Source organism: Flavobacterium sp. MDT1-60 (assembly GCF_014844035.1).
Classification (GTDB): Bacteria; Bacteroidota; Bacteroidia; order Flavobacteriales; family Flavobacteriaceae; genus Flavobacterium.
Genome location: NZ_CP062159.1, coordinates 3,229,241 through 3,344,583, shown reverse-complemented (window position 1 = coordinate 3,344,583; position 115,343 = coordinate 3,229,241). Strand labels below are relative to the sequence as shown.

101 protein-coding genes, 2 tRNA genes, 3 rRNA genes and 1 pseudogene (2 of these 107 running past the window's edge) are annotated in these 115,343 nt (G+C 33.4%); 59 read left to right on the top strand and 48 right to left on the bottom strand.

Annotation, left to right across the window (positions count from 1 at the left end):
• Window positions 1-1,045: the 5' portion of an aminotransferase class V-fold PLP-dependent enzyme gene (locus tag IHE43_RS13890; RefSeq protein WP_192184438.1), read on the bottom strand. It extends 443 nt beyond the left edge of the window; only the first 1,045 of its 1,488 coding nucleotides appear in the window; its start codon is at window positions 1,043-1,045; the stop codon falls past the left edge of the window.
• Between the two features lie 182 nt (window positions 1,046-1,227).
• Between IHE43_RS13890 and msrA the strand changes: the two genes are divergently transcribed.
• Both msrA and IHE43_RS13880 read left to right on the top strand, forming a co-directional pair.
• The gene (msrA, locus tag IHE43_RS13885) at window positions 1,228-1,761 is read left to right on the top strand and encodes a peptide-methionine (S)-S-oxide reductase MsrA (RefSeq protein ID WP_192184437.1); all 534 of its coding nucleotides are present in this window, start codon (window positions 1,228-1,230) and stop codon (window positions 1,759-1,761) included.
• Between the two features lie 178 nt (window positions 1,762-1,939).
• Entirely contained in the window at window positions 1,940-3,508 is a 1,569-nt protein-coding gene (locus IHE43_RS13880; RefSeq protein WP_192184436.1) for a YdiU family protein, read from the top strand.
• Window positions 3,509-3,616: 108 nt separating this feature from the next.
• Here IHE43_RS13880 and IHE43_RS13875 read toward each other — a convergent pair whose 3' ends face one another.
• Both IHE43_RS13875 and IHE43_RS13870 read right to left on the bottom strand, forming a co-directional pair.
• Entirely contained in the window at window positions 3,617-4,582 is a 966-nt protein-coding gene (locus tag IHE43_RS13875) for a YpdA family putative bacillithiol disulfide reductase (RefSeq protein ID WP_192184435.1), read from the bottom strand.
• A 3-nt stretch (window positions 4,583-4,585) separates the two neighbouring features.
• Window positions 4,586-5,062, bottom strand: coding sequence for a CYTH domain-containing protein (locus IHE43_RS13870; protein WP_192184434.1), 477 nt, complete (start codon window positions 5,060-5,062; stop codon window positions 4,586-4,588).
• Between the two features lie 234 nt (window positions 5,063-5,296).
• Here IHE43_RS13870 and IHE43_RS13865 point away from each other — a divergent pair, with 234 nt between their 5' ends.
• Window positions 5,297-5,851 carry a hypothetical protein gene (locus IHE43_RS13865; protein ID WP_192184433.1) on the top strand — a complete coding sequence of 185 codons (555 nt, stop codon included), beginning with the start codon at window positions 5,297-5,299 and terminating at the stop codon, window positions 5,849-5,851.
• A gap of 75 nt (window positions 5,852-5,926) precedes the next feature.
• On the opposite strand, the gene IHE43_RS13860 is transcribed toward IHE43_RS13865, so the two are convergent.
• From IHE43_RS13860 to IHE43_RS13835, 6 genes are all read right to left on the bottom strand, one after another.
• Window positions 5,927-6,973: an o-succinylbenzoate synthase gene (locus IHE43_RS13860; RefSeq protein WP_192184432.1), complete on the bottom strand. Its 1,047-nt coding sequence runs from the start codon at window positions 6,971-6,973 to the stop codon at window positions 5,927-5,929.
• A 222-nt stretch (window positions 6,974-7,195) separates the two neighbouring features.
• The gene (locus IHE43_RS13855) at window positions 7,196-8,398 is read right to left on the bottom strand and encodes a M48 family metallopeptidase (protein ID WP_192184431.1); all 1,203 of its coding nucleotides are present in this window, start codon (window positions 8,396-8,398) and stop codon (window positions 7,196-7,198) included.
• A 266-nt stretch (window positions 8,399-8,664) separates the two neighbouring features.
• Window positions 8,665-9,342, bottom strand: coding sequence for a metal-dependent hydrolase (locus tag IHE43_RS13850; RefSeq protein WP_192184430.1), 678 nt, complete (start codon window positions 9,340-9,342; stop codon window positions 8,665-8,667).
• 27 nt (window positions 9,343-9,369) lie between these two features.
• On the bottom strand, window positions 9,370-10,332 hold the full coding sequence (menA, locus tag IHE43_RS13845; protein ID WP_192184429.1) for a 1,4-dihydroxy-2-naphthoate octaprenyltransferase: 963 nt from the start codon (window positions 10,330-10,332) through the stop codon (window positions 9,370-9,372).
• A 109-nt stretch (window positions 10,333-10,441) separates the two neighbouring features.
• Complete coding sequence (locus IHE43_RS13840) at window positions 10,442-11,275, bottom strand: 1,4-dihydroxy-2-naphthoyl-CoA synthase (RefSeq protein WP_017498510.1); 834 nt, start codon at window positions 11,273-11,275, stop codon at window positions 10,442-10,444.
• A 777-nt stretch (window positions 11,276-12,052) separates the two neighbouring features.
• Window positions 12,053-12,910 carry a S1 RNA-binding domain-containing protein gene (locus IHE43_RS13835; RefSeq protein ID WP_192184428.1) on the bottom strand — a complete coding sequence of 286 codons (858 nt, stop codon included), beginning with the start codon at window positions 12,908-12,910 and terminating at the stop codon, window positions 12,053-12,055.
• 165 nt (window positions 12,911-13,075) lie between these two features.
• Between IHE43_RS13835 and IHE43_RS13830 the strand changes: the two genes are divergently transcribed.
• Complete coding sequence (locus IHE43_RS13830; RefSeq protein ID WP_192184427.1) at window positions 13,076-14,425, top strand: M28 family metallopeptidase; 1,350 nt, start codon at window positions 13,076-13,078, stop codon at window positions 14,423-14,425.
• Between the two features lie 49 nt (window positions 14,426-14,474).
• Here IHE43_RS13830 and menD read toward each other — a convergent pair whose 3' ends face one another.
• On the bottom strand, window positions 14,475-16,136 hold the full coding sequence (gene menD / locus IHE43_RS13825; protein ID WP_192184426.1) for a 2-succinyl-5-enolpyruvyl-6-hydroxy-3-cyclohexene-1-carboxylic-acid synthase: 1,662 nt from the start codon (window positions 16,134-16,136) through the stop codon (window positions 14,475-14,477).
• A gap of 208 nt (window positions 16,137-16,344) precedes the next feature.
• Between menD and IHE43_RS13820 the strand changes: the two genes are divergently transcribed.
• Entirely contained in the window at window positions 16,345-17,484 is a 1,140-nt protein-coding gene (locus IHE43_RS13820; protein WP_225585114.1) for a thioredoxin fold domain-containing protein, read from the top strand.
• A gap of 85 nt (window positions 17,485-17,569) precedes the next feature.
• The gene (locus IHE43_RS13815; protein ID WP_192184424.1) at window positions 17,570-18,067 is read left to right on the top strand and encodes a GNAT family N-acetyltransferase; all 498 of its coding nucleotides are present in this window, start codon (window positions 17,570-17,572) and stop codon (window positions 18,065-18,067) included.
• 323 nt (window positions 18,068-18,390) lie between these two features.
• Here the strand turns inward: IHE43_RS13815 and IHE43_RS13810 are convergent, their stop codons facing one another.
• Window positions 18,391-18,975, bottom strand: a complete 585-nt coding sequence (locus IHE43_RS13810) for a glutathione peroxidase (RefSeq protein WP_192184423.1) — start codon at window positions 18,973-18,975, stop codon at window positions 18,391-18,393.
• Between the two features lie 922 nt (window positions 18,976-19,897).
• Between IHE43_RS13810 and IHE43_RS13805 the strand changes: the two genes are divergently transcribed.
• The 8 genes from IHE43_RS13805 (at window position 19,898) to arsB (ending at window position 25,071) form a co-directional block, all read left to right on the top strand.
• Window positions 19,898-20,428 carry an RNA polymerase sigma factor gene (locus IHE43_RS13805; RefSeq protein WP_192184422.1) on the top strand — a complete coding sequence of 177 codons (531 nt, stop codon included), beginning with the start codon at window positions 19,898-19,900 and terminating at the stop codon, window positions 20,426-20,428.
• Complete coding sequence (locus tag IHE43_RS13800; RefSeq protein WP_192184421.1) at window positions 20,428-21,216, top strand: anti-sigma factor domain-containing protein; 789 nt, start codon at window positions 20,428-20,430, stop codon at window positions 21,214-21,216. Before IHE43_RS13805 ends, IHE43_RS13800 begins: the two co-directional genes overlap by 1 nt.
• Window positions 21,217-21,307: 91 nt before the next feature.
• Complete coding sequence (locus tag IHE43_RS13795; protein ID WP_192184420.1) at window positions 21,308-21,694, top strand: DoxX family protein; 387 nt, start codon at window positions 21,308-21,310, stop codon at window positions 21,692-21,694.
• Window positions 21,695-21,807: 113 nt separating this feature from the next.
• Window positions 21,808-22,002: a DUF3667 domain-containing protein gene (locus tag IHE43_RS24065; RefSeq protein WP_370526746.1), complete on the top strand. Its 195-nt coding sequence runs from the start codon at window positions 21,808-21,810 to the stop codon at window positions 22,000-22,002.
• 536 nt (window positions 22,003-22,538) lie between these two features.
• Window positions 22,539-22,871: a helix-turn-helix transcriptional regulator gene (locus IHE43_RS13785; RefSeq protein WP_192184418.1), complete on the top strand. Its 333-nt coding sequence runs from the start codon at window positions 22,539-22,541 to the stop codon at window positions 22,869-22,871.
• Between the two features lie 18 nt (window positions 22,872-22,889).
• On the top strand, window positions 22,890-23,363 hold the full coding sequence (locus IHE43_RS13780) for a DUF6428 family protein (protein ID WP_192184417.1): 474 nt from the start codon (window positions 22,890-22,892) through the stop codon (window positions 23,361-23,363).
• A 15-nt stretch (window positions 23,364-23,378) separates the two neighbouring features.
• Entirely contained in the window at window positions 23,379-24,008 is a 630-nt protein-coding gene (locus IHE43_RS13775; protein ID WP_192184416.1) for a protein-tyrosine-phosphatase, read from the top strand.
• A gap of 1 nt (window position 24,009) precedes the next feature.
• Window positions 24,010-25,071: an ACR3 family arsenite efflux transporter gene (gene arsB, locus IHE43_RS13770; RefSeq protein ID WP_192184415.1), complete on the top strand. Its 1,062-nt coding sequence runs from the start codon at window positions 24,010-24,012 to the stop codon at window positions 25,069-25,071.
• A 120-nt stretch (window positions 25,072-25,191) separates the two neighbouring features.
• Here the strand turns inward: arsB and ccsA are convergent, their stop codons facing one another.
• On the bottom strand, window positions 25,192-28,404 hold the full coding sequence (gene ccsA / locus IHE43_RS13765) for a cytochrome c biogenesis protein CcsA (protein ID WP_192184414.1): 3,213 nt from the start codon (window positions 28,402-28,404) through the stop codon (window positions 25,192-25,194).
• 301 nt (window positions 28,405-28,705) lie between these two features.
• Here ccsA and IHE43_RS13760 point away from each other — a divergent pair, with 301 nt between their 5' ends.
• From IHE43_RS13760 to IHE43_RS13690, 15 genes are all read left to right on the top strand, one after another.
• Complete coding sequence (locus IHE43_RS13760) at window positions 28,706-30,394, top strand: glycoside hydrolase family 28 protein (protein ID WP_192184413.1); 1,689 nt, start codon at window positions 28,706-28,708, stop codon at window positions 30,392-30,394.
• A 153-nt stretch (window positions 30,395-30,547) separates the two neighbouring features.
• Complete coding sequence (locus IHE43_RS13755; RefSeq protein WP_192184412.1) at window positions 30,548-31,309, top strand: Rossmann-like and DUF2520 domain-containing protein; 762 nt, start codon at window positions 30,548-30,550, stop codon at window positions 31,307-31,309.
• A complete protein-coding gene (locus IHE43_RS13750; RefSeq protein ID WP_192184411.1) occupies window positions 31,293-31,820 on the top strand; it encodes an HAD family hydrolase in 528 nt (175 codons plus the stop codon). The genes IHE43_RS13755 and IHE43_RS13750 overlap by 17 nt, the downstream gene beginning before the upstream one ends.
• A gap of 82 nt (window positions 31,821-31,902) precedes the next feature.
• Complete coding sequence (locus IHE43_RS13745) at window positions 31,903-32,829, top strand: geranylgeranylglycerol-phosphate geranylgeranyltransferase (RefSeq protein WP_192184410.1); 927 nt, start codon at window positions 31,903-31,905, stop codon at window positions 32,827-32,829.
• The gene (locus tag IHE43_RS13740) at window positions 32,822-33,406 is read left to right on the top strand and encodes a Maf-like protein (protein WP_192184409.1); all 585 of its coding nucleotides are present in this window, start codon (window positions 32,822-32,824) and stop codon (window positions 33,404-33,406) included. Before IHE43_RS13745 ends, IHE43_RS13740 begins: the two co-directional genes overlap by 8 nt.
• Window positions 33,407-33,417: 11 nt before the next feature.
• Window positions 33,418-33,948: a mechanosensitive ion channel domain-containing protein gene (locus tag IHE43_RS13735; protein WP_192184408.1), complete on the top strand. Its 531-nt coding sequence runs from the start codon at window positions 33,418-33,420 to the stop codon at window positions 33,946-33,948.
• Between the two features lie 119 nt (window positions 33,949-34,067).
• Window positions 34,068-35,183: an AI-2E family transporter gene (locus tag IHE43_RS13730; protein ID WP_192184407.1), complete on the top strand. Its 1,116-nt coding sequence runs from the start codon at window positions 34,068-34,070 to the stop codon at window positions 35,181-35,183.
• Between the two features lie 69 nt (window positions 35,184-35,252).
• Entirely contained in the window at window positions 35,253-37,079 is a 1,827-nt protein-coding gene (locus IHE43_RS13725; protein WP_192184406.1) for a hypothetical protein, read from the top strand.
• Window positions 37,080-37,273: 194 nt separating this feature from the next.
• Window positions 37,274-37,801 (top strand): hypothetical protein, encoded by a 528-nt coding sequence (locus IHE43_RS13720; RefSeq protein ID WP_192184405.1) that lies wholly within the window; start codon window positions 37,274-37,276, stop codon window positions 37,799-37,801.
• A 383-nt stretch (window positions 37,802-38,184) separates the two neighbouring features.
• Window positions 38,185-40,716: a PIG-L family deacetylase gene (locus tag IHE43_RS13715; protein WP_192184404.1), complete on the top strand. Its 2,532-nt coding sequence runs from the start codon at window positions 38,185-38,187 to the stop codon at window positions 40,714-40,716.
• Between the two features lie 124 nt (window positions 40,717-40,840).
• The gene (locus tag IHE43_RS13710) at window positions 40,841-42,565 is read left to right on the top strand and encodes a sodium:solute symporter (RefSeq protein ID WP_192184403.1); all 1,725 of its coding nucleotides are present in this window, start codon (window positions 40,841-40,843) and stop codon (window positions 42,563-42,565) included.
• Window positions 42,566-42,577: 12 nt separating this feature from the next.
• Entirely contained in the window at window positions 42,578-42,871 is a 294-nt protein-coding gene (locus IHE43_RS13705) for a hypothetical protein (RefSeq protein ID WP_192184402.1), read from the top strand.
• Between the two features lie 11 nt (window positions 42,872-42,882).
• Window positions 42,883-43,623, top strand: a complete 741-nt coding sequence (locus tag IHE43_RS13700; protein WP_192184401.1) for an alpha/beta hydrolase — start codon at window positions 42,883-42,885, stop codon at window positions 43,621-43,623.
• A gap of 82 nt (window positions 43,624-43,705) precedes the next feature.
• On the top strand, window positions 43,706-44,161 hold the full coding sequence (locus tag IHE43_RS13695; RefSeq protein ID WP_192184400.1) for a hypothetical protein: 456 nt from the start codon (window positions 43,706-43,708) through the stop codon (window positions 44,159-44,161).
• Window positions 44,162-44,231: 70 nt separating this feature from the next.
• On the top strand, window positions 44,232-44,861 hold the full coding sequence (locus IHE43_RS13690; protein ID WP_192184399.1) for an MCP four helix bundle domain-containing protein: 630 nt from the start codon (window positions 44,232-44,234) through the stop codon (window positions 44,859-44,861).
• A gap of 1 nt (window position 44,862) precedes the next feature.
• On the opposite strand, the gene IHE43_RS13685 is transcribed toward IHE43_RS13690, so the two are convergent.
• The gene (locus IHE43_RS13685; protein ID WP_192184398.1) at window positions 44,863-45,276 is read right to left on the bottom strand and encodes a nuclear transport factor 2 family protein; all 414 of its coding nucleotides are present in this window, start codon (window positions 45,274-45,276) and stop codon (window positions 44,863-44,865) included.
• 2 nt (window positions 45,277-45,278) lie between these two features.
• Window positions 45,279-45,803 carry a TetR/AcrR family transcriptional regulator gene (locus IHE43_RS13680; protein ID WP_192184397.1) on the bottom strand — a complete coding sequence of 175 codons (525 nt, stop codon included), beginning with the start codon at window positions 45,801-45,803 and terminating at the stop codon, window positions 45,279-45,281.
• Window positions 45,804-45,821: 18 nt separating this feature from the next.
• Between IHE43_RS13680 and IHE43_RS13675 the strand changes: the two genes are divergently transcribed.
• On the top strand, window positions 45,822-45,965 hold the full coding sequence (locus tag IHE43_RS13675) for a hypothetical protein (RefSeq protein ID WP_192184396.1): 144 nt from the start codon (window positions 45,822-45,824) through the stop codon (window positions 45,963-45,965).
• 4 nt (window positions 45,966-45,969) lie between these two features.
• Here the strand turns inward: IHE43_RS13675 and IHE43_RS13670 are convergent, their stop codons facing one another.
• From IHE43_RS13670 to IHE43_RS13650, 5 genes are all read right to left on the bottom strand, one after another.
• Window positions 45,970-46,812, bottom strand: coding sequence for a DUF2911 domain-containing protein (locus tag IHE43_RS13670; RefSeq protein ID WP_192184395.1), 843 nt, complete (start codon window positions 46,810-46,812; stop codon window positions 45,970-45,972).
• Between the two features lie 70 nt (window positions 46,813-46,882).
• The gene (locus tag IHE43_RS13665; protein WP_192184394.1) at window positions 46,883-47,545 is read right to left on the bottom strand and encodes an HAD family phosphatase; all 663 of its coding nucleotides are present in this window, start codon (window positions 47,543-47,545) and stop codon (window positions 46,883-46,885) included.
• Window positions 47,546-47,709: 164 nt separating this feature from the next.
• Window positions 47,710-48,426, bottom strand: coding sequence for a ThiF family adenylyltransferase (locus tag IHE43_RS13660; protein WP_192184393.1), 717 nt, complete (start codon window positions 48,424-48,426; stop codon window positions 47,710-47,712).
• A gap of 518 nt (window positions 48,427-48,944) precedes the next feature.
• The gene (locus IHE43_RS13655) at window positions 48,945-49,592 is read right to left on the bottom strand and encodes a TatD family hydrolase (RefSeq protein ID WP_192184392.1); all 648 of its coding nucleotides are present in this window, start codon (window positions 49,590-49,592) and stop codon (window positions 48,945-48,947) included.
• Complete coding sequence (locus IHE43_RS13650) at window positions 49,592-50,191, bottom strand: DUF1684 domain-containing protein (protein WP_192184391.1); 600 nt, start codon at window positions 50,189-50,191, stop codon at window positions 49,592-49,594. The genes IHE43_RS13655 and IHE43_RS13650 overlap by 1 nt, the downstream gene beginning before the upstream one ends.
• A gap of 99 nt (window positions 50,192-50,290) precedes the next feature.
• On the opposite strand from IHE43_RS13650, the gene IHE43_RS13645 reads away from it, so the two are divergent.
• The 7 genes from IHE43_RS13645 (at window position 50,291) to IHE43_RS13615 (ending at window position 56,993) form a co-directional block, all read left to right on the top strand.
• On the top strand, window positions 50,291-51,508 hold the full coding sequence (locus IHE43_RS13645; protein ID WP_192184390.1) for an MFS transporter: 1,218 nt from the start codon (window positions 50,291-50,293) through the stop codon (window positions 51,506-51,508).
• A gap of 164 nt (window positions 51,509-51,672) precedes the next feature.
• Window positions 51,673-52,044, top strand: a complete 372-nt coding sequence (locus tag IHE43_RS13640) for a BlaI/MecI/CopY family transcriptional regulator (RefSeq protein WP_192184389.1) — start codon at window positions 51,673-51,675, stop codon at window positions 52,042-52,044.
• 11 nt (window positions 52,045-52,055) lie between these two features.
• On the top strand, window positions 52,056-53,663 hold the full coding sequence (locus tag IHE43_RS13635) for a M56 family metallopeptidase (protein WP_192184388.1): 1,608 nt from the start codon (window positions 52,056-52,058) through the stop codon (window positions 53,661-53,663).
• A 35-nt stretch (window positions 53,664-53,698) separates the two neighbouring features.
• The gene (locus tag IHE43_RS13630; RefSeq protein WP_192184387.1) at window positions 53,699-54,067 is read left to right on the top strand and encodes a BlaI/MecI/CopY family transcriptional regulator; all 369 of its coding nucleotides are present in this window, start codon (window positions 53,699-53,701) and stop codon (window positions 54,065-54,067) included.
• Window positions 54,068-54,072: 5 nt separating this feature from the next.
• Window positions 54,073-54,999: a M56 family metallopeptidase gene (locus tag IHE43_RS24060; RefSeq protein ID WP_370526662.1), complete on the top strand. Its 927-nt coding sequence runs from the start codon at window positions 54,073-54,075 to the stop codon at window positions 54,997-54,999.
• Between the two features lie 914 nt (window positions 55,000-55,913).
• Window positions 55,914-56,054, top strand: coding sequence for a hypothetical protein (locus tag IHE43_RS13620; RefSeq protein WP_056191105.1), 141 nt, complete (start codon window positions 55,914-55,916; stop codon window positions 56,052-56,054).
• 93 nt (window positions 56,055-56,147) lie between these two features.
• The gene (locus IHE43_RS13615) at window positions 56,148-56,993 is read left to right on the top strand and encodes a DMT family transporter (protein ID WP_192184386.1); all 846 of its coding nucleotides are present in this window, start codon (window positions 56,148-56,150) and stop codon (window positions 56,991-56,993) included.
• 131 nt (window positions 56,994-57,124) lie between these two features.
• Here IHE43_RS13615 and IHE43_RS13610 read toward each other — a convergent pair whose 3' ends face one another.
• Window positions 57,125-57,679 (bottom strand): fasciclin domain-containing protein, encoded by a 555-nt coding sequence (locus IHE43_RS13610; protein WP_192184385.1) that lies wholly within the window; start codon window positions 57,677-57,679, stop codon window positions 57,125-57,127.
• 212 nt (window positions 57,680-57,891) lie between these two features.
• Here IHE43_RS13610 and IHE43_RS13605 point away from each other — a divergent pair, with 212 nt between their 5' ends.
• The 3 genes and pseudogenes from IHE43_RS13605 to IHE43_RS13595 all read left to right on the top strand — a co-directional run bounded on the left by IHE43_RS13605 (window position 57,892) and on the right by IHE43_RS13595 (window position 59,304).
• Complete coding sequence (locus IHE43_RS13605) at window positions 57,892-58,416, top strand: biopolymer transporter ExbD (protein WP_192184384.1); 525 nt, start codon at window positions 57,892-57,894, stop codon at window positions 58,414-58,416.
• A 13-nt stretch (window positions 58,417-58,429) separates the two neighbouring features.
• Window positions 58,430-58,962 (top strand): annotated as a pseudogene (locus tag IHE43_RS13600) (ExbD/TolR family protein).
• Between the two features lie 18 nt (window positions 58,963-58,980).
• On the top strand, window positions 58,981-59,304 hold the full coding sequence (locus IHE43_RS13595; protein WP_192184383.1) for a hypothetical protein: 324 nt from the start codon (window positions 58,981-58,983) through the stop codon (window positions 59,302-59,304).
• 108 nt (window positions 59,305-59,412) lie between these two features.
• Here IHE43_RS13595 and rpsA read toward each other — a convergent pair whose 3' ends face one another.
• The 8 genes from rpsA to lon all read right to left on the bottom strand — a co-directional run bounded on the left by rpsA (window position 59,413) and on the right by lon (window position 70,194).
• A complete protein-coding gene (rpsA, locus tag IHE43_RS13590; RefSeq protein WP_026984997.1) occupies window positions 59,413-61,194 on the bottom strand; it encodes a 30S ribosomal protein S1 in 1,782 nt (593 codons plus the stop codon).
• A gap of 523 nt (window positions 61,195-61,717) precedes the next feature.
• The gene (locus tag IHE43_RS13585) at window positions 61,718-62,959 is read right to left on the bottom strand and encodes a hypothetical protein (protein ID WP_192184382.1); all 1,242 of its coding nucleotides are present in this window, start codon (window positions 62,957-62,959) and stop codon (window positions 61,718-61,720) included.
• 136 nt (window positions 62,960-63,095) lie between these two features.
• Window positions 63,096-64,472 carry a nucleoside permease gene (locus IHE43_RS13580; protein ID WP_192184381.1) on the bottom strand — a complete coding sequence of 459 codons (1,377 nt, stop codon included), beginning with the start codon at window positions 64,470-64,472 and terminating at the stop codon, window positions 63,096-63,098.
• A 68-nt stretch (window positions 64,473-64,540) separates the two neighbouring features.
• Complete coding sequence (cmk, locus tag IHE43_RS13575; RefSeq protein ID WP_192184380.1) at window positions 64,541-65,233, bottom strand: (d)CMP kinase; 693 nt, start codon at window positions 65,231-65,233, stop codon at window positions 64,541-64,543.
• Window positions 65,234-65,275: 42 nt separating this feature from the next.
• Window positions 65,276-65,878, bottom strand: coding sequence for a murein L,D-transpeptidase catalytic domain-containing protein (locus tag IHE43_RS13570; protein ID WP_192184379.1), 603 nt, complete (start codon window positions 65,876-65,878; stop codon window positions 65,276-65,278).
• Window positions 65,879-65,929: 51 nt separating this feature from the next.
• Window positions 65,930-66,529: a murein L,D-transpeptidase catalytic domain-containing protein gene (locus IHE43_RS13565; RefSeq protein ID WP_192184378.1), complete on the bottom strand. Its 600-nt coding sequence runs from the start codon at window positions 66,527-66,529 to the stop codon at window positions 65,930-65,932.
• Between the two features lie 10 nt (window positions 66,530-66,539).
• Window positions 66,540-67,559, bottom strand: coding sequence for a type IX secretion system protein PorQ (gene porQ / locus IHE43_RS13560; protein WP_192184377.1), 1,020 nt, complete (start codon window positions 67,557-67,559; stop codon window positions 66,540-66,542).
• A 181-nt stretch (window positions 67,560-67,740) separates the two neighbouring features.
• Window positions 67,741-70,194, bottom strand: a complete 2,454-nt coding sequence (gene lon / locus IHE43_RS13555) for an endopeptidase La (protein WP_192184376.1) — start codon at window positions 70,192-70,194, stop codon at window positions 67,741-67,743.
• Between the two features lie 273 nt (window positions 70,195-70,467).
• Here lon and IHE43_RS13550 point away from each other — a divergent pair, with 273 nt between their 5' ends.
• From IHE43_RS13550 to IHE43_RS13535, 4 genes are read left to right on the top strand one after another with little or no spacing between them, the layout of a single operon-like run.
• Complete coding sequence (locus tag IHE43_RS13550) at window positions 70,468-71,022, top strand: RNA polymerase sigma factor (RefSeq protein WP_192184375.1); 555 nt, start codon at window positions 70,468-70,470, stop codon at window positions 71,020-71,022.
• Complete coding sequence (locus IHE43_RS13545; RefSeq protein ID WP_192184374.1) at window positions 71,019-71,555, top strand: anti-sigma factor; 537 nt, start codon at window positions 71,019-71,021, stop codon at window positions 71,553-71,555. Before IHE43_RS13550 ends, IHE43_RS13545 begins: the two co-directional genes overlap by 4 nt.
• The gene (locus IHE43_RS13540) at window positions 71,539-72,600 is read left to right on the top strand and encodes a hypothetical protein (RefSeq protein WP_192184373.1); all 1,062 of its coding nucleotides are present in this window, start codon (window positions 71,539-71,541) and stop codon (window positions 72,598-72,600) included. Before IHE43_RS13545 ends, IHE43_RS13540 begins: the two co-directional genes overlap by 17 nt.
• Window positions 72,601-72,618: 18 nt before the next feature.
• Entirely contained in the window at window positions 72,619-73,341 is a 723-nt protein-coding gene (locus tag IHE43_RS13535) for a head GIN domain-containing protein (RefSeq protein WP_192184372.1), read from the top strand.
• An 82-nt stretch (window positions 73,342-73,423) separates the two neighbouring features.
• Here the strand turns inward: IHE43_RS13535 and IHE43_RS13530 are convergent, their stop codons facing one another.
• The 6 genes from IHE43_RS13530 to IHE43_RS13505 form a co-directional block, all read right to left on the bottom strand.
• Window positions 73,424-74,749, bottom strand: coding sequence for an MFS transporter (locus IHE43_RS13530; RefSeq protein WP_192184371.1), 1,326 nt, complete (start codon window positions 74,747-74,749; stop codon window positions 73,424-73,426).
• Between the two features lie 159 nt (window positions 74,750-74,908).
• Window positions 74,909-75,718, bottom strand: a complete 810-nt coding sequence (locus IHE43_RS13525; RefSeq protein ID WP_192184370.1) for a M48 family metallopeptidase — start codon at window positions 75,716-75,718, stop codon at window positions 74,909-74,911.
• 85 nt (window positions 75,719-75,803) lie between these two features.
• Complete coding sequence (locus IHE43_RS13520) at window positions 75,804-78,203, bottom strand: glycoside hydrolase family 31 protein (protein ID WP_192184369.1); 2,400 nt, start codon at window positions 78,201-78,203, stop codon at window positions 75,804-75,806.
• Window positions 78,204-78,404: 201 nt separating this feature from the next.
• Complete coding sequence (gene glgB, locus IHE43_RS13515; protein ID WP_192184368.1) at window positions 78,405-80,309, bottom strand: 1,4-alpha-glucan branching protein GlgB; 1,905 nt, start codon at window positions 80,307-80,309, stop codon at window positions 78,405-78,407.
• A 37-nt stretch (window positions 80,310-80,346) separates the two neighbouring features.
• Window positions 80,347-81,627, bottom strand: coding sequence for a glucose-1-phosphate adenylyltransferase (locus tag IHE43_RS13510; RefSeq protein ID WP_192184367.1), 1,281 nt, complete (start codon window positions 81,625-81,627; stop codon window positions 80,347-80,349).
• Window positions 81,617-83,044 (bottom strand): glycogen synthase, encoded by a 1,428-nt coding sequence (locus IHE43_RS13505; protein ID WP_192184366.1) that lies wholly within the window; start codon window positions 83,042-83,044, stop codon window positions 81,617-81,619. Before IHE43_RS13505 ends, IHE43_RS13510 begins: the two co-directional genes overlap by 11 nt.
• Window positions 83,045-83,143: 99 nt before the next feature.
• On the opposite strand from IHE43_RS13505, the gene IHE43_RS13500 reads away from it, so the two are divergent.
• Both IHE43_RS13500 and nth read left to right on the top strand, forming a co-directional pair.
• Window positions 83,144-84,010 carry an alpha/beta fold hydrolase gene (locus tag IHE43_RS13500; protein ID WP_192184365.1) on the top strand — a complete coding sequence of 289 codons (867 nt, stop codon included), beginning with the start codon at window positions 83,144-83,146 and terminating at the stop codon, window positions 84,008-84,010.
• A gap of 44 nt (window positions 84,011-84,054) precedes the next feature.
• On the top strand, window positions 84,055-84,732 hold the full coding sequence (gene nth, locus IHE43_RS13495; protein ID WP_192184364.1) for an endonuclease III: 678 nt from the start codon (window positions 84,055-84,057) through the stop codon (window positions 84,730-84,732).
• Here the strand turns inward: nth and IHE43_RS13490 are convergent.
• From IHE43_RS13490 to IHE43_RS13455, 8 genes are all read right to left on the bottom strand, one after another.
• Window positions 84,701-84,988 (bottom strand): hypothetical protein, encoded by a 288-nt coding sequence (locus IHE43_RS13490; RefSeq protein ID WP_225585112.1) that lies wholly within the window; start codon window positions 84,986-84,988, stop codon window positions 84,701-84,703. The genes nth and IHE43_RS13490 overlap by 32 nt on opposite strands.
• Window positions 84,989-85,159: 171 nt before the next feature.
• Window positions 85,160-85,612: a DUF1569 domain-containing protein gene (locus IHE43_RS13485; protein WP_192184363.1), complete on the bottom strand. Its 453-nt coding sequence runs from the start codon at window positions 85,610-85,612 to the stop codon at window positions 85,160-85,162.
• Between the two features lie 393 nt (window positions 85,613-86,005).
• Window positions 86,006-86,115: ribosomal RNA gene (gene rrf, locus IHE43_RS13480) — 5S ribosomal RNA — on the bottom strand.
• 181 nt (window positions 86,116-86,296) lie between these two features.
• Window positions 86,297-89,180, bottom strand: a 23S ribosomal RNA gene (locus IHE43_RS13475).
• Window positions 89,181-89,371: 191 nt separating this feature from the next.
• Window positions 89,372-89,445 (bottom strand) — tRNA-Ala (locus IHE43_RS13470).
• A gap of 90 nt (window positions 89,446-89,535) precedes the next feature.
• Window positions 89,536-89,609, bottom strand: a tRNA-Ile gene (locus IHE43_RS13465).
• A gap of 123 nt (window positions 89,610-89,732) precedes the next feature.
• Window positions 89,733-91,246: ribosomal RNA gene (locus IHE43_RS13460) — 16S ribosomal RNA — on the bottom strand.
• Together the 16S, 23S and 5S rRNA genes with 2 tRNA genes alongside form the textbook arrangement of a ribosomal RNA operon.
• A 998-nt stretch (window positions 91,247-92,244) precedes the next feature.
• Window positions 92,245-92,940: a DUF4294 domain-containing protein gene (locus IHE43_RS13455; RefSeq protein WP_192184362.1), complete on the bottom strand. Its 696-nt coding sequence runs from the start codon at window positions 92,938-92,940 to the stop codon at window positions 92,245-92,247.
• A gap of 80 nt (window positions 92,941-93,020) precedes the next feature.
• On the opposite strand from IHE43_RS13455, the gene IHE43_RS13450 reads away from it, so the two are divergent.
• From IHE43_RS13450 to IHE43_RS13420, 7 genes are all read left to right on the top strand, one after another.
• Entirely contained in the window at window positions 93,021-94,109 is a 1,089-nt protein-coding gene (locus IHE43_RS13450; RefSeq protein ID WP_192184361.1) for a M42 family metallopeptidase, read from the top strand.
• Window positions 94,110-94,167: 58 nt separating this feature from the next.
• The gene (locus tag IHE43_RS13445; protein WP_192184360.1) at window positions 94,168-94,848 is read left to right on the top strand and encodes a response regulator transcription factor; all 681 of its coding nucleotides are present in this window, start codon (window positions 94,168-94,170) and stop codon (window positions 94,846-94,848) included.
• The gene (locus tag IHE43_RS13440; RefSeq protein WP_192184359.1) at window positions 94,845-96,203 is read left to right on the top strand and encodes a HAMP domain-containing sensor histidine kinase; all 1,359 of its coding nucleotides are present in this window, start codon (window positions 94,845-94,847) and stop codon (window positions 96,201-96,203) included. The genes IHE43_RS13445 and IHE43_RS13440 overlap by 4 nt, the downstream gene beginning before the upstream one ends.
• A gap of 107 nt (window positions 96,204-96,310) precedes the next feature.
• Window positions 96,311-97,558, top strand: coding sequence for a TolC family protein (locus IHE43_RS13435; RefSeq protein ID WP_192184358.1), 1,248 nt, complete (start codon window positions 96,311-96,313; stop codon window positions 97,556-97,558).
• A 12-nt stretch (window positions 97,559-97,570) separates the two neighbouring features.
• The gene (locus IHE43_RS13430; RefSeq protein ID WP_192184357.1) at window positions 97,571-98,656 is read left to right on the top strand and encodes an efflux RND transporter periplasmic adaptor subunit; all 1,086 of its coding nucleotides are present in this window, start codon (window positions 97,571-97,573) and stop codon (window positions 98,654-98,656) included.
• A gap of 3 nt (window positions 98,657-98,659) precedes the next feature.
• Window positions 98,660-101,758 (top strand): efflux RND transporter permease subunit, encoded by a 3,099-nt coding sequence (locus IHE43_RS13425; protein WP_192184356.1) that lies wholly within the window; start codon window positions 98,660-98,662, stop codon window positions 101,756-101,758.
• A gap of 135 nt (window positions 101,759-101,893) precedes the next feature.
• Complete coding sequence (locus IHE43_RS13420; protein ID WP_192184355.1) at window positions 101,894-102,496, top strand: DUF2238 domain-containing protein; 603 nt, start codon at window positions 101,894-101,896, stop codon at window positions 102,494-102,496.
• Between the two features lie 84 nt (window positions 102,497-102,580).
• Here IHE43_RS13420 and IHE43_RS13415 read toward each other — a convergent pair whose 3' ends face one another.
• Complete coding sequence (locus tag IHE43_RS13415) at window positions 102,581-102,964, bottom strand: ankyrin repeat domain-containing protein (RefSeq protein WP_192184354.1); 384 nt, start codon at window positions 102,962-102,964, stop codon at window positions 102,581-102,583.
• A 328-nt stretch (window positions 102,965-103,292) separates the two neighbouring features.
• Between IHE43_RS13415 and IHE43_RS13410 the strand changes: the two genes are divergently transcribed.
• Window positions 103,293-103,832 carry an SRPBCC family protein gene (locus IHE43_RS13410; protein ID WP_192184353.1) on the top strand — a complete coding sequence of 180 codons (540 nt, stop codon included), beginning with the start codon at window positions 103,293-103,295 and terminating at the stop codon, window positions 103,830-103,832.
• A 96-nt stretch (window positions 103,833-103,928) separates the two neighbouring features.
• Here the strand turns inward: IHE43_RS13410 and IHE43_RS13405 are convergent, their stop codons facing one another.
• The 5 genes from IHE43_RS13405 to IHE43_RS13385 form a co-directional block, all read right to left on the bottom strand.
• A complete protein-coding gene (locus IHE43_RS13405; RefSeq protein ID WP_192184352.1) occupies window positions 103,929-104,885 on the bottom strand; it encodes a phosphoribosylaminoimidazolesuccinocarboxamide synthase in 957 nt (318 codons plus the stop codon).
• A gap of 131 nt (window positions 104,886-105,016) precedes the next feature.
• Window positions 105,017-107,365, bottom strand: coding sequence for a prolyl oligopeptidase family serine peptidase (locus IHE43_RS13400; RefSeq protein ID WP_192184351.1), 2,349 nt, complete (start codon window positions 107,363-107,365; stop codon window positions 105,017-105,019).
• Between the two features lie 164 nt (window positions 107,366-107,529).
• Window positions 107,530-108,360, bottom strand: coding sequence for a Cof-type HAD-IIB family hydrolase (locus IHE43_RS13395; protein WP_192184350.1), 831 nt, complete (start codon window positions 108,358-108,360; stop codon window positions 107,530-107,532).
• Window positions 108,361-108,499: 139 nt separating this feature from the next.
• Window positions 108,500-108,862 carry a DUF1801 domain-containing protein gene (locus IHE43_RS13390; protein ID WP_192184349.1) on the bottom strand — a complete coding sequence of 121 codons (363 nt, stop codon included), beginning with the start codon at window positions 108,860-108,862 and terminating at the stop codon, window positions 108,500-108,502.
• A gap of 300 nt (window positions 108,863-109,162) precedes the next feature.
• Window positions 109,163-110,113 (bottom strand): PhoH family protein, encoded by a 951-nt coding sequence (locus tag IHE43_RS13385; RefSeq protein ID WP_192184348.1) that lies wholly within the window; start codon window positions 110,111-110,113, stop codon window positions 109,163-109,165.
• A gap of 272 nt (window positions 110,114-110,385) precedes the next feature.
• Between IHE43_RS13385 and IHE43_RS13380 the strand changes: the two genes are divergently transcribed.
• The 5 genes from IHE43_RS13380 to dnaN all read left to right on the top strand — a co-directional run.
• On the top strand, window positions 110,386-111,213 hold the full coding sequence (locus tag IHE43_RS13380; RefSeq protein ID WP_192184347.1) for an S-adenosyl-l-methionine hydroxide adenosyltransferase family protein: 828 nt from the start codon (window positions 110,386-110,388) through the stop codon (window positions 111,211-111,213).
• Between the two features lie 367 nt (window positions 111,214-111,580).
• Window positions 111,581-111,877 (top strand): putative quinol monooxygenase, encoded by a 297-nt coding sequence (locus tag IHE43_RS13375; protein WP_192184346.1) that lies wholly within the window; start codon window positions 111,581-111,583, stop codon window positions 111,875-111,877.
• Window positions 111,878-111,997: 120 nt separating this feature from the next.
• Window positions 111,998-112,723, top strand: coding sequence for a gliding motility-associated ABC transporter permease subunit GldF (gene gldF / locus IHE43_RS13370; RefSeq protein ID WP_192184345.1), 726 nt, complete (start codon window positions 111,998-112,000; stop codon window positions 112,721-112,723).
• The gene (gldG, locus tag IHE43_RS13365; protein ID WP_192184344.1) at window positions 112,723-114,408 is read left to right on the top strand and encodes a gliding motility-associated ABC transporter substrate-binding protein GldG; all 1,686 of its coding nucleotides are present in this window, start codon (window positions 112,723-112,725) and stop codon (window positions 114,406-114,408) included. Before gldF ends, gldG begins: the two co-directional genes overlap by 1 nt.
• Before the next feature lie 106 nt (window positions 114,409-114,514).
• On the top strand, window positions 114,515-115,343 hold the 5' portion of the coding sequence (gene dnaN / locus IHE43_RS13360; RefSeq protein ID WP_192184343.1) for a DNA polymerase III subunit beta. The gene runs 290 nt beyond the window's last position; the window shows 829 of its 1,119 coding nt (coding positions 1-829); the start codon lies at window positions 114,515-114,517; the stop codon falls past the right edge of the window.

Genomic DNA, 115,343 nt, shown 5'->3' with positions numbered 1-115,343 from the left:
CCAACTCATCAAAAACATAATCAACGATTTCGTGCTCACGTTGTAAAATGTTCTCAATTCCCATTTCTTCTTTTAGTTCAATGGCCAGTGCCGTTTTAATAACCTGCAAGAATCCGGGAGTTCCGCCATCTTCACGGTCTTCAATATTATCAACATATTTATGTTCTCCCCAAGGATTTGTCCAGCTTACTGTTCCTCCTCCAGGGCAATCCGGAATCATATTGTTGTATAATTTTTTATTGAAGATCAAAACCCCTGACGTTCCGGGACCACCTAAAAATTTATGAGGAGAAAAGAAAATAGCATCTAAATATGCTTCCGGATCTTCAGGATGCATATCGATTTCAACATAAGGTCCTGAACAGGCAAAATCTACAAAACAAACTCCATTATGCTGGTGCATTAATTTTGAAGCTTCATGAAAAGGAGTTTTTAAACCTGTTACATTCGAACATGACGTAATTGAGGCAATTTTTATGGTTCTATTATTATATTTCTCTAATAATTTAGCTAAATTTTCAAGACTAAAAAGTCCTTTTTCACATGACGGAATAATTTCAACATCTGCGATTGTCTCCAGCCAGGAAGTTTGATTCGAGTGATGTTCCATATGAGAAATAAAAACAACAGGTTTTTTTTCAGCTGGAACAGTTATAAAATCTTTCAGGTTTTCAGGAATTTTTAAGCCCAAAATACGTTGAAATTTATTGATAACACCAGTCATACCGGTTCCATCCGTAATTAAAACATCATCCTGATTCGCATTAGAATGACGCTTAATAATATTTCTGGCATGATGATATGCTTTTGTCATGGCAGTACCAGACACAGTAGTTTCAGTGTGTGTATTCGCGACAAAAGGTCCGAAATGATTCAGAAGTTTCTCTTCAATTGGTCGGTATAACCTTCCGCTGGCAGTCCAATCTGTGTAAATAATCTGTTTTTTGCCGTATGGAGATGTAAATTCCTGATTAATTCCAACAATATTTTTGCGAAAATCCTGAAAATAAGTCTCTAAAGTGATGGTACTATTTTTGCTATTCATTAGTGTGCGTGAGTTTGATTGCAAATATAATTGCTTTTTTGCAAAATTGCGAATTTATCAATTGTAAACTTCAAACATTCAAGAACTGATTAGTTTTTTTAACTAAAATACGATTTTTTTAACAAATTATCATAATATTCTATCGGATTAATAGGACATATAAAACTTAACAATACTATTATATGGTAAATTTATCAGTAGCTACTTTTGGTGGTGGATGCTTTTGGTGTATTGAAGCTGTAATTCAGCGTTTAAATGGTGTAGAGTCTTTAAAATCAGGTTATTCGGGAGGTTTTATTAAAAACCCACCGTATCGTGAAGTTTGTACTGGCAGAACAGGTCATGCCGAAGTCATACAAGTCACTTTTAATCCTGACATAATTTCATATCATGATTTATTATTTATATTTATGACTAGTCATGATCCAACAACGCTTAATCGTCAGGGAGCTGATGTTGGAACACAATATCGCTCAATTATTTTATATCATGATGCAGAACAAAAAGTTATCGCAGAACAGGTTTTTGAAGAAGTAAAATCCTTCTACGAAGATCCAATTGTAACAGAATTGAAAGCTTTTGAAGTATTTTATGAAGCAGAAGAAGATCATCAAAATTATTACAATGACAATCAGGATGCGCGTTATTGCCAAATCATAATTGATCCGAAAGTACAGAAACTAAAAAAAATGTACGCAGACAGATTGATAGACTAATTAAAAGTTTTGCCACAGATTTAAGGATTCCGGGATTAATTTTAGAATAAAATTTCCACCACGAATTCACGAATTTATTTAAATTATTATGCGCAATCATTCGTGAATTCGTGGCTATCTTTTAGATATAGTATGTTTTATTCTGAGTAATCAGTGGCAAAAGAAATAAAAAATTCAAATGAAAAATTTAAAAATAAATAATAGATTTACGGCTGAATTGCCTGCAGATCCTAATGAAACCAATGAAATTCGTCAGGTTAAAAACACGCTGTTTTCCTATGTAAGTCCAACAAAGCCTTCAAATCCAACGTTAATTCATGCTTCTGAAGAAGTAGCCGGGTTGGTTGGAATAACAAAGGAAGAAATTCAGTCAGAATCATTCTTGAATGCTTTTTCAGGAAAAGAAATTTTGCCTGAGACTCGCCCTTATGCTATGTGCTATGCAGGACATCAATTCGGAAATTGGGCAGGACAATTAGGTGATGGTCGAGCTATTAACTTGACTGAAATAGAACACAATAACGAGTTTTTTACTTTGCAATTAAAAGGTGCAGGAAAAACACCCTATTCAAGAACAGCCGATGGTTTGGCTGTTTTGCGCTCTTCAATACGTGAGTATCTATGTGCTGAAGCCATGCATTATTTAGGGGTTCCCACTACCCGATCACTTTCCTTAATGTTATCAGGAGATCAGGTGTTAAGGGATGTTTTATATAATGGAAATCCAGCTTACGAAAAAGGTGCTATTGTTTGTCGCGTTGCACCATCATTTATTCGTTTTGGAAGTTTTGAAATGCTTACGGCACGAAACGAACTAAAAAATCTAAAAGAGTTTGTTGAGTTTACGATTAAACATTATTTTCCTGAAATTAAAGGCGAACCAAAAGAACAATACATACAGTTCTTTAAAACCGTCGCAGATACTACCAGAGAAATGATTGTTCATTGGCAACGTGTTGGTTTCGTGCATGGCGTTATGAACACAGATAATATGTCGATTCACGGAATTACAATTGATTACGGTCCATACGGTTGGTTAGAAAACTACGATCCGAATTGGACGCCTAACACTACAGATTCACAAAACAGGCGATATAGATTTGGAAATCAACCTCAGATTGCACAATGGAATTTGTATCAATTAGCAAACGCGCTCTACCCGTTGGTTAATGAAGCAGAACCACTAGAAAAGATTTTAGAATCGTTTATAAATGATTTTAAATCTGATTATAAAGTAATGTTTTTAAGCAAGTTAGGTTTATTTACTTTAACTGATACTGATAGTAAAATAATTACAGGTTTAGAAGCAGTTCTAGAATTATCTGAAACGGATATGACCATCTTTTTTAGAAATTTAAACAAGATTGTAAAGTTAGATTCTGTTGAAAATGCAATTGAAAAAATTCAGGTTTCTTTTTATTTACCGGAAGAAATTAAAGGAGATATTTTAGATTCCTGGAAGAAATGGTTTACTGTTTATCTTCAAAGATTAAATCAGGAAGAGCTTTCAGATGAGGATCGTATTGAAAAAATGAATCAAATAAATCCGAAATATGTATTGCGAAATTATATGGCACAATTGGCTATTGATGACGCCGACAAAGGTGATTATGCTGCAATAAATGAGCTGTATTTACTACTGCAAAAACCATACGATGAACAACCGGAACATCAAAAATGGTTTGCAAAACGACCTGATTGGGCACGCTCAAAAGTAGGCTGTTCGATGCTTTCTTGTAGTTCTTAAAAACTTTTTGCCACGAATTGCACGAATTCCCACTAATTGGATTGTGTACAAAATCGAATCGTACAATTTTTAATTCGTGAAAATTCGTGCAATTCGTGGCAAACTTTTTTATTTTGAAGTAATATAATCCGTAATCATACTGGCATGAACGCGCGAGTTTTCTATAAACCACTTGTGCGTTTGCATTCCACCGCAAACTACGCCGGCTAAAAATAAACCTTCAACATTGGTTTCCATTGTTTCCGGATTGTAGGTTGGAATTTTTAATTCATCATTAGAAAGTTGAATACCCATTTTTTCCAGAAAAGCCAAATCTGGTTTGTATCCTGTTAACGCTAAAACAAAATCATTTTCAATTGTTACTTTTCCATTTGGTGTTTCAATTTCAACTTCATTTTCCCGAATCTCAGTAATATTCGATTCAAAATAAGCTGTAATACTTCCTTCAGCAATTCGGTTTTCAATATCCGGTTTTACCCAATATTTTACCCTGTTATTGATTTCGTTTTTACGAATTACCATTGTAACGTTTGCGCCTTTCCTCCAGCATTCCAAAGCTGCATCTACAGACGAATTATTAGCCCCAACAATCAAAACATTTCTAAAAGCATATTCATGTGCTTCTTTATAATAATGACGAACTTTAGACAGCTCCTCGCCTTTTACGTTCATTTCTATCGGAATATCATAAAAACCTGTTGCAATAACAACGTTTTTAGCCTCGTATGAATTTTTATTAGAAGTAATTTTGAAGATTGAATTTTCTTGTTTTTGGACAGTAATCACTCTTTCAAACAAATGAATCGAAAAATTGAAATAACGATGAATATTTCGATAATATTCAAGAGCTTCCTGACGACCCGGTTTTGGCGCCAGACAGTTAAACGGAATGTTTCCAATTTCTAACCTTTCGGCAGTAGAGAAAAAAGTCATGTACAAAGGATAATTGAAAATACTATTAACAATAGCACCTTTTTCTATAATTAAATATCGTAAATTTTTCTTTTGAGCTTCAATTGCACAAGCCAATCCAATCGGACCACCTCCCACAATTATCAAATCATATTCTGTCATAAATTATTGTTTTTCCCAGGTCTTAAAAGGATTTTTGCTTAAATATGCATTGTAATATCGTTCGTCATTTGTTACCTCTTCTCCCAGCCAATCTGGTTTTTCAAAAGATTCCGTTTCTGACTCCAATTCAATTTCAGCCATAATCAAACCTTCATTTTCGCCATAGAATTCATCTACTTCAAAAATATGTTTTCCTGATTGTATTTCATAACGTGTTTTTTCTATCTTTCCCTTTTCGCATAATTTAAGCAATTCCTGCGCTTCATCCAGTGGAATTTCATTTTCCCATTCAAATCGGGACATACCACCTTGATGACCAATTCCCTTAATAGTAAGAAAGCCTTTTTTTCCTTTAATTCTAACGCGTACTGTTCGCTCCGGAAGTGAACTTAAATAACCTTGCGCAATTTGATTTTGAGTAGAAGCCTGTTCCTTAAAATCACTGGATTTAACAAGAAACTTTCTTTCAATTTCTATCATTTTAATATTGTAATTAATTTTTAATGCAAGTTACTCATTTTAATTCAGTCCTGAAATTGAGATCACATAATGTCTAAAAGAATCAAAAAACATAACTACTTAAAAATTAAATCAATAACATTAAATTAACTGATTATTAATACATTCTGTATTTATTTTTTTGTTAATTTGATAGAGCGTTCAGCCTTATTCCCATTAGGCAATAATTTAAAATATTCATCTAAATTTATTGTTATGGATATCTCTTATATTTTAATCCCCATTTTAATTGGAATAGTATTTGGAATTGCAGGCTATTTTTTAGGAAAGAAGTCAGCATCAAATAGGGATCACTCACTTGCCTCTTCACTACAATCAGAGTTAGATGCCTGCAAAAAACATACAAAAAGTTTAACTACCCGAATCTCGTCATTGGAGGCTGATTTAGTACAAAAGAAGACGAAATCTATTAAAAAGCAATCTATTGCAACTAATTCAACGCCGACATTTTTATTTGATGAGGGAATAGCCAAAACAGTTTTTGGCAAAAAAATAAAAGAAAATGATCTGAAAATCGTTGAAGGAATTGGACCGAAAATAGAAGGTTTATTTAATGCGGCCGGAATCACAACATGGAAAGATTTGTCTGAATCATCAACTGAAAAATTACAAGCGATATTAGACGGTGGCGGAGAGAATTATGCGATACATAATCCCAGCACCTGGGGTAAGCAGGCTTTATTAGCTTATGAAGGTAAATGGGAGGAGCTTAAAGCCTGGAAAGCCGGATTGCGCGGAGGGAAAGAGTGAAGAAAAGAGATTTAAAAGTTTTCTTCTGTTTCTTTACTTAAATCTTGTTTTTCTTAATGAATTAGGTTAATTTTTTTATGCTCTATCAAAAAATGAAGAATCCCATTTTTTTGTTTTATTGTACCATAGTTGCCCTTTTGAAACTTCTAGCGGGCAATCGAAATTATTGGTGTAAAGCGCTCCTGTTCCTAAGCCTTGCGGCATTTTAGAATTTAATGTAAAAGTCCATTGCGAGATTGCATTAAGTCCGATATTACTTTCTAAAGCCGATGTTATCCACCAGCCAATATTATATTTATTGGCGAGATCAATCCACTCCAGCGTTCCTCTAAATCCACCAACAAAACTTGGTTTGAGAATAATATATTGTGGTTGGATTTTCCGCAGCAATGCTTCTTTTTCTTCTAATGAAAATACCCCAATTAATTCTTCATCCAAAGCAATTGGAAAAGGTGTCGTTTTACACAAATCAGCCATGGCCGGAATATTCCCTTTTTTAATTGGTTGTTCAATACTATGTAACTGAAATACTTTTAATTGATTTAATTTATCTAAAGCTTCATTTAAAGCAAAAGCACCATTAGCATCAACCCTTATTTCAATTTGCTTTGCAGAAAAATGATTTCTTATAAATTGTAATAATTCCACTTCTTTCTGGAAATCGATCGCTCCAATTTTTAGTTTTATACAATCAAAACCTTGTTCTAATTTCTCTTCGATTTGTTCTTTCATAAAAGAAGCTTCTCCCATCCAAACTAAACCATTTATTACAATTGACTTTGAATAATTGGTGAAATCTGAAGGAAATAAAAGATATGGATTTTCACTTCTAAGAGATAAAAAAGCCATTTCGATTCCGAATTGTATTGAAGGAAATTCCAATAGAGCTTCCCAAAGAGCGGTTTCTTCCAAATGAATGTTCTGGCAGGCCCAATCTAGTCTTTCTTCATAATCATCACGATCATCAGCACTCAAACCACGTAAAATACCACACTCACCTATTCCTTTTTTACCATTTTCTTCAACAACAATAAACCAGGTTTCTTTTTCGGTCATAACGCCTCTGGAAGTTCCGGAAGGGCGTTTAAACTCGAGCATGTATTTATGATAAGTTGCTTGCATGATTTATTTTTTTCACCATATAAGTGATATAAGAAAATTTAAGTTTGGCTTTATAAATATTAAAGCTTAAAAGAAATATAAGAAAAACTAAATTGAACTTTCAGCGTCCTGCATAATGTACTATAAGACTATATTATGGAAATTTACAAGAAAACTCAGGTTCTGTATCGCTCACCACAATACAATTAAATGTACTTATATCACTTATATGGTGAAAAACATTTAATTATAAAGCTTTAAGACTTTTTCGAAGTCTTTAGATGGTAAACCTGCTTTTTTGAAGTTTGTAAAATCAAGTTTTGTTTTGTCTGTCCAGCTTAAACTATCAGTCACATTTTGCATTTGGTACTTTTTGTAAATTGGTTTTGCACTACCATAATCGTCGCTTAATAAATAAACGTGAGCGAGGTTTAATTTTATCTCCAATTCTGTATCGTCGAGTTTTTCGCCTTCTTTTAAGAATTTAATTGCTTTAGCATACTGTTTGGTCAAAATATAGCAGTAACCAATTGAACTGTAGTCAATAGCTGTTGCTTTTCCGTCGTTAATGATTGTATTTAATTTAGGAATAGCTTCGTTGTATTTCTGCAGTTTTATTAATGTAGCAGCCTGTGTTCGTAAATCGCCGTATACATTTTTAGAGATGTCAGCGTCTTTATAACACGCGTTTCCAAAATCTTTATATACTTTGTTTTTTTCGATTGGTAATAACTTTTGAAACTCTGAGTAACGATATTGTTTTATGATTTTATCTAAAATACAAACGCAAAAATCATCAGAATTGGCCATTTTTTGTGCCATTGTTGATGTTTTGCATAAGCTGATGATTTCGTTTTTGTTATCCTGATTCCAGCCGCGGTTCAATTTAGTATCCACCCAAGGCACAACTTCTAAAACAATTTTTTGATTCAAAAGCCAGTTTTTGCTGTGAAAACCAAACCAAATTGTACTAATGCCTTGTCCTAAACAAGAAGATTTATCTAATGACAATCTTTTTGCATCTTTACTAACTTCATCTACTTGGGCATAACAGGCTTTGTCTGTTTTTCCGTCGTCAATGTATTTTTTTGCATTTTCCTCTGAAGTAAAAAGTGCATAAGTGCAAGTGTCATCACCGGAGATTTTTGACATTAGAAAAACAGCTCCGGCAGAACCCTGACTGATTCCGGTTGGGTCTGGAATTGCTTTTAATACCGAAACCAAACTATTTGCCATTTGCTGGTTTTCGTCTAATAGTGTAATTCGGTACACGATTTCTGTGGTTCCTATAGGGAGGTCTTCTGTTTTTAAAGTGATTCGGTCACGGGCAGAAACTATAATTTCTTTAGTTGTGGCGCGCTCTTTGTCCCAATAACCGTCTTTTTGAGCAAAAGAACTGTATGAAACTGTAATTAAAAAGAATAGGGCAATTTTTTTTAAATTCATATTTCTTGTAATAAGTTTTTAAGTAGGATTCACGAATATTCTATAATAAAACTAATTTTAAACGTCAGATTTGTCATTTCTCCTCCGTCGAAATGACATAAATTATGCCAAATATTTCTTTTGAAACCTGCTGCCCTAGCCCCGATAGAGGCGGTATCCTTTTTTTGAGGTGATTTTTCATCGCCTCAAAAAAGATATAGCCGAAAGCGGGAAATAGCTCCTTATCCTTCGACTCCGCTCAGGATAATATCTGTAAACTTAACTAATTACAATTCAATAGATTCTCCGATTTCCAAAAGCATTAAATCTTTTCCTTTATCGAAAAATTTGCGAATCGATTCTTCATGATTGATTTCGATATAACCAAAAGTATCAAAATGATAGCCTAGGATTTTATCGCATTCCACAAAATCAGACGCAATGATGGCATCTTCAACATCCATAGTAAAATTGTTTCCGATTGGAAGAATAGCCAAATCTAATTTGGTACGCATCGGGATCAGTTTCATATCCATTGTAAGAGCTGTGTCACCCGCAATGTAGATATTTTTGTGTTCTCCTTCAATAACAAAACCTCCAGGATTTCCACCGTAACTTCCGTCAGGAAAAGAACTTGAGTGAATGGCGTTTACATATTTTACTATTCCAAAATCGAATTTCCAGCTTCCACCGTGATTCATCGGGTGTGCTTTATGACCTAATTTGGCATAATAACTGGTTATTTCTGCATTAGAAACAATTACAGCATTGGTGCGATTTGCAATAGCTTCAACGTCTAAAACGTGATCGCCGTGCGCATGCGTAAGTAAAATATAATCAGCTTTTAATGTGTTTATATCGATTGCCGAAGCCTGTGGATTTCCTGTAATAAAAGGATCAACAATGATATGTTTTCCTCCAACTTCGATACCTAAAGAAGCGTGTCCGTAGAATGTAATTTTCATTTTATAGCAATTTAAAGTTGTACTTTTTTATCTTCCGCCTAAGAAAAGATTAACAATGATGTCTGAAATTAATGAAATCATACAAACTGTCAATAATATTGAAAGCAAGAAAGTGCTTAACGCCAGTTTTTTTAATTCCGGATCTAAAAGCTTTGGATTTTGATTTTTATAAACGGTAATTAAATGTTTAGTTAAAGGAATGTAAGCCAATAAAAACAAATATTGATCGAAACGATAATCGCTCAAAATGGCAAAAACAACCACTAAAAGCATCGCTGTAATGATCAATGTAAAATGATAAATTTTAGCTTTTGCACCACCAATCTGGACTACGATGGTATTTTTTCCTGATTTTTTGTCTGATTCTTCATCACGCATATTGTTCAGATTTAAAACCCCAACGCTAAATAATCCTATAGAGATTGCCGGTAAAATTAAAAGTGGATCTACTTCTTTTGAGTATAAAAAGTTAACACCCAAAGTACTTACTAATCCGAAGAAAATGAAAACAAAAACGTCTCCAAAACCTCTGTATCCGTAAGCTGAATTCCCTACTGTATAACGAATTGCCGAAACAATTGCAGCGATTCCCAATAATAAAAAGAAAATTGAATAGCCAAAATTACTTTCTCCAAAAGCAAAGTAAATCAAAATGATTGCTGATAATAGAGTCAGCGCAGTCGTAATGATTATCGCTTTTTTCATAGCCTGAGGCGTTATCACTCCACTCTGAATGGCACGTTGCGGACCAACGCGATCTTCATTGTCTGTGCCTTTTACCCCATCTCCGTAATCATTTGCAAAATTGGATAAAACCTGTAAACCAAGTGTGGTTAAAAGTGCAAAACCAAAAATTTTCCAGCTGAAAACTTCAGTTGGTGTATTGATAGTTGCGGTTGGGTTTGATAAGGCGTATATACTTCCTACTATAATTCCGGAAACTGATAAAGGCAATGTGCGCAGTCTGGCGGCTTCAATCCAATGTTTCATTCTGTTTTGTTTAGTTTTTAAATTTTGTTTCAGGTTCTTTAAGAGTTTTCAGTCGCAGTCGCAGTAAGCAGTTTAGTACTGAGACTGTGACTGAGACTGATTACTATTTTTAAGGAAGCCACTTATTTTCTCCGAAATTTGGTTTTCTTTTTTCCAAAAATGCATTTCTGCCTTCTTTTGCTTCTTCAGTCATGTAGGCTAAACGAGTTGCTTCTCCGGCGAAAACCTGCTGTCCTACCATTCCGTCGTCTGTAAGGTTCATGGCGAATTTTAGCATTTTTATAGAAGTTGGTGATTTTTGAAGAATTTCCTGAGCCCATTCGTAAGCAGTAGCCTCAAGTTCGTCGTGAGGAATAACAGCATTTACCATTCCCATATCCATTGCTTCCTGAGCTGAATAGTTTCTTCCTAAAAAGAAAATCTCACGGGCTTTTTTCTGACCCACCATTTTTGCTAAATAAGCTGATCCGTAACCACCATCAAAACTGGTAACATCAGCATCTGTTTGTTTAAAAATAGCGTGTTCTTTACTGGCTAAAGTCATATCGCAAACCACATGCAAACTATGTCCACCACCAACAGCCCAACCCGGAACAACAGCAATAACCACTTTTGGCATAAAACGAATTAAACGTTGTACTTCCAGAATATTCAAACGATGTTGTCCGTCTTCACCTACATAACCCTGATGTCCACGAGCATTTTGATCGCCACCACTGCAAAAAGAATAAACGCCATCTTTAGTTGATGGGCCTTCAGCAGAAAGTAACACTACTCCTATCGAAGTATCTTCTTGTGCATCGTAAAAAGCCTGGTATAATTCTGAAGTTGTTTTTGGGCGGAAAGCGTTTCTAACATTAGGTCTGTTAAATGCTATTCTTGCAACTCCATTACATTTTTTATAGGTTATATCTTCAAATTCTCTGGCAGTAATCCAATCCATTTCTATTTGTTTAGTTTTAATAATTATAGTGTAAAAATAAAGCATTTTTACATTTTTACCTACTCAAATCGGCTTAAGTCTGCGTGAAAATAACTTTAGAAAGTGGCAAATACTATTTACTTACAAAAAATAACATTATTTAACATTGGATTTCAAAAATAATTAAGTAATTTTACACCCTAGAAATCAATGAGATACATTTTATTTCACTGATTTATGATTGATTTTCTTTCACTGATTTATTAACCTAAAAAATGACTTTTTTTGAGAAAAATTAAAAATTTTGTCGCTCATTTTTTTACGGTTTTTATTAGTAAACCTTTAACTAATGAGCAAATGATTTTTGCGTTTGTTAAAACTTCAAAAAAGAGATAGTAGCACCTAAGGTTAAATGCTAGAATTGTTTAAGTAATTAGTATAAGATTGATTACGAAAAAGAAGAAAATGCTAACCAAAACATTCTATAAGTTATTTATCAACCAAATGGATTAGCCGCGAAATTGATTTTTTGCTTTTAAGATGAACGTATTGATTGTTTAAAGACATACCAGATGAGAGCGTAACTCCTAAAATTTATAAAGTTGTTATTCTTTTAATGGATTCGAATTATTTTATTTCTGTTTTTTTTTAATTACAATTTTTTTTAAAACTGAATAAAAAGAGAAAGGCTGCTTGTAATGGGCAGCCTTTCTTGTTTAAATAATTCTCTAAATAAAATTTCAATAAAAAAATTCCAAATTCCAATAACAGCGAATGCATTGGAATTTTAAGAACTTTCTAATTTTCTTTTACCAGATAAATCCCGTCTTCTTTGATTTCGATGAGTTTATCTTTGTATAAAGCTCCAATTGCTTTTTTGAAGGTTTTTTTACTCATTTTCAAAACTGTTTTAATGTCTTCAGGATGTGATGCATCATTTAGTCTCAGGAAACCACGATTAGCACGTAATTCATCCAGAATTTTCTCTGCATTTGGCTCAATACTTTGATAACCTTGTACTTGTAGTGCAACATCTATTTTATTATCAGGACGAATGTTTTTAATAAAACCAATCATTCTGTCTCCGGTTCTGATCGCGTCATCGTAAACTTCATCTTTATACAACAAACCTTTGTGCTGTTCATTGATGATAACATTAATACCTAATTCGGTAATGTGTGAAACTATCAAATCGACTTCTTCTCCTTTTTCAACTGTAAGCTGATCGTTTGACAAAAATTGGTTCAATTTACTTGAAGCCACCAAACGATTGGTTTTTTCATCCATATAAAGGTAAACCAAATAACGTTTTCCTTTTTCCATTGGACGCGCCTGTTCTTTAAAAGGAACAAGGATATCTTTCTCCATTCCCCAATCCATAAAGGCACCAACCTGATTGATATAATTTACTCTTAAAAGTGCAAATTCATTCAATAAAATATAAGGCTCTAATGTTGTTGCAACAGGACGTTGTTCGTGGTCCAAATAAACGAAAACTATAAGCTCCTCGCCTATTTCAAATTCATTTGGAACGTATTTATTCGGTAATAATATATCGTGAATTCCTTCCGGGTCTTTTTCAGGATTTCCTAAAAATAAACCAACTTTGGTATCGCGTAATATGGTAAGTGTATTGTATTTTCCTATTTCAATCATATTCTTAAGTTCTGAGTCGATAAATGACTAAGTTTCCAGCTGCAAATGTACGAAGTTTGAAAATGGTAAACCGAAAAATATTTTGAATTAAAAAAAAGCAAGATGCTTCTTATTATACTTTGTGCTTTTTAATTAAATTTGAGAACGTAAATCAACTCCAAATCAATGAAAAAAATTACTTTTTACTTCGTTTTTGCCTTTTTACTATTTTCTCAGATCGGTATTTCGCAGGTTGCTGAAGATCCGGAAATTAAAAAGATGATTTCAGAAGTTAAATCCGAAAACCTCGAAGCAACTGTTCGAAAACTGGTAACTTTTGGAACCAGACATACTTTAAGTGATACAAAAAGCAAAACAAAAGGAATTGGAGCAGCACAGCAATGGGTAAAATCTGAGTTTGACAAATATGCCTTAGAATCTGGTGGAAGATTAACTTCTACAATAGATTATTTTACGGTTAAAGCAGACGGAAAACGGGTAAAAGTAGACAGCCAACTTGGAAATGTCATGGCCATTTTAAAAGGAACTGACCCTAATGATAATCGTGTGCTTATTATTAGTGGACATCTTGATTCACGCGTTTCCGACGTAATGAATGTAAAATCGGACGCGCCTGGTGCTAATGACGACGGATCTGGTGTTGCAGCCGTTATTGAATTAGCTAAGATTATGAGTAAAAGATCTTTTCCGGCAACCATTATTTTTGTTGCTGTTGTTGGCGAAGAACAAGGACTTATTGGTGCCCGCCATTTGGCTGAATTTGCTAAAGAATCAAACTGGAATATCATCGCCATGCTGAATAACGACATGATTGGAAACAGTTTATCCAGCGGAACTAATTTAAGAGATAATACACAAATTAGAGTTTTTAGTGAAACTATCCCGTTTTTAGAAACTGAAGATGAAGCTAAAATGCGTAAATCAATTAATCGTGATAATGACAGCCCGTCCAGATTATTGGCGCGTTATATTAAAACAACTACTGAACAATATGTGGATCAGCTTTCTGTAAAATTAGTATACAGAAACGATCGTTTTTTACGCGGAGGAGATCATACTCCTTTTAGTCAAAACGGATTTACAGCCGTTCGTTTTTGTGAAATGAATGAAAATTTTGATCACCAGCATCAGGATTTAAGAACGGAGAACAATATAAAATATGGCGATCTTCCTGAATTTATGGATTTCGATTATTTAAGAAAAAATGCCTGTGCCAATTTAGCGGTTTTAGCTAATCTGGCGTGGTCTCCAAAAGCTCCGGTAAATGTTGGAATTGAAGTTAAAAACCTTTCTAATTCCTCTACATTAATTTGGAGTGCTCCGGAAGACAAGCCTCAGTTTGGTTATCAGATTTTGATGAGAGAAACCTCTTCATCACATTGGGAAAAAACATTTTTTGTAAAAGATACGAAAGCCGAGATTCCTTATTCTAAAGACAATTATTTCTTTACAGTACAGACAGTAGATGCTTTAGGTCATGCCAGTATACCGGTATTTCCAATCCCGATTCGTTAGATTTGTTTCAATAAAAAAGCGCCAACAGGCGCTTTTCTTTTATACTAGTTTAAACCAGCTCTTTAAAATATTGTTTTAGAATAACATCATTTACTACAGTTGGTGTAAAAATTTCCAGAATAACTGGTTTGTCATTTTGCGAATATAAATTGTCAATTCTAGTTTCTAACGATTCCGTATCAGAAGCTGTCAAATAATCAAACTGATACATTTTAGCCAAATGCTCCGCTGTTAAATGATGTGAAGTTTCAAAATACGTATTGAAAACAGGTTTTTCCTCATGACCTGGTAAGATTCTGAAAATTCCTCCTCCTCCATTATTGATCAAAATAATTTTGAAGTTTTTTGGGATAAACGAATTCCATAAAGCATTGCTGTCGTACAAGAAACTAATATCTCCTGTAATGAAGACATTTTGCTTTTGACTTCCTACAGCAGCACCTATTGCTGTAGATGTACTGCCGTCAATTCCGCTGGTTCCTCTATTGCAAAAAACTTCTATAGAAGGATCGATATGAATTAATTGTGCATAACGTATAGCTGAACTATTACTAATTTGCAACTGACTGTTTATAGGCAATGATTCAATGACTTTTTCGAAAACCTTAAAATCCGAAAAGGGGATTTTTTTCAGATATTCATTTCTTCTGATTTTACGAAAATTGTAAATTTTACCAATTTTTTCAGCATAACTACTTTTTGTATAAGTTGTTTTTGAAAACAAATCGGTAAAGAAGTCATTTGGCTGCATTACAAAATGCTGTGTTAAAGCATTAAATGTATCGTAAGCCCGTAAAGTGTCAATATGCCAATGCTCTTTTGGTTTGTGTTTGCGTAAGAATCCTTTTATACGTTTAGATACAATCATACCACCAAAAGTTATTAAAACATCTGGATTAAGCTCTTTAAAATCAACATCATCAAACGGCGTAATTAAAGTATCGATACTATTAATAAAATCAGGATGATGTAGGTTTGAAGTCGTTTCTGTCAGCACTACAACAGACGGATCTTTTGCGAAATTTTCTATAATTTCCTCCTCTATAACATTAGCTTCATTAACACCAACAAGGATTAGTTTACGTTTGGATGAATTCCAGATTGAAACAAAATCAGATATATTTTCAATAGTTTTTGTTCCGAGGATTTCTTCTGAATTTGTGATTTTTGGTTGAACAGAAAGTGCTGAAACAGTCTCGTATAAAGGTTCTTCAAAAGGTGCATTAATATGAACCGGACCTTTTTGAAGAATCGCTGTTTCTATGGCTTTGTTGATTTTTAAATCATTTACTTCAGAAGTTTCTTCTGTTAAATTGGCATTAAAAACCGAATGATTCTGAAAAACATTTTCCTGACGAATTGTTTGTCCGTCACCAATGTCTATCTTACTTTGAGGACGATCTGCAGAAATTATAATCAATGGAATCTGACTGTAAAAGGCTTCGGCTACAGCCGGATAATAATTCAATAACGCAGAACCTGAAGTGCAAACAATTGCTGTAGGTTTTTTAGTTTGCTGTGCAATTCCTAGGGCAAAAAAGGCTGCGCAACGTTCATCTGCAATACTATAACAGGTAAAGTTAGGATTTTGTGCAAAACCAATAGTTAGAGGAGCATTTCTTGATCCGGGAGAAATAATAATATTAGTAATTCCTTTTGCTAAACAAATTTCGATAATGCTTTGAGCAAGCGGTATTTTGGGGTAAATCATTCTTATGGCGTATTACTTTTAAAGAAAATCTAAACTTGAAGATTTTTTTTGACATCACAAAGTTACAAACTTCACACTTGATTTACTTATAAATTAGGAAGATATTAAGGCTGTTTTTAGAAAAAGGAAATATATTTGTAATAGCGTTTTTTTTTGTCAAAATAAACTTCATATGCGTATCCTCTATTTTTTTTTACTTTGTATTTCAATGCAAACCATAAAGTCACAAAATCAATTTGTTCCTGACGATACGCCTTATGAAAAAGCTTTAGAAACCACAAAAACAGAAGGAAAACCACTTTTTATAATGCTTTATGCCGAATGGTGCCCTCATTGTAATCAGATGAAAAAAGAAGTTTTTAGTGATCCAAATGTGATGAATTTTTTAAAGGAAAACTATGTTTGCATCTGGAAAAATATCGAGAAAGAAGAAGGATTGGCGCTTAAAAATAAATACAATACCAAATCACTACCTACTTTTTTGTTTTTAGATTCTAATGAAACACTTTTATATGTGTTGAAAGGCGAAATGAAAACCGCCGAGTTTATGACAGAAATAAAATACGCCTTGAATTCAAGAATGCAATTGCCTTATTTAGAGAAAGAATTCCTTTCTGACCCAAGTAATTCTACCAAGTTTTTTACTTATTTGAATACTCTAAAAAAGGGAAAAGACCGAACGGATTTATCTGTTCCAACGCATATTTATCTAAAAACACAATCTGATGCACAATTGGTTAGTGAAACCAATTGGAGAATCATCGCGAATGGCGTGACGGATATTAATTCGAGAGAATTTCAATACGTTTTAAAACACCAGAAAGAGTTTGCTGCTGTGGCTTCGCAGAGTCGTGTAGATCGTAAAACAGAAAGTATTGTAACCGAATTGCTTCGCCCTTTAGTTGATAATTTAGATACTGTAAATTACTATAAAAAAAGGGAAGTTGCCAAATCTATTCGATTGCAAAAAACAGATTCTTTGGTTTTCAAATTTGATTTGACTCTGGCTGAAAGAACCGAAAAATGGCAGTTTTATAAAAAAGTGACGCTAGAGAACACACAGAAATTAGTTTGGAATGATGCCAGTTTTTTGAAAGATATCGGGCAAACTTATTTGAAACATATTAACGATACAGAAAGCCTAAAAAAATCTATTTTATGGGTAAAACATTCTTTAGAATTAAATGATTCTTACGACGGAAATTTGCTCGTCGCAAGGCTTTACAATAAAATTAAAGACAAAAAATCAGCTTTACAATATGCTAATGATGCCAAAGTCATTTGTACAGAAATGACCTGGAATACTAAAGAAGTTGATACATTGTTAGCAGAATTGAACACTAAATAAAAAAGAAATAGCCACGAATTCACAAATTATTTAAAAATGCAAGCAAATAATTCGTGAATTCGTGGCGAAAAAAAATATTAAAACCATGAACCTTACTCTTAGACCTGCAACAGTAAATGATTTAGAAAAAATTCTGGACATTGTAAACTATTCTATTTTGCACACGACGGCAAATTATAATTATGACATTCAGACCCTTGATGTGCAAACAAAATGGTTTGAAGATAAAACTGCAAAAAATCTTCCTATTGTGGTTGCTGATTTAGATGGCGAAGTGGTCGGTTTTGGAAGTTATGGACAGTTTCGCGAAAAAATTGGTTATCAATATACAGTGGAGCATTCGGTTTATGTAGTGGATCATGTAATAGGAAAAGGCATTGGCTCTCAATTATTGACCGAATTAATTCGATTGGCTAAAGAACAAGGATACCATGTTATGATTGGTGCTATTGATGCCGATAATGCGGGTAGTATTGCTTTTCATGAAAAGTTTGGATTTGTAGTTACAGGAACGATTCGCGAAGTGGGTTACAAATTTGATCACTGGCTTGATTTGGTTTTTATGCAGTTGATACTTGTTTAACCGCAAAGTTCTCAAGGATTTTAGACAAAGTTCGCTAAGGTTTTTAATTACAATATGTTGAAAATGGCACGCGGATTTAAGCGGATTTCAATTTTTATTTTAAAAACAAGTGCCTAGTCCTAATGGGAGGAAAAGTCCTTTTGTGACGGGGTTCGGCACAAAAGATTACTTCACTTTACATCTATTTTAATCGGAGTTCAGTGAACTTTCGTTTGGAAGGACACCAGCAATAGCGACTGATGAAGTAATTGGCTCCTAAAAAAAATCCACAAACCTGAATTTACATTCAAATTTGTGGATTTTTTGGTTTTAATCAATTTGGATTAACTTTTAATCCAATTGATTACTTCTGGTTCTGTAACTAGTGTTTTTGGTTTGATCACTTTTACGAGTTCACCTTTTTCATTGATTAAGTATTTTTGGAAGTTCCATTCCACTTCAGAATCCTGTAAACCGTTTTTAGATTTTTGTGTTAAGAATTTATAAACCTCACACATATCATCGCCTTTTACCGACACTTTGTCCATCATAGGAAAAGTTACACCGTAATTTTGCTGGCAGAACGTTTGGATTTCTTCATTGGTACCTGGTTCCTGAGATGCAAAATTATTTGCCGGAAAACCAACAATTACAAAACCTTTATCTTTATATTCTTTGTAAACTGCTTCAAGATCTTTGTATTGAGGCGTTAATCCACATTTTGAAGCGGTGTTTACAATCATGATTTTTTTTCCTTTTAGAGATGCAAAATCAAAAGTATTTCCTGATAAATCTTCAACTTTAAATTGATAGATGGTTTGTTTTTCCATAACTTTTTCTGTTTTAGATTTATTGATACTTGTTTGAGCCTGAAGTTGTGCTGCCATTAAAAAGACTGCACTACAAACTAAAAATGCTATTTTATTCATCGTTTAATTTTTTATAAAATTAGTTAAAATCTGTTTTACAGAAAGAGTTTGATTGCTTTATTTTTATTAAAGATAAGTTAAATAAAAAAACGAAGCCTAACGTTAATCACTCGTTAGGCTTCTCCCCATACAAACAAATCAAACCATGAATTAATATTATCCCTTAATTTTATAAAATAAGAAATTGGCGCTATCCTGGATTCTTACCTTATAGTCCCTTTATGTTTAAATTATAGTTGATGCCTCCCGGTTATAGTGAAAATTAATTTTAAACTCTAATTCATATTTCCCAGTTGATCTTTTTTTTAATGGCGTGTATAAGGAAATTTCAATTCGTTTAATTTGGAAAATACAGTTTGCAAATAATTTTCGGTTTGGAAGTCCGGGGACATCAACTATTAAATCTATATGTATTAATTTTAATAAAATCCCTATGGAAAACCGGAGCATTTAAAGCGGAATGATGAAGTCTGGCAGTTCCTTTTCGAAAATCTTTATTATTCAAATTTGACAATGCTAAAACAGTAGTCAGAGCTACGATTAAAATTTTTAATTTATTCAGATTTTTCATAGTATTATTCTTTTTTATCACAATTAATTTTAAATAATTCTTTAAACGAATGTTAAAATCAATATTTTTGATTTACTCCTAACATGCTAATTATAAACTAATAAAAAGTGATCTTTCTAAAATTTGCTATTTATCGAATAGTAATTTTCATGTTATAATAGCATTTACGTAATTGGATTGCTTTTGGTTTTAAAAAAATGAAAAAAAATCAACATTTTTTCTAAATCCCTTATTTTACTAAGTATTTGGCTATTAAAAAAAATCCATTTTGATTAAAAAATAAATTATCTTTATCTCAAGTAACATAATATCGTTTAATAAATTTTGTTTAAACTTTAAAAACCTTAATCTATGAGTCAAGAAGAATTATTAGTTTTGATCTACAAGAAAGACGAAAGAGCTTTTACCCACTTGTATGATATGTATTCCAAAAGTTTGTATTCGGTCATCCATGTCTTGATAAAAAACAGGGAAGAATCCGAAGATGTTTTGCAGGAAGTTTTTGTCAAAATCTGGAAAAATATCGATTCATATAATGAAAGCAAAGGGCGATTTTATACGTGGATCCTTAATATTGCCCGAAATACCTCTATAGATAAATTAAGATCTAAAAATTTTAATAACAGCCAAAAAAACCTTTCATCAGATAATTTCGTAAATCTGTTAGACGACAGTAACAAACTGCTTAATAAAATTGATACCATTGGGATTCAGGAATTTGTCAAAAAACTGAAACCAAAATGTATCGAAATTATTGATTTGTTATTTTTTAAAGGATATACCCAACAAGAAGCTTCAGAAGAATTGGCAATGCCACTGGGAACTATCAAAACGCAAAACAGAAACTGTATTAACGATTTACGTAATTATTTAAAAATATAATGGAAGCACAAGAATATATAGACTCAGGAATTCTAGAACTATACGTTTATGGTTTATTAACCGAAACTGAAAATTTAGAAATAGCCGAAATGGCTAAAAAAAGCCCGGAAGTAGATCAGGAAATTATTTCTATAGAAAAAGCTATTGTAGCTTTATCATCAAGCTTCTCACCTTTCCATTCGGTAGCGAATTTTGAAAAGATAAAAGCGCGTTTAGAACTGAAACATGGCAAAGTAGTCGAAATGAAACCAGCTTCGAAATGGTCTCAATATGTGGGCTGGGCCGCTGCTGTTTTACTACTGTTAGGACTTGGATATCAAACTTTAGAATTGACAAAAACCAAAGATGCTATTGCAACTGTTGGCAATGAAAAAACTAAAATTGAAAGAGAGTTTGCTTACTTAGACCAACAACATAAAGAAACAGAGAAAAGCTTAACTATTGTTAGAGATATCAAAAATACCGGTGTAACACTTGGTGGTCAGGCTGTTTCGCCAACATCATTTGCTAAAGTGTATTGGAACAAGGACACTAAAACGACTTATATTGATGCTGCAGGTTTGCCAAAACCTCCAAAAGGAATGGTTTACCAGGTTTGGGCCTTAAAATTAAGTCCAGTGCTTACGCCAACAAGTATTGGTTTATTGAGCGACTTTGAAGGAAATTCAAATAAAATCTTTGCTGTAGACCGTACCAACGAAGCGGAAGCTTTTGGAATTACATTGGAACCAGCCGGAGGAAGCTTAACTCCAACAATGGCACAATTGTATACTTTAGGAAGAGTTTAAAAGTAAACTTGTCGTAAATTGAAAACGCATATTAATTTATTTAATATGCGTTTTTTTATTATTTTTAATTCCACTAACTAACAAAAAAATCATGAACGGAACTTTACTTTTAAGAATTGCAGTTGCAATAATACTTCTCACTCATTCCGTTTTCGGAATGTTTAATAATGGCATTAATGACTTTGGAAATTTGTATCTGAACCAGATTGGATTTGCTCCTTTTGGCGTTTTTCTGGCGTGGACCATTAAATTATCTCACGTTGTTGCGGCAATACTTTTAGTTTTTAATAAATACATTAAGCTTGCCGGTTTTGTAACGATTTTTGTTTTAATAATGGGAATTATTCTGGTACATTTTGAGGAAGGCTGGTTTGTTGTTGGCGGAGGAAGAAATGGTGTTGAATATAACTTTTTATTAATTGTTGTACTATTTGCAATTATGTTTCCGGATGGTTTTAAGAAAAATACAATCGAATAACTCAGGTAAAAAAATAAAAAAAATTTGGGATGGAAGTAATCTGCAAAAACTGTAATCAGATTTTTAAAGGCCACTATTGCAACAACTGTGGACAAACGGCTTAAACACATAAAATTAACGCTCATATTTTATGGCATGATATTCAGCATGGCTTATTACATTTTGATGCAGGAATTCCTTATTCTTTAAAACAATTGTTTACAAGGCCAGGACATTCAATTAGAGAATTTATCGAAGGGAAACGTGTTAAGCATTTTAAACCATTATGGTTAGTTGCTGTTCTTGGTGCTCTGTATGGTTTTTTATAAATCAATATATTTGTAAATTCAGACAACTCCAATATAGATTTGCGTGATTACAACTAATGGATGGCAACACATTTTTCATGGGTAACCATTGCCACTATACCAATTTATACTATCGGAACTTTTATTGTATTCAGGAAACAAGGTTATAATTTTTTCGAATTTTTTGTACTCAATACTTTCAAAGCTTCACAAAGACTCTTGGTGCAAATTTTGACATTTCCTGTATTATTATATTTAAGCAGCAAAATCATGTTGAGAAGTTCTCGACTATGACTTATATAATTGGAATTATATTGATATTTTGGACTAACATTCAATTTTTTAATAAAATATCGAAAACCAGAGCATTCTTTTTAACGCTATTAAGTCATATTATATTTTTAACCACTTTTATAGTGCTTGTAGCAATAGTTCTTTTATTAACTGGAAAAATGCCTGATTAAAAGTAAGTTAGAATTCTAAAAAAAGAAAAAAATCCTTGTTTTCTTTTTTTTATTAAAATACATATCGTAATATTGCAATATAAATATAAAACAATGGGAGCATCTAAATCAGATCACTTTACGGATCACCAAAATGAATTGGCCATTTTAACAAAAGCATTGGGACATCCAGCACGAATTGCTATTATTGAATATTTGCTAAAAGTAAATACCTGTATTTGCGGAGATATAGTAAACGAACTGCCACTTTCACAACCTACAGTTTCTCAGCATTTAAAGGAATTAAAAAATGCCGGATTAATAAAAGGGAACATTGACGGAAACGCCATTTGTTATTGCATTAATGAAGCAGGTTTTGAAAAAATAAAAGGTTTCTTCGAAATCATCACACTTCATATTGAGAAAAATAAAAAAGAATGTTGTTAATCATTAAATCAAATTATTATGAAACTTTCAGAAATTAAAAAATTGCTAACTACTGTTGAAACAGTAAATTTTCAATTGCCAAACGGAAACTTTGTTCCGGAATACTTTCATGTTACCGAAGTAGGTTTAGTTACCAAAAACTTTATTGATTGCGGCGGAACGGTTCGCAAAGAGACGGTTGTAAATTTTCAACTTTGGGATGCCAATGATTTTGAGCACCGTTTAAAACCACAAAAACTAATTCATATTATTGAACTTTCTGAAAAAGTTCTTGAAATAGACAATTTTGAAATTGAAGTTGAATACCAGGATACTACTATCGGAAAATATGATTTAGGTTTTAATGGAAAAGATTTTGAGTTATTAAATAAAAAGACAGCTTGTTTAGCTCAGGAACAATGTGGGGTTCCATCAGAAAAACCGAAATTTAAACTTACGCAATTAAATGTTGATACTGCCAATTCATGCACACCTGGTAACGGATGTTGCTAATTAATCCCATAAAAAATGTCAAATTCAAATACCTTATTTCCAGAATTAAATAAAATCATTTCTTTATTTGATTTTGAAAAGATTACAACAGAACGAAAAGAAGTATTACAACCTCTGATTGATTTTATCCAGTTAAAAGTGAACGATAATCTTGCAATCAGATTAAATTTAATTTGTACTCATAATTCAAGAAGAAGTCATTTATCTCAGGTTTGGGCACAAACGGCGGCTTACTATTTTGATGTAGAAAATGTTTTTTGCTATTCCGGAGGAACAGAAGCAACGGCATTATTCCCAAAAGTTGCAGAAATCCTGAAAAAATCAGGATTTACTATTAAAATGCTTTCTGAGGGAAATAATCCGGTTTATGCTATAAAATTTGCTCCTACAGAATCTCCAGTTATTGGATTTTCGAAAACATATGATGATGTTTTTAATCCGGAAAGCGGTTTTGCGGCTATTATGACCTGCTCGCAAGCTGATGGCGGCTGCCCTTTTATTGCAGGAGCAGAAAAACGTATTCCTGTTACTTTTGAGGACCCGAAAGCTTTTGATAACTCACCCCAACAAACTGAAAAATACGAGGAACGAAGCTTGCAAATCGCAACTGAAATGTTTTATGTTTTTTCTGAAATAAAAAAATAATATGTCAATAAATCATTGTGCTCCAACTATAAAACGTACAAAACTTGGTTTTCTGGATCGTTTTTTGACTCTTTGGATTTTCATGGCAATGGCAATTGGTATTTCAATTGGGTATTTTATTCCTTCAAGTGGAGATTTTATTAATTCATTCTCAAGTGGAACAACAAATATTCCACTTGCTATTGGACTTATATTAATGATGTACCCACCATTGGCAAAAGTAAAATACGAGAGTATCGGAAGTGTCTTTAAAAACACCAAAGTATTAGGAGCTTCTTTATTTTTAAACTGGATTATAGGTCCTATCCTGATGTTTATTTTAGCCTTGCTATTTTTAAAGGAACATCCTGATTATATGATCGGCTTAATTTTAATTGGATTAGCCCGCTGTATTGCAATGGTTGTTGTCTGGAATGATCTCGCCGATGGAAACAGGGAATATGCCGCCGGATTAATTGCTTTAAATAGTATTTTTCAGGTTTTACTTTATAGCCTGTATGCTTACCTGTTTATCACCATATTACCACCTTATTTTGGTTATAATGGTTTTGACATCGATATTAGTATTATGCAGATTGCTGAAAGTGTTGGAATTTATTTAGGAATCCCTTTTGCTTTAGGAATCATTAGCCATTACGGTTTGATAAAACTAAAGGGTGATGAATGGTTTCAGAATAAATACATACCCATCATCTCTCCTATTACTTTGATTGCTTTGCTTTTTACCATTGTACTTATGTTTAGCCTGAAAGGTGAATTGATTGTTCAGATTCCGATGGATGTTATACGTATTGCAATTCCGTTGGTAATTTATTTTGCTGTCATGTTTGTAATAAGTTTCTTTATTGGGAAATATTTTGGAGCTGATTATTCAAAAAGTGCTGCTATTGCTTTTACAGCAACCGGCAATAATTTTGAACTGGCCATTGCAGTTGCAATTGGCGTATTTGGAATAAATAGCGGTCAGGCCTTTACTGGAGTTATTGGCCCCTTAGTAGAAGTTCCTGCTTTAATCGCCTTAGTAAATGTTGCTTTTTGGTTTAGAAAAAAATATTTCTCTTAAATATTCAAAATCTATTTTACATCAAACCAAAATAAATTTGTCTCAAATAATTCATAAAAAAAGGTTCAACATTACGTTGAACCTTTTTTTATGAATTAATAATTACTCTAAAATAATTATCTATTTTTTAACTTTTTTACTTTTATAATATTTGCTGTATTTTGGATATGTAACAATTCCTATTAAAGAAATTGTTCCTAGTGAATACCAAATCCAGCTTAATGAATGCGCTTCTCCACTTGCATAAGAGTGTAATCCAACTAAGTGGAAATTTACACCATAATAGGTAAACAAGATAGAAATAAAAGCAAACATACTCATTAAGTTGAAAAACCATTTTCCTCTTAATGACGGAACAAAACGTGCATGAATTACAAACGCATAAACCATGATAGAAATCAAAGCCCAGGTTTCTTTTGGATCCCATCCCCAGTAACGTCCCCAGCTTTCGTTAGCCCATTGTCCTCCTAAGAAGTTGCCAATAGTCAACATGATCAAACCAATTGTAAGGGACATTTCGTTGATATAGGTAATTTCTTTGATGTTTAACTCCATTTTGGCTTTGTTTTTCTCATTGGTAAAGAAAATCAATATCAGGGCAACAAAACCTAAAATCATTCCCAATGCAAAAGGTCCGTAACTTGCTACAATGACTGCAACGTGAATCATTAACCAATATGAATTCAAAACAGGCTGCAAATTAGCAATTTCAGGATCAATCCAGTTGGCGTTTGCTGCCATGAAAATCATCGCCGTAACAAAAGCTGCCGATGCCACAGTAAGTTTTGATTTTCTATCAAAAGCCAGTCCAAAGAACATCGTTGCCCACGCCACATATACAATTGCCTCGTAAGCATTACTCCACGGCGCGTGACCCGAAATATACCATCGGGCAATTAAGGCTAGCGTATGAAATGCGAATATTAATCCAATTAAAATATGAAAACCATTTACCGTAATGCGTAAAAACTTTTTATCAAAGAAAATACTAAACAAAGTAAAGATCAACATGAGTATTCCCGAAAGCGAATACCAATAAAACATTTTAGGTAAAATATTGTATTTATTGTACGCGATTTCAAGATCAATTTTCTTTTCGCTTGGACGAACTTTGCTTCCAAATTTCTTTTGAAATCCGTTAATACTTTCAACCAATTGATCAGCTGTGTTAAAATTTTTAGAAATTGATCCGTTATTTAAAGCGCTAAAATACAAGGGTAAAATTTGCTTTACATACGTAGAATCCATTCCTTTTAAACCAGAATTTTGTATTTCTAAATATGAAATCCATTTGTTGTTTGGATCATTTGGAATCGGGAAAATTCTTAAAATACTTCCGCTTAAAGCAGATTCCATTAAGTTTACCTTTTTATCCGTTTCAATAAAATCTTTTTCAAAACTATTTGGATTTGCCGCTTTATAGGCTGCATCTAAGTATGGTGAAAGTTTATAATTTCCGTTTTCATCAAAAAACTTTACAAACGGAGCTAATTTTGCTTTTCTATCAACACCAATGATCTTACGAATACTATCATCTTTTGTATTTAGATAAATGATCGGAATTTGTATCCAAACCTGAGCATATTGTGTCATAGACAAAAACACCTGATCAGAATTCATTCCGTTATAAGTATCACTTTGACTTACCTTTCGCAATAATTCAGAAGAAAAAGTATTGATTGGTTTCATTCTACCACCTGCATCCTGGATGATCAAACGGCCAAATTTGGCAGCATGTGCTTCCGGAGCTTTGTAGATTGACAATAACGAATCTAATTGTTTCTGGCTTGGTGGTGTTGTTACATGATTAGCATGATCATTTGGATCTGTTGTATGATTGTGGTCATGACCTGGCGTATGAACGTGTGGTGCCTGCGCAAAACCACTCAAACTGATCATTAAAACCAAAATAGTAATTAGTTTTTGTTTTTTCTCTTTTACTTTTTCAAGTTTTCGCTTTATATCTGTAAAACGAGAACCTTTAGTAAACATGATTGCCATTAAACCAAAGAATAACATAAAATAGCCTAAATATGTAATCGAAGTTCCCCAGAAATCGTGGTTTACAGAAAGAACTGTTCCTTTTTCGTCCGGATCAAATGAAGATTGAAAAAAACGATATCCTTTATGGTCTAGTACATGATTCATATAAATTCTGGCATCAAAAGTTTCAGCAGAATCCTGAACAGTAACTTTACTTTCAAAAGCGGAATAACTTTTCTCTGTTCCTGGATATTTAGTAGCAATAAAATCGTTTAATTTTACTTTAAAAGGCAAAATATAAGCTTTGCTTCCGTAGAATAAACTGTACTCGATTTTTCCAATTTTAACCGTTTGTGGCTCCCCTACTGATCCTTTCGAACCTAAAAGACGCACTTGCTTCTCTTCACCATCAGCTTTTACTTTTACAATTAAAGCGTCATGATGACTTTTAGCTTTGAAATCATTATCTGATTCATAATCAATAACTCCTCTAACAGCTGGGTCAGGAAAAACAATTCTGATATCACCAATGCTGTATAAGGAACGCATCATTAAAGGCTGCACATTGTCTTTTGTAACAGCTCCTTTTAATTTATCTGCCATTCGCATAAATTCTCCTTCAAATGGCGTTTGAATCGTATATTTTTCTCCTGTTGTAGTAATATTGATCGCACCGTCAGTTTGCTTATTCAAAGCAAATAAAACATTGTGAATATTCTGAACTTCACCTTCTTTCAAATAATGTTCTTCACGTCCTCCTGCTCCTGCTTCAACCAATTTTAGGTATAATGTTCCTTTAGGATCCGGTTTAACTGTTTCTTTAGCTCCCATAATATAGTTTACATAAGTAACTTCAAAAGGAGTTTCGTCGAATTTTCCAGAAAGCGTAAAATCATTATTGGTAACAGGCGAAAATAAAAGACTTTTTTCAAAAACCCTGCGTTTCATTTCGCCTTTGTATTCTCCGTCTGCAAAAACAGTTAAGAATGTTTTATCTGAATAAATTTGATTTTCGGCAGCACCTTCACGAATAGGCATCATACCTTCGTAACTAATATAACGGGTAATAAAAGCTCCTAAAAGAATAAAGATAAAGGCAATATGGAGTAATAAGGTTGCCCATTTTTCTTTTTTTAATAATTGATAACGTTTGATGTTTCCAAAGAAGTTGATCAGGAAAAAGACCATGATAGCCTCAAACCACCAGGTATTGTAAATTAAAATTCTGGCTGTATCAGTATTGTATTTACTTTCGATAAAAGTTCCAATACCCATTGCGATCGCAAATGTTAAAAAAAGAACGGCCATTAATCGTGTAGAAAACAAAAAAGAGAATATTTTTTTATCCATTTCTGAGGAATTACATTGTATAAAAGTGCCACAAAAGTACTTAAAAATGTTGAGTTCCTATATTTGCCTTTTGTTAATAAAAACCAAAAATGATTAGACTCATTTTTAAATTTCATTAACAAACCCCGATTAAATAGAGTTCAATAATTTCTTTGATAGTAAATATTTTTTATTAGATTTGTGTAATCGATTACATTGTTAATTTGTTTTTTAAAGGAGTTATTTTTTCACTATCATTAAAAAACTAACCTATTTGTAAGAATTGTTTCTACTAACAACCAAACTTCATATAATTAAAATCATGAAAACTAAACCCATTAACTTACTCTGTATTGCCCTAACCATTTTACTGGGAAGCTGGTCAAATAATACAATTGCCCAGAATTCAAAGTCTTATGATTCTTATGAAAATATTGAATTTAAAATGACGAAAATTCAGGAGCCAAAAATTCCTAATAATACAGTTAACATAAAAGATTTTGGTGCTATCAATGGCGGTTATGTTTTAAATACTAAGGCTTTCGCCGATGCTATAGATGCTGTTTCAAAAAAAGGTGGAGGAAAAGTCATTATCCCTCCCGGAATCTGGCTTACAGGTCCGATTATATTAAAAAGTAATATTGAATTACACGCTGAAACAGGCGCTTTAATAAAATTTTCGACCGACAAAAGTTTGTATCCAATTATTCAAACCAGTTTTGAAGGGCTAAATACATGGCGTTGCATCTCTCCTATTTACGGCAAAAACCTTGAAAATATTGCTTTTACAGGAAATGGTGTTTGGGATGGTTCGGGTGAAGTTTGGAGACAAGTTAAAAAGAGTAAATTGACCGAAAGCCAATGGAAAAAAGTTATTGCTTCCGGAGGTATTTTAAATGATAAAAAAGAAAGCTGGTATCCATCTGAAACTTTTATGAAAGCTTCTGTTGGTGCGGATCAAAATGTGCGTCTTGATTTAAAAACGAAAGAAGAATTTGAGGCTATTCATGATTTTCTTCGTCCGGTAATGGTGAGTATCCAGAATAGTAAAAGAGTTCTTTTTGACGGGCCTGTTTTTCAAAATTCTCCAGCATGGAACATTCACCCACTTATGGTTGAAGATTTAATTGTTCGTAATGTTACGGTTAGAAATCCGTGGTATTCTCAAAACGGAGATGGACTTGACGTTGAATCATGCAAAAATGTATTAGTCGAAAATTCTAGTTTTGATGTTGGTGATGATGCCATTTGTATCAAATCAGGAAAAGACAAGGATGGTCGTGAAAGAGGCGTTCCGTGTGAAAATATTATCGTGAAAAACAATATCGTATATCACGGACATGGCGGTGTAACGGTTGGAAGTGAAATGTCAGGCGGCGTAAAAAACCTGCATGTTTCAAATTGTACTTTTATGGGAACTGACGTTGGACTTCGTTTTAAAAGCAACAGAGGACGTGGCGGAGTAGTTGAAAACATCTTCATTTCGGATATTTTTATGACTGACATTCCATCACAGGCTATTTCATTCAATCTTTATTATGGAGGAAAATCCATAGAAGAAACGTTAGCGGAAGGCGATACTAAAATTAAAAATCAGGTAGTTGCGGTAAATGAAGAAACACCTCAGTTTAAAAATATCTCAATCAAAAATATTACTATTAAAGGTGCCCAACAAGCTGTGTTTTTACAAGGTTTACCGGAAATGAATCTACAAAACATCGAACTTTCTAATTTGATTATAACTGCTGATAAAGGTTTTTCTATAATTGATGCCAATGGAATTAAAATTACAAACGTAAAATTAGATATTAAAAATCCGACGGTATTCGAAATATACAATGGTAAAAATATGACGCTGAAAGATATTGAATTCAACTCCACTTCGCCAAAAGCCGTTTCAATTGATGGCGCAGCGAGTGAAAAAATAGAATTAGTTTCTTCTAAAAAAACAGAATACGCTAAAAAAACAACTATTAGCGAAGCCGTTTCAAAAGGAGCCGTAAAACTTTAAACGCACTAAAATTCAGAATAAACCCGTTACTTATAATTAGTTAAGTAACGGGTTTTTATTTTGCGTAGAAATTTAAATAATCAAGGGACTTTTAAATAAAAGACAAACGATATAAAAACAATCTACTTTAAAAAATAATCTTAATTTTGCGATATGATTCGAATAACGTTAATTGGTTCCGGAAATGTTGCGCAGCATTTGATAAAAGCTTTCTCTAAAAGTGAAGCTGTCGAAATTGCACAAGTGTTTTCGAGAAAAAAAGAAACTCTGGCTTCTCTAATTGATTACGATAAAATTGTAAATGATTTTGAAGATTTAAAAGAAGCTGACTTATATATTATTGCTGTTTCAGACAATGCAATTTCAGAAGTTTCACAACAATTACCATTCAACAATCAACTTGTAGTTCATACTTCAGGAGCAGCTTCCATCGAAACTTTAGATGGTAAAAATCGTAAAGGCGTTTTTTATCCACTTCAAACTTTTTCTAGGAATAAGGAGATTGATTTTTCAGTAATTCCGATTTGTTTAGAGGCTGAAAATACATTTGACTTTCGTGTTTTGGAAACTGTTGCCAAAAGTATTTCAAATGCTGTTTTTCCAATAAATTCAGAACAACGAAAAGCGTTACATGTAGCAGCTGTTTTTGTAAACAATTTTACGAATCATTTATATCAGATTGGTCAGGAAATTTGCGAAGAGAACCAGGTTTCTTTCGAAATTTTAAAACCGCTGATTCAGGAAACTGCTGAAAAGATAAAAACTTTAGATCCAATTGATGCACAAACCGGACCTGCAAAACGCAATGATTCCAGTACAATTAAAGCCCATTTGAATTATTTAACCAATGAAAATCAAAAGAATATTTATAAAATACTAACACAATCTATACAGCATAATGGCAAAAAGTTATAAAGAAATAATGAATGACATCACAACGTTTATTTTTGATGTTGATGGCGTACTTACAGACAGTTCGGTTTTTGTAACCAATGAAGGAGAAATTCTTCGCACAATGAATATTCGTGATGGTTATGCCATGAAAGCGGCTGTTGAAAGTGGTTATAATGTCTGCGTTATTTCTGGCGGAAGCAATGAAGGTGTTCGCGTGAGACTTCGTAATTTAGGCATTACAGACATTCATTTAGGAACCCCTGATAAAGTAGAAACCTTTAAAGAATATACCGATAATTACAATATCAAACCAGAACAAGTATTATACATGGGCGATGATATTCCTGATTTTCATGTCATGAAATTAGTCGGATTACCAACCTGTCCACAAGATGCAAGTCCTGAAATCAAAAATATTAGCCGTTATATCTCACACGTAAAAGGTGGAAGAGGCGCTGCACGTGACGTAATTGAACAAGTAATGAAAGTACAGGGAAAATGGATGGAATATTTTAATGGAAAACACGATTGATTATCTTAGATTTCAGATTGATTGAACTGCATTTAAAAAACCTTTGAACCTTTGTCCCTCAAAACCTTAGAACCTTCAAGAAATGAAATACCTCAAACTAATTCGGTACCAAAATTTATTGATGCTTGCTTTTATGCAGCTATTATTTCGTTATTCATTTTTAAAACAACAAGATATTCAGTTAGCTTTAACCGATTGGCAATATGGATTATTGGTTTTAAGTACTGTTTTATTGGCCGCTGCGGGTTATGTAATTAATAATATTTTTGATGTTGCCTCAGACACTATCAACAAACCAAATGATGTTGTTATTGGCAAAGGAATTTCAGAAACACGTGCTTATAATATTTATTTCGGATTGAATATTACGGGCGTTGCTATTGGGTTCTATTTGTCAAATGTAATTATGAGACCTGGTTTTGCTACTATTTTTATCTTAATTGCTTCTTTACTTTATTTCTATTCGACAACTTTAAAACAGATCATGCTTTTAGGGAATTTTGTAGTGGCATTATTACTTGCTTTAAGTGTTATCATTATTGGTATTTTTGATATTTTTCCTGCAACAGATGTTGACAATCAGGCGCAAATGGCGAGTTTGTTTTCAATATTAATTGATTACGCTTTGTTTGCTTTTATGATTAATTTTATTCGTGAAATAGTTAAAGATATTGAAGATGTAAATGGCGATTATAACCAAGGATTGAATACATTACCTATTTCAATTGGAATAAGCCGAACCGCAAAAATTGCTTTGGGATTTGCTATTATTCCGTTTATATTATCGTTGCTTTATATCAATAAATACTTTGTAGAAAATGATCTTCTTATTGTAACTTTATATGCCTTTGCTTTTGTTTTAGCCCCTCTTTTATATTTCATTGTAAAAATATTTAGTGCAAAATCACAAAAGGATTTTCATCATTTGAGTACCGTTTTAAAATTGATTTTGCTTTTCGGAATTTTATCAATATTAGTTATTACCTTAAATATTAAGTTCAATGCTTAAAGAAAAATTAAAAAAATATACCCTGATTCTGGCTTCTGGTTCGCCACGCAGACAGCAATTTTTCAAAGATTTAGATTTGGATTTCGAAATTCGACTGAAAGATGTTGAAGAAATTTATCCACCTGAATTAAAAGCGGTGGAAATCACTGATTTTTTAGCTGAATTAAAAGCAAATGCCTTTAAAGGTGAACTGACAGAAAATGAAATATTAATAACCAGCGACACCATTGTATGGCATCAGAATAAAGCTTTAGGGAAACCTAAAAATGCTGAAGAAGCTTTTGAAATGATCAAATCAATGTCGAATACCACTCACGAAGTTTTTACATCAGTTTGTTTTAAAACCAACACTACTTCTACTCTTTTAAATGATGTTACTAAAGTAACTTTCAATGATTTATCTGACGAAGCTATTTTATACTATATAGAAAATTATAAACCTTACGACAAAGCCGGAGCATATGGCATTCAGGAATGGTTTGGTTTTATGGCAGTTGCAAAAGTTGAAGGCTCTTACACCAATGTTATGGGATTACCGACAGCAAAAGTTTACGAATATTTGAGTACTTTAGTGTAAAAAATTAATTTATGTTTTCTTTTAAAGAATATAGTCAGGAAATATTAACAACTGTAATACTTCTTTTAACTCTGGTGGCTTTAAGAATTATTGTTGCCAAATTGATTCGTCGCTACGCCAGCAGTAGTCAATTATTAGAACATCGAACAAATTTAGTAATCAAATACATTCATATTTTGATGAATATTTTAGTTGCGATAAGTTTGATTATAATTTGGGGCGTTAATACCGAGGATATTTTTTTCACGGTTTCCTCAGTTACAACTGTTATTGGCGTTGCAATGTTTGCGCAATGGTCTATTCTAAGTAATATTACTTCTGGAATGATTTTATTTTTTTCGTTTCCTTTTAAAATTGGGGACACAATTAAAATTCATGATAAAGATTTTCCAATTGAAGCTGAAATCGAAGATATTAGCGCTTTTCATGTTAACTTAAGAACCAAAGAAGGCGAAAGAATCATTTTCCCTAATAACTTATTACTCCAAAAAGGTATTTCCATAATGCCAACGCACTACGAAGATAAAGAGTTTTTTGATTAAAGTTTGAATGGGAATTTTATAACGTTAATAGAGAAACCTACAACGTAATTTGTGGAAAAAATAAAGAATTTTGTTTAGATCTAATTCAGACTTTCTAAACCTAATTTTTTACTACCAAAATGATTCGTTCAATCAAATTGCCTTTTTATGCAAAACTTTCCCTTATACTTGTAAGTTTAATTTGTTTTGCTGTAATATTCTGTTTAGGACAAGATATTATTACACCCGTATTGATGGCCTTTTTATTTGCCGTTTTATTACTTCCAATTTTCACCTTATTAAATGTCAGGCTTAAATTTCCACGGCATCTTGCTGCAATAATTTGTGTCCTTACATTTGCCGCATTTATTGTTGGAATATTAGTTTTTATCTCTTATCAGGTTAAAGATATTGCCAACGATTTTGACGCTATAAAGAAAAACACCAATTATTTTATCAGTGAGGTTCATAAATTTGTAAGGGAGAATTTTCATATAAGCATTGGCGAACAAAAAAAATATCTTGATACCGTAACAAAAGATTCAGTAAAAAATGGAGGCGCTGGTACCGTCGGTTCGGCGATACTATCTATTACCGATCTTCTTTTAGATTGTACTATCATTCCTATTTACACTTTCTTGTTTCTGCTTTATAAAGACCATTTTATTCTTTTTCTGGCAAAATTGGTTAATAAAGAAGATCACTCTGCATTAAAAGATATTCTTTCACAAATTAGACTTTCAATAAATAATTATATCGTCAGCTTATTATTAGAAATGATTGTAGTTTCAATACTTACGGGTTTAGGCTTGTGGATTGTTGGTGTGAAATATTTTGTTTTGTTAGGATTAATAACCGGAATATTAAATTTGATACCTTATATAGGAATAACAATTGCCGGAGTAATTAGTCTTTTAGCGTCGTTAACCGGAACTCCTGAAACTTCGGTAATTTTAAGTATTTTACTTGTAAATGTTATTGTTCAGTTAATAGATAATAATCTTCTTGTGCCTTTAATCATTAATTCAAAAGTAGAGATCAATGCTTTTGTATCTATTATGGGAATTATTGTTGGTGGTGCTGCAGCAGGAATTTCGGGTATGTTTTTGGCAATTCCGTTATTGGCAATTTTAAAAATTATTTTTGACCGAATCGAGTCTTTAGAACCGTGGGGCTATTTAATGGGCAATCATATGCCTAGAAAATTTACGTGGCGGATTAGAAAACCTAAAATTGAAGCAAAAGTAGACCAATAACAAGAATCTTACTCCTATTTTACTTATATTCATATAAAAATCAATTATTATATAGCAAAAAATACCTGAATGTCTCTAATTAAAAAAATAGTTTTTTTTATCGCATTATGCTTTTGTGTGCAAATTACTCAAGCACAGGTGGATACTAAAAAAGAAAACAGTAAAGGTAAAAAAGACACGACTGAAATTTATACAAAGATTCGGAACTACTCCAAGAAAAATAAATTTACTCAAACACTTCATAAACTTTTATTTAGAGCAAAAAAACCTCGAAAAAAGGAAGATCTTATTGTTCCTCAAGATACTGCCGATTATAGTGGGAAAATTATCCGTAGAATAAATATTGTAACATTAGATCCGTTTGGGCATTCCGTTACGGATACGACTCAGGTACCTCGAAATTGGGGCGAAAGAACAGGAAACAGGCTGCACCTAAAAACAAAAAAGATTGCTATTAAAAATTTATTATTATTTAAACGAAATTCCGTTTATGACAGTTATAAAGTACAAGAATCGGAGCGTTTGATTCGTGCTCAAAAATATGTGACTGCAGTTCGAATAACGCGCCAGGTAGTAGCCTCTGATTCTATAGACATTACTATTCGTGTTTTAGACTCCTGGAGTACTATTCCGAGATTTTCGATTTCGAGTAATCAGGTTTCTGTTGGATTTAAGGAAAAAGATTTCTTTGGGTCTGGTCAACAATTAGAATACCGTTTTACCAATCGCTTTGATGATGGAAGAAACGGTAATGATGTAACGTATACCGTACCGAATATCAAAAATACATATATTGGAGCAACCCTACATTACAATATTGACCTTGACAATAATTATTCTAAAACGATAAATATCGAACGTCTCTTCTATTCTCCATTAACCAAATGGGCTGGCGGTGTTTATGTGGGGCAAAATTTTAGGAAAGATACCTTACAGGCACCGGATATGACTTATGAATATCAGCCTTTCAAATATAATTTTCAGGATTTTTGGGCTGGAAAAGCATCTAAAGTATTTGAAACCAAGAACGGTGGCATAACCAATCTGATAGTTTCAGCTCGTTTTCTAAATGTGAATTTTAGTGAAAGTCCATCAGATTTGTATGATCCTACTAATTTTTATTCTGATGAAAAACTAATTTTATCCGGAATTGGGCTTAATACCAGAAAATTTATCAAAGACAGTTATATTTTTAGAAATGGACAAACTGAAGATGTTCCCATTGGTCGAATTTATGGAATTACACTCAGTTATCAGTATAAAAATACATTTTGGCGGCCTTATATAGGAGGGCAATTTTCTTTTGGAAACTATTACAGATGGGGATTTTTCAGTACTAATTTTGAAGCAGGTACTTTTTTTCATCAATCTAAAACCTATGAAACGGCCTTTGCAATTGAGAGCAATTATTTCACAAAATTATATACTATTGGAAATTGGAAGCTAAGACAATTTGTTAATCCAAGATTTGTTATTGGAGTAAATCGTGAAGATATTATTGGTGATCAATTAAATATAAACGAACGAAATGGTTTAGCCGGATTCAACAGTGCTCTGTACGGAACAAATAAAATGGTACTTTCTCTTCAAACCCAGACTTATTCTCCTCACGCACTTTGGGGATTTCGTATGAATCCGTTTTTTAATTATTCAATTGCAGTTTTAGGAAGCCCTAATAATGCGATGGGACGAAATAAAGCCTATTCTAAAGTAACTCTTGGCTTGGTCATCAGTAATGACTATTTAGTTTTCAGTTCTTTTCAATTGTCATTGTCATACTATCCTACTATACCATTTGAAGGAGATAATGTTTTCAAAACCAATACTTTTGAAACTACCGATTTTGGTTTACAAAGTTTTGAACTTGGAAAACCAAGAATTGTGGATTATAAATAGAAATGAATTTTTTTTCAATTTTATTTCATTTTCTAAGCGTTTCAAAACAGATTAAAAATCAAATATTTACAACAAAACTAACCAATTATCGATCGGTAAAATGCATATTTTATCCGACGAAATACATTTGCTTTTTATTTTTGGCACAGTATATGAATATCCCTAAACAAGAGTAACATTAAAACTTAAAAAAAATGAAAACAATAAAAATAGCAATCGCCGGATTATTCCTTTTGGTTGCAAATGCCACACAAGCCCAAGTATCAATTAATGTTAATATAGGCGCACCTCCAGCTTGGGGTCCTACAGGATATGCTGAAACAGAATACTATTATTTGCCAGATATTGAAGCCTATTACGATGTTAGAGCATCACAATTCATTTATTTTGGTGATGGAAGATGGGTTAGAACAACTTATTTACCAAGACAATACAGAAATTATGATTTATATGGTGGTTATAAAGTAGTTTTGAATGATTATCATGGTAGAACTCCATATACATACTTTGACCGTCATAGAGTAAGATATTACAAAGGATATCATGGTGCACCTCAAAGACCTTACAAACCAAGACCGGTTTATGGTTACAACGATCGTCATGATAATCACAGAAATTATAAACATTATGACAAACATGATCGTCATGATCACGATGACAGACACGACAAACATGACAAACATGATAGACATGATGATGATCATGGACACGGGCGAAGATAAATATTTACTAAATAGCTAGCATTCAATACAAAAGAGTATCAAAAATTTGATACTCTTTTTTTATGCACGTATAGTATTTCGCTGTTTTGTTAATTTATTACAAATTCACATAAATGTAACAAAAAATAGTAGTGTAGCCATTACTGGAAATTATAAAGACACAGAAAACAAATTGAAATAATTTTCTGTGATCTTAAGAAATACCATATCATTTAAATTTTTAGATCAATTCTCTTAAAGCTGTTAGATTTTATCTGGTAGCTTTTTTTGGAATAAATTTTGTTGAAAGAAAGTCAATAACTAAACATTAACATTTCATTTAAATAGTGTTCAACAATATAATTACTATTTTTGAACCACTTTCAAAAACACCAAAATACGCTATGCGAAAAATTCAGTTACAAATTCTTCTATTTTTTTTAACAGGAATTTCAATTTCTTTTGCACAACAACCACAAAAACCAAGTTCTGTTGAAATTTATAATCAAATAAAAAAACTTAACTTTTTAGGTTCTGTTTTATATGTTGCTGCTCATCCTGATGACGAAAATACACGTTTAATTTCGTATATGGCAAACGAAATGAATGCCAGAGCCGGTTATTTGTCATTAACGCGCGGAGATGGCGGTCAGAATTTAATTGGTCCGCAGTTGCGTGAATTGCTTGGTGTTATTAGAACGCAGGAATTAATTGAAGCCCGAAAAATTGATGGTGGAGAACAGTTTTTTTCGCGAGCAAACGACTTTGGTTTTTCAAAAACTCCGGATGAAACTTTACAAATCTGGGATAAAGATAAAGTCCTTGCTGATGTTGTTTGGACAATAAGAAAATTTCAGCCAGATGTAATCATTAATAGATTTGATCATCGTTCACCAGGTACAACACACGGGCATCATACATCATCAGCGATGTTGAGTGTCGAAAGTTTTAAATTAACAAATGATGCTAAAATATATCCTGAACAATTAAAATATGTAAAACCATGGGAGGTTAAAAGACAGTTTTTTAATCCGTCATGGTGGTTTTATGGAAGCCAGGAAAAATTTGAGGCTGCCAATAAATCGAAGTTTACTAAATTAGAAACGGGTGTTTATTATACCGGAATTGGAAAATCGAATCAGGAAATTGCCGCTTTAAGCCGCAGCCGTCATCAATCTCAAGGTTTTGGAAGTACAGGTGCCCGTGGTGAAGAAACAGAATATCTGGAACTTATTAATGGTGAAACTCCAACGGAAAGAGATAATTTATTTGATGGAATAGATACTTCATGGAACCGTGTTAAAAATGGAAAACCAATTGGAGAATTAATTTCAAAAATCATCTCAAAATATGATTTCAGCAATCCTTCAGCAAGTATTCCGGATTTGGTAAAAGCATATACCATGATTGAAGCTTTAGATGATGATCATTGGAAACCTCTAAAAGCTACAGCGATAAAAAATATTATTGCTTCTTGCTCCGGTTTATATCTTGAAGCTGTTGCCAGCGAACAGGAAGCAACTCCTGGAAGTACTATTAAATTAAGCCTTGAAGTTATTAATAGAAGTCCTGTTGAAATGCAGTTGACAAGTGTAACTTCTTTACCGGATAACAAAACAACTGTTCAAAATAGCATTTTAAAAAATAATAACGATCAGAAAAGTATTCTTCAAATTCAGCTTCCGGAGAATTTAGAATACACACAGCCGTACTGGCTTAAAGAAAAGGCAAGCGTTGGAATGTACACCGTTTCTAATCAGGAAAACATAGGGATTCCAGATATTATTAGAGAAGTAAAAGTCGTTTTTAATATAAAAATTAATGGTGTTGAGATTCCGTTTGAGCGAACTGTTGTTTACAAATACAATGATGGCGTAAAAGGCGAAATGTATAATTTTCTTGATATTGTACCAGATGTTACGACCTCAATTTCAGAAAAAGTATTAATTTTTAAGGATACCAAAAGTAAAATGATTCCGGTAAAAGTTCGTGCCGGAAAAGATGCTATCACAGGAAATCTACAATTAGAATTGCCAAAAAGCTGGGTGGTTTCGCCAAAACAAATTCCGTTTTCTTTAAATAAAAAAGGAAATGACCAAACTTTTTATTTTGAAGTTACTCCTCCGGTAAATCAGGAAGAAACTGTTGCAAAAGCGATTGCCATTGTTGACAACAAACGTTTTGAAAATGATGAAACAGTTATCGATTATAGCCACATTACCAAGCAAATGGTTTTAAAACCGGCTGAATCAAAATGCATCAGAATTGATTTAAAAACTTCTGGCGATGCCATCGCCTATATTATGGGTGCTGGTGATGAAGTTCCGGAAAGTCTAGCCCAAATGGGATATAAAGTTACCATTTTAAAACCCGAAGAAATTACACCTGAAAAACTAGATTCTTTCAGCACAGTTATGACTGGTGTACGCGCTTACAATACCGTAAATGCCTTAGCCAACAAGCAAAAAATACTTTTTGATTTTGTAAAAAGTGGTAAAAACATGATTGTACAGTATAATACATATGGCAGAATGGTAACCGATCAGATCGCACCTTATCCGTTAAAAGTATCAAACGATCGTGTAACTGAGGAAAATGCCAAAATAACATTTTTAGCGCCAAATCACCCTGTTTTAAATACGCCAAATAAAATCACTGAAAAAGACTTTCAAGGCTGGACACAAGAACAAGGTTTGTATTATCCAAACCAATATGACCCTGCCTTCACTCCTATTATATCGTCACACGATAAAGGCGAATCTGCTAAAGATGGTGCTTTATTAGTCGCTCCATACGGAAAAGGATACTATATTTACACTGGTTTAAGCTTTTTTAGAGAATTGCCGGAAGGTGTTGCGGGTGCATACCGATTGCTCTCCAATATCATTTCGCTAAAACAGCCTATAGAAGCTCCTAAACAAGAATTAAAGAAATAAAAATCATAAAAAAATGGAAGCTAAAAAACAAAAAAAATGGAAAAAAAGCTACACCTACGTTTTGGTAGCGAACGCCATTTATATCCTGATTTTTTTCTTAATCATGCAATTATATTCATAACCTATGCAACTATTTGACTGGATCGTACTGATTGTTACCCTTTTATTCATTGTTGGATATGGTTCCTGGAAAACTAAAGGAAGTAAAAATGTTGAAGATTTCATTTTAGGAAACAACGAAACACCTTGGTATACCGTAGGGCTTTCAGTTATGGCAACTCAGGCCAGCGCGATTACGTTTTTATCTACACCAGGTCAGGCTTATCATGACGGAATGGGGTTTGTGCAATTCTATTTCGGATTGCCAATTGCTATGATTGTAATTTGTGTGACTTTTATTCCGCTTTATCATAAAAACAAGGTTTATACGGCTTATGAATTTCTAGAGAAACGTTTTGATGTTAAAACACGTTCATTGGCAGCAATTCTTTTTTTAGTGCAAAGAGGTTTAGGAACCGGATTGACTATTTATGCTCCAGCTATTATTTTATCAGCACTTTTGGGGTGGAATTTAACCTTAATGAATATAATTATCGGCCTTTTGGTTATTATTTATACCTTTTCAGGAGGAACAAAAGCCGTCAACGTAACACAGAAACAGCAAATGTTTGTGATTATGTCTGGAATGTTTATCACTTTTTTCCTGATTTTACATTACCTGCCAAATGATATGACTTTTACCAGCGCGATGCATATTGCGGGTGCAAATGATAAAATGAATATTGTTGATTTCTCTTTTGATCCGGAAGAAAAGTATACTTTTTGGAGTGGAATTACCGGAGGTTTTTTCCTTGCCCTCGCCTATTTCGGTACAGATCAGTCTCAGGTTGGTCGCTATTTATCCGGAAAATCAGTTCGTGAAAGTCAGATGGGATTAATCATGAATGGGCTTTTAAAAGTTCCAATGCAATTCTTTATTTTGTTGACCGGAGTTATGGTTTTTGTGTTTTTTCAATTCAATCCTGTTCCGTTAAATTTTAATCCGAATAATAAAATTGTTATTGAAAAATCAGCTTATAAGGAAGAATATCACGCTTTAGAAAAAAAACTGATTACACTTTCAGAAGATAAAAAAGTTATTAATTTATTGTACATCGATCAGCTCAATCAGGATTACGACAATCCTATTTTGCGTAAAGAATTAGTAGCTTTATCCAACAAGGAAAAAGATCTTCGTGATCGTGCCAAAGAAATCATTTCGAAAGCCGACAGCAACAGCGAAACCAATGATAAAGATTATGTTTTTTTCCATTTCATTTTGCATTATTTGCCAAAAGGATTGATAGGTTTATTGTTGGCGGTAATTTTATCGGCGGCAATGTCATCGACGGCTTCGGGACTAAATGCTTTGGCTTCTACAACGGCAATTGACATTTACAAACGAAATCTGAAAACCGAGAAATCGGAGAAACATTATCTGAATGCAACCAAATTCTTTACTCTATTTTGGGGAGTTATAGCCATACTTTTTGCCTGTGTTGGAACTTTATTTGAAAATTTAATTCAGTTGGTAAATATCATTGGTTCTATTTTCTACGGAACTGTTTTAGGAATCTTTTTGGTTGGGTTTTATCTTCGTCGCGTTCAGGCAAAGCCAATGTTTTACAGTGCCATTATCAGCCAAATTACCATTTTTATAATTTATTACTTCATGATTTATACTCAGGAAAAACTAGGTTATTTATGGCTGAATTTTATTGGCGCGATGTTGACAATAGTATTGGCTTTATTGATGCAGGTTTTGTTTTTTAAAGGAAAACCGGATGTTGAGGAAGTAGTTTTGGAGTAACTTGTTTTATACATGAAAGTAGCAAAGACTCTTATAATATCAATTTTATTTTTATTCTTTACAATCTTATTTGCTGGTGGCGGTCATGGAACTTATTTGCCAGCTCTGATAGTTTATCCATATACTATGATAATTGCAAAACTGCAACTTGAGATTGGATTCGTTGGATTTTTTTTAGCATTGATCGAAATCCCACTTTACGGTTATATTTGGTTTAACAAACCAAATTGGAAGTATTATATTTTTGGAATTCATATGCTTGGAGTTGTTATATCTTTCCTTATAAAATCAGAAGTGTTTAATTAAAAGTAAACTCAATGAAAAAGAAACACCCAATTCTTAAAACAGTAAAACGAATATGGTTTCTAATTGCCATTTCATTTACAATTTGGTTGGTGTATTCTTATCAGGCAAAAGGTGTTTCAGAATCATTTTTGCAAGGCAGTGATATAATCTCCGTAAAAGATAACGATGATTATTTTTTGTTTGAACCAAAGCAAAAATTTGATAAAGTCTTTATTTTTTATCCTGGTGCGATGGTTGATCCGAAAGCTTATGTACCTTTATGTAGAAAGATCTCAGAAAACGGAATTAAGGTTTATTTGATTAAAATGCCTTGGAGACTGGCTTCTAAAGGATATGAAATTCCAAAACAACTTGACTTATTTGCTGATAAAACCAAAACCTATATTTTAGCTGGACATTCTCAAGGCGGAAAAATGGCCGCACAATTCGTCAAAAAAAATCCTAACTTAATTGACAAATTGATTTTAATTGGAACCACACATCCTCGAGACATTTCACTTGCTAACAGTACCATTCCAATTTTAAAAATATACGGTTCAGATGATGGTGTAGCCGATGAAAGAACAATTTTTCAGAATAAATCAAAGCTTCCTGCAACTACAAAATTTGTAAAAATTGATGGTGCTAATCATGCTCAGTTTGGCTATTATGGTTTTCAGTTTGGTGATAATTCGGCCAGAATTTCCCGCGAAAAACAACAATACAAAACTTTAAAAAGTATACTAAGTTTTATAAATCAGAAACCTTTTTAAAATTTTATATTAGAAAATCAAAATTTTAAAAATGGTTTTGTACCTTATTAAGGTCTAATTTAGCGCCAATAAAACACTAAAAATGAAACCATTAATTGTTTTGATTTCAGTTTTTTTACTCTCTAATCTTTTCATAAGATTTACATCTGATCAATATAATGTACTCTTAGCAGCGAGAATTGCAATGTGTGCTATGCTTTGTTTTACTGCTGTTGCTCATTTTGTATTCACTAAAGGAATGTCTATGATGATTCCGCTTCAAATACCTTTTAAAACTGAATTGATCTATATCACCGGAGTAATTGAGATTTTTTTAGGAATTGGTCTTTTGATACCTGGTTTAACAATATATGCTGCGTGGTCAACCATCTTTTTTCTGGTTTTTCTACTTCCTGCTAATATTTATGCAGCTGTAAAACACATAGATTATCAGAAAGGTGATTTTAATGGCAATGGAATAACTTACTTGTGGTTTAGAGTCCCATTACAACTTTTATTTATTGTATGGATCTATTTAAGTACAATTAAAGTATGGTAAATTTATTTAATAATATGAAATCGCATTTCTATTTAAACTGTCATTAAAAATTTCACGAAACATATTCATTATGAAAGATCTAAAAAAATACAGCAATAAAACCAAAGCTGCTTTCATTTTACTGATTGTGATGCTCATTATTCTATTGAGCAATTTCAATACGCTACGAAATTCCAAAAAAGTAAACGAAAACATCAATGCAATTTATAACGATCGTTTGATGGTGTCTCATTATATTTTTCAATATTCAAAAGAACTTCATTTTATAAAAAGCGAAGCTGAAAAACTGGATTTGAGCGATAATATTAAAAAAGATGAAATCATTCACACCTTAAAAATTGTTCATAGCATTGATGATCTATATGCTAAAACAGTTTTGACCAATAAAGAGAAAGAACATTTTGATGCCTTTTTAGCTTCCTGCAAAGAAATCAACAACCAAGTTGAAAATAAAAACTGGAATAAAATTGCTTTTGCTAGCGGAGAAGCTCTTAAAACTTTAGAATCGCTGTCTCAAATTCAGGTGAAAGAAGGCAAAGCAAAATTAGCCAGCGCCAACAAAATGTATAACGACAATAATAGTCTCGGACAATTACAGATTGCTTTACTAATAGTTTTGGGCGGAATAACTTTCTATCTCTTAATTGTAAAGAAAATAAAAAGAAATATCAAGATTCCTGAGCCGCCGAGTTTGAATTAATTTATTTCAGTTTTCGTTCTTCTTCTTTAATTGAAAGGTCATTTATACTGGCAAATCTTTTTTGCATTAGACCATTCGAATCAAATTCCCAATTCTCATTTCCGTAAGCTCTAAACCAGTTTCCGTTAAGATCCTGATATTCATACTCAAATCGAACTGCAATTCTGTTTTCAGTATGTGCCCAATATTCTTTTTTTAATTTATAATTGATTTCTTTTTTCCATTTTTGAGTTAGAAAAAGAATAATTTCTTCTCTTCCATTTACAAACTGATCCCGGTTTCGCCATTCGCTATCAACCGTGTAGGCTTTCGAAACTCGTTCTGGGTCCTGACTGTTCCAGGCATCTTCTGCTAACTGAATTTTTTCTTTTGCTGTTTCTAAAGTGAAAGGTGGCAATGGTAATTTCTGTTCCATTTTTACGAAATTAAAGTATTAATTATTCTTTTGGATTGCTCAATAAACTGGTTTGATTTGAATAACTGACTTTCGATTATACAACTCTCAAACAATAAATAAATATGATCTGATAACAGTTCATCATTGATAATATTCTGAAAATAAACTCTCAAATCGTGTTTATGACTTTGAAGTACACGAAGAATCTTAATATTGTCTGAAGGGATTTCAGAAAGTATATTTAAAAAGCTACAGCCTCTGAAGTTTTCCTCTTTATTCATAAAAATTAAAAAATCAAACGAAGCCAACACTTTTGCTTTCGTTTCTTTTTCTTTAGAAATAAATTGTTCTAATTGATTAAACCAGAAAGAATGACGTTCGTTTAAAAAAGCAACACATAAATCTTCTTTTGATTTAAAGTGCTGGTAAAAACTGGCTTTTGCCACTTTCGCTTCCTCAATAATCTGATTAATTCCAGTAGCATTATAACCTTGTTGATGAAACAATGTAAATGTTTTTTCTAAAATTCGTTCTCTCGGTGACATTCGGATTAAATTTTCTGAATGACAAAGATAGATATTTTTCGCAAATACAGACAAGTCTGTCTGTATTTTTTTAAAAATAAACAAAAACAAAAATTCCAAATTCCAAAACTTTTACAAGCATTGGAATTTGGAATTTTAAATATTGGAATTTTAGAGGTTTAAAGCCTTATCTGCTCCACTCTGTAATACTATCTTTATTCATTTTTACATAATCCTGATTTTTTGCAGTTTCCGCAGCGGCTAGCGAAGCTTTTGCAGTTTCAATAGCACCTTTTTTATCGCCTTGTTTTGCCTGGATTAAAGATTTCAATCTTAAGATAAAATAGGGTTTGTCAGCACTCATATCTAAAGATTTGTCAACATATGTTCTGGCAGTTTCAATGTTTCCATTTGATTGAAACAAATACTGTGATGCAGCAAAATAATCATTTGCAGATGGTCCGGCCAAAACTTTATCAATACTTGCAGTAGCTGTTTTTGCTGTCGGAACTTCAAATTTCAAAGCTATATGAGAGTTTTCCCAAGCCATTTCTAAATAAGCAAAATTTGGATCTAAGCCATTGATACCAATCGTAAAGCTTTCTACAGGCGTTGGTAATGCATTTTCTTTAACTGTAGTTCTTAAAGCTACATAAGCATCACTCCAATTTTCCGGCAATCCCCAGTTGTCTGTAGAAAGATAGAAAATCACTTCCCAGCTTTCGATTTTAGGAATAGTGTAAATTGCATACTTTCCTTTTTTCAATGTTTTACCATCGATAACAACATCATCACTAAAATTAATAATTGTGTTTTCGTTAGCCCCTGTTCTCCATAATTTACCAAACGGAACTAAATTTCCGAATACAGCTCTTCCTCTCGCACCTGGTCTTGAATACGTAACTTCAACATCGGTTAAACCAACAGTTTGTTTGATATAAGCTTTAGGACTCGCTTGTGGTGTTTTTATTTGAGCCTCTGTAGCAAAAGGTGCTATTATAATAGCTAATGCAATAAGTAGTTTTTTCATTGTTAGGTTTTATTTGTTTTGTTCAAATTTACAAATTCAATTAGGGAACAAATGTTAAATTTAACTTAATTCAAGCACCTAGCTGTGATATTTTTTGAGCGTCTAATTCATTAAAATGATTTATAATTAAATTAGCTTCTGACAAATCTTGTAATTTTGAATGATGACTGTTGTAGCCAACACAATAAATCCCTGCTGCTTTTGCTGCTTTTACACCATTTGTACTGTCTTCAATTATAATGCAATTTTCTTTTGGCGCGATTGACAATGATGCAGCATGCACAAAAATCGCAGGATCTGGTTTTGATTGCGGAAAATCTTCGCCACTTACAATATGAGAGAAATACTGATGCAAATTAAATCTTGTAAAAACTCTTTCAATCGTAACTTTTGACGCAGAAGAAGCCAGAATGAGCTGGATACCGTTTGCATATAAATCCTTAATCAAATCTTCAACACCTTGCAATAAATACAGATCTTCCTTGGTATCAAAAGCATCATTAAAAATACTTCTCTTTCTCTGAATCAAATCTTCGACTTCATGTTCAATCACCGGAAAAAAACCTTTTAAAGTCTGAAATGTATTTCGGGTAGAAAACCCGGTAAACGAAGTATACATTTCTTCAGGTACTTCAATATTTAATTCTGAAAATTGTTTGTAATAGGAATAACGGTGTACAGGTTCAGTGTCTACAATTACACCATCCATATCAAAAATTACTGTTTTTATCATTTTTTTTAAGTTGCTAAGGTTCTGAGATGCTAAGATTCTAATGTTTTATTTGTTTCAGGTTTCAGGTTGTATAACTTTGCGTTCATTGCGTAAATCCTTGCGAACTTTCGGTTAAAAACACAACGTATACAAACCTGGGAACAAAGAAAACTTGAAACAAACATCTACTCTTTTTTAAGCAAATGACGAATCACGGTTTCTGCGGCGTGAAGGCCAAATAATCCAGGCATATAACTGTTGGTTCCGTAGAACGATTTTTTAAAGTTTTTTCCGTCAGTTAATTTTAAGCTTTTTTCATCCTGAATTTCTGATGAAAAAACAACTTTTAATTTATTGATTTTTACCGCTTTTAATCTCTTACGAATTGCTTTTGAAAAATAACAATTTATGGTTTTAGAAATATCAGCAACTTTTACTTTAGAAGCCAACATTTTTCCACCTGCACCCATACTGCTTATGATTTTAACTCTTTTGCGTTTCGCTGCAATAATTAAATTAAGTTTTGGCGTAATACTGTCAATACAATCTAAAACATAATCAAATTCAGGAGAAACGATTTCAAAAGCCCTTTCCGGAGATAAAAATTCCTGAACTCGAGTTAGTTTTAATTCCGGATTAATATCCATTAAACGATCTCCTACAATTGTAATTTTTGGTTGCCCAACCGTTGAATGCAACGCTGGTAATTGTCTGTTAACATTGGTAATATCAACAACATCTCCATCAACAATTGTCATATTCCCTACTCCTGCCCTTGCCAAAAACTCAGCTGCAAATGATCCCACTCCTCCTAAACCCACTACCAAAACATTGGAGTTTTTTAAGTTTTCTAATCCTTCTTTTGTAAATAAAAGCTCGGCTCTTTCTGTCCACTCTGCCATAAAATCTTTTGTTTATTTTGTTTTTCTTGTTTCAAATTTCAAGTTGCTTTTCAAATCGACTTTCAGCGTTAGTAAAGATTCTATCAACTACTATCCCTTACTCTTTACTCTTTACTCTTTACTCTTTACTCTTTACTCTTTACTCTTTACTCTTTACTCTTTACTCTTTACTCTTTACTCTTTACTCTTTACTCTTTACTCTTTACTCTTTACTCTTTACTCTTTACTCTTTACTCTTTACTCTTTACTCTTTACTCTTTACTCTTTACTCTTTACTCTTTACTCTTTACTCTTTACTCTTTACTCTTTACTCTTTACTCTTTACTCTTTACTCTTTACTCTTTACTCTTTACTCTTTACTCTTTACTCTTTACTCTTTACTCTTTACTCTTTACTCTTTACTCTTTACTCTTTACTCTTTACTCTTTACTCTTTACTCTTTACTCTTTACTCTTTACTCTTTACTCTTTACTCTTTACTCTTTACTCTTTACTCTTTACTCTTTACTCTTTACTCTTTTACCTTCGAAATATAGCTTCAAAATTACTTGAGATAATCTCCTGTAATTCCTTAATTGTTAAATTTTTATATTCTGATGCTAAATCATAAACTTGTTGAATATTCTCTTCAATAGTATCCGTTTCCAATAGAAACCGATCGTTTGGGATATTCTGAAATACTGTTTTTAATTCTGGATTTCTCAATAAATATTTTCCAAAAGAAATATAAAATCCGGCCTTAATCAGCTGACTAGCAAGTTGACTGTTTTTCGAAAATCCGTGTATAATCATTGGAACTGAAATTTTCATTTTTTTCTTGATTTCAATCACTTCCTGAAAAGCAGCGACGCAATGAATAACTACCGGTTTCTTATATTTTTCGGCTAAAGCCAATTGTTTTTCAAAAACTACAATTTGTTGTTCAAGCGGAATTTCAATTCGTTTATCTAAACCACATTCGCCTAACGCCAGACAATTTTCTGTTTGCAATTTTTCTTCGATAACTTTCAGATCAGCATCAATTCTGTCGTCAACAATATACCACGGATGAATTCCGATTGAATAATACGGAATCGAAGCATCAAATTCATTTGGATACTGATTTACCAATTCCAAAACATTGGATTGATTCGTAAACTGATGCGTATGAAAATTAAAGAATTCCATTAATGAAAAGTTTTAACTCCTGCTTTAATTTCAGTATTCAAATCATTCTCCAAAGGAACTAACGGACAAGAGTATTTGTGATTGTAAGCGCAATACGGATTGTAGGCCTGATTAAAATCAATTGCAATAGTATTCCCTTTTGGAATTTTCAAATCGATATATCTTCCTCCAATATAACTTTCCTTACCACAAGTTAAATCAGAAAAAGGCAAAAATAAATGGTCTTTGTATTCTTCCGTTTTAGAAAGATCAATACTTCTGTATACATTTAACTGCAGTGCTTTACCATCAAGCGAAAAGTATAAAGTACCATATTTTATATATTTTGGCGTCCTTGTTCCTGTAGTTTTCATTTCGAAAACTTTTTCATTTTTTGCCTTTACAAACTTGGCATTGACAAAATATTTAGCATTAACAGGATAAAAATCCAAAGTTTTAAAAACTTTTAAATCTTCTTCCATTAACGGACTCGTCTTAGGATCAGCATATTCTGAATTTATAGTCTTCTGAAATTTCTCTGTTTCTTTTTTATCAAATTTCTTTTGGCTGAAGCCAAAATTAAAAGTTAATAATAAAGTAAGAAATACGATTTTTTTCATCTTGGAAATTTTGAACAAAAATAGTTTAAAAGTAACAAAGCAGCAACCGAGATACGTGACAAAGTTTCCTAACTTTGTTGCAAATAACATACTTTTATAATGCTCAAAACTGCCGCCAACCACTACATCAATAATTTTAGAGGATTTTCAAGAGAAATTTGGATACTTACATTGGTCACTTTTATCAATCGTGCCGGTACAATGGTGCTTCCTTTTTTGTCAAAATACTTAAAAGAAGATCTTCATTTCTCTTATAACCAGGTAGGTTGGATTATGGTTTCATTTGGTTTGGGATCGATGCTAGGATCATGGCTTGGAGGAAAACTTTCTGACAAAATCGGGTTTTACAAAATCATGATTTTTAGTTTATTTACCAGTGGAGTCTCCCTTTTCTTTGTACAATATATAACAACATTCTGGGGATTATGCATCGCCATGTTTGTTTTAATGGTAATTGCGGACATGTTTCGCCCGGCCATGTTTGTATCCTTGGGAGCGTACGCAAAACCCGAAAATAGAACCCGTGCCCTGACTTTAGTTCGTTTAGCCGTAAATTTAGGTTTCGCTGCCGGGCCCGCTTTAGGCGGATTGATTATCATGGGAATTGGTTATTCCGGATTATTCTGGGTTGACGGAGCTTCCTGTATTATATCGATTTCAATTTTTGCCTTATTGGTAAAAGAAAAGAAGAAAGTAGCTCATGACGATAAAGTCGAAAGCGCCTCAGATAAAAAATCAGTTTTTCATGATCGAATCTTTTGGGTTTTCTTATTTGTTAGTTTTGTAACCGCTATGATTTTCTTTCAGCTTTTCACAACGCTTCCTTTATATCATAATGAGAAATTCGGTTTAAGTGAATTTCAAACAGGTTTATTAATGACCTTAAACGGACTTTTAATTTTTGCTTTAGAAATGCCAACTGTTGGATTCATGGAGCGTAAAGGTTTCCCGAAAATTAAAATCATTATTCTGGGTTCCTTTATTATGGCTTCAAGTTTCTTTTTGCTTCTGATAAATGTTTGGGCCGGAATTCTGGTTATTAGTATGATTTGCATTTCGATTGGAGAAATTCTAACCTTTCCTTTTTCAAATGCTTTCGCCTTAAGCCGTGCACCGCGTGGTCAGGAAGGACGTTATATGGCTCTTTATACCATGAGTTTTAGTTTGGCTCATATTATTAGCTCAAAGGTTGGTTTTGAAATCATCACCAGATTAGGATACCAAATCAACTGGTTTTTCATGGCTTCCATTGGGGTTGTGGCTACCCTTTGTTGCTTTTGGATCAAAAAAGCCTTGGTACTCGAAAAAAAACCGTAAACAATTTTAACTCTTAAATTACTCAAATTCAATTTATTACTTTTAAATTTGAATAGATTTTCTGTACCTTTAATTCACACCAAACTTAATTTTTAGTTAAATAACTATTTTTATAGTTGTGTAACTAGAAAAATAGTTGTAGGTTTGAATTAAAATTAGAAAACATGCAAAAGTTAACCAACAAGGAAGAAGAAATCATGCACATTTTATGGAAGCTTAAAAAAGCTTTTGTAAAAGAGGTTCAGGCTGAAATTACCGAAGATCAACCGCATTACAACACACTTTCGACTATTGTTCGTAATCTTGAGGAGAAAGGTTTTGTAGCGCATAATGCTTTTGGAAATACACACCAATATTACCCGATTATTACTTTAGAAGCCTACAGCAAAAAATACATGAAAACAGCTATTGATAACTATTTTAATAGTTCTTATAAAAATATGGTTTCCTTTTTTGCTAAAGAAGAAAAAATTTCTGCGGCAGAATTACGCGAAATCCTGGCTATGATCGAAGATCCAAAAGAAAACAAAAAATAAAACTATCATTTATGGAAGCACTTTTCATTTATATCGCAAAATCAGCCGGATTAGTGGCATTATTTTACTTTTCTTATTATTTTTTGTTACGCAAAGAAACTTTTTTCAATAGTAACAGATGGTTTTTATTAGCCGGTTTAATTACTTCTGCAATATTACCTTTTGTAGTTTATACTAAAGTGATTTGGGTTAATCCTACTCCACTTTCAAATATAAATTATGCATCATTATATTCAACGCAAGTAGAAAGAAATGCTTTTGAAATTGACTGGAATTTAACGCTTATAACTATTTATAGTCTTGGAGTTTTAGCCTTACTAATAAAATTTGCTTTTGATTTCTACAGTTTAAACTTAGTCCTAAAAGGAAAACAAATAAAACAACAGGCTGATTTTAAATTTGTTGACATTAATGAAAATATAGCTCCATTTTCTTATTTTGAATATATCGTTTACAACTCATCAATGTACACGGCTTCTGAATTAGAAAGTATTATTGAACATGAAAAGGTGCACAGCGATCAAAACCACACTATCGATGTTTTGATTTCGAGAGCTTTTTGTATCCTGTTTTGGTTCAATCCTATTATTTGGTTTTACAAAAAAGCGATAACTCAAAATCTTGAATTTATTGCTGACAAAGAAGCAGCTCAAAAAATATCAGACAAAAAAGCCTATCAATATACGCTTTTAAAAATTACAACTCATGAGAGTTGTCTATCAATCACTAATCATTTTTATCAATCATTAATCAAAAAACGAATCGTTATGTTAAACAAAAATCAATCAAAAAAGAGAAATTCATGGAAACATTATGTTGTGATTCCAGCTCTTGCAGTTTTTGCAATTTTATTTCAAGTTGAAGTCATTGCAAAAGAAAAAAGGCAAATTGCAAAAGAAGTTAAAAACGAACATGGTTCTGTTGATGTTTACAAAATCAGCAAAACAACAACTGATCAACAATTAAAAGAAATGGCTGAAAAAATGAAGCTAAATCATAATGTTGACGCAAAGATCTCTGATGTTGAAAGAAATTCAGATAATGAATTAATAGCCATCAGATTTGATCTAAAAAAAGGTTCTGAACAATCGCAGTCGTATCGCGTTAAAGGTAGTAAAGCAATTAAGGATTGTGAAATTGTTATTGAAACGGAGAAAGATGGCTCAAAAAAAATAGGCTTAAAAACGGATGACCAAATTGGTGAAGTAAAAATTATTGACAAAGAGCGTAAAGTTGAAGTAAAAAATATTCAAAATTCTAAAACTAATTGTGATGTTAAAACTAATGATAATACTCATACAAGCATTAGTACAAGCACTAGTACTAATACTAGCGATGCTAATGTAAATACAAATGTAAAAGTTGGCTTTAATCGAAATGTAAATAGTGACAATAAAATAAATAACAGTGTTAGTATCACTACAAATGGTCAGAATGTCAGCAACCATTTGGCGCAATTGGTTATTGTAGACGGAGAGATTGTTACAAATGTTTCAAGTACAAACGATCTTGACAAATTGAATATTAAAACTATAAATGTACTAAAAGGCACACATGCTACAGATAAATATGGCGACGAAGGCAAAAATGGTGTTATTGAAATTGAAACTAACGAATAATTTTTCAATTTTAAATTAAAAAACTAACCAAAACCATGCAAAAATTAACCAACAAAGAAGAAGAAATAATGCATATTTTATGGAAACTTAAAAAAGCTTTTGTAAAAGAAATTCAGGCTGAGATTACTGAAGATCAACCGCATTATAACACGCTTTCGACTATTGTTCGAAATTTGGAAGAAAAAGGATATGTAAGTCATAATGCCTTTGGAAATACGCATCAGTACTACCCAATTGTAAGTATTGAAGATTATCGAAAAGGGTTTATGAGCACCGCTATTGATAATTATTTCAATAGCTCTTATAAAAGTATGGTTTCCTTTTTTGCCAAAGAAGAAAAAATCTCTGCGGCCGAATTACGCGAAATCCTGGCGATGATCGAAAAACCAAACGAAGATAAATAAACATTATGGAAGCACTTTTCACCTTTATTACAAAATCAAGCGGATTACTAATATTGTTTTATTGCGCTTACTTTTTTTTACTTCGCAAAGAAACTTTCTTCAATAGTAACAGATGGTTTTTATTAGCCGGTTTGGTTACATCAGTAGTTTTACCTTTTGTGGTTTATACTAAAATCGTTTGGGTCGACCCTGCTCCAATGCCTGCCGTGAATTATTCTTCGGGTTATATACCTCATAATGTTATTAATACTATACGCGAGGAATCTTTTGAAATCAATTGGAATTATGTAGCACTTGCCATTTACGGAATTGGATTCCTGGCACTTATTATAAAATTTGCTGCTGATTTTTACAGTTTGAATTCTGTTTTAAAAGGTAAACAAGTACAACAAGAAGAAGATTTTAAATTTATAGATATTGAGGAAAATATTGCTCCATTTTCTTATTTTGATTATATCGTTTACAACTCATCAATGTTCACGGCATCAGAATTAGAAAGTATCATTGAGCACGAAAAAGTCCATAGCGATCAAAATCATACTGTTGATGTCATTATTTCGAGAATTTTTTGTGTGCTGTTTTGGTTCAATCCAATTATTTGGCTGTACAAAAAAGCAATTCTGCAAAATCTTGAATTTATTGCTGATAACGAAGCCGCCAAAAAAATATCAGACAAAAAAAGCATATCAATACACGCTTTTAAAAATAACAACACACGAAACTTGTGTTGCCATCACCAATCATTTTTATCAATCATTAATCAAAAAACGAATTGTCATGTTAAACAAAAATCAATCAAAAAAAACAAATTACTGGAAGTATTGTACCATAATTCCAGCACTTGCCGCCTTTATATTTTTATTTCAAATAGAAATCATTGCACAGGAGAGAAAAAAAAATCAGGAGGTTACTCCAAAAATTACTTCAGATGATGTTTACAAAATCGAAAAAACAACAACAGATCAGGAATTAAAAGTAATTGTTGAAAAAATAAAACAAAGCCATGATTTTGATGTTGCTATATCGAATGTAAAGAGAAACACAAATAAGGAATTGACCGCCATTAAAATGAATATTAAAAAAGGGTCTAAAGAAGTTCAAACTATTGAAATCGATGGAGATGAAGCAATAAAAAGTTTTGACCTTGTGGTGTCAACTGAAGGTAATAATATCAAAAAAATTGGTGTTGTTACCGATAGCGATAGCGATACAAACAATTCAATGATGCCTGAGGATCGCGTTGCAGATGTTGAAGATGCAAACAGTCTGGATATTAGCAATATTGTGCCTCCGGCACCACCAGCACCACCTGCCAGAATAGGTAATATTGCACCTCCAGCTGCACCAGCAGCACCTGCTTTCCCTGGAGGATCTATGCAAAATTTACCAACTATAGACATGTCCAAAATGCCTAAAGCTCCGGCACCACCCGCAAACCCGAGAGATAAAGTAGCTATGGCTAAATTTGAAAAAGATATGTCTGAATTTGAGAAAAAAATGGAAGCTTTTGAACCAGAGTTATCTGCTTACGAAAAACAAGTTGATGAAATCATGTCTAAACATGAGGCACTGTACGGCAAGGATATGAAAAAGTATGAAATTGCTATGGAAAAATTCAACGTTGATATGGAAAAATATGCCAAATACATCGAAGAAACAGTTGGAAAAGACATGAAGCAGTATGAAAAAAATATGAAAGAATACGAAAAGGATATGAAAGCCTATGAAAAGGAAATGAAGAAACTGGAGAAAGAAAGTAAAAAATCATAAATTGGTTTAAAACACGTAAAAAAGACTTTGCCTAACTGCAAAGTCTTTTTTATATCTTTGAAAAAACAAACCTACTATGTTTAAAATTTTAGCCAAAATAAATAAAATCCTTTTACCAAGTTTTACCAAACAAGGATTAGACATTTCAAAAGCAAAAAAATGGCAAATGGCTATTATTGGCTATCGTGCTTATGTGACAAAACGTGCTTTGGAATAGTTATTCTTTTTCTGCATATTTTTTTATTTGAATAGAGCAGAAATGGATCCTTCAAAACTTATTTCGTAGTTTTGCAATCCATTTCAATTTCTCATGAAAAATAAAGAATTCAATCTTCCTCCTGTCCCCGCAGTACTATTATCTATTATCAGTGTACAATGTGGTGCAGCTATTGCTAAAACTCTTTTCCCGGCAATTGGAGCGGCAGGAACAGCTTCTATACGAATTGGAATTTCAGCCATAATTTTACTTTTAGCATATAGGCCAAACTTAAAACAAATCACTCCTGATCAATGGAAAATTGTAGTTCCGTATGGTCTGACTTTGGGTGCGATGAATCTAATTTTTTATTTGGCAATTGAAAGAATTCCAATTGGATTGGCCGTAACTTTAGAATTTATTGGACCATTATTAGTAGCTATAATTGGATCAAAAAGATTGATTGATTATTGTTGGGTATTACTTGCCGCTGCTGGAATCGTTTTAATTGCTCCCTGGTCTAATGACAGAATCGATTTACTTGGTGTTATATTTGCTCTTTTGGCAGGCGCACTTTGGGCAGCCTATATTGTTTTGGGTGGAAAAATTTCAAAGATTATGAATAGCGGTCAGGCAGTTTCGACCGGAATGCTCTTTGCTGCTATTTTAATTCTGCCTTTTGGATTTTTCGAAAACGGTCTTGATAATCTTACTCCAAAGTTTTTAGGTATGGGAGTCGCATTAGCTCTTTTGTCTAGCGCTATTCCGTTTACTTTAGAAATGAAAGCTTTAGGTCAGCTGCCTCCACGTACTTTTAGTATTTTAATGAGCTTAGAACCAGCCGCTGCAGCTATTTGTGCATTTGTTTTTTTACAGGAAAGTCTAAGTTTTTATGAAATTCTGGCTGTAGTTTGTGTTGTTATCGCTTCGGCTGGATCAACCTTGACGGCTAAACGATAAATATAAAAAATCCAATAAAAAAAATCCAAATTCCAAAATTATCTAAGCCTAAATTTTGTAGAATATAAAATTTCATACCTAATTTAAAAGTTGGAATTTGGAATTTTTAAATATTGGAATTTGAGTAAATATTACATTTTTGGCAATAAAACAGTATCAACTACGTGAATTACACCATTTGACTGATTAACATCAGCAATTGTAACTTTAGATTTGTTACCACTTTCGTCGCTTATGTATAAAGCTGCACCATCCATCCACGCAGTTAGAGTTCCACCACTTACAGTTTTAAACGTTGCTTTTCCTTTACCCATTTTAATTGCTTTAGCAATATCAGAAGAATTCATTTTTCCTGCAACGACATGATAGGTCAAGATCGTTTGTAGTGTTTTGATGTTTTCTGGTTTCAATAATGTGTCAACAGTTCCTGTTGGTAATTTTGCGAAAGCTTCGTTTGTTGGAGCAAAAACGGTGAATGGTCCTTTGCTTTGTAATGTTTCTACAAGTCCTGCAGCTTTTACAGCGGCAACCAAAGTTGTATGATCTTTTGAGTTCACAGCATTTTCAACAATATTTTTGTTTGGATACATTGCAGCTCCACCCACCATTACTGTTTTTTGTGCAAAAGATGTAAATGCAAATCCAAGTGTTAAGATTGCTACGGCTAAAAATTTTCTAGTTTTCATAAATACTATTTTAAGTTATAAGCTCATTTACGGGATAGTTTCCGATTTGGTTTTACTAAAAATTAAAAAAAGATTTCAAAACATTGAAAAAATCCCAAAAACAACTGTAAAACAACATATTAATTCGTGAATTTATTTTCAAATATTTTCCAAATTCATAATCTTATTGTATTACTTTTATTATTAACTTTAGTAACCAAATTGACTCATTTATGGAAAATCTACCTAAAAAAGTAAGAAGTAAAAAATTAAGCACAAGAGTTGATTTAACTGCTATGGTCAGCGTTTCATTTTTGCTGATTATATTTTTTATGGTCGTTGGTGAATTGGCAAAACCGAAAGTTATGGATTTGAGTTTGCCTGATAATGATTGCGACGATTGCCTACCTGGTTGTGTTGATGCAACAAGGATTTATACCATTTTATTAGATAAAAATGATAAAATAATTACTTATTCTGGTTTATTGGAATATCCTCGCGAAAAACCCAAAAAACTGATTTTTGAAAATAATAGTATTCGAAAAGAAATCTTTAAAAAAAATAAGCAAATATCTGAATATATGACATCAATGGGAAAACCAAAAAATGGTGTAATCATAATCATAAAGCCAAGTCCAAAAAGCAATTTTAAAAATTTGGTTGATATTTTGGATGAAATGAAAATTGCAAAAATTGACACCTATGCAATTGTAGATGAATATACTCCTGAAGAATCAAAATTATTAGCATCCAAATAAAAATATATAAACTATGCAAAATCTCCCTAAAAAAGTAAGAAGTAAAAAGTTAAATACAAGAGTCGATTTAACGGCAATGGTTAGCATTTCGTTTTTGCTGATTATATTTTTTATGGTTGTTGGTGAATTGGCAAAACCGAAAGCAATGGAATATAATTTACCTAATTATGATGATGATGAATGGCGTTTTACAGGTTGTGCCCTTCATGATGAAAATCGTGTTTTAACCCTTTTGCTTGATGATAATAACAAAATAATTACTTATTCAGGATTATTTTTTTTTTCAATTGAAGCACCAAAAGAAGTGTATTACGGAAAAAATGGAATTAGAAAAGAACTGTTAGAAAGAAATAAAAAAGTACTTGAATATTCAGTAGAAAGAGGTAAACCTGGAAGAGGTGTAACGGTAATTATAAACCAAGTAAAAATTCAAATTACGGTAATTTGGTAGATATTCTTGATGAAATGAAAATAACAGGAATAAACTCCTACGCGATTGTTGACTATTATACTCCAGAAGAAACAAAATTATTAGCTACAAAATAATTAAAACTTCTTTTGAAAATGAGTGCCCTAGCCCAGATAGAAGGGAAAATCCTTTTGTGCCGGGGTTTCGGCGCAAAAGATTGGAATGATAGCTGGACACGAGCGATAGCGACTGACGAAGTAAATAGCTCCTTAAAAATTAAAAACATCAATTCTTTAAATTCTAAATTCCACTGCAAACGACGCCTCTTATGGCGCTTCTACGGCAATATAGTACAACATATCCAATGGTTTCAACCATTGGAGCGCAAAGAATATCACAACATGTCTCCCACGGTTGAAAGCGGGGGCTATATTTTAAAAAAGGTTAAAAAAAAACTAACACAAGAACTTGAAAACTGACCCGAGGCTAAAAGCCGAATGGCGAAGCAAACAAAGAAAACCTAAAACAAAATGCATAAAAAAAGTCCCACATTGCTGTGGGACTTTCTATTTAGAGGAAACTAAGAATTATTTTTTCTCAGTTTTTTCCATTTTAGCTTTTAATGCAGCTAATACATCATTGTTATCTCCTAAAGTTGCAGCTGGTGCATTTGTATTAGAAGAGTTAGATGAAGTATTTTCAGTTGCAGCTTTCACGTTTTTCTCTTCTTCTTCACGGAAGATAGCAGTGTGAGAAGCAACTACTCTTTTGAATTCTTTGTTGAATTCGATTACTTTGAAATCAGCAGTATCACCTTTTTTCAATTTCTTTCCGTCTTCTTTTTCAAGGTGACGAGTAGGAATGAAAGCAACGATATCATCTCCGAATTCTACAGTAGCTCCTTTGTCAACGATTTCAGAAATTTCACCATTGTGGATAGTTCCTACAGCGAAAGAATCTTCGTATTGATCCCAAGGATTAGCAGTAGTTTGTTTGTGACCTAAAGATAATTTACGTCCTTCAACATCTAATTCTAATACAACTACATCAAGTTTTTCACCAACATTTACAAATTCAGATGGGTGTTTGATTTTCTTAGTCCAAGATAAGTCAGAGATGTAAATTAATCCATCAATTCCTTCTTCTAATTCTACGAAAATACCAAAGTTTGTAAAGTTTCTAACGATACCTGTATGTTTAGAACCTACTGGGTATTTAGAAGTAATGTCAGTCCATGGATCTTGAGTTAATTGTTTGATACCTAATGACATTTTACGGTCATCTCTATCTAAAGTTAAGATAACAGCTTCAACAACATCTCCAACTTTTACGAAATCCTGAGCAGAACGTAAATGAGTTGACCATGACATTTCAGAAACGTGGATTAAACCTTCAACACCTTCAGCAACTTCAATAAATGCACCGTAATCAGCGATTACAACTACTTTACCTTTTACTTTATCACCAATAGTTAAATTAGCATCTAAAGCATCCCATGGGTGAGCGTTTAATTGTTTCAATCCTAATTGAATTCTTGTTTTCTCATCATCGAAATCAAGGATTACAACGTTTAATTTTTGGTCTAATTCAAGAACTTCACTTGGGTGGTTGATTCTACTCCAAGAAAGGTCAGTAATGTGAATTAATCCGTCAACACCACCTAAGTCAATGAACACACCATAAGAAGTAATGTTTTTAACAACACCTTCTAACACTTGTCCTTTTTGTAATTGACCGATGATTTCTTTTTTCTGTACTTCGATATCAGCTTCGATAAGCGCTTTATGAGATACAACAACGTTTTTGAATTCGTGGTTAATTTTTACCACTTTGAATTCCATCATTTTGTTTACATATACATCGTAGTCTCTAATTGGCTTAACGTCAATTTGAGAACCAGGTAAGAAAGCTTCAATTCCGAAAACGTCAACGATCATACCACCTTTAGTTCTGCATTTTACAAAACCATTAACGATTTCTCCTGTTTCGTTTGCAGAAATAACTCTATCCCATGATTTAATAGTACGTGCTTTTCTGTGAGATAATACTAATTGACCTGTTTTGTCCTCACGGATGTCGATTAATACTTCTACTTTGTCACCAACTTTTAAGTTCGGGTTGTAACGGAATTCGTTTAAAGAAATAACACCTTCCGATTTTGCGTTGATATCAACGATAACGTCTCTATCTGTAATTCTAACAACTACACCTTCAACTACTTCTTCTTGGTCTGTAGCGATGAAAGTTTTTGAAACTAGTTCTTCGAATTCTTGTAAGTTTTTCTCATCTACTGCATCAATTCCTTCTTGGAAGTTATGCCAGTTAAAATTTGCTAAAAACTCTTCTTGTGATTTTAATTGTTCAGACATGCTGATAAAAAATTTGTATTCTGTTTTCCTCGAGTTTCATAAAGCAGTAGAAAAAACAGAAGTTGTTTTACATAAATAGTTGATACCTAAAGGAAACTCTTCTTCGCCAAAAGGTTTGCAAAATTAATACAAATATTTGTAATAGCAAAACAATTATAAATGATTATCAGTCAATTGGTCAGGAGCAGACGATTTAGGCTATTTTAAGACGTTCAGTCCCGCTATCCGTTACAATCTTTTGTGCATCCCGAAGCCTCGGGACTGCACAAAAGGATTTCCACTTCTATCGGGGCTAAATAAGAAGGAGTAGCAGTTTTTAAGGCCTTTAGATTCAGATTCTGCCAACCTCCTATTTAAAAATCCTCAAAACAAACCCGACAGCTTTTTAAAACCTGTCGGGTTTACTATGTGTAACTATCTCTCTCAAAGTTTTAAACATAAAGAAAGATTATATCCAAATTCTCTTCATCCAAAATTCACTATCAGCATCCACCTTTGTCAAAGTTTTAAACTTCGACAAAGGTTACTGTAGATCAAGTTCAAACAATTTCGGATTTTCAAATTTACTTATATCTAATTGAAAATCTTTATCATAAAATTTCCAAGGCGAATTAGCAAAGAAGTACATTTTATTTTTAACCAAAGTTACCAATGCAGGTTCATCAAATTCCTTCCTGTTATTATCTAAAACCTTAAAATCAATTATTTTAGCTTCGGTTTCATCCAATTTATAACGTACAATCCGAATCGGCACTACTCCATTCTGAATCGCAATTAACGAATTCTTGTAAAAAACCAATCCGTCAATTCCTTTTTTAGAAGTTTCTTCCGGAAATTCGAGCCAGTTTTCTTTTTGTGACTTTATATCAATTGACATAATCCCTTTCAAATAATCAGCAACAAACAATTTGGATTCATTTTTATTCAAAGCGATTCCTTGCAGGTTAAAAGCTTCTTTCCTTAAATCTTTCCAAACAATTAAATTCTCTTTTTCAATTTTATAAAGAATCGGTTCAGCACTATCTGAAATATAAACATCATTATTTTTTGCCACAATTAAATCTCCAAAAACATGATTTCCGTTAACAGTATAACGCTTGACCAATTTTTTCGTGGCAATTTCAATTTTTAAAATTTCGCTTTTCCCACCTATTTCTTTAGAGAAACCTTCCATCTCAGGAATCGCCGAGCAGGCAACCCAAAGATATTTTTCATCCGAATCTGTTTTTAAAGCAAAAACCGAATAAGGACATTCTGTAAACCAATCAGAACATTTTCCATTTTTATCAAAAGAAACAACTTTTTTATTCCGAATACTCGATGCCAGCCAAAGTCTTTGTTTCTGCAAATAAAGCAATCCCTCCGGATGAAGATCTTTTTCTGAAAGACTTATTTTCTCCACAGAATTTTCAATTATTTTTGATTGTGAAGCTTTTAACTCTAGCAAATCTTTAAATTCCTTCTCGTTTTTTATAGATTCAAAATCAGTATCCTCTTCAAAAGCAATGGCATTATTTGCCAGAACCATCCTTTTTAAAACCAATAAAGCTTCTTCTTTTTTTCCACTTAAAACATAAGCAGATGCCAAATTATAAGTAAAAGTCGGATGCATTGGCCGAATACTGTCCAACTGTTTAGTCAATTTTAAAAACAAAAGATAATCTTTGTTCTTATAAGCTTCAACACTTTGATCATATAAAACCTTAGTTTGTGCAAAACCAGAAATTCCAATCAAAAGCAAAATAAATAATCTGAATTTCTGCATCACTAAAGTTTTAAAAATGAAATACTAAGTTATCGTTTTTATTTGAAACAGAATACCGTAGAAATAACAAACCCGACAGGTTTTTAAACCTGTCGGGTTTGTTATAAAGAATCATATCTGTTAAAGATTTGTATTATCAATGACTCAAATTCTCCAATTCCTTCGGATCATGTTTATGCTTAAACAAAACCGCAAAAGCAATTGCAATAATTAAAGCATAAGCCGCAAATGACAACCATATTGTATGCCAGTCTTTCATTAAAATTGGATTACTGAAAATTCCTTCCGGAGAAATAGAATTTCCTTGTCCTTTTACAAATTCTAACATTTTAGGATTTGTAGTTTCTGTTTGCAAAAATCCAGATAATTCAATTGTATTATGAAATGACTTTGTAAAGAAACGATCAATTGCCCAACCTGAAGTTAAACTTCCTAGAACCGCTCCTACTCCATTTGTCATCATCATAAACAAACCTTGAGCTGATGAACGTATTTTAGAATCGGTATTGCTTTCTACGAATAATGAACCTGAAATATTAAAGAAATCAAATGCCATTCCGTAAACGATACAAGACAAAATAATCATCCATAAACCAGTTACCGGATCTCCAAAAGCAAATAATCCAAAACGCAATACCCAAGCCAGCATACTAATCAGCATTACTTGTTTGATTCCGAAACGTCTTAAGAAAAACGGAATTGCCAAAATAAATAAGGTTTCAGAAACCTGAGAAATAGACATAATAATAGTCGAATATTTAATTACGAAAGAATCTGCGTATTTTGGAAAATGTTTAAACTCATCCAAGAATACATCTCCATAAGCATTTGTCAATTGCAATGCTCCTCCTAAAAACATAGAGAAAACAAAAAACAAAGCCATTTTGTAATTTCCAAATAATTTAAAAGCTTCTAAACCAAAAGTTTCAACCCATGAAGCATTTTCTTTTGTCAAGCGCTGTGGTTCACATTTTGGCAATGTAAAAGCATAAACTCCAAGAATTAAAGCTCCAATTCCAGCAATATAAAATTGATACTCTGTTGCTTTACTTCCACTTAAATTAGTGATCCACATCGCAACAATAAAACCTATTGTTCCCCAAACACGAATCGGTGGAAAATCTTTTACAATATTTTTATCGTTAAGCTTTAATGAAGTATAAGAAATGGAATTACTTAAAGCAATTGTTGGCATATAGCAGCACATTGCCACAAACATCACATAAATAAAGTTATCTGGTGTAGTTATTTGCGCAATTCCAAATAAAACTACTGCATATAAAATATGTAAAATACCGTATAATTTTTCAGCATTTACCCAACGGTCCGCAATAATTCCTGTTAAAGTAGGCATGAATAACGAAGCAATTCCCATGGTTCCAAAAACAAGACCAAATTGAGTTCCTTCCCAATTTTTAGTTCCAAACCAATAATTTCCAATAGTAATAAGCCATGCTCCCCAAACAAAAAACTGAAGAAAACTCATTACGATCAACCTGTTTTTAATTCCCATATGATGAAATTGTCTTTTAAATAAAATGAAGCGGTAAAACTACCATTAAAAATGATATCTGCAAAAAATTATGCTGTTTTAACAACATCATTCACCAATTCTAAAACAACTGCAAATTGCTCTTCTCGGGTTAAATAAGAATTATCAATTTCTATAGCATCATCAGCAATTATTAAAGGCGAATCTTCACGGTGCGTGTCTATATGATCGCGATCTACAACATTTTTTAAAACTTCTTCATAAGAAACATTATCACCTTTTTGCTGTAATTCATCAAAACGTCTTTGTGCACGGGTTTCGGCGCTGGCAGTCATAAATATTTTAAGTTCAGCACCAGGAAAAACGACTGTTCCTATGTCTCTTCCGTCCATAACGATGCCTTTGTTTTTTCCCATTTCCTTTTGCTGTTCTACAAGTTTAGAACGCACTTCAGAAACTTCTGCCACCTTACTCACAAAATTAGAAACTTCAATGGTTCTAATTTGTTTTTCAATATTCTCACCATTCAAATACATTTCAGCAAAGCCTAAATCAGAATTAAACTTAAACTCCAATTGAATATTGAGTAAAGCTTCAATTAAAGCTTTTTTATCAAAAAAGTCAGCTCCAATAAGTTGATTCTGCATGGCAAAATAAGTTACTCCGCGATACATGGCACCAGTATCGACGTAAACATACTCTAACTCTTTTGCTAATTGTTTTGCTAAAGTACTCTTTCCTGTTGATGAAAATCCGTCGATAGCAATGGTGATTTTTTCCAATTTTTTAAATTTTAAATTTTAATATCTTTTAGTTTCAAGTTCTTAATAATAAATACTCATTAGAATATTTGACTCAGAATCATCTATTATTTTAGATATTCGATCAAAATATTTTCTATTCACCATAGGGCAACCAAAACTATTGCAAATATACCCATTTTGCTCTTTATATGGAACATAATAATAATAATGGAAAACAATATCACGCTTAAATGCGTTGCTGTTAGTTTCATCTAATCCGTACAGTTTATAAGCTCTTCCAAATTTTCCCTGATAAGAATTTCCGATATAATATTTTCCAATCGAAGTACTTAATGAATTTGGAGTATTACTGAATTTTAATTTCCCTTTAATTCCTGTCTCTGAGCCAGAACCATGAGCAACCAAACCTTTATCGATGATTTTATCCGTTTTTAAATCATAAACAAAAAAGCGATTCTTTCCGGAAGGTACTTTCATATTAATAAAAAATGCAAATCTTCTATTATATTTTGAATTGTTTTCTATTAACCTTTTTACTTCATTGATTTGTTTACTATCTATTGTCGCAGTAACAGAATAATTATTTTTTTTGTCTTTCCAAATAATTTTATAGCCTATAAAAACAAAAAGTATCATAAGAAAAACGATAAAGATCTTCTTCATATGATACTTGTATTAAATTATAAAAGTTAAAATTATATGGTTACTATTTACTTAATAATAGATATCCAGGATAATTTTTGATTTAGAATTATCAACTATTTTTTCTATTCTTTTAAAGAATTCTTCATTAACCATTGGGCAACCGTGGCTGTTCGAAATATAATATTCCTGCTCTTCAAGTGGAACTGCAGAATAATGATGCAGCACTATAGCTCTTTTTAAAGCGTTATTATTTGTTTCATCTAATCCATTTAATCGGTAAGCTTTTCCAAATATTCCTTTGTAACATTTATCGATAGAATATCTACCTAAAGATGTGCAGTTAGAATTTGGTATATTACTAAATTTAAGTTCCCCTCTAATTCCGGTTTCAGAACCAGATCCGTGAGCTACAAGTCCCTGATCTAGAATTTTATTATTTACCAGATCATAAACAAAGAATCTGTTTTTTCCGGATTTGATTCTCATATCAACTAAAAAAGCAATTTTAGTATTGTACTGAGGACCGGCATAAACCATTTCTCTTACCGTATTAACGTGATAGTTAATTCTTTCGATTTCAATATCTGAAAGGGATTCGTCTTTAAAATTAAGATTTGAGGTGTTAAAAAAACCTGCCGTAACAAATAGAATTAAATAAAATAGTTTCATAAATTACCACCTATTGAAAGTTTAAAATTAGTCCAAAAAGACTTGTGTTGGCCGCCAAAGTATATCGTGAATATGAATAATTAAATTTTAAGCGATTCATTTTCAAACCGAAACCTAAAGAAATCCCTGAAAAATTACGCTGTTCATCAATTCTCAGTTCTTCTGCCCTTCTAAAATTGTAACCTAATCGTAAATTGACTGCTCTTCCCGGGAAAAGTTCAACACCAATAACAGTATGTCGTAAAGCATTATTTACAAAGGAAACTTTTTCCCCACTTGTCGTGCCATCAATATTGGTTTCTCCCCGAACCGGATTAGAAAAAGAGATATTCCATTGTTGTAAATTTTCTAACGAAAGATGCCAACGAAGCGGAACATGTTCTAATTCTTGCGAAACACCAGCAATGATTTCAAACGGTAAATTCTCCTGTATTCCTGAATAAGTAGTAAACTGTGTCCCAATATTTCGAAATACTAGAGCCAAATTTACATTATTTTTTTGAATTTGATACATAATTCCCACATCAATTGCTCCACCGACAGAATTATAACTTTCTAAGGTCGAAGTTATTAACTTAGCATTTGCTCCTATATGAACATCTGTAAAAGGAATATTATAAGCGTAGCCCAGAGAAAGTGCACCTTCACTACCTGAAAAATCTGAAGTTGCCTGACCATTTTCGTCATAACCTTCAAAGGTTCCATAATTAACATAGCTTACGCCCGCATAAAAAGTTTGCACGTGTCTGTCATAAGTATAAGCATATGAAGCAGTTCCATAAGAAGCCTCTCCATAATAACTCCCGTAATTCATTGCTAAATGGTTGTCCATATCTTCATTTAAGGCTGCAGGGTTTGACATCGCCTGATTAACATCTTCATCATAAATTGTTATGTTTTCTCCTCCTAACGCTGCCTGCCTTGGTGACGAGGTTAAATTAAGAAACTGATAAGTGTAGCGCCCTCCAATTTGCCCGTAGGAAATCGAACAAATCAAGATAAAAAAAAGTAAAACAAATCGTTTTAACATGCTTTTGGGGCGATTCCTATATGGGAATAACGCAAATACAAATATAAAATTATATAACAGCAAAAATAAAATTAAAGCTTAAAAAAATCCAATAAAAAAATCCCAAATTTCAACCTGTAATGGAACAGTGTGAAATTTGGAATTTAATCCCGACGTATCGGAATTGGAGTTTTATTTAAAGTTATTTTAAAGTTTTAGCATTTTTTGCATTTTGATCTGTCAAAGCCAAAGCTAAAACTTCGCTCATTTCTTTCACATAATGAAAAGTAAGACCTTCTAAATATTCAGCTTTAATTTCATCGATATCACTTTTATTTTCATGACATAAAATGATTTCCTTAATATTAGCTCTTTTAGCTGCAAGAATTTTCTCTTTAATACCGCCAACAGGCAATACTTTTCCGCGAAGTGTGATCTCACCTGTCATCGCTAAGCTTTTCTTCACTTTCTTTTGTGTCAGTAATGAAACTAAAGAAGTCAGCATAGCTATACCGGCACTTGGGCCGTCTTTTGGCGTTGCTCCTTCCGGAACGTGCAAATGGATATTATACTTTTGGAACAATTCTATGCTTAAGCCTAATTTTTTGGCATTTGCTTTAATATACTCCAAAGCAATTGTAGCCGATTCTTTCATTACAGTTCCTAAATTTCCTGTAATACTCAAAGAACCTTTTCCTTCAGAAATTAAAGATTCAATAAATAAAATATCACCACCAACACTTGTCCAGGCCAAACCTGTAACAACTCCGGCAACATCGTTATTTTCATATTTATCACGCTCTAATCTTGGCACGCCCAAAACCGTTACAATATCTTCATCTGTAACTTTTTTGTTGTATTCCTCTTCCATCGCAACCGCTTTTGCTGCATTACGAATTACTTGAGCAATTTTAGTTTCTAAATTACGAACACCAGATTCACGTGTATAACCTTCAACAATTTTCTCTAATTGTTTTTTACCAATAGTCAAATCTTTCGAAGTTAAACCGTGTGCTTCCAATTGTTTTGGAAAAAGGTGTCGTTTTGCGATTTCTACCTTTTCTTCAATAGTATAACCTGACATTTTGATCACTTCCATTCTGTCACGCAATGCTGGTTGGATTGTAGCCATATTATTTGAAGTTGCAATAAACATCACTTTAGACAAATCAAATCCCATTTCAAGGAAATTATCATAAAAGGCATTGTTTTGCTCAGGGTCTAAAACTTCCAATAAAGCTGAAGAAGGGTCACCACTATTTCCGCTTGATAATTTATCAATTTCATCCAAAATAAAAACAGGATTTGAAGTTCCGGCTTTCTTTAGACTTTGAATAATTCTACCTGGCATAGCACCAATATATGTTTTTCTGTGCCCACGAATTTCTGCTTCATCACGTAATCCTCCTAAAGAAATACGCACGTATTCACGACCAAGAGCTTCAGCAACCGAACGACCAATTGATGTTTTTCCAACTCCCGGAGGTCCTGTCAAACAAATAATTGGTGATTTCATATCGTTACGAAGCTTCAATACAGCCAAATGTTCGATCATTCTTTTCTTAACTTCTTCAAGTCCAAAATGATCTTTATCTAAAATTTTCTGAGCATGCTTTAAGTCGAATTTATCTTTAGAATATTCACCCCAAGGCAATTCTAAAAATAACTCTAAATAGTTACGCTGAATTCCAAAATCCGGAGATTGCGGATTCATTCTGCGCATTTTAGATAATTCTTTCTCGAAATGTTTCTGCGTTTTTTCGTCCCATTTTTTGGTTTTCGCTTTCTGCCCCATTTCATCCATTTCTTCTTCCTGCGAAACTCCTCCCAATTCTTCCTGAATGGTTTTCATTTGCTGGTGCAGGAAATATTCACGCTGTTGCTGATCTAAATCAAAACGAACTTTTGACTGAATGTCATTCTTCAATTCTAATTTTTGAAGTTCAACATTCATATAACGCAAAGTTTCTAACGCTCTGTCTTTTAGACCATTTACAGATAAAAGTCCTTGTTTCTCTTTTACCGATAAATTCATGTTAGAAGAAACAAAATTGATTAAAAATGACTGGCTTTCAATGTTTTTAATCGCAAAGGTAGCTTCTGAAGGAATGTTTGGACTTTCCTTTATAATTTGAATAGCCAATTCTTTTACAGAATCTAAAATAGCCGTAAACTCAGTATCATTTTCATCAGGACGATCTTCTGCAACTTCCTTAATTGTTGCAGTTATATAAGGTTCTTCAGAAACAACTTCGTCAATCTCGAAACGTTTTTTTCCTTGTAAAATAACCGTAACGTTTCCGTCAGGCATTTTTAAAACACGAAGAATTCTTGCAACAGTTCCAATTTTATGAATATCATCTTTAGACGGATCTTCGTCTTCTTCATTAATTTGAGAAACAACACCAATAATTTTTCCGCCTGCATTGGCATCATTTATTAGCTTGATAGATTTATCCCTTCCTGCTGAAATTGGAATAACAACTCCCGGAAATAAAACAGTGTTACGCAAAGGCAAAATAGGTAACGAAAGCGGAAGCTCCTCGTTATTCATTTCCTCTTCGTCTTCTGGAGTTAGTAATGGAATTAATTCTGCTTCTGAATCAAATTCCTGAAGTGACAGATTGTCAATAGTAAGTATTTTATGGTTTGACATAATAATATATAAGTCGTTTTGTCATTAAAAGTTAAATCCAAATTGCAAATGTACCCCTAAATACTCTCGGTTTTAATAAAACTATAATAAGTGTTTCATTTACAACATAGGCGGTAAAAATAGACAATCATTATGCCAAATGCAAAAGAGTCAGTTTTGAAATTCAATTTTAAGTAGCAAATCTAATTATTTCAAAAAAAATAAAATTAATTTTATGAAAAGTGTAACATATCAAAAAAAGCAAAGTCCTTATATAAAACTAGCAACCATTACTTGAGTATAACCAATCAAAATATCGAAGAATTAATCGCGCTTTGTAAAAACAATAATCAAAAGGCACAGTTTGAAGTTTACAATCGTTACAGTAAAGCTATGTATAACGTAGCATACAGGATTGTAAAAGACGAACATTTTGCACAAGACGTCATGCAGGAAGGTTTTTTGAAAGCTTTTACAAAAATAAACGATTACAAACAGGAAGTCGCTTTTGGAGCGTGGCTAAAAAAAATCATTGTCAATTATAGTATTGATTTTTATAAAAAGAATAATTCTTTTCAGGTCGAAGATTTAAGCAAGACGCTTTATAAAATCGAAGAAAACGACAGTTTTTATTCTGAAAACATTGATTTGAATTCACTTAAAGTAAAACAGGTTTTAGATACCATTTTAGCCCTAAAAGATAATTACCGAATGGTATTGACACTCTTTTATATTGAAGGTTACGATCAGGAAGAGATTAGCGAAATTTTGAATATTAGTTATGCAAACTGCAGAACAACATTAAGCAGAGCCAAAGAAAGTTTACGAAAAAAATTAGAGGAAGTATGAAAAAGGAAAATGACAATTTAAATGAATTATTTAACAAGTTTGAAAATCAATGGGATGTACAGGAAATGAATTCTGATCATCAGGTAGATTTTTTGAATAAGTTAAATAAAAAGCAGCCAAAGAAAAAAAATTACTGGTTTGTAACTGCTATTGCGGCTTCGATTGTCTTAATGTTAGGAATTTCAATTTTTTATAAAAATGAGAAACCGAAGGAATTCAAATTTGCCTCTAAAGAAACACAACGAACAGATTCAATTTTTAGCATTTTAATCGATAACGAGCTAGTAAAACTAAAAGAAAAAAGTTCGCCTGAAAACGAACAAATTATTAACGACGCATTAAAACAAATGAAAGTTTTTGATGCCGATTACCAAAAAATTATTAATGAACTGCAAAAAAATGGTGAAAATAAACAAATCATTTATGCCATGATAAGCAATCTGCAGACGCGTATCTCTTTTTTGCAAACCGTTCTAAAAAGAATTGAAGAAAACGAAAATCTAAAAAACACCACAGATGAAAAAACATTATAAAATACTTATTCTATTCATTTTGATTCCTTTTCTTGGATTTTCAAATGATGACACTTTTATTTCAAAACAAAAAAACATTAATAAAACCTATATCGTAAACTCGAATGCCGGAATTGATATTGACAATAAATACGGAAGTATTTCGGTATCAACCTGGGATGAAGATAAAATTAATATTGATATCACCATAAAAGTTACCGGACCTAATGAAAACTGGGTAAACGAAAGACTAAACAGCATTGATGTTGATATTACAGCATTGAAATCTATGGTTACCGCTGTGACAAAACTTGGTAGTTCTTCGCTAAAAAGCAAAGGAAGCAACAATAGTTTTGAGATCAATTATGTTATAAAAATCCCAAAAAACGGAACTATAAAGCTTATGAACAAATATGGTAACATCACAGTTTTAAGTTTAGAAGGAGCCAGCGATATTGCCTGTAAATACGGAAAGGTTACAGTAGGGAAACTAAACAATACAAATAATAGATTTCAAATCGAATATTGTCAAAATTCAACTATTGATTATATTAAAAATGGTACTGTTGAAGCACGTTATTCTGGTTTAAAAATAAATGATTCGGGCAATTTAAATCTTGATACTAACTATACTGATCTAGTTGTTGCTGACGGACAAAATATTAAATATGACTGTAACTACGGAACTTTAAAATTCCAGAAATTAAATTCGTTTTCAGGATCTGGGAACTACCTTACCATTTCTATTGCTGAAATTTCAAACAATATTAATGTGGATGCCAATTACAGTAAAATAAACATTTCTACTATAACAAGTAAAGCAAATAATGTAAATATCAATACTGGCTATACTGATGTTTCTTTAGGATACGATGCGAATTATGCTTTTGATTTTGACATTAATACTAAATATGGAAATATAAAAAACGATAGCTCTTTAGATGTTTCTGTTACTGAAAGCAAAAATTCAAGCAAAAGAATCAGCGGCTTTAATAAGAAAAAAGGTCAAAACAAAGTAACAATTAATTCTAATTACGGAAACGTAACCTTAATCAAAAAACAATAATCTTAAAAGTTTAAAACAATGAAAAAATTAATACAATTAGTTTGTGGTGCATTTTTAGTATGTTTTGTTGCTAATGCACAATCTGAAAAAATAAACGGAAACGGTAAAGTAGTTTCTGAAACAAGAACAACTTCAGGATATGATGCTATAAAAATTTCGGGGTCTTTTGATGTCGATCTGGTGGCAGGAAAAGAAGGCAAAATTATTATGAAAGGCGAAGAGAATATTCTATCTGCTATTATTGTAGAAGTTGAAGACAATACCTTGAAAATTCAGGTAAAGAAAAATACTAATATCCATTCGAGTATGGGTAAAAAAGTTCAGGTGACAGTTCCGTTTGAGAAAATTTCTGAATTAAGTTTATCCGGCTCCGGAGATATTCAATCGAAAGATGCTATAAAAAATGATAAATTCTTAGCAAAACTTTCTGGTTCAGGAAACTTTAACCTGGCAGTTGATTCTAACTCTTTAGAACTTAATTTAAGTGGTTCTGGAAATGTACGTTTGAAAGGTTCTGCAGATAGTTTCACAACAAAACTTTCTGGCTCAGGTAACATCGATGCTGGTGAACTAAAATCAAAAAATGTTGATGTTAATGTTTCAGGATCAGGGGATAGTAAAGTTAATTGTAGCGAAGTTTTAACCGCAAGAGTTTCAGGATCGGGTGATATAAAATACACTGGTAATCCTGAAAAAAGAGATGTAAAAGTTTCTGGTTCCGGAAATATATCAAAAGCATAATTAATAGATAAATCCCATTGAGATTCAAAAATTATCATCAATCAAATAAATCACTTTTATATAATCTATCAAAGGCGCTTAATTAATTTACAGCGCCTTTTTTATGAACTCGTCTCAAAAGAAAAATGGCAGTAACAAAAAAGATCCCTAAAATCACAATTGCTGCACGCGGACTTCCGGTTATTTGATCGATAACTCCATATACACACATTCCGATTACAATTCCAATTTTTTCAGCCACATCATAAAAACTGAAAAATGAAGCTGTATCTTTTGTCTCAGGTAATAATTTTGAATAAGTTGAACGAGAAAGTGCCTGAATTCCCCCCATTACAAATCCGGCCACGGTAGCCATTACATAAAAATGCATTGGTAATGTTATAAAGAATGCCAAAGCACAAAACACTGCCCAAATTATATTAATCACAATTAAAGTTGGAATATTACCAAATTTAGAAGAAGCTCTTGAAGTTAAAAAAGCACCAACAACCGCTACCAACTGTATAATTAAAATACAGATAATCAAACCAATTGTACCTTCTTCTTTCGAGGACCATTGAATTTCCTGTGCTCCAAAATAAGTTGCTACAAGCATAACGGTCTGAACCGCCATACTAGAAACGAAAAACCCTCCTAAATATCTCTTTAAAGGAATGTTTTCCTGTAATAAAGCCCAAACTTTTTTCAATTCTTTGAAACCGTTAAATATTACATCATTCGTTAATTTTTGACCATTCTCTTTGCTTCCTTTTGGCAAATAATAATAAGTATATTGACTAAATAATATCCACCAAGCACCCACCATTATAAAGGAATAACGCATAGCCTTCATTGCAGCTTCACCATCTGTTCCGCTGATTCCAAAAAGTTTTGGCTTCATGATCATTGCTAAGTTAATAATCAATAAAATCACACTTCCAATATAGCCTAAAGAATATCCTTTGGCACTAATTTTATCTTGTTGTTCTTCAAATGCAATATCAGGCAAATAAGAATTATAAAAAACCAAACTCCCCCAATATCCAATCAATCCAAGGAAATAAAATGCAAGTCCAATATAAATATTATCAAGATCAAACCAATACAATCCCATACAGGACAGGGCTCCTAAATAACAGAAAAACTTCATGAAAGACTTTTTATTTCCAACATAATCAGCAATTCCTGACAGTAAAGGAGAAATAAAAGAAACTACCAAAAAGGCAAAAGCAGTTATAAAACTAATCAAAGCAGAATTCTTTAGATGCATACCAAAAACATCAATATAATGATTATCCTTTGAGAATAAAGCTTCATAAAATATTGGAAATACAGCTGAAGCAATCGTAAGCGTATAAACTGAATTTGCCCAATCATAAAATGCCCACGCATTTAATAATTTTTTATCTCCTTTTTGTAGGTTTTTCATAGAAATGGTTTTGTTAATGCGGTACGAATTTATCTAATTTTTATGATAATCAAATAGATTTTTGTCTAATTCGTGTATTAATAAATTATGAACAATTTAAAATTTGCACAAAAAAAACCACTCTTTTCAGAATGGCGTTTAAATATTTTTGAAATTGAATTATCTAATCGTACCCACTTTAAGCGCCATAGCTTTTGCTTCAGGTATCAGGGATTTTATATTTGCAATCCTAGTCGCATCAGAAGGGTGTGTACTCATAAATTCCGGAGTTCCCGCTGCACCAGATTTGGCAGACATTCTGCTCCAGAATGTTACAGCATCGTCTGGATTGTAACCGGCAATTGCCATAAGTGTCAATCCAATTTTATCGGCCTCAGTTTCATTACCTCGGCTAAATGGCAACATCACTCCCACTTCTGTCCCCAGACCATACGCCTGCGAAAATATTTGCTGTGTTTGTTCTGATTTACCACTTGTTGCAGCTCCCAAAGCCACTCCTCCAATTTGTTGTAACTGTGCGGCACTCATTCTTTGTGCACCATGATTAGCCAATGCGTGAGAAACTTCATGCCCCATAACTGTTGCTAATCCAGCTTCGTCCTGCGTAACCGGCAAAATTCCTGAATACACTACGATTTTTCCACCAGGCATACACCATGCATTTACTTCTTTATTATCCACAAGTTTATATTCCCATCGATAATCTTTTAAATATTGTGTTTGTCCTAAATAAGTTAAATATTTTTCGGCGGCAGCTTTAATTCTTATACCTACTGTTTCAACTCTTTTGGCATCAGGAGTTCCTGTTATAACCTTATTTTCAGAGATAAATGCATTATACTGCTGAAACGAAGTTGGAAATAATTCACTGTTTGAAACAAAATTTAAATTTTGCTTTCCTGTAATTGGATTGGTTGCACAGCCAATTAAAACAGCTATACAAATCCCTGATATTAGATATTTTTTCATGATTTTTGATATTTTACTACACAAAAATACAATTAATATTAACGTTTTATTTTATATAATTTTTCACAAACGTATCAGAATTTACTTATTCACCCACAATATGAAGCTCATTAAACTCTTTATCAACAATTAAGAAATGATTCGCTTCAAAAGCAATTTTATCAAATTCTACTTTTTCATTGTCAATTTCAATTTCGGTCACTTTAAAAGGCAAACCAATTAAATTGATTTTATATTTTCTATATGGAGTATCGTATTTTCCTTCTTTATGTAGTTGAATAATTAATTCCTTTTCTTTTCCAATTGTTCTAAAAGATAAATAACTGTAACGGCCTTTTTTATAATCATAACCATCTTGTGCATCTTCATATACAAATGATTGTTCTTTTCCAATTTTGAAGTATAAATCAAGTGTTAATTCATCAAATTCAAGTTCACCAACATATTGCTGAACCGGATATTTAGGAATAATAGCTCCTGCTTTTACAAAAACAGGAATCTCATCAAATTTAGTATCAACCCAAACCTCTCTTCCTCCTATTGAAAATTCATTTGTCCAATAGTTATACCATTCTCCTCTTGGAATATACATACGTCTACCTACAGCATTAGGTTCAAGAATAGGGCAAACTAAAATTTGATTTCCGAAGATAAATTCATCATTACGATAATGTGTTTGAATATCTTCCTGATCGTAATAAACAAGAGGTTTTAACATCGGGACGCCTTCTTCAATATATTGCCAGAACATAGTATATAAATAAGGAAGTAATTGATAACGGAGACTTACAAACTTTCTGGTAATATTGATAACTTCTTCATCAAAAGCCCATGGTTCCTGATTTCCGTGATCTCCTGAAGAATGTGTCCTGCAAAATGGATGAAAAACACCTAACTGAATCCAACGTGCATATAATTCACCTGTTGGCTGTTCGGCAAAACCTCCAATATCAGAACCTGTAAATCCCATTCCTGAAATACACATTCTTTGCACCTGAATGTTTGCAATCCATAAATGTTCCCAGGTTGCAACGTTATCACCTGTCCAGGACGAAGTATATCGTTGTGCACCTGAATAAGCTGATCTTGTAATTACAAAAGGACGTTTAGGATAGGCAAAACGTTTTACACCATGATACGTAGCCCTTGCCATTTGTGTACCGTAAATATTATGTGCTTTTCTGTGACTGCAAGGATTTCCATCGTATGAGTGACGAACGTCCATCGGGAAAGTTTTATTGGGAACTTCCATAACCGCCGGTTCATTCATATCATTCCAAACTCCTTTTACGCCAATATCTGAAATCAATTCTTTAAATAATCCTGCCCACCATTCTCTGACTACGGGATTTGTATAATCTGGGAAATTACATTCTCCCGGCCAGACTTTTCCTTTCATGTAAGGCCCGTCGGCTCTTTTGCAGAAATAATCTTTTTCTAAAGCTTCCTGGTAAACCCAATAATCTTTATCAATTTTAATTCCGGGATCGATAATAACAACAGTTTTAAAACCATCTTCGGCTAATTCAGCCACCATCTTTTTTGGATCAGGAAAATATTCCTTATTCCACGTAAAACATCGAAAACCTTCCATGTAATCAATGTCCAGATAAATGGCATCACACGGAATTTTAAGTTCTCTAAATTTTGAAGTGATTTCTTTTACTTTACTTTCCGGATAATAACTCCATTTACATTGGTGATATCCTAAAACCCAAAGCGGCGGTAATTCAGGTTTACCCGTTAAATCTGTATAAGTTGTTACAACATCCTGCATTTGTGGGCCGTAAATGAAATAATAATTCATTTCACCGCCTTCAGCCCAAAAGCTGGCAACGTTTCTTCTTTCCTGACAAAAATCAAAAAAGGTTCTAAAAGTGTTATCAAAGAAAATCCCGTACGACTGTTTGTTATGTAATCCAATATAAAACGGAACTACTTTATACAAAGGTTCCTGATCTTTTTGATAGGCATATTGATCAGTGGCAAAATTCTCAAGTCTTTTGCCTTTTAAATTCATTTGCGTGGCCTTGTCTCCAAGACCGTAAAAGCATTCTCCATCTTTGGAAGATTTACTCATTTTTACAATATTCCCACCATATTCATAGCTTTCTTCCCAATGAAAACCAAGTTCATCTTCAAGAATTAAAAGATCATTTAAATCGTAAATCGACAAACGAAGATCTGCTTTCTGAATTTTACATTTTACTTTGCTTGTTCTAATCACAAAATAAGTTTCTTCTTCAGTAAGTTCTAAAAAATTATAACCATGAAGTTGCGTTTTATCAATTGCATACGAAAAGTCATTGCTAAAATATCCTTTTGTAGTAAAACGAAATCGGATTAAACTGTCTCTAAGAATAGTGACTTTTAAAATTACTTTGTTATCTGTATGAAAGAAAATAGAATCGCCCTCATGTTCATGCGAAACGATTTTTGATGGATATAAATCGCCTTTATATTCTAATGATGTATTTGTAATCATATTGCTAATGCATTAATTATTCTAACTATATCGCTATTTCAAACATACAAAAAAACTATATAAAGCACTATGAATATGAGGTTTATTCACGAAAACGTTTTTTCTGTATGAGTAACAAATTACATCTCAAAAAATCAACAATTCGATAATATTAGAATCAAAAAATGATAAATTGGTATTCAGTAAATTAATATAGAAATTTTAAGCAAATGAATAAACAGTCACACTTAAAGGAGGCAACGTTAATTCAACCGAATAATCTCTGCCATCATATGGTGAAGATTCAATTTTTATGGCTTTTGGATTCCCAACACCACTTCCTCCGTAAACTTTTGCATCACTATTAAAAATCTCTTCTAATTTACCTTTTTGGGAAATTCCAATTCTGTAGTTTTCCCGAATAACCTGAGTAAGATTACAAACCACTATTAGATTTTCATCCGAGTTATTTCCTTTACGGATATAAGATAAAACAGCATTTTGATGATCGGAATAATTAATCCATTCAAAACCTTCTCCTGTAAACTGCTTTTCAAACAATGCAGGACGAGATTTATACAACTGATTCAAATCTGTAATTAACTTTTTCACACCCGAATGGTAGTCATACTGCAACAAATGCCAATCTAAACTTTTCTCAAAATTCCATTCATCACTTTGACCAAATTCAGAACCCATAAACAATAATTTTGTTCCCGGGTGCGTAAACATGTAACCGTACAGCAATCTTAAATTGGCAAATTTCTGCCATTCATCTCCTGGCATTTTATTGGCTATAGATTTTTTTCCATACACAACTTCATCATGCGAAAACGGAAGCATAAAATTTTCGGTAAAAGCATAAGTCATCGAAAAAGTCAAATCGTTTTGATGGTATTTACGATAAACAGTTTCTTTTTGAAAGTATTTCAAAGTATCGTGCATCCAGCCCATCATCCATTTCATTCCAAAGCCTAAACCACCAGTAAACGTAGGTCGTGAAACCATTGAAAAAGAAGTACTCTCTTCAGCAATAGTTTGAACTCCATCAAAATTAGCATAGATTACCTCATTAAATTCTTTAAGAAAACTTATCGTATCAAGATTCTCTCTACCTCCATAAATATTAGGTTCCCACTCGCCTTCTTCACGAGAATAATCCAAATATAACATTGAAGCTACTGCATCAACTCTCAAGCCATCAGCATGATAATGCTGCAACCAAAACACGGCGTTACTGATTAAAAAAGCACGGACTTCATTACGACCATAATTAAAAACCAAACTTTTCCAATCAGGATGATACCCTTTTCTGCGATCCGGATGTTCATATAAATGTGAGCCGTCGAAAAAACCTAAGCCATGTGCATCATCTGGAAAATGTGATGGAACCCAATCTAAAATCACACCAATACCAGCCTGATGCAATTTATCAACCAAAACCATAAAGTCCTGCGGTTTTCCAAAACGAGAAGTTGGTGCAAAATATCCTGTCAACTGATATCCCCAGGAAGGATCGTACGGATATTCCATTATTGGCATAAATTCAACGTGTGTAAAACCAGTTTCTTTTACATAAGCAACCAAGTCATCAGCTAATTCCAAATAAGTCATAAACCGATTATGATCAGCACGTTTCCAAGAACCCAGATGCACTTCGTAAACCGAATAAGGTTTATCTAAACCATTATGATTTTTACGCGATTGCATCCAGTTTTCATCCTTCCACTTATAATCTAAGCCCCAAACAACAGAAGCAGTATGAGGCGGTTTTTCACAATATAAAGCGAATGGATCTGCTTTCTCAGTTACAATTCCATTAATATTAGATTGGATTTTATATTTGTAAAGTGCTCCTTTGGCAATTTCTGGAATAAAACCTTCCCAAATTCCGGAAGAATCCCAGCGAACTTGTAATTGATGTTCGTTTCCTGTCCAATAATTAAAATCACCAACAACAGTAACAGATTGTGCAGTAGGTGCCCAAACGGCAAAATAAACACCTTTTACTCCATCAACTTCAACTAAATGCGCTCCTAATTTTTCATATAATTTGAAGTGTTTTCCTGCTTTGAACAAATCGATATCAAAATCAGTAAATAGAGAATGCGTGATTACTTTAGACATATTTGGTTTTTAAGGCAATAATTAATTTTTATGCTTTTTATTCAATTCTGAAATTATCAGAGAGAATTGCTCCTTTTTTAATAACTACAATACCATCTTTTATACTGTATAATTCATTAGTAAAATTATCTAAATGCTTTCCTCCGCTGATATGAACGTTGTTTCCAATGCGTACATTTTTATCGACTAAGGTATTTTGAATAAAACAGTTTTCTCCAATTCCAACATGAATTTTATTGATATTTGCTTCATGATTTAGTTCATCAAGGTCCTGATAAAAATCGTTACCCATGACATAACAATTTTCAAGCACAGTTCCTTCTCCAATTCTGGAACGAATTCCAATTACAGACCTCTTGATTTCTTTAGCATTGATAATACATCCTTCAGAAATTAAAGACTGATTGATAATTGAATTTCTAAATTTTGATGGAGGAAGTAATCTTGGACGTGTAAAAATTTTATTATCATTATCAAATAAATTGAACTCTGGAATATCAGCGGTTAAGCCAATATTTGCTTCAAAAAATGATTCTATATTTCCAATATCTGTCCAATATCCTTCGTACTGATAACTTAGTATTTTATGTTTTCCAACAGCTTGTGGAATGATTTCTTTTCCAAAATCTTTTGTATGCGGGTCGGCCATTAAATCTTCCAATAATTGGCGATTGAAAATATAGATTCCCATTGAAGCCAGATATTTTTTACCTTTTTCCTGCATTTGCTCACTAACTTCAGATTCCCATTCTGGCAATAAAGAAGCGTCAGGTTTTTCTATAAAAGCCTCAATACAGCTTTCATGATTAGTTTTAAGAATTCCGAATTCAGGCGCATCTTTTGCGTTTACGGGTAAAGTTGCAATAGAAATAGCTGCATCCGCTGCAATGTGTGCTTCTAACATTTCGTTAAAATCCATTTGATACAATTGATCTCCCGATAAAATTAAAGCGTAATCAAACTCATGTTTAAGAAAATGCGACATACATTGTCGAACAGCATCTGCAGTTCCCTGAAACCAGGTTGGATTATCAGGAGTTTGTTCTGCCGCCAAAATATCAACAAATGACTGACTGAAAATACTAAAATTAAAAGTGTTTTTGATATGTGCATTCAATGATGCCGAATTAAACTGTGTCAAAACAAATATTTTAAAAATATCAGAATTGATACAATTTGAAATAGGAATATCAACCAACCTGTATTTTCCTCCAATTGGCACCGCAGGTTTAGATCTCGTTTCAGTTAACGGAAACAAACGTGATCCCTGTCCTCCTCCTAAAATAATAGCAACTACATTTTTCTTTTTAAATTTCATTTTTCTCAATTATTAGGTTGTATATCTCGATGTACTCTTGGCAAACTCTTTCCCAGGAATGATCTGTCGCCATTCCCTTTTTTATAACTTTATTGAAATTGATTTTATCATCGTACAATTTCACTGCACGATTTATAGAATAACAAATATCTCCAACAGAAGCCTGATCATGGCATATTCCATTTCCGTCATCTCCAAAATCAATTACTGTATCACGCAATCCTCCAGTTCTTCTCACAATCGGAACCGTTCCATAACGCAATGCGTACATTTGATTTAACCCACAAGGTTCAACTCGTGAAGGCATTAAAATATAATCGGAACCTGCATAAATCAAATGTGCTAATTCTTCATTATAACCAATAAAAACATTGTAATTCCCATTATAATCATTTCGCAATTGCACTAACTGTTCTTCGATTACAGCATTTCCTGATCCTAAAATCAAAATATTGATGTTTTCAAAATTTTCAGATAAAGCCAAAGCTGATGCCTGAGGTAATAAATCCCCACCTTTTTCCTCAAATAAGCGCCCAATAAAACTAAATAATGGTTTTGTCGGATCTAATTCAAACTGCTCACAAAGCTTTTCTTTATTTTTCAATTTACCTGTTTCAAAAGTTTCAATTGAATAATTAGCATCAATCATTTGATCTTTAGACGGATCCCAAACCTCAAAATCAATTCCATTTAGAATTCCTTTTGACTTGCTTCTTACAGAATTAAATAAAGCTTCTAAACCATTTGCTGCATAATTAATCTCATTCAAATAACTAGGAGAAACAGTTGTAACAGCATGAGCACATTTTACACCTACAGCCAATGAATTAAGAGAATTATTCCATTCTAAAAATCCAACATGAATCAAATCAAATTCAGGCAAATAATGCAATTTATCAAAACCAAACCACCCTTGATAAAGGCCATTGTGAATTGTAATTACAGTTCTAACACTTCTGAGACTTTCATATTTATAGGCGTACTTCACTAAAAACGGAATTAATCCTGTATGATGATCATGACAATTAATAATAGCCGGAACTTCTTTTCGAGATGTAATCCAATCTAAAGCCGCGATCTGAAAAGATAAAAAACGCTCTATATCATCTTCGTATCCATATACATTTGGACGATCAAATAATTCATTAATTTCTATCAGATATAGTTCATAACCAAGTTTATCGCTCGTTTCTTTTAAAACACTGAACGGAAAATCGAAATTACCCAGCTTAACAGTAGCCCAGTGGACACACTCAAAGTCATTTTCATTTTTAAATTTGGTAGCATAGGCAGGAACAACAACCCTAACTTCATGACCAGCATTTTTTTGATATTTTGGCAGTGCTCCAACGACGTCAGCTAAACCTCCAACTTTTGCCATCGGATAACATTCTGCACTTATATGAAATATTTCCATTTTAGAAATTTATAAACATCTATTATTGTACTACTTTTATGTTTCCTAAATTTAGGAAAAAAGAAAGTAAAATAAAGACTCCAAAAAAAAATTATTGATATGGCAAAAAAGGCAAACAATCCTACTGAATCTTTAAAAATTCCACAGTTTATCATTATATCAAGTAGAATATGCGCTTTTATTTCCACTAAGTTTGTTACAAATTATGCTGCCCGGTTATTTACAACACCAATAAAACATAAGGTTCCAAAAAGAGAATTGGAAATGGATCACAAAAGCATTCAAAATACAATTTATATTCCTGCGATAGATAAAAGAATTGTTACTTATGAGTATGGAAAAAGCAACAGGAAGATTTTACTTGTTCACGGCTGGTCTGGAAGAGGAACACAATTATTTAAAATAGCCGACGAGTTTGTAAAGCTGGGATATTCAACTATTAGTTTTGATGCTCCTGCACACGGAAAGTCTAAGGGAAAGACAACTATTATGTCTGAATTTATTGCATCAATCTTAGAAATTGAAAAACAATTTGGTCCTTTTGAAATTGCAATTGGCCATTCGCTTGGCGGAATGTCAGTTTTAAATGCAATTAAAGATGGCTTGCAAGTAAATCGAGCTGTAATAATTGGAAGTGGAGATATAGTCCAGGATATTTTGGACGATTTCATTTCGAAATTAGGATTAAAGCAAGAAATCAGTGAACGTTTACGAGATCACTTTGAAAACAAATATCGGGTCAAAATGGATGATTTCTCTGCTTATAAAGCTGCTCAACAAATAAAAATTCCAGTTTTGGTGATACATGATTATAATGATCCTGAAGTTCCTGTTAAAGCAGGAATTCATATTCATAAACAACTTGAAAATGGGACTTTATATTTGACAGAAGGTTTAGGACACCGTAAAATACTTGGAAATCAGAATGTTATTAAAAAAACTATAGATTTTATAAAAAGTACTTAATTTTGTAATAGTTATATTTTTGTTTAATTCTAACTGAAAATAAAATGGATTTATTTGGAGAAACATCAGATTGGGAAACAAAATTAAAACCCATTTTAAAAAAATATAAAGGAAAAAAACATCCTTTAGAATATCAAAACACATATCAATTATTGGTCATGGTAGTGTTATCTGCACAAGATTCTGACGCCAATATCAATAAAATTGCACCCGCTTTATTTGAAAAATTTCCAACACTCAAAAGTTTATCTGAGGCAAGTCCTGAAACTTTTATACCTTATATCAATAAAGTAAGGAATTATCCAACAAAAGCACAATGGTTGTTAGAAATTGTAAAGACGATAAAAAAAGACGAAGATATTCCTTTGAATATGAAAGAATTGACAGCTCTAAAAGGAATCGGAAGAAAATCTGCTAATGTTATTTTAAGAGAAACTCATAAACCAGCTGAAGGCATTATTGCCGATTTACATGTTATACGTGTAGCACCAAGAATTGGAATAATAAAAGAAAGTAAAGACGGAAATAAAGTAGAAAAAGATCTGATGCAGGTTCTTCCAAAATCAATTTGGTCAGAAATCGGAATGGCAATTTCATTTCATGGAAGAGAAACTTGCAGACCAAAACCAAAATGTGAGGAATGTTTAATTGCAGATTACTGTCTACTACCAAAGAGAAGTAATATAAATATTATTTTCTTCTTGTATCAATCAAATAAATAATTTTCCAGGCATCTTTCTCTTTAAATAAAGTAAAAGTATTGACGCCCGAATGACTTAATTTATCATTCAAATAAAACTCATAGGGTGCCCAAACATGCGCCATTGTTCCATCAATCTGAATAGTGTAACTAAGAATTTTTTCCTGAAATTTCATGGAAGAAGGAATTGTCGCAATTGATTTATAAAAATATTTTACGCCCTCATCCGATAATTTATTACCCTTAACAGTGCTCTCACTAATAGATTGTAAAATCATTCTATCCGAACAAACCGATTTTATTTTAATCGTATCTTTTGATGAAATCCTTCAAAAAAATATTCTATGGTTTTCTGAACTTCTTGTTTCTGTGCATTCGCGTATAGCCCGAAAAACAGAAAAAATACCACAACAAAACTCCTCATAATCAAATATTTAAAATTAAAAAAATTAGACACCAAATTGACTTAAATGATGTTGTAAATGTTTTGCAAACATATTATTCCATTCCACTGCACTCAATTTCCCAAAAGACAGCGATTCTTTTCCTTCAAAATTACTTACACCCAATTCATTTGTTTTATTAAGATAGGCAATTAATCTATCCCTTTCGATATCAAAATTTCGCTCATCTTTAATAATAAATTGAGGCGCGGTATGGTTATTTTTTGGATATGGCTTTTCGCTTACTACCGAGTTCTTTACCAATAATTTTAAAATCAACCTTATAAAGGCATTTGGTTTAGGATGAATATCTTCATAAACCATTTCATATGCAATATTACAATGAGCCAGCATTTGTGCAACAGTCATTTTACCCCAAAGTGCTTTTGATTGTGGTGTAAGCTGATTAATTCTGTTGACAAATTCCTGAGAATCATCTGTATGAAAAATATTTTTCATTTTTTCTGTTTATTGAAATTTGAACAATAGTAATAAGTTAGACAAATATATAAAAATTAGGATTTAAATAATAAAAGGAACTATTTCGTATAGATGATATAACATGGGCGTTGCGTTTCCAGCCGCAACGGGTCGGCTGTCGGCTGTATTCCCATTCCTAACGCAGTTCAGGATAAACCAGAAGTCTAGGTTCCAGAAGAAATTCCAACTCTTAAATCCCAAATTCCAATTCTACTCTTATACAGGTTTTATTTTTAAAGTCCCGGCTTTGCGAACCTTATACACAAAGTAATAAACACAACTACAAAAAACCTTTGCGCACTTTGCGGTAAAAAATACAAAGTATTGCAAACAAAAAAATCCCCATCAAATAAATGATGAGGATCTTCAAAAGAAAGGCGACGACATACTCTCCCACATAACTGCAGTACCATCTGCGCAGGCGGGCTTAACTACTCTGTTCGGGATGGGAAGAGGTGAGCCCCGCCGCAATAACCACCTTAAGGTTGTTAGTCTAAAGTCCAAAGTCATAAAGTTGTAAAGTCTTTCGACTTTGGACTTTAATCTTTCGACTTAAAGACTGCTCTGCGTCGAGCAAATATCTTAACATACTGAGATAAAGAAAGTTTTTTATTTATTAGAAAGTTTCTTCTCTCCCGTCTTTTGGACGGGAGAGAAAAGGGTGTACATAAGCTTACGGATTATTAGTACTACTCGACTATGACATTACTGCCTTTACATCTATAGCCTATCAACGTGGTCATCTTCCACGATCCTTAAAAGAAATCTCATCTTGTGGTGGGTTTCGCGCTTATATGCTTTCAGCGCTTATCCCTTCCAAACGTAGCTACTCTGCGGTGCCCCTGGCGGGACAACAGATACACTAGAGGTTTGTCCAATTCGGTCCTCTCGTACTAGAATCAGATCCACTCAAATTTCTAACGCCCACAGTAGATAGAGACCGAACTGTCTCACGACGTTCTGAACCCAGCTCGCGTGCCACTTTAATGGGCGAACAGCCCAACCCTTGGGACCTTCTCCAGCCCCAGGATGTGACGAGCCGACATCGAGGTGCCAAACCCCCCCGTCGATATGAGCTCTTGGGGGAGATCAGCCTGTTATCCCCGGCGTACCTTTTATCCTTTGAGCGATGGCCCTTCCATGCGGAACCACCGGATCACTATGCTCTACTTTCGTACCTGATCGACCTGTATGTCTCTCAGTCAAGCTCCCTTATGCCATTGCACTCTACGCACGGTTACCAAGCGTACTGAGGGAACCTTTAGAAGCCTCCGTTACTCTTTTGGAGGCGACCACCCCAGTCAAACTACCCACCAAGCAATGTCCCCCGCAAAACGGGGTTAGGCCTCAGATAAACAAAGGGTTGTATTTCAACAATGACTCCACAACGCCTGGCGACGCCACTTCACAGTCTCCAACCTATCCTACACATCATTTATCCAAGGTCAATACTAAGCTATAGTAAAGGTGCACAGGGTCTTTTCGTCCCACTGCGGGTAAACGGCATCTTCACCGTTACTACAATTTCACCGAGCTCATGGCTGAGACAGTGTCCAGATCGTTACACCATTCGTGCAGGTCGGAACTTACCCGACAAGGAATTTCGCTACCTTAGGACCGTTATAGTTACGGCCGCCGTTTACTGGGGCTTCAATTCAATGCTTCTCCGAAGATAACATCTCCTCTTAACCTTCCAGCACCGGGCAGGTGTCAGGCCCTATACTTCATCTTACGATTTTGCAGAGCCCTGTGTTTTTGATAAACAGTCGCCTGGACCTCTTCACTGCGGCCCTGTATTGCTACAGGGCGACCCTTCTCCCGAAGTTACGGGTCTATTTTGCCTAATTCCTTAGCCATGAATCTCTCGAGCACCTTAGGATTCTCTCCTCAACTACCTGTGTCGGTTTACGGTACTGGTACTAATTACCTGAAGTTTAGAGGTTTTTCTTGGAAGCCCTTAGGCGCACTATCTCTTTGTCCGAAGACTCCGAGTACTATCGTATTTCCCCAAGACGCGTGGATTTGCCTGCGCATCTTATAGGTAGGTACTTCAACGAACTATTCCGTCAGTTCGCGGCGCTTTCATCACTCCGTCACCCCATCACAGTAATTAGTAGTACGGGAATATTAACCCGTTAGCCATCGACTGTCCCTTTCGGGTTCGCCTTAGGACCAGACTAACCCACAGCTGATTAGCATAGCTGTGGAAACCTTAGTTTTTCGGTGTGCGGGTTTCTCGCCCGCATTATCGTTACTTATGCCTACATTTTCTTTTCTAACCAGTCCAGCATACCTTACGATACACCTTCAACCCTGTTAGAATGCTCCCCTACCACTTACAGTTACCTGTAAATCCATAGCTTCGGTAATACGCTTATGCCCGATTATTATCCATGCTCGTCCGCTCGACTAGTGAGCTGTTACGCACTCTTTAAATGAATGGCTGCTTCCAAGCCAACATCCTAGCTGTCTGGGCAGACAAACCTCGTTCTTTCAACTTAGCGTATATTTGGGGACCTTAGCTGATGGTCTGGGTTCTTTCCCTCTCGGACTTGGACCTTAGCACCCAAGCCCTCACTGCTGAGAAACATTATATAGCATTCGGAGTTTGTCAGGAATTGGTAGGCGGTGAAGCCCCCGCATCCAATCAGTAGCTCTACCTCTATATAACTTAATTCAGCGCTGCACCTAAATGCATTTCGGGGAGTACGAGCTATTTCCGAGTTTGATTGGCCTTTCACCCCTACCCACAGGTCATCCGAAGACTTTTCAACGTCAACCGGTTCGGACCTCCACTGTGTGTTACCACAGCTTCATCCTGCCCATGGGTAGATCACACGGTTTCGCGTCTAACACTACTGACTAAAGCGCCCTATTCAGACTCGCTTTCGCTACGGATCCGTGGCTTAACCACTTAACCTTGCCAGCAACGTTAACTCGTAGGCTCATTATGCAAAAGGCACGCCGTCACCCCACGAAAGGGCTCCGACCGCTTGTAAGCGTATGGTTTCAGGATCTATTTCACTCCGTTATTCACGGTTCTTTTCACCTTTCCCTCACGGTACTGGTTCACTATCGGTCTCTCAGGAGTATTTAGCCTTAGCGGATGGTCCCGCCAAATTCAGACAGGGTTTCACGTGCCCCGCCCTACTCAGGATACCACTATCTATTACACTTGTTACCCATACGGGACTATCACCCTCTTTGGTGTCACTTTCCAGTAACTTCCGGTTCCTTGTGCATAAAATGTCGTGGTCCTACAACCCCAGCATTGCCGTAACAACACTGGTTTGGGCTAATCCGCGTTCGCTCGCCACTACTTACGGAATCACTTTTGTTTTCTTCTCCTCCGCCTACTTAGATGTTTCAGTTCAGCGGGTTTGCCCACCTATCGGTGTACTATGTCTTCAACATAGTGGGTTGCCCCATTCAGGTATCTACGGATCAATCGGTGTGTGCCCGTCCCCGTAGCTTTTCGCAGCTTATCACGCCTTTCATCGCCTCTGAGAGCCTAGGCATCCCCCATACGCCCTTATTTTGCTTATTGTACCAATCATAAAATAAATTACGACCGTTTTTTTTTGTTTTCTACAATAAATTGTAAAAAACGCTTTCTACTTTTTATTATTTTCTTATCTCAATATGTCAATGAACTTTATTTAGTCGAAGGTCAAAAGTCGAAAGTCGTCAAGTGAATCACTTTGGACTTTATAACTTTAGACTTTAGGACTAAAATCGTGGAGAATAACGGAGTCGAACCGTTGACCTCCTGCGTGCAAGGCAGGCGCTCTAGCCAGCTGAGCTAATCCCCCATTTTTAAATGATGAGTTATGAATTATGAGTTATGAATTTGCTCATAAACGCTCAACTTCTAAAATTTCCTTTTTTTAAGACTAAAATAGTTGTCTCGGACAGACTCGAACTGTCGACCCCTACATTATCAGTGTAGTACTCTAACCAGCTGAGCTACGAGACACTCTTATTCTTAAAATTTATTATTTGAACTAACAGCAAGAGTAAAATAGTCTTAAAATTATAATCCTATAGAGCTTCTTCTTTTTTCCCCATCGTGTGCAAGCACTAACAATTGGGGCTCTAGAAAGGAGGTGTTCCAGCCGCACCTTCCGGTACGGCTACCTTGTTACGACTTAGCCCTAGTTACCAGTTTTACCCTAGGCAGCTCCTTGCGGTCACCGACTTCAGGCACCCCCAGCTTCCATGGCTTGACGGGCGGTGTGTACAAGGCCCGGGAACGTATTCACCGGATCATGGCTGATATCCGATTACTAGCGATTCCAGCTTCACGGAGTCGAGTTGCAGACTCCGATCCGAACTGTGACCGGTTTTATAGATTCGCTCCTGGTCGCCCAGTGGCTGCTCTCTGTACCGGCCATTGTAGCACGTGTGTAGCCCAAGGCGTAAGGGCCGTGATGATTTGACGTCATCCCCACCTTCCTCACAGTTTGCACTGGCAGTCTTGTTAGAGTTCCCGACATGACTCGCTGGCAACTAACAACAGGGGTTGCGCTCGTTATAGGACTTAACCTGACACCTCACGGCACGAGCTGACGACAACCATGCAGCACCTTGTAAATTGTCTTGCGAAAGATCTGTTTCCAAACCGGTCAATCTACATTTAAGCCTTGGTAAGGTTCCTCGCGTATCATCGAATTAAACCACATGCTCCACCGCTTGTGCGGGCCCCCGTCAATTCCTTTGAGTTTCATTCTTGCGAACGTACTCCCCAGGTGGGATACTTATCACTTTCGCTTAGCCACTGAGTTTGCACCCAACAGCTAGTATCCATCGTTTACGGCGTGGACTACCAGGGTATCTAATCCTGTTCGCTACCCACGCTTTCGTCCATCAGCGTCAATCCATTAGTAGTAACCTGCCTTCGCAATTGGTATTCCATGTAATCTCTAAGCATTTCACCGCTACACTACATATTCTAGTTACTTCCTAATAATTCAAGTTTAACAGTATCAATGGCCGTTCCACCGTTGAGCGATGGGCTTTCACCACTGACTTATTAAACCGCCTACGGACCCTTTAAACCCAATGATTCCGGATAACGCTTGGATCCTCCGTATTACCGCGGCTGCTGGCACGGAGTTAGCCGATCCTTATTCTTACGATACCGTCAAGCTGCTTCACGAAGCAGTGTTTCTTCTCGTATAAAAGCAGTTTACAATCCATAGGACCGTCATCCTGCACGCGGCATGGCTGGATCAGGCTTGCGCCCATTGTCCAATATTCCTCACTGCTGCCTCCCGTAGGAGTCTGGTCCGTGTCTCAGTACCAGTGTGGGGGATCTCCCTCTCAGGACCCCTACCCATCGTAGCCTTGGTAAGCCGTTACCTTACCAACTAGCTAATGGGACGCATGCTCATCTTTTACCGTTGTGACTTTAATAGTAGAATCATGCGATTCAGCTATACTATGAGGTATTAATCCAAATTTCTCTGGGCTATCCCTCTGTAAAAGGTAGATTGCATACGCGTTACGCACCCGTGCGCCGGTCTCTGCTCCCGAAGAAGCATACCCCTCGACTTGCATGTGTTAAGCCTGCCGCTAGCGTTCATCCTGAGCCAGGATCAAACTCTTCATCGTATATTGTTTGCTCTAATCAATTAAAGCTAATTATTATGCGAATCAGTCTCTATCGGTTCATTTAATTAATCTCTCGATTATCTTACTCTTTATTCTTTTGTCTCGTTGTAAAACGAGACGGCTGTCAATTCAATATGTCTACGAACGTGTTTCAATCTTGTTTCGCTTGTCTCTCAAAGCGGGTGCAAAAGTAGAAAACTTATTTCTAACTGGCAAATGTTTTTTGAAGTTTTTTTTTAAGAAAATTTAATTCCCTTTTTACTTCTCAACTCTACCAATCTATCAATGAACTTTCCCTGTTTTACCTCACTTAACTCTTATCTAAAAAAGTGTTCGGTGAACTTCGTTTGCGGGGTGCAAATGTAACATCCGTTTTCAAATCTCACAAGCTTTTTGGAATCTTTTTTTGAAAAAATTTTTCAATCTTTATTCCTATGCCTGTCAGTATTTCTGTGAACGTCTATCGCTGTTGCGGGTGCAAAAGTAACACCTTTATTTACATTTACAAGGGTTTTTATTATATAATTTTAATCTTTTTTATAAGTAGCTGGTATGGCGGTTTTTATAATCCAAAGTTTTTTTTCCTCTTTCCGGGTTTTGCCTGTTTGGGGTTATTTTACTGTGTTTGGCCGCAAAGGCACTAAGTTTACTTTCCCCCAGGTTTTCCTCTGTTTTTCGTGGTTCTCATAAGGTCGCTAAGTCTTCCTTTCTTCCGGGAAACGATTAGCTTCTTTTGAAAATAGCTCCCCTAGCCCCGATAGAAGTGGAAATCCTTTTGCTTTTTTCTTTAAAAAGCAAAAGATTGAAACGGATAGCGGGAAATAGCTCCTGAAAATTACAATAGTCAAGTTCCAAATTTCAATTGCAAAAGGCTTCTTCCGATAGTTATCAGGATCATTCATATTATATAGTAGTTTTTCCTTCCTTATATATATGTATAAAAACAAACCCGACAGCTTTTGGAAAACTGTCGGGTCGTAATACTATACTAAGTAATGTTATTTATCTTTAGCCTCTTCAGTTTTGGCCTGTTTAGCTTTTGTTTCCCACTGATTCATTAAGTCACCATAGTTTATAGATTTGGCTGGTTTCTGATTTACCAATCGACCCGATTCAAATGCCCTTTGAAGAATCGTTTCTATCAAATAGTCTTCATTAACTTCAAATGGCTTATATTCTGTTTTCAAACTTATGTCAAATAAATTGGCTGTAGTATTTGACACGAACGCTTTAAAACCGCTTTTTAAGGTTCGGATCAATTCATAAGTTGTAATTCCGGTTTGTCTGTGAACCAGCTTTACGAGGATTTGACCTTGTTTGCGTGAAAGCTTTTTTAATCTTGCTTCGAATTCATTATTAAGGTAGTCTTCTACAATTTTAAAATACTTCTTTTTTTCACGATTGGTTTTCAAACGTGCCATTCCCTGATTTAAAGCCGTCAATCGATCTGCAGCCAATTTCGCATACGGATATACTTTATAAACCCTGTTTTGCAAAATTAAAAATTGCTTTTGTGCTTCGGGATCGAGCTTCTCTTTGGTAATGATAATCTCAGGCAATTCAATGGTATCGCCCAAAATCGAATCTTGTTCGGTTAGAATATAGCCCATTTGCTCATTTTCTTTTGGTGTAACCTGAGCCTGGCTTGAAAACGAAATCAATATAAAGAATAAAAGAATGTAGGTAAATCTCATAGAGTCATAATTTAAATGTAAAATTATATATTTATACACAACTCTAATACCAAATTTATAAATTAGCAAAAAAATATTTTATGAGTACTGAATCTATCTTAAAAGATACCTCAATTGCTTTCCTGGAAAGCTACCTAAATAACGCCTCACCTACCGGATATGAAAGTGAAGGACAAAAACTTTGGATGAATTATTTAAAACCATATGTTGATACTTTTATTACCGATACTTATGGAACCGCAGTTGGAATTATAAATCCTGACGCTCCTTTTAAAGTTGTAATCGAAGGTCATGCTGATGAAATTTCGTGGTATGTAAATTATATTACAGATGATGGTTTACTATATGTAATACGTAATGGTGGTTCTGATCATCAGATTGCACCATCGAAAAGAGTTAATATTCATACTAAAAAAGGAATTGTAAAAGGTGTTTTTGGATGGCCTGCGATTCACACTCGTTTGCGTGATAAGGAGGAGATCCCGAAATTGAGTAACATTTTTATTGATCTGGGTTGCGAAACCAAAGAGCAAGTTCTTGAAATGGGTGTTCATGTAGGTTGTGTAATTACTTATCCGGATGAATTCATGATTTTGAATGAGAATAAATTCGTTTGTCGTGCGATCGATAATAGAATGGGCGGTTTTATGATTGCTGAAGTAGCACGTCTATTACATGAAAACAAAAAAACACTTCCGTTTGGCTTGTACATTGTAAACTCAGTTCAGGAAGAAATTGGTTTACGTGGTGCCGAAATGATTGCACAAACAATTAAACCAAATGTGGCTATTGTTACAGATGTTTGCCACGATACCACTACTCCAATGATTGATAAAAAAGTAGAAGGCGATCTTAAAATGGGTAAAGGTCCTGTAATTGCTTATGCACCTGCAGTTCAAAATAAATTACGCGATTTAATTGTGGATACGGCGGAAGAAAATGAAATTCCATTTCAGCGTCATGCTACTTCAAGAGCGACCGGAACAGATACTGATGCTTTTGCTTATAGCAACGGCGGTGTAGCCTCTGCATTGATTTCGTTACCTTTACGTTATATGCATACTACTGTGGAAATGGTTCATAGAGAGGACGTTGAAAATGTGATTCAGTTGATTTATGAATCATTATTGAAAATTGAAAACAACGAAACCTTCTCCTATTTCAAATAAAAGAAATTTAAAATGTCAATTCGGTTATTATTAGCCGAATTGACAAATAAAAAATAGCATGAAAATACTACTACTCGAAGACGATTTTACTTTATCTAAAGAGATCTCAGCATTCTTTACTTCAAAAGAATTCGAGTGTGTACCATATTATGATGGTTCATTATTATTGAAAAAGTATTTTCCATCTGAATACGATTTAATCATTCTTGATATTAATGTTCCAGGGACAAACGGAATCGACGTTTGCAAGGGAATTCGCGAAGTTGATAAAAAGATACCTATTATAATGTTAACCGCTTTTAGCGAAATTGAAGATAAATTAGCTTCATTTGATAATGGTGCAGATGATTATCTGGTTAAACCTTTTCATTTTGAGGAATTGTATGCCCGTATTTCGTCGCTTTTAAGACGAAAAGAAATTCCACAGCAAAGTGAAAGTAAAATTGTTATTGAAGATTTAGAAATTTTGGAAGATGATATGAAAGTATTTCGTTCAGGAGAAGAAATCAAACTGACTCCAAAAGAATTTAAATTAATTCTGATTTTGGCTCATGCCAAAGGAAAAGTATTATCAAAACAATTTATTGCCGAGAAACTTTGGGATTATCATATTGAAACCAATCAAAATACGATTGAGGTTTATATCAATTTTTTAAGAAAGAAAATTGATATAAACCACGAAACAAAACTGATTCGAACCAAAATTGGGTATGGATATTATTTAAGCGCTCAGGAATGACATTAAAAAACCGGATATCGCTTTTAGTTAGTTTGCTTTTTACAATCCTATTTGGGTTGGCATCTACTGTGATATTTGTTTTGTATTCTAATTTTAGAAAAGAAGAATTTCGAGACCGTTTGGAAATAAAAGCACTTTCGAACATTAAGCTTTTAGTGAATGTTAAGGAAGTTGATGATCAGCTTTTAAAAATAATTGATCAAAACTCAATTAATAAATTGTATGATGAAAAAACATTAGTCTTTGATTCTAACTACAAATTAATCTATAGCAGTATTGATGATGCCAAAATAAGCTGGTCTATTGAAGATTTAAAATACCTTAAAAAACATAAAACCTTTTTTAAACAGCAAGGTGATTATGAAGTTTACGGTGTTTTCTATGATACAAAAGACAAAGATTTTTATGCGTTAATATCAGCAACGGATGATTATGGCAAACGAAAACTACTTTTTCTGAGATATACCTTAATTATATCTTATATCTTTTTTACCTGTATTTGTTGGGTTCTTACTTCATTTATGGTTAAAAAAGCCATGAGCCCATTGAGTATTTTTCATCAGAAAATAAAAAATATAAACGAGAACAATCTTGACACTCGTGTAGAATCAAAAAGCACTAAAAATGAAATTGATTTGATCGCCAATGAATTTAACTTCATGATGGATCGAATTGAAATCTCTTATCAAAAACAAAAAGAATTTACGGCGCATGCTTCGCACGAGCTTAGAACTCCACTGTCCAGAATAACTTCGCAAATTGAAAATACAATTACCGATTCTTCAACATCTGATAAAGGAAAATATTTCTTAAATACCATTTTATCCGATGTCAATCAATTAACGGAACTGATTAATTCATTATTAATTCTTTCTAAAATAGACAATAAGAATCATGAAAATTATGAAGAACATCGAATGGATGAAATTCTGTTTTCAGCTATTGAAAATTTAAATAAAAGCTTTCCGGATTTTGTTATTCTTTTTGAGATGGAAGAAAACGATAATTTAGACACTGCTTTAGAAATTAAAGGAAATAAAAACTTACTCGAAATTGCTTTAAGTAATGTTTTAAAAAATGCCTGTGTTTACTCAGATAATAAGCAAGCCAAAGTAAAAATTAGCACTGATAATGAACATCTTATTATTTCCATTTCAAATACTGGCAATACATTAAGCGAAAACGAGCAAAAAAACCTTTTTCAGCCCTTTATGCGTGGTGAAAACTCAAAAGGCACCACCGGATTTGGACTCGGATTGCGCATTGTCAACCGTATTTTAATCCTTCATAAAGGTGAAATCAAATACAGTATCCCTAAAAAAAACACCAATCTCTTTCAATTGACTTTTCATTAAAATCACTTTAACTTCAATCTAAATCATTTTTAAGGTCTTTTTAAGGTCATTGTTAAGGTCTCTTAAAGTTTTGCGATAGCATCTTTGTATCAAATAAAACTGATACAATGAAAAAGTTAATTGCATTACTATTTCTGATTTTAGCAAGTCAGGTAGGTTTGGCTCAAAAAACAGTCACTCTCGAAGATTGTGAAAGCCAATTTTTGAAAAACAATCTTTTTTTGCTGGCCTCTCAATACAATATTGATGCTTCAAAAGCACTGACTATTCAAGCCCGAATTTGGGATAATCCAACGATTACCGCAGAATTAAATGCTTATAATCCAGAAAGAAATCAATATTTCGATATTGGAAAAGACGGACAGAAAGCATTTGGTATCGAACAGCTTATTTACTTAGGCGGAAAAAAACGCAATGAAGTAAAACTGGCTCAAACTAATGAGCAATTGGCTGAATTACAATTTAATGATTTACTAAGAACCTTAAAATTGCAATTACGCAAGAGCTTTTACACCGTTTATTACAATACAAAAAGTCTTGAAACTACTGATAAACAACTGGCTCATATTGAAGATTTAATCAACTCCTACTCTATTCAGGCACAAAAAGGAAATATTCCTTTGAAAGATGTTGTTCGCTTGCAATCACTTTATCTAAACTTCAAAAATGAAAGAATGGAGGTGGTTAATAACAACATTGAGGAGCAGGCAAATTTGAAATTGTTATTAAACTCAACTGAAACTGTTGTTCCAATTGTTTCGGATACAGAATTCAATAAATATCTAAAAACTATCAATTTTGATTTAAAGTCATTTGAAGATCAAGCTATCGCCAATCGCCCAGATTATTTAGCTAAACAAAAAGAAATCGATGCCAACGAAATCAATGTAAAATGGCAAAAATCACTTTCAGTTCCTGATATTACTGTAGGTGCGAACTATGATCAACGAAGTGGTGCTTTTAATAAAGAAGCTAATTTAACGCTTGGGATTCCGCTTCCCCTTTGGAACAAAAATAAAGGAAACATAAAATATGCCCAAACTATTTTAGAGCAATCTAAAGTCGAAAAACAAAATTTTGATTTGCAATTGCAAACTGAAATTACATCGGCATGGAATAAATGGGATGAATCACGCAAAAATTATGCTGTTATAAAACCAACTGTTAACGCTGATTTTGATGCAGTTTATAATGGAATGTTAACCAATTTTCAAAAACGAAACGTGAGCTTACTAGAATTTACAGATTTTATGGAAAGCTATAATCAGGCCACCGTTCAGGTTAATGAATTAAAGAAAAAACTAGCACTTTCTGGAGAAGAATTAAACAGTACCATCAACAAAGACTTATTTTAAAATTAAATAAAGATGAAACATAAACTAATAATAGGAATTGCAATTATGAGTCTGGCATTCGCAAGCTGTAAAAAAGAAGTTGAAAATCCGCAGACTAATACTTCTTTTGCATTAAGTGATTCAATGCTAAAAACGACTACAACAGCTGTCGCACAAAAGCAACCTGTAAAAAACGAATTGAGTTTTTACGGAAAAATTACAGCTGACAATAATAAAATGATTGATGTTTATCCGCTAGTGGGTGGAAATGTCATTAAAGTAAATGTAGAACTTGGAGATTACGTACACAAGGGACAAGTTTTGGCTACGATTAAAAGTACTGATATTGCTGATTTTGAAAAACAATCTCTTGATGCGAAAAGTGATTTATTAGTGGCAAAGAACAATTTAAAAGTGGCGACAGAATTATTTGACGGAAAATTAAATTCGGAGAGCGATGTTTTACAGGCGAAATCTGAAGTTGCTAAAGCACAATCACAATTAGGCAAAATTCAGGAAACGTATAAAATCTACAATATTAAAGCGGGTTCCATTTATGAAGTAACAGCTCCAATTAGTGGTTTTATCATTCAGAAAAGTATCAATCAGGATATGCTTTTGAGAAGTGACCGTTCTGAAAACATCTTTGATATTGCTGAAATCAGTGAAGTTTGGGCAATGGCCAACATCAATGAAACCGATATTGATAAAGTGAAATTAGGAATTGATGCTGATGTAACCACTTTAAGTTATCCTGATAAAGTTTTTAAAGGAAAAGTAGATAAAATTTTCAATGTAATTGATCCGGAAACCAAAGCGATGCAGGCACGTATAAAACTGCAAAACCCAGGATATTTATTGAAACCTGATATGAATGCCAACATCAAATTATCTTTTAAAGAAGATAAATCTTTGATAGCTATTCCGAGTGATGCTATTGTTTTTGATAAAAGTAAAAATTTCGTCATGGTTTTTAAAGATCGTCACAATATCGAAACCAGACAGGTTGAAGTTTACAGTGTTGTCGGAGACACTACTTACATTTCAAGTGGCTTAAAAGAAAACGAAAAAGTCATTACCAATAATCAGTTATTTATTTATCGCGCCTTAAACGAATAAGTCATGAACAAATTCATCAGAAATATTATCGCTTTTTCGCTAAAGAATAAAGCATTCACCTTTTTTTGGGTGGGATTATTGGCGGTTGCAGGATTTATTTCCTTTAAAAATATGCCAATTGATGCCTTTCCGGATGTAACAAATACTCAGATTATTATTATTACACAATGGAATGGAAAAAGTGCAGAAGAAGTAGAACGTTTTGTAACTTCTCCTATCGAGATCTCCATGAACTCGGTGCAAAAAAAGACCAGCGTTCGTAGTATTACCATGTTTGGATTATCTGTAATCAAAATTATTTTTGATGATGGAGTCGATGATACTTTTGCGCGTCAGCAGGTCAATAATTTATTAAAAAATGTCTCTCTTCCTGAAGATGTTGAACCAGATGTTCAGCCTCCGTACGGACCTACCGGAGAAATATTCAGATACATTGTAAAAAGTAACAGCAGAGATAGTAGAGAATTATTGACTTATCAAAACTGGGTTATAGATAAACAACTTCGTTCCGTTCCTGGTGTTGCCGATTTAAATGTTTTTGGAGGTCAAACTAAAACTTATGAAGTTGGTGTTGATCCTATCAAATTAGCAAAATACAACATTACACCACTACAAGTTTACAACGCTGTTAATGCAGGAAACTTAAATGTTGGTGGAGACATTATTGAAAAAAACGGACAAGCTTTTGTGGTTCGAGGTGTCGGGCTTCTGAAATCTATTCCGGATATTGAAAATATTATTGTTGATGACGCGGGCGGAAATCCTATTCTGGTAAAAAATGTTGCTTCGGTTTATGAAAGTTCGATGCCAAGAGTCGGGCAAACCGGAATTGGCAAAAACGATGATGCTGTTGAAGGAATTGTCGTGATGCGAAAAGGCGAAAATGCTCAGGAAACATTAGCCTTAATCAAAGATAAAATCAAGGATTTAAACGATAACGTTCTTCCGAAAGACATTAAAATAGAAACGTTTTACGATCGTGATAATTTGATGAATTTCACGACTGAAACTGTAATGCACAATTTGTTCGAAGGAATTATTCTGGTTACTTGTGTCGTATTTCTTTTCATGGCTGATTGGCGAACTACTTTTACTGTTTCGATTGTTATTCCGTTATCCTTATTATTTGCTTTTTTGTGTTTGAAGATGATGGGAATGAGCGCCAACTTACTGAGTTTAGGTGCAGTTGATTTCGGGATTATTATTGATGGCGCGGTGGTTATGGTCGAGGGATTGTTTGTGGTGTTGGACCACCGGGCGCATCAATTGGGAATGACGGCTTATAATAAAATTGCCAAAGGAAGTTTGATTAAAAAAACGGGAACTGAAATGGGTAAAGCTATTTTCTTTTCTAAATTAATCATCATTACTGCCTTATTGCCAATTTTCTCATTCCAGAAAGTAGAAGGAAAAATGTTCTCGCCCCTAGCCTATACTTTAGGTTTTGCTTTAATGGGAGCTTTACTTTTTACTTTGACGTTAGTCCCGGTTTTATCGCATATTCTTTTAAATAAAAATGTAAAGGAGAAAAATAATCCGTTTGTAAACTTCTGGGACAGAATTGTTGGAAAGGGATTTGCCTGGACATTCAAACACAAAGTAAAAACGCTGATTGCTTCTGTTGTCGTTTTAGTTGCCGTTTTCTTCTCGGCAAACTTTTTAGGAACCGAATTTCTTCCTCAGTTAAATGAAGGCGCTTTATGGGTAACGGCAGAATTACCAATGAGTACTTCGCTTCCTGAAAGTGTGAAAACTGCTTCAATGATTCGAAAAGATCTTGAAAGCTTCCCGGAAGTCAAAAATGTATTATCACAAACGGGTCGAAGCAACGACGGAACAGATCCAAATGGATTCGGATTTATTCAGCTTCAGGTTGATTTAAAACCTAAATCAGAATGGAAACGAAATATAAATATGGATGAATTAATTAATGAAATGGATAATAAACTAAAAGTGCATCAGGGAATTACCTATAATTATTCGCAACCCGTTATTGATAACGTAGCCGAATCTGTAGCTGGTTTTAAAGCTTCGAATGCAGTAAAAATTTATGGAGATGATTTGGATAAACTCGATGAATTATCAAATGAAGTTCTGGCAAAAATCAAAGATATTCCAGGTATAAAAGATGCCGGAATTCTTAGAAATGTTGGTCAGCCAGAAATCAGTGTGATTCTGGACAGAGAAAAAATGGCTGCTTATGGTGTGACATTAAATGATGCTCAAGCTGTTTTAGAATTGGCTTTTGGAGGAAAAACGGCAACTCAAAAATATGAAGACGAGAAAAAATTTGATGTGAGAGTACGTTTTTCTAAAGAATACCGTAAAGATGAAGAAGATTTGGCCGAACTTAAAGTTCCAACCATTAGTGGCGTTAAAATTCCGTTGAAAGAAATCTGCGACATTAAAACCGTAACGGGTCCAGCTTTCATTTACAGAGACAATACAAAACGTTTTATTGGTGTAAAATTCTCTGTTCGTGACCGCGATTTGGGAAGTACAATAGCCGAAGCACAGAAAAAAGTAGCCGAATTAAAAATGCCTTCAGGCTATACAACAGGATGGACAGGAGAATTTGAAAATCAGGTTCGTGCCAGTGCACGTTTGGCACAAGTCGTACCGATCAGTTTAATTGGAATATTTGTATTGCTGTTTATTTTATTCGGAAATATTAAAGATTCGTTACTTGTTTTGGCAAATGTTCCGTTTGCGATTATTGGAGGAATTATGGCGTTACATATTACCGGAATGAATTTTGGAATCTCTGCTGGTGTTGGTTTTATTGCCTTACTTGGAATTTGTATTCAAAATGGCGTTATTCTGATCTCTGAATTTCATCATAATCTAAAGGCCAAATTCACATTAGAAGAATCCATTTTTATGGGAGTAAAAGCCAGAACAAGAGCCGTAGTTATGACAGCGTTAATGGCATCGATAGGTTTAATGCCTGCTGCGATTTCAACCGGAATTGGTTCTGAATCACAAAAACCATTAGCTATTGTAATTATTGGAGGTTTAATTACAGCAACGATTTTAACGCTATTGGTTTTCCCAATTATATTTTGGGTTTTCAACCGCAAAAAACATGTTCCTATTGAGTAGTAAATTTAAAATTGATTAATTGGTTAAATTAGTTTGATTGGGTTAAAAAGAAAAAGCATCATTATTTTTAATGGTGCTTTTTTGATTTCATTACATTTTAGTTTAATATCTTGCATAACATCAATTAAACTATTTATGAAATATATCTACTTTTTAATAACGCTGTTTTCAATTTCATTATTAGCGTCAATCATAAATCCTAAAGAAGGATTTACCTGTTTTCTTGAAGTCATTCCGGCCATTATAGGATTTTTGATTTTAGCATTTACTTTCAAAAAATTCCGCTTTACAAATTTCACTTATACCTTGATATTGATACATTGTATAATTCTTTTTATCGGCGGACATTATACCTATGCTGAAGTGCCGTTTTTTGATTATATCAAAGAAGTATTCCATCAAAGCAGAAATAATTATGATAAGGTGGGGCATTTTGCCCAGGGATTTGTTCCGGCAATGATTATCAGAGAATTGTTCATTCGTAAACAAGTGATTAATAATAAAAGTTTTTTCAACTTTATTATTGTCAGCATTTGTTTGGCAATTAGTGCCGCTTATGAATTTATAGAATGGTTTGTTTCGCTTGTCACTGGCGAAGGAGGAGATTCTTTTTTAGGAACGCAGGGTTATATTTGGGACACGCAATCTGATATGTTGTATGCAACGATTGGTGCAATTACGGCGCTGATTTTGTTTTCGAAAATTCAGGACAATCAAATTCAGAAAATAGATTTTTAATTACTAGTGTAGCGTATAAATAAAAAACGACCTTCTGCTCAATGAAGGTCGTTTTGTGTACTAACTCAAACTCGATTTAAACTGTTATTTTAAATCTTTCAATAGTGCTATAGCATCAGTTGCATTAGACAATTGTGCATATTTAAATGCAGTGAAACCTTGTTCATTTTTATCTCCAGGACGAGCTCCATTTTCTAACAAAACTTTAATTATTTCAACTTTGTTATAACGCGCTGCGATCATTAAAGGTGTCATGTCTTCTGATTTCTCATTTACATCAGCACCGTAAGCGATAAATTTTTTAACTACTTCTACATCTCCTTTACTCACTGCTACGTGTAACGGAGCTGAGAAATTGTGCGAAACTTCAATTTTTGGATTCACTACTGTTGATGTGTGATTCGCTGCCATTGAAACATTGGCAAAAGCTACTAAAGCTACTCCTAAAATAATTACTGAATTTTTCATGTTGATTGATTGTTAAATTGATTGATTATTGATGATTTTTAAATTCTATGTAAATGTAATTCTAATTTTCGTATTATGCATTACCAAGTACCTTGTTTTAACTAATTTTTAACATTCATTTAATAAAAACCTAATAAACCCTTTTGAATGTTAAATTACCGTTTCATATATAGACGCTCGTTTATTCAATATGTTACAGTTTAAATCAAAAAAACATAAAAAATCTTATGAAATTTTTTAAATACTGTAAAATCAATCTTTAACTTTTTTAAATTTACTCATTGAATATTAGCAAAATAAACCAATACTAACCTTAAAATCATAGCTTATGCTTATCCTTAAAAGAATTTTACTAGTGCTGATATTACTAGTATCAGTTGTATTAATTGCTGCTTATTTTATGCCTAAAGATTATGCAGTACAAAGAGAAATTACCATCAATAAACCTGTTGATAGTGTTTTTAATTATGTAAGATATTTAAAAAAGCAAAACGATTTTAGCGTTTGGGCTAATATCGATCCCAAAATGAAATCCACTTATACCGGAACTGACGGATCTGTAGGCGCTATTGCGGCTTGGGAAAGTGATGTAAAAGATGTTGGAGTTGGAGAACAGGAAATTACCAAAATAACGGAAGGAAAACGTATTGACTTTGCACTGCGTTTTAAAGAGCCAATGAATGACACCGCTGTTGGTTTTATGTCTACAGAAGCTATTGCAGGAAATCAAACAAAAGTAAAATGGGGAATCAACGGTGTTTTTCCTTATCCGATGAATATCATGATGCCCATGATGAAAATGGATGCAATGCTTGGGAAAGATTTACAAAAAGGGCTTGAAAATTTAAAAGTCAAAATGGAGAAATAAAAGTTTAGCCACAGATTACCAAAATTAAAAGGATTATAAAATCTATTTAATCTGTGTAATCTGTGGCTAAAAACTTTTCAGACTTAAAATTTAAGCTTAAGCTTTACTATTCAGATAATCTAAAACATTTTTATTAATACGCTCATCGATACTATTGATATCTGCTTTTACGAATTTTTCTCCTAAAATATTCTCATATAATTCAATATATCTTTCTGAAACAGATTCGATATACTCATCTGACATATCCGGAATTTGTTGTCCTTCCTGACCCTGAAATCCATTTTCAATCAACCAACGACGTACAAACTCTTTTGATAATTGTTTTTGCTCCTCGCCTTTTTCCTGTCTTTCCTGATATCCATCAGCATAAAAATAACGTGAAGAATCCGGAGTATGGATTTCATCAATTAAAACAATAACACCCTCTTTTGTTTTTCCGAATTCATATTTTGTATCTACTAAAATCAAACCGCGGCTTGCAGCGATTTCAGTTCCGCGTTGAAATAAATCACGGGTATATTTTTCTAAAACAATATAATCTTCTTCGGTAACAATTCCTTTTGCTAAAATATCCTCACGAGAAATATCTTCATCATGAGAACCATTATCCGCTTTTGTAGTTGGCGTAATAATTGGCTCAGGAAACTTATCGTTTTCTTTTAAACCTTCTGCCATAGTTACACCACATATTTGTCTTTTTCCTGCAGCATATTCACGAGCTGCATGTCCTGAAACATAACCACGAATTACCATTTCTACTTTGAATGGATCACATAAATGCCCAACAGCAACGTTTGGATCTGGAGTAGCAATCAACCAATTTGGAACAATATCTTCGGTCAATTCCATAAATCTGGTTGCAATCTGATTTAGAATTTGTCCTTTGTACGGAATCCCTTTTGGTAAAACTACATCAAAAGCCGAAAGCCTGTCAGTTGCCACCATTACTAAAAGTTCGTCGTTAATATTGTAAACTTCTCTAACTTTTCCGCGATAAACTGATTTCTGATTGGGAAAACTAAAATTTGTCGTTGTGATTGTATTGCTCATTATCCTAAGTTGTGTTGTTGTTGTTTTACGAATGCAAATTTAAAACTAATTAAAAGAGCAAACAAGAAAGTATTCAGTTTTCAGTCGCAGTTTTCAGTTTTGATATAGTGGCTGAAAACTGCGACTGGAAACTATTTTTTAAGCAATGTTGAATTAAATAAGTTTAAAATTCTGCTATATTCATCAATCCAGGAATAGGTTTCTTTGAAACCATGCGTTTCTACAGGGAAAGATGCCAAACTCCAATTCTTTTTCTCCAATTCAATAAAACGCTGAGACAAACGTACAATATCTTTATATTCTACATTATCATCAACCATTCCGTGAAGCATCACTAAGTTTCCTTTTAGGTTATCTGCAAAATAAATTGGTGAGCTTTTTTTGTAAGCTTCAGGATCTGTTTCCGGGAAATTCAAAATGTTTCCAGTGTATCCGTGATTGTAATGTGCCCAATCTGTAACCGAACGTAATGCTGCTCCTGAAGTAAATTCGCCCGGAGTTGTCAACATTCCCATTAAAGTAATAAAACCACCGTATGAACCTCCATAAATACCAACTCTATTGGCATCAATACCATATTTCTCCACTAATAATTTCTTTCCGTCCAAATGATCAGATAAATCTTTTCCGCCCATAAAACGGTAAATTCCGGTTCTAAAATCTCTACCGTAACCATCACTTCCTCTGTAATCAATATCCAAAACTGTATAACCTAAATCGGTCAATAAATTATGGAACATGTATTCTCTGTAATAATTACTCCAGAAATTATGAGCATTTTGAAGATAACCGGCTCCGTGAACAAAAATTACAGCTGCTTTGTTTGCAACTTCAGCTTTAGGTGTATAAATTCTTGCATTAACAGGAGTTCCGTCTTGCGCTTTAAACGTTATTACCTCAGGAGTTCTCCATTGGTATTGCTTGAAAGACGCTGTAGTTGAAGAAGAAATTTGCTGTAGAGTTGTATTCTTCTTATTGTCGGCAACGTAAAAATCCCAAGGGATATTTTTATACGAATATCGAACTAATAATGATTTTTCGTCTGGCGAAAGCACCACTTCATGCGCTCCATCTTTGGTTAAAATGGGTTGTAAAACACCATCAGCAAGAGCTAATTTATAAAAATTTCTATTTCCAGGATGTGTAGTGTTTGTCGATAAGTAGAGTACTTTCTTATCTTTTGATAAAGTAACATCACGAACTTCCCAATTCCCTTGTGTTAATTGTGTTTTCTTTTTTGTCTTTACATTATAAGTATACAAATGAGAATATCCTGTAGCTTCAGATTGAAAATAAATGGTTTCATTATCAGCAAGGAAATCTAAATTTCCGGAAGAAAATGAATACCCCGGAATTCCAGGGCCGCCAATCCAGGCTTCGTCGTGTTGGTGTTCAATTTCTTCGAAAGTCCCTTTATCCAAATTTAAATTCACTAACCATCTGTCTTTGTTATCCTGACTTCTGATTTCAACAATAGCTAACGATCCGTCTTCGTTATAAACAGGTGCCTGAGGAACTATTAACTTATCTTCCTTTGGCTTGTTTTTTAAATTATCATACGTTTCATAATACTTGGGTGTATCCTGAAGATGACTTAAAGTCGAAAAATTCACATAATAAACCGAATCTTTAGCAATAGAATAAATTCCGAATTTAGTTTTTACAAAATTGTTTACTGAAACTTTCTCCTTCGTATCCGGAGTTTGGTTATAACCGTCAGCGGTTATAAAAACCTCCATCTTTTCTTTTTTTACTTCAGTATCTTCTATCAATCTAAAAGTGGCAAAATTTCCGTTTGGATTCACCTTTAGGTTATTAAAATTGTCTTTACCATAAAAATACTCTTTAGCAAAATCAGATTTTACCGCTTTGCTTTTCGCAAGATTCCATTGTTTTCTGGCTTCCTTATCTTTTATAAACTGAAATAATTCTTTTTGTTGCGTGTTTAAAAAAGTTTCTTTTTCAGGTTTTGTTTCTTTTTTAACTCCTTTGCTAAAATTGGTGATTTGCAAAACCGTCCCTTCTTTTGTATTGTATTTGAAGATGTTATCGTTTTGTGCAAAAAATAAAACTCCGGCTTGATATCCTAATTGTAAATTAGAAATTGGTGTTGATTGCTGAATTAATTTTTTACTTGTTTTCGATTGAATTGAATAGGAATACAAACTTCCCTTATCCAAATAATAAACAATATCAGATCCTGGTTTACTTTTAAAATCCATTTGAGAAAAAACAGCTTCTTTTGGCAATACAACTTCTGGTTTTGTCATTCCTTTTTGCCAAAAATAAGTACTTGTTCCTAATTCATCTTTCGGATTCCATTCAAAATAGACTTTCTTTCCGTCTAAAGACCAGCGTCCGTTTGTGGGTTGATTTCCAATAAAAGATTCACCTTTCATTATTTCTTCTAATTTTAGATTCTGACTTTTACCAGTAATCGAAAGAAATAAAAAGGCAAGGATAAAAATGTTTTTTGTCATGGTAGTAGTATTTTGAGAAAACAAAAATACACTTTGAAAATTATTAAAAAAATGTTTTTGTCAATTGCCCGCGAAATCCTTTATGAATCGTGCATTTAAAATAAAAAATCCCTGAAGAATTACCTTCAGGGATTGTATTTTTATTAAAAATTTAAAAATTCTAATTAACCCACCGCAAACTCTTTATTTAGAATTTTAGAAGAAATATATTTCGCTACACCATCTTCAGCATTTGTTTTAATAACCTCTAAATTAGGTAATGTTTCTTTCAATAAAGCTGGGGCATTTCCCATAATTAAACCTTTCCCTGAAGCAGATAACATTTGAACATCGTTGAAACCGTCTCCAAAAGAAACCGCTTCTTCTAAAGTAAATCCTTCTTTTTCTAAAACTCTCTCGATTGCAACTGCTTTATCTATAGCTTTATCCATAAATTCCAAACAAGTTGGCAAACTGAAAGCATGGTGTAAATGTTCTGAAGAATTGGCTAAAATGGCATCTTTTAACTTTACTAATTTTTCATGATCATCACACGAAAAGAAAATTTTGATAGCGCCAAAATCTTCCAACGTTTTATAATCAACCAATTCTGGTTTATATTTTAGTTCGGTCTGAAATGCATTTAGTTTTTCACTTATTCGATTAGTCTGCCAAACATTTTCTTTGAATAAAACCACTGTAATTTCAGGGTCTATTTCAACGTTTAAAGCATTTTTCACAACCTCACTATCTAAGTTGAATGAAAATAGTTCTTCTTTATTCGGCGAATGGATTCTTGCTCCGTTTGAACTCACCAGATAAACCGGAACTTCAAGTGTTTCAATAATTGCCATAGCATCAAGGTGATGACGGCCTGTAGCGACAACGATAAGATAATTTTGATTGTGAAGTTCCTGAAAAATTGATTTGGTATAATCTGAAATTTTGTGTTGAGGGTTGAGTAAAGTTCCGTCAAGGTCACTTACTACAACTTTTATATTTTTAAGCTTAGTCATATTAAATATCAAGTATTTATGAAATGCAAATTTACGAATTTACACTTAGAAGAGCAAAGATTGTAAGCTGGAAAAGCCCTAAATGAGCGAAGTTTATTATTTATTTAACTATTTCGTTAAATATTGAATTATAAACAATTTAAACTTTTATAATTCCGGATTTGTATAAATTTAATGCTTTTTGAATAATGGTTTCAATTTGTTCCAAGGGCAAATCTTCATCAGCATCAAACAACATTATTTTCATTCTGGAACGTGCTTCCTGAAGCAAAAAGGATTCATCAAAATGTTTTCCTTCCACAATTCCAATATAAGGCTGTTTGTATTTTTTATGAATCCATAAATAGCAGAACATTTTTCCTTTGTAACAAAAAAAGGGCATTCCGTATTTCAGAACATGCGTGATGTCTTTGTCTTGTTTTAGGATAATTTCTCTTAATGCAAGAAACACACCTTTTAGAGGTTCTTCTTGTTTTAAGTAGAAATCATCTAGTTGTTTCATTTTTTTAAATGTTTTTCTGTGTTTTTTTGCCACAGATTAAAATAATTTACACAGATTTTTTCGCCACGAATTTCGCAAATTTACACGAATTTATTTGTGCTAATTTGCGAAATTCGTCGCAAAAAAAGAATTAAGAAATCCATTTAATCTTATAATCTGTGGCAAAAATTTCATAATTTTATTTGAAATAATGCTGTCAAAAAAAAATATTCGTTTTCCACATTTTTTAAATTATGTAGAAAACGAATATTAGTAAATGTCAAAACACATTTCACGATTTACATTTGACATTTTATAAAATTAATCGTGATTTTCTATTTGTTTATAGGCGTCAATTACCTTTTTCACTAATCTGTGACGTACGATATCTTTATCATCCAGATAAATAATTCCGATTCCGTCAACATCTTTTAGCACCAAAATCGCTTCTTTAAGACCGGAAATAGTTCTGCGTGGTAAATCGACCTGTCCAGGATCTCCCGTAATCATAAATTTGGCGTTTTTTCCCATACGGGTCAAAAACATTTTCATTTGTGAGTGGGTAGTATTCTGTGCTTCATCGAGAATTACAAAGGCGTTATCAAGTGTGCGCCCACGCATAAATGCCAGTGGCGCAATCTGAATAATTCCTTTTAAAATGTAATCTTCGAGTTTTTCGTTCGGGAGCATGTCGCGCAAAGCATCATAAAGCGGCTGCATGTAAGGATCCAGTTTTTCTTTCATATCGCCGGGCAAAAAACCAAGATTTTCTCCTGCTTCTACCGCTGGTCGGGTAAGTATGATCCTTTTTACTTCTTTGTCTTTAAGCGCTTTTACCGCCATTGCAACACCGGTATAAGTTTTACCGGTTCCGGCAGGTCCAACAGCAAATACCATATCATTTTTTTTGATGGTATCTACCAATAGCTGCTGGTTAGGCGTCATGGCCTTAATTATTTTACCTCCAACACCATGAACTAATATTTTGTCATGATCGTATGATTTTTTTTCATCCTGACCATCACTCATAATTACGCGTTCAATTACATTATCGTCAATGTTGTTGTATCGGGTAAAATGGAGCATTAACCTTTGAAATCTTTTTTCGAATTCATCTAAAACTTCTTTTTCGCCAAATGCTTTTAAAGTCGTCCCTCTTGCTACTATTTTAAGCTTTGGGTAGTACTTTTTAATTATTTCAAGATGAGTGTCTTGAGCGCCCCAAAAGTCTTTTGGAGCGATGTCTATTAGCTCGATAATTCTCTCGTTCAAATGAGGTAGTTTTAAATTAAAAATAAATTTGTTTTGTAAATCTATTGTTGTCGGGTATTTTTTTTGAGTAACAGTTTTCAGTCACAGTCACAGTTTTGATGGTTTCAATTCACAAGCTTTTTTAACAAACTGGAAACTGAAACTATAAACTGAGACTAAATTTGTAAATTGTCTTTTCTTTCTTTCAATTTGTATTTAGTATTATTAGATTTGCATTTCTCAAATTTAATGAAAATTAGATTTAAATACTACCAATAGTTATAAACAAAATTATGTCAATAATTACCCTTACTACTGATTACGGCTTAAAAGACCACTTTGTTGGTTCGCTAAAGGGTAAAATTCTTTCTGAATATTCAGAGGTTCAAATTATTGACATTTCACATGACATAGATCCGTTTAACACAGCCGAAGCAAGTTATGTTATTGGCGCTTCCTATTTAAGCTTTCCAAAAGGAACCGTACATCTTATTGGTGTTGACATTGAGCGTAATAAAGAAAATCAGCATATTGCCATGCAATGGAACGATCATTATTTTATTTGTGCTGATAATGGAATCCTGAGTATGCTTACGCAGAAAATCGTTCCACAAAAAATTGTTGAAATCAACATTCACGATCGTTTTCCGATTGAATTCAGCGATTTGGATATTTTTATACAAGTGGCCTGCCACATTGCAAAAGGCGGTTTATTGAATGTTATCGGTAAAGAAGTTCCTGGAATTAAACAGATTACCGAATTACAGGCTGTGGTTGCTAATGATGGAAATTCACTAAAAGGATATGTTATTTATATTGACCATTTTGGAAATATTGTGACCAACATCTCAAAACAGCAATTTATAGAAGTTGCCAAAGGCCGGCCGTACGAAATTGTGATGAAGCCTAAAAGCATCAAAACCATTTTACCTAATTATTCAGCGATTGCAACATCTGATAAATATCCAATCAAAACTTATGAAGGAGAAAAATTAGCCATTTTTAATGAAGCCGGTTTTCTTGAGATTGCCATTTTTAGAAGTAATCCTTCAAAAGTGGGTTCTGCAAATAGTTTGTTGGGGTTGAATTATCGTGATGTGATTACGGTTCAGTTTTTGTAAAAATTTCAGATTTTAGATTAATTGGTACGCAAATCAAATTGATTTAAACAGATTTGCACAGATTGTTTATTTGCTTTTAGTCATTAAAAATAAACAGATTATTCATTTCAATATAAACATAGCCCGCGGTTTCAACAGTGGGGACGCATTCTAATCCACATGGTAATGCGCATCATGATAGACACGGTGTCCCCACTGTTGAAACCGCGGGCTATGTTTGAAATATTATGGCACATTGGGAACGGAAAAAGTATGACCTTATAATATTTTATTTTTTCTTAAAAAGAACAATCAATTTTGGTACTTTTGCGCGCGTATTGCAGATTTTCAATCTAAAATCTGCAATCTAAAATCTAAAATCACAAACATGTTTGTTCGAATAGTAAAAATGAGTTTTCACGAAGAAAAAATTCCTGATTTTCTGGAGAATTTTGAAACCGTGAAGGACAAAATACGAAAAGCTGAAGGAAATCGTTTTCTAGAATTGTATCAGGATAAAAATGATAAATGCATATTTTTTACTTACAGTTATTGGGAAACCGAAGCTGATTTAGAAAACTATAGACAATCTGAACTTTTTAATTCCGTTTGGGACTTTACTAAAAAACTATTCAATGCAAAACCGGAAGCCTGGAGTGTGGACAAATTGGTTAGCTTAAATTAGTTTCAAATTCAATATTGACTTAACCGCAAGGTCCGCAAAGATTTACGCAAAGTTCACAATTTGAAACTTTAAACAAAAAGCAATTCAACGATTAAACAAATAAACGAATAAACGTTAAACATGAAATCAATCATTTTACGAGAAATAAAATCCTTTTTTGGATCTCCTATTGGCTATTTGGTCATTGCTATTTTCCTTATTAGCAACGGACTCTTTTTATGGGTTTTTGAAGGAGATTATAACATTTTAAATACCGGTTATGCCGATTTGACTCCGTTTTTCACTTTAGCGCCATGGATCCTGATTTTCCTGATTCCGGCAGTTACGATGAGAAGTTTCTCAGACGAAAAAAAACAAGGCACATTAGAGTTGCTTTTAACTAAACCATTATCGATTTGGGAAATTGTAAACGGTAAATTTTTGGGTTCGCTATTCCTGATCGTTTTAGCGATTATTCCAACTTTTATTTATGTAAAAGTGATTTCAAATTTAGGCTTACCTGAAGGAAATATTGATATGGGAAGCACTATTGGTTCTTATTTCGGATTATTATTTTTGATTGCTTCTTATTCCGCAATTGGAATCTTTACTTCTACCCTTTCAGAAAATCAAATTGTCGCTTTTATCATTGCCGTTTTTCTTTGTTTTTTCTTTTATTTTGGTTTTCAGGGTTTGGCTTCGTTGATTCCTGGAGAATCTAATATTGTTTCGGCATTTGGTATGCAGGATCACTTTAAAAGTATGAGCCGTGGCGTGATCGATACGCGTGATGTAATTTATTTCTTAAGCATTACCATATTGTTTTTGTCTTTTACTGTTTATCAATTAAAATCTTTTAAAGCGTAATGAAAGCATCTACTCAACAAAATATCAAGATATTAGGTATTACCGTTTTCGTTTTAATTGTTTTAAATGTGTTGGGAACTTTGTTTTTCCACCGATTCGATTTAACCAAAGACAAACGCTATACTTTATCTGAAACTTCTTTACAAATTATAAAACAAGTTAAGAATCCGCTTTCGATAAAAATCTATATGCAGGGCGATTTGCCGGCAGATTTCAGACGTTTACAACTTGAAACCAAACAATTATTAGAAGAATTTCAAGCTTATAACAGTAATATTGTTTTCGAATTCGTCAATCCAATGGAAAACGAAGACGAAAGCATGGAAATAGTAAAATCACTTTATCAAAAAGGATTAACGCCAATAAACATTACTGTTGACGATAAAGGAAAACAGTCTCAGGCTATGGTTTTTCCGTGGGCAATCGCAGTTTATGACAATAAAGAAGTCAATATTCCATTGTTGAAAAATATCATGGGTGCTTCAACTACGGAGAAAGTAATTGGTTCTATTCAGCATTTAGAATATTCGATCGCTGACGCTATTAATAAAATTACTAAAGCCAAACAAAAGAAGGTTGCTTTTATAAAAGGGAATGGCGAAATGAACGAGATTCATGTTGCCAAAATGTTGAGACAAATCAAAGAAAGTTATTATATAGGGCCATTCACATTAGATTCCGTTACAAAAAATCCAACCGGGACTTTAGACGCACTGAAAAAATATGATTTAGCCATTATCTCAAAACCAACTGAAACTTTTTCTGACGAAGAAAAACAGGTTTTGGATCAGTTTATCATGAATGGAGGAAAAACGTTATGGTTGATTGATCAGGTTTCTGCTGATATGGATAGTTTGTATAATCAATCGGGTGCAACTCTTGCCTATCCAAGAGATTTAAATCTGAATGATATGTTCTTTAAATACGGATTCAGAATCAATCCTGATTTAGTAAAAGACGAATACGGAAGCCCAATAAAACTGGCTACCGGAGAACAAGGAAGCGCGACTCAATATCAGGAATTTAAATGGAAATATGCGCCTATTGTAATACCTTCCGGCAAACATCCAATCGTTAAAAATTTGGGCGAAATCAAATTTGATTTTGCCAGTCCGATTGACACTTTGAAAAACGGAATCAAGAAAACAGTTTTATTGCAGTCGTCCCAATATTCTAAGAAAATTGGAACTCCAACTGAAATCAATTTGAATATTGTAACCGAGCAAACTACTCCGCAAGAATATTTAAATAAAGGAAACTCAGCGTTGGCTGTTTTATTAGAAGGAGATTTCCATTCGGCTTTTGAGAATCGCGTTTTACCTTTTAAAGAAAGTGCATTTCAGGCGAAAGGAAAACCAAATAAAATGATTGTAATTGCTGATGGCGATTTGGCCCGAAATCAATTGGATAAAAACATGATGCCGGTAGAATTAGGTTATGATCAGCGTACAGGAAATTTATACGACAACAAAGATTTTATGATGAATTGCATCAATTATTTGTTAGACGATACAGGACTTATTAACATTAGAAGTAAAGATGTTGATTTGCCTTTATTAGATAAAGATAAAGTTTATGAAAACTATACGATGACACAATTCATAACTATCGGACTTCCAATTCTAATTTTATTGGTTTTTGGACTTGGATTTACTTATATGAGAAAAAGAAAATACAGCAAATAGATGTTAATAAAAAAATTGTAAAACTAAGATAGTTTACGATATATTTGTAATCCGTATATTTAGCCTCTAATTGCTAAAAAACACATCAAAAAATAAAACAAAACAGATGAAATTTATAGTATCGAGTTCGTACTTATTAAAACAATTACAAGTTTTAGGAAGTGTAATTAACAGTAACAATACGTTGCCAATTTTAGACAACTTTTTATTTGAACTAGACAATGATGCTTTAATAGTTTCGGCTTCAGATCTTGAAACTACAATGTCGGCTACATTATCAATCGATTCTAAAAGTAAAGGAAGCGTAGCTGTGCCTGCAAAACTTTTGCTTGAAATTTTAAAAACGTTTCCGGAACAGCCTTTGACTTTTACAGTTGAAGATAATAATACAGTTGAAATCAGCTCTAATTCAGGAAAATATGCATTAGCATATGCTGCCGGAGAAGAATTTCCAAAATCTGTAAATCTTGAAGATCCATCTGTAACTTTAGTTCCTGCCGATGTTTTAGCAACTGCGGTAAGTAAAACTATTTTTGCTGCCGGAAATGATGATTTACGTCCGGTAATGTCTGGAGTTTTCTTTCAGTTTTCACCAGAAGGATTAACTTTTGTAGCTACTGACGCTCATAAATTAGTAAAATACGCCCGTACAGATGTAAAAGCATCTCAGGTTGCTGATTTTATTATGCCAAAGAAACCTTTGAATATCTTAAAAAGTATTTTAGGAAGTTCTGACGCCGAAGTAAAAATTGAATACAACGATTCGAATGCGACTTTCTCATTTGACAATTATATCTTAATGTGTCGTTTGATTGATGGAAAATATCCAAATTACGAAGCGGTAATTCCAAAAGAAAATCCAAACAAATTAATGATTGACCGTTCTTTATTTTTAAGTTCAGTTAAGCGTGTTGCCATTTTCTCAAACAAAACAA

Coding starts and splice junctions, on each gene's coding strand:
- IHE43_RS13635 (WP_192184388.1), top strand. CDS start 52,056: ATGGAAGCACTTTTCATTTATATCGCAAAATCAGCCGGATTAGTGGCA.
- IHE43_RS13665 (WP_192184394.1), bottom strand. CDS start 47,545: ATGATAAAAACAGTAATTTTTGATATGGATGGTGTAATTGTAGACACT.
- IHE43_RS13640 (WP_192184389.1), top strand. CDS start 51,673: ATGCAAAAGTTAACCAACAAGGAAGAAGAAATCATGCACATTTTATGG.
- IHE43_RS13750 (WP_192184411.1), top strand. CDS start 31,293: ATGGCAAAAAGTTATAAAGAAATAATGAATGACATCACAACGTTTATT.
- IHE43_RS13875 (WP_192184435.1), bottom strand. CDS start 4,582: ATGACAGAATATGATTTGATAATTGTGGGAGGTGGTCCGATTGGATTG.
- IHE43_RS13375 (WP_192184346.1), top strand. CDS start 111,581: ATGTTTGTTCGAATAGTAAAAATGAGTTTTCACGAAGAAAAAATTCCT.
- porQ (WP_192184377.1), bottom strand. CDS start 67,559: ATGTTAAAACGATTTGTTTTACTTTTTTTTATCTTGATTTGTTCGATT.
- IHE43_RS24060 (WP_370526662.1), top strand. CDS start 54,073: ATGGAAGCACTTTTCACCTTTATTACAAAATCAAGCGGATTACTAATA.
- IHE43_RS13810 (WP_192184423.1), bottom strand. CDS start 18,975: ATGAATAAAATAGCATTTTTAGTTTGTAGTGCAGTCTTTTTAATGGCA.
- glgB (WP_192184368.1), bottom strand. CDS start 80,309: ATGTCTAAAGTAATCACGCATTCTCTATTTACTGATTTTGATATCGAT.
- IHE43_RS13735 (WP_192184408.1), top strand. CDS start 33,418: ATGTTTTCTTTTAAAGAATATAGTCAGGAAATATTAACAACTGTAATA.
- IHE43_RS13430 (WP_192184357.1), top strand. CDS start 97,571: ATGAAACATAAACTAATAATAGGAATTGCAATTATGAGTCTGGCATTC.
- IHE43_RS13705 (WP_192184402.1), top strand. CDS start 42,578: ATGAAAGTAGCAAAGACTCTTATAATATCAATTTTATTTTTATTCTTT.
- IHE43_RS13400 (WP_192184351.1), bottom strand. CDS start 107,365: ATGACAAAAAACATTTTTATCCTTGCCTTTTTATTTCTTTCGATTACT.
- IHE43_RS13380 (WP_192184347.1), top strand. CDS start 110,386: ATGTCAATAATTACCCTTACTACTGATTACGGCTTAAAAGACCACTTT.
- IHE43_RS13775 (WP_192184416.1), top strand. CDS start 23,379: ATGTCAAATTCAAATACCTTATTTCCAGAATTAAATAAAATCATTTCT.
- lon (WP_192184376.1), bottom strand. CDS start 70,194: ATGTCAAACCATAAAATACTTACTATTGACAATCTGTCACTTCAGGAA.
- IHE43_RS13835 (WP_192184428.1), bottom strand. CDS start 12,910: ATGATTGAAATAGGAAAATACAATACACTTACCATATTACGCGATACC.
- IHE43_RS13780 (WP_192184417.1), top strand. CDS start 22,890: ATGAAACTTTCAGAAATTAAAAAATTGCTAACTACTGTTGAAACAGTA.
- IHE43_RS13725 (WP_192184406.1), top strand. CDS start 35,253: ATGTCTCTAATTAAAAAAATAGTTTTTTTTATCGCATTATGCTTTTGT.
- menD (WP_192184426.1), bottom strand. CDS start 16,136: ATGATTTACCCCAAAATACCGCTTGCTCAAAGCATTATCGAAATTTGT.
- IHE43_RS13865 (WP_192184433.1), top strand. CDS start 5,297: ATGGATATCTCTTATATTTTAATCCCCATTTTAATTGGAATAGTATTT.
- IHE43_RS13800 (WP_192184421.1), top strand. CDS start 20,428: ATGGAAGCACAAGAATATATAGACTCAGGAATTCTAGAACTATACGTT.
- IHE43_RS13840 (WP_017498510.1), bottom strand. CDS start 11,275: ATGGATTGGATTACTGCCAGAGAATTTGAAGATATAACCTATAAAAAA.
- IHE43_RS13440 (WP_192184359.1), top strand. CDS start 94,845: ATGACATTAAAAAACCGGATATCGCTTTTAGTTAGTTTGCTTTTTACA.
- menA (WP_192184429.1), bottom strand. CDS start 10,332: ATGAAACATTGGATTGAAGCCGCCAGACTGCGCACATTGCCTTTATCA.
- gldF (WP_192184345.1), top strand. CDS start 111,998: ATGAAATCAATCATTTTACGAGAAATAAAATCCTTTTTTGGATCTCCT.
- IHE43_RS13620 (WP_056191105.1), top strand. CDS start 55,914: ATGTTTAAAATTTTAGCCAAAATAAATAAAATCCTTTTACCAAGTTTT.
- IHE43_RS13545 (WP_192184374.1), top strand. CDS start 71,019: ATGAAAAAGGAAAATGACAATTTAAATGAATTATTTAACAAGTTTGAA.
- IHE43_RS13710 (WP_192184403.1), top strand. CDS start 40,841: ATGCAACTATTTGACTGGATCGTACTGATTGTTACCCTTTTATTCATT.
- IHE43_RS13585 (WP_192184382.1), bottom strand. CDS start 62,959: ATGCAGAAATTCAGATTATTTATTTTGCTTTTGATTGGAATTTCTGGT.
- IHE43_RS13690 (WP_192184399.1), top strand. CDS start 44,232: ATGAAAGATCTAAAAAAATACAGCAATAAAACCAAAGCTGCTTTCATT.
- IHE43_RS13755 (WP_192184412.1), top strand. CDS start 30,548: ATGATTCGAATAACGTTAATTGGTTCCGGAAATGTTGCGCAGCATTTG.
- IHE43_RS13815 (WP_192184424.1), top strand. CDS start 17,570: ATGAACCTTACTCTTAGACCTGCAACAGTAAATGATTTAGAAAAAATT.
- ccsA (WP_192184414.1), bottom strand. CDS start 28,404: ATGGATAAAAAAATATTCTCTTTTTTGTTTTCTACACGATTAATGGCC.
- IHE43_RS13455 (WP_192184362.1), bottom strand. CDS start 92,940: ATGAGATTTACCTACATTCTTTTATTCTTTATATTGATTTCGTTTTCA.
- IHE43_RS13645 (WP_192184390.1), top strand. CDS start 50,291: ATGCTCAAAACTGCCGCCAACCACTACATCAATAATTTTAGAGGATTT.
- IHE43_RS13860 (WP_192184432.1), bottom strand. CDS start 6,973: ATGCAAGCAACTTATCATAAATACATGCTCGAGTTTAAACGCCCTTCC.
- IHE43_RS13740 (WP_192184409.1), top strand. CDS start 32,822: ATGCTTAAAGAAAAATTAAAAAAATATACCCTGATTCTGGCTTCTGGT.
- IHE43_RS13525 (WP_192184370.1), bottom strand. CDS start 75,718: ATGAAAAAATATCTAATATCAGGGATTTGTATAGCTGTTTTAATTGGC.
- IHE43_RS13530 (WP_192184371.1), bottom strand. CDS start 74,749: ATGAAAAACCTACAAAAAGGAGATAAAAAATTATTAAATGCGTGGGCA.
- IHE43_RS13700 (WP_192184401.1), top strand. CDS start 42,883: ATGAAAAAGAAACACCCAATTCTTAAAACAGTAAAACGAATATGGTTT.
- IHE43_RS13510 (WP_192184367.1), bottom strand. CDS start 81,627: ATGAAATTTAAAAAGAAAAATGTAGTTGCTATTATTTTAGGAGGAGGA.
- arsB (WP_192184415.1), top strand. CDS start 24,010: ATGTCAATAAATCATTGTGCTCCAACTATAAAACGTACAAAACTTGGT.
- IHE43_RS13675 (WP_192184396.1), top strand. CDS start 45,822: ATGACAAAGATAGATATTTTTCGCAAATACAGACAAGTCTGTCTGTAT.
- IHE43_RS13685 (WP_192184398.1), bottom strand. CDS start 45,276: ATGGAACAGAAATTACCATTGCCACCTTTCACTTTAGAAACAGCAAAA.
- IHE43_RS13435 (WP_192184358.1), top strand. CDS start 96,311: ATGAAAAAGTTAATTGCATTACTATTTCTGATTTTAGCAAGTCAGGTA.
- IHE43_RS13580 (WP_192184381.1), bottom strand. CDS start 64,472: ATGGGAATTAAAAACAGGTTGATCGTAATGAGTTTTCTTCAGTTTTTT.
- IHE43_RS13785 (WP_192184418.1), top strand. CDS start 22,539: ATGGGAGCATCTAAATCAGATCACTTTACGGATCACCAAAATGAATTG.
- IHE43_RS13745 (WP_192184410.1), top strand. CDS start 31,903: ATGAAATACCTCAAACTAATTCGGTACCAAAATTTATTGATGCTTGCT.
- IHE43_RS13855 (WP_192184431.1), bottom strand. CDS start 8,398: ATGAATTTAAAAAAAATTGCCCTATTCTTTTTAATTACAGTTTCATAC.
- IHE43_RS13415 (WP_192184354.1), bottom strand. CDS start 102,964: ATGAAAAATTCAGTAATTATTTTAGGAGTAGCTTTAGTAGCTTTTGCC.
- IHE43_RS13565 (WP_192184378.1), bottom strand. CDS start 66,529: ATGAAACTATTTTATTTAATTCTATTTGTTACGGCAGGTTTTTTTAAC.
- IHE43_RS13650 (WP_192184391.1), bottom strand. CDS start 50,191: ATGAAAAAAATCGTATTTCTTACTTTATTATTAACTTTTAATTTTGGC.
- IHE43_RS13420 (WP_192184355.1), top strand. CDS start 101,894: ATGAAATATATCTACTTTTTAATAACGCTGTTTTCAATTTCATTATTA.
- IHE43_RS13760 (WP_192184413.1), top strand. CDS start 28,706: ATGAAAACTAAACCCATTAACTTACTCTGTATTGCCCTAACCATTTTA.
- IHE43_RS13605 (WP_192184384.1), top strand. CDS start 57,892: ATGGAAAATCTACCTAAAAAAGTAAGAAGTAAAAAATTAAGCACAAGA.
- IHE43_RS13395 (WP_192184350.1), bottom strand. CDS start 108,360: ATGACTAAGCTTAAAAATATAAAAGTTGTAGTAAGTGACCTTGACGGA.
- IHE43_RS13830 (WP_192184427.1), top strand. CDS start 13,076: ATGAAAAAAATTACTTTTTACTTCGTTTTTGCCTTTTTACTATTTTCT.
- IHE43_RS13655 (WP_192184392.1), bottom strand. CDS start 49,592: ATGGAATTCTTTAATTTTCATACGCATCAGTTTACGAATCAATCCAAT.
- rpsA (WP_026984997.1), bottom strand. CDS start 61,194: ATGTCTGAACAATTAAAATCACAAGAAGAGTTTTTAGCAAATTTTAAC.
- IHE43_RS13485 (WP_192184363.1), bottom strand. CDS start 85,612: ATGAAAAATATTTTTCATACAGATGATTCTCAGGAATTTGTCAACAGA.
- IHE43_RS13720 (WP_192184405.1), top strand. CDS start 37,274: ATGAAAACAATAAAAATAGCAATCGCCGGATTATTCCTTTTGGTTGCA.
- IHE43_RS13660 (WP_192184393.1), bottom strand. CDS start 48,426: ATGGCAGAGTGGACAGAAAGAGCCGAGCTTTTATTTACAAAAGAAGGA.
- IHE43_RS13425 (WP_192184356.1), top strand. CDS start 98,660: ATGAACAAATTCATCAGAAATATTATCGCTTTTTCGCTAAAGAATAAA.
- IHE43_RS13450 (WP_192184361.1), top strand. CDS start 93,021: ATGAGTACTGAATCTATCTTAAAAGATACCTCAATTGCTTTCCTGGAA.
- IHE43_RS13490 (WP_225585112.1), bottom strand. CDS start 84,988: ATGATTTTACAATCTATTAGTGAGAGCACTGTTAAGGGTAATAAATTA.
- nth (WP_192184364.1), top strand. CDS start 84,055: ATGGATTTATTTGGAGAAACATCAGATTGGGAAACAAAATTAAAACCC.
- IHE43_RS13410 (WP_192184353.1), top strand. CDS start 103,293: ATGCTTATCCTTAAAAGAATTTTACTAGTGCTGATATTACTAGTATCA.
- IHE43_RS13500 (WP_192184365.1), top strand. CDS start 83,144: ATGGCAAAAAAGGCAAACAATCCTACTGAATCTTTAAAAATTCCACAG.
- IHE43_RS13880 (WP_192184436.1), top strand. CDS start 1,940: ATGAAAAATTTAAAAATAAATAATAGATTTACGGCTGAATTGCCTGCA.
- IHE43_RS13630 (WP_192184387.1), top strand. CDS start 53,699: ATGCAAAAATTAACCAACAAAGAAGAAGAAATAATGCATATTTTATGG.
- IHE43_RS13610 (WP_192184385.1), bottom strand. CDS start 57,679: ATGAAAACTAGAAAATTTTTAGCCGTAGCAATCTTAACACTTGGATTT.
- IHE43_RS13805 (WP_192184422.1), top strand. CDS start 19,898: ATGAGTCAAGAAGAATTATTAGTTTTGATCTACAAGAAAGACGAAAGA.
- IHE43_RS13520 (WP_192184369.1), bottom strand. CDS start 78,203: ATGATTACAAATACATCATTAGAATATAAAGGCGATTTATATCCATCA.
- gldG (WP_192184344.1), top strand. CDS start 112,723: ATGAAAGCATCTACTCAACAAAATATCAAGATATTAGGTATTACCGTT.
- IHE43_RS13680 (WP_192184397.1), bottom strand. CDS start 45,803: ATGTCACCGAGAGAACGAATTTTAGAAAAAACATTTACATTGTTTCAT.
- IHE43_RS13540 (WP_192184373.1), top strand. CDS start 71,539: ATGAAAAAACATTATAAAATACTTATTCTATTCATTTTGATTCCTTTT.
- IHE43_RS13535 (WP_192184372.1), top strand. CDS start 72,619: ATGAAAAAATTAATACAATTAGTTTGTGGTGCATTTTTAGTATGTTTT.
- IHE43_RS13670 (WP_192184395.1), bottom strand. CDS start 46,812: ATGAAAAAACTACTTATTGCATTAGCTATTATAATAGCACCTTTTGCT.
- IHE43_RS13795 (WP_192184420.1), top strand. CDS start 21,308: ATGAACGGAACTTTACTTTTAAGAATTGCAGTTGCAATAATACTTCTC.
- IHE43_RS13730 (WP_192184407.1), top strand. CDS start 34,068: ATGATTCGTTCAATCAAATTGCCTTTTTATGCAAAACTTTCCCTTATA.
- IHE43_RS13445 (WP_192184360.1), top strand. CDS start 94,168: ATGAAAATACTACTACTCGAAGACGATTTTACTTTATCTAAAGAGATC.
- IHE43_RS13820 (WP_225585114.1), top strand. CDS start 16,345: ATGCAAACCATAAAGTCACAAAATCAATTTGTTCCTGACGATACGCCT.
- IHE43_RS13850 (WP_192184430.1), bottom strand. CDS start 9,342: ATGAAAATTACATTCTACGGACACGCTTCTTTAGGTATCGAAGTTGGA.
- IHE43_RS13390 (WP_192184349.1), bottom strand. CDS start 108,862: ATGAAACAACTAGATGATTTCTACTTAAAACAAGAAGAACCTCTAAAA.
- IHE43_RS13870 (WP_192184434.1), bottom strand. CDS start 5,062: ATGATAGAAATTGAAAGAAAGTTTCTTGTTAAATCCAGTGATTTTAAG.
- IHE43_RS13695 (WP_192184400.1), top strand. CDS start 43,706: ATGAAACCATTAATTGTTTTGATTTCAGTTTTTTTACTCTCTAATCTT.
- msrA (WP_192184437.1), top strand. CDS start 1,228: ATGGTAAATTTATCAGTAGCTACTTTTGGTGGTGGATGCTTTTGGTGT.
- IHE43_RS13505 (WP_192184366.1), bottom strand. CDS start 83,044: ATGGAAATATTTCATATAAGTGCAGAATGTTATCCGATGGCAAAAGTT.
- IHE43_RS13615 (WP_192184386.1), top strand. CDS start 56,148: ATGAAAAATAAAGAATTCAATCTTCCTCCTGTCCCCGCAGTACTATTA.
- IHE43_RS13595 (WP_192184383.1), top strand. CDS start 58,981: ATGAGTGCCCTAGCCCAGATAGAAGGGAAAATCCTTTTGTGCCGGGGT.
- IHE43_RS13570 (WP_192184379.1), bottom strand. CDS start 65,878: ATGAAGAAGATCTTTATCGTTTTTCTTATGATACTTTTTGTTTTTATA.
- IHE43_RS13405 (WP_192184352.1), bottom strand. CDS start 104,885: ATGAGCAATACAATCACAACGACAAATTTTAGTTTTCCCAATCAGAAA.
- IHE43_RS13715 (WP_192184404.1), top strand. CDS start 38,185: ATGCGAAAAATTCAGTTACAAATTCTTCTATTTTTTTTAACAGGAATT.